Genomic DNA, 114860 nt, shown 5'->3' on the forward strand with positions numbered 1-114860 from the left:
GTCGCGACGCTGCGCGAAGCCTACCGCGCGAAGAAGCTCGCCCTTTTCGAGACCCTGCGCTTCGCGCGCGCGCCCACGCGCAGCGTGCACACGGTGCTGCGCCAGCTCGCGGCGCTGGCCGACGAGAACCTGCAGACGCTGTGGCAGGACGCCGATTTCGGCGACGGCCTGGCGCTGGTGGCGGTCGGCGGCTACGGCCGCGGCGAGCTGTTCCCCTACTCGGACGTCGACGTGCTGCTGCTGCTGCCGCCCGAGGGCGGCGAGCAGGCGGTCGAGCCGGCGCGGCTCGAGGCCTTCATCGGCCAGTGCTGGGACGCGGGCCTGGAGATCGGCTCGAGCGTGCGCACGATCGAGGAATGCCTGGCCGAGGCCGAGAAGGACGTCACGGTCCAGACCTCGCTGCTCGAGGCGCGGCTGATCGCGGGCGACAAGAAGCTGTTCGCCACCTTCCGCAAGCAATTCGGCACGGTGATCGACCCGCAGGCCTTCTTCATCGCCAAGTCGCAGGAGATGCGGCACCGGCACCAGAAGTTCGACAACACGCCCTACGCGCTCGAGCCCAACTGCAAGGAGTCGCCGGGCGGCCTGCGCGACCTGCAGACCATCCTCTGGGTCGCCAAGGCCGCGGGTTTCGGCAGCCGCTGGGACGACCTGGCGCGCAACGGCCTGGCCACGCCGTTCGAGGCGCAGCAGATCAAGCGCAACGAGGCGCTGCTGTCGCTGATCCGCGCGCGGCTGCACGTGATCGCGAACCGGCGCGAGGACCGGCTGGTGTTCGACCTGCAGACCGCGGTGGCCGCGAGCTTCGGCTACGTGAGCGAGTCGCAGCGCAAGTCGAGCGAGGCGCTGATGCGGCGCTACTACTGGGCCGCCAAGGCGGTCTCGCAGCTCAACCAGATCCTGCTGCTCAACATCTCGGAGCGGCTGCAGCCGGTGGACGAGCTGCCGACGCCGATCAACGAGCGCTTCTTCGAGCGCGCCGGGCTGATCGAGATCGCGCGCGACGACCTCTACGAGAGCGAGCCGCACGCCATCCTCGAGACCTTCCTGCTCTACCAGAAGACCATCGGGGTGAAGGGCCTGTCGGCGCGCACGCTGCGCGCGCTCTACAACGCGCGCCACGTGATGGACAGCAAGTTCCGCAACGATCCGGCGAACCACGAGACCTTCATGCGGACGCTGCAGCAGCCCTACGGCATCACGCATGCCTTCCGGCTGATGAACCAGACCTCGGTGCTGGGGCGCTACCTGCGCGTGTTCCGCAGCATCGTGGGGCAGATGCAGCACGACCTGTTCCACGTCTACACGGTCGACCAGCACATCCTGATGGTGCTGCGCAACGTGCGGCGCTTCTTCATCGCCGAGCATGCCCACGAGTACCCGTTCTGCTCGCAGCTCGCGGCCGGCTGGGACAAGCCCTGGCTGCTGTACGTGGCCGCGCTGTTCCACGACATCGCCAAGGGCCGCGGCGGCGACCATTCCACGCTGGGCGCGCGCGACGTGGCGCGCTTCTGCAAGCAGCACGGCATCTCGCGCGAAGACTCGAAGCTCATCGAGTTCCTGGTCTCCGAGCACCTGGTGATGAGCCAGGTGGCGCAGAAGCAGGACCTGAGCGACGCCGAGGTGATCGGCGCCTTCGCGAAGCGCGTGGGTAACGAGCGCTACCTCACGGCGCTCTACCTGCTGACCGTGGCCGACATCCGCGGCACCTCGCCGCGCGTGTGGAATGCCTGGAAGGGCAAGCTGCTCGAGGACCTCTACCGCTACACCCTGCGCGCGCTCGGCGGGCGCATGCCCGATCCCGACACCGAGGTCGAGTCGCGCAAACGCGAGGCGCTGGTGCAACTGGCGCTGCATGCCCAGCGCTTCGAGGCGCACAAGGCGCTGTGGGACACGCTCGACGTGGGCTACTTCATGCGCCACGACGCCAGCGAGATCGCCTGGCACGCGATGCAGCTGTCGCGCTTCGTGCCGCCGAAGAACGTGCCGATCGACCCGGCCGCGCCGCCGGTGGTGCGCGCGCACCTGTCGCCGGTGGGCGAAGGGCTGCAGGTGGTGGTCTACACGCCCGACCAGCCCGACCTGTTCGCGCGCATCTGCGGCTATTTCGACCAGGCCTCGTTCAGCATCCTCGACGCCAAGGTCCACACCACGAGCAACGGCTACGCGCTCGACACCTTCCAGGTGGTGACCACCTTCCTGCCCGACCACTACCGCGACCTGATCAACATGGTCGAGACCGGGCTCGCGCAGACCCTGACCGAGGCCGGCGCCCTGCCGGCGCCGAGCATGGGCCGGGTGTCGCGCCGGGTGCGCAGCTTCCCGATCAAGCCGCGCATCAGCCTGGTGCCCGACGAGAAGGCGCAGCGCTGGGTGCTCAGCATCTCGGCCAGCGACCGCGCCGGCCTGCTCTATTCGGTGGCCCGCGTGCTCGCGCGGCACCACCTGAACCTGCAGCTCGCCAAGGTCACGACCCTGGGCGAGCGCGTGGAAGACAGCTTCCTCATCAGCGGTCCCGAACTGCAAGGCCAGCGCACGCAGGCCGCGATCGAGACCGAGCTGATGGAAGCCCTGGAGGCCTGAATGGCCAGCCCGGCGGCCCGCTCCGCCGGGCCAGATTCGCGACAAAAGTTCACAGATTCCTGTGAATTGAATACCAAATGTTTCTTTTTTCTGTCCAAAAGGCAGAATGGACCCCATGGACACATTGCTGACCCAGCTTTCGAGTTCCGTATCGTCGGCCAGGACCCTCGAGGATCTGACCCGTCCCATGCTCGAGATGCTCGAGGCCGTGACCGGCCTGGAATCGACCTATCTCACGCGCATCGACCTGGAGCACGGGCTCCAGCACATCCTCTACGCGCGCAACGTGCGCCAGCTGCAGATTCCCGAAGGCCTTGCGGTGCCCTGGGGCGACACCTTGTGCAAGCGCGCCCTCGACGAGGGCCGCGTCTACACCGACAACGTCGCCGAATGCTGGGGTGATTCGGACGCCGCGCGCGAGCTCGGCATCCAGACCTATGTGAGCACCCCGGTGCGCACCGACAGCGGCGGCCTCTACGGCACGCTGTGCGCGGCCAGCGGCGAGCGCCAGCCGCTGCCGGCCAATGCCAGCAACGTGCTGGGCCTGTTCGCGCGGCTGATCGGCCACCAGGTCGAGCGCGAGCGGCTGTTCCAGCAGTTGTCGGAGGCCAACGCCGAGCTCGCCACCCATGCCGCGACCGACGCCCTGACCGGCCTGCCGAACCGGCGCGCCTTCCTCGACGGGCTGCGCCGCCTGCTGGCGCAGGGCCAGCGCGACGGCACCGGCGTGCTGGTCGCCTTCGTCGACCTCGACGGCTTCAAGAAGATCAACGACGTGCACGGCCACGAGACCGGCGACGACTTCCTGGTGGAGATCGCGCGCCGGCTGCACGCCACGCTGCGCGCCGGCGACCTGCTGGCGCGCCTGGGCGGCGACGAGTTCGTGGTGGTCGGCCCGGGCCCCGCGCTCGCGGGCGGCGAGTCGCCGGCCGCGGCCGAGGCGCTCGGCCAGCGCGTGGCGGCGGCCACGGTCGGCGATTTCCATCTCGGCACGGTCCGTATCGGCTACGAAGGCGCCAGCGTGGGCGCGGTGTCGGTCGATCCGCGCTTCACCACGGCCGAGGAGGCGCTGCGCCTGGCCGATGCCGCGATGTACCTGGACAAGCGCGGGCGCAGCGGGCGACCGCACGGATGAGCTGATGATCGGCCGGCCACGCGGGCGCCTCGAGCGCGTGTTCGGATCGCTCAAGGTCCGCCTCACCCTGGGCGGCATCGTGGCGCTGGCCGTGGGCATCGCACTGAGCACCAGCGTGCTGCTGGGCATCGCCGAACGCGACCTGCTCGCCGCGCAGCAGCAGCGCGAACTCGGCGAGTCGGCCCGTACCGCCGCCCTGCTCTCGCGCAGCGTGGTCCAGCTGCAGCGCGCGCTGCTGTCGGTTTCCGAATCGCTCGACGAGGCCACGCTGAACGACCCCGCGGCGCTCGCGCGCTTCATGGACAGCAAGCCGATCCTGCGCGGGCTCTTCACCGTGCTCTACATCGCGCGGCCCGACGGCGAGGTGCGCATCCTGGTCGATGCCGAGACCGGCGTCTCGCGCCCGCCGCTGCCGCTGACCCAGCGCAACTACTTCCGCCGCACCCTGGCCGAGGGCCGGGCGATCGTGTCGGAACCGCTGAGCGGCCCGCTGTCTGGCGAGCCGATCGTGGTCTTCACCCAGCCCGCGCGCAATGCGTCGGGCATCTACGCGGTGTTCGGCGGGGTGCTGCGGCTGTCCAGCCGCGACCTGCTCGACGGCCTGGTCGACCCGCAGGCCGGCGACGACAGCGCGCTGCTGGTCGTCACCACGCTCGACGGCCGCGTGCTCGCGCACCCCGACCACAGCCGCATCATGGGCTCGCTCGCCGACGAGCCGCGCCTGGCCCAGGCCTTCAAGGCCTGGACCGCCGAGCGCAGTCCGATGGAACCCGCGGGCGTGGCGCTGCCGCAGCCCGGCGAGATCGCCAGCGCCGCCGGCGTGGCCGGGCCCGACTGGATGGTGTGGCGTGCCCGGCCCCAGTCGGAGCTGACCGCGCCCTTCGCCGCCGCGCGCGCGCAGTCGCTGCGCTGGGCCGGCCTGATCGGCCTGCCGCTGGCGCTGGGACTGCTCGGCCTGCTGTGGTGGGGCCTGCGGCCGCTGCGGCTGCTGGAACGGCGCGCCCAGCACCTGTTCGACGGCAGCATGGGCGCGGCCGATGGCTGGCCGCGCGCGGGCGGCGAGATCGGCCAGCTCGGCAACGTGCTGCGGCGCGTGGGCATCCAGCGCGCCGAGCTCGAGCGCCTCAACAGCGAGAGCATCGCCAAGCTCGGCTCGGTGATGCGCGCGGCGCCGGTCGGCATCGCGCTGGTGCGCGACGGCCGCTTCGACCTCGCGAGCGATGAGCTCTGCCGGCTGCTGGGCTGCGCGCGCGAGGACCTGCTGGGCCGCTCGACCGGCAAGGTGCTGGTGCCGCCCGAGCCCGGCGAGACCCCGCTGGCCGCGCTCGAGGCGCTGGCCTTCGGCGCCGACCAGGCCTACGTGGGCGAATGCCAGGTGCAGCGGCCCGACGGCAGCCGCTTCTGGGCCCGGCTGCGCAGCAAGCCGGTGGACGCGGCGCGCATGGAACTCGGCACGATCTGGATCCTGACCGACATCGACCAGCAGCGCCGCACCCAGGCGGCGCTCGAGTGGTCGGCCGCGCACGACAGCCTGACCGGGCTGGCCAACCGCCAGCGCTTCGAGGCCCATGCGCAGCGGCTGATCGCGGGCCTGCCGGGCACCATGCCGGCCGCCATGGTCTTCATCGATCTCGATAACTTCAAGCGCGTGAACGACACCGGCGGCCACCTGACCGGCGACGCCATGCTGCGCGCGGCCGCCCGCGCCATCGCCTCGCGGGTGCGCGCGGGCGACCTCGCGGCGCGGCTGGGCGGCGACGAGTTCGTGCTGCTGCTCGAGCGCTGCCGCCATGCCGATGCGGTGCGCGTGGCCGAGGCCATCGTGACCTCGATCGCCGAGATCGCCATGCCCTCGCTGCCCGCGGACCTGCGCATCGGCGCGAGCATCGGCGTGGCCAGCCTCACGCCGCAGACCCTGAGCGTGGACGCCTGGCTGCATGCGGCCGACGAGGCCTGCTATGCGGCCAAGACGGCGGGGCGCGGCGTGGTCCGGGCGGGCTCCGCGCCGGCCGAGCGCATGTCGGGCTGAACCGGCCGACTCTCGACATCGATAGGAATTCATCGCCAACCCGCCAGCCCATGAAAAAAGCCGGTGCGACCGCGAAAAGCCCACTAATTCACGGTTCCTGGGGAAACCCCCGATCCAGCGAATCCATTTGGCTGACGAATACGTAACGCCTAAGTTACCAGTTCGAAGCGACGACCCGCCTTGGAGCGAACGGCCGCGAACCGCACAGAACGGAACAGACCGGAAAGCGACTGCTTCGTCACGAATTCCCGACAATCAGCCGTGAACTAATACCAACTCAGTAAACGATTGTTGTCAATCGTTAACCATTCCCAGAGAATGCCCCAGCATGGAAGAAACAAACGGGGTCATCGAACACTTTGAACGCCGGGCCTGCAGCGCGCAGTGGCTCGCATTCAATCGCGGCATGGCAGCCGAGCTCGCCGCCGGGCTTCCGCCCGAGGATCTGCACCAGCTTTTCTTCCGGATCGGCGAGAACGTGGCGCGCACCTTTCCGGTGCCTCCCTGCGCGAGCCTGGCGGAACTGGAAGCCGAGTTCAACGCCCGCTGGGACAGCATCGACTGGGGCTACGGCACCTTGCGCGAAGAGGCCGACGGCCTGCGCATCCGCCATGCCTGCAGCCCGCTGGCCATGGCTTTCGGCCCCGAATCCACCGGCTGGAGCAGCGGCTTCTTCGAAGGCGTCTACCAGACCTGGTTCGGCAGCCAGCGCCTGCCCGCCTCGCTGCGGGTGCAGGCGCTGCCGTCCCATCCGCAGCCCGGCGCGGTGATCGAACTCCGATTGGCGAGGTCTTCCCCATGAGCAACGACGATCCCTCGGCCGAGGACGTGGCCGGACTGTTCCGCAAGTTCGGTGGCGATTCGCATGTCTACAAGGAATTCGCACCGCCCGAGCCGACCGACGGCGATGGCCGTGTCGGCTGGCCGTTGCTGTCGGGCGCGCCGATCGAGCGCGCGCCCGAAGCGCCGGCTCCGCTGCCGCCGCCGCCCGCTGCGCCAATCCCGCCGGTGAAACCCGTCGTGCAGGCCGCGCCCGTGCCGCCACCGGCTCCGGTCATCGCACCGCCCGTGGCGGTTCGCCCCGCGCCGGCTCCGGCCCCGGTCATGCCGCCCGCGCGGCCGGCCGCGCCGCTCGCGAGCCCGTTCGGCCCCGCACCGGCCGTTCCGCCGCCCGCCCAGCCCGTGCCCGCCTGGGCCGCCGCGCGGCCGGCACCCGCCTTCGTCCCGGGGCCCGCCCCGGCCCATCCCTCCATCGCCACGCCGACACCTCCCGCCTCGGACGCACGGAGCCCGACCGAGCTGGACGCGCTGTTCGCGCGCCTGGCGGGACCGCAGCGCCCCGAGCCTCCGCCGGGCCCCATGTCACGCTGGCGCCGGCCGACGTGACCATGGTCGTCATCCCCGTCATTTCATCCAAGGGCGGTGTTGGCAAGACCACCGTCGCCGCCAACCTGAGCACCGTGCTCGCCGAACGCGGCCACCATGTGCTGGCGGTCGACCTCGATCCGCAGAACGCGCTGCGCTTCCACCTCGCCAACGATCCGCACCAGTGCGTCGAGGGCCTGGCCGAGGTCGCGGCCGGCCAGCTGACCTGGACCCAGGCGATGCGCCCCGGCCATGGCGGCACGGTGGTGCTGCCCTTCGGCACGGTCGACGACGAACAGCAGATCGAGCTCGAGCAGCAGCTCGCGCGCTACCCCGGCTGGCTCGGCGACACGCTCGCGCGCTTCGCGCTGCCCGACGACACGCTGGTGGTGCTCGACACGCCGCCCGGCCCCACGGTCTACATGCAGCAGGCACTGCGCACGGCGAACTTCTGCGTGGTCACGGTGCTGGCCGATGCCGGCTCCTTCGCCACCCTGCCGATCATCGAGCGCATGGTCGACAAGTACTGCCGCCCGCGCGCCGACTACGGCGGCAGCGCCTACGTGGTGAACCAGGTGGCGCCGAGCCGCCGGCTCAACCACGACGTGTTCGAGATGCTGCGCGCGCGCCTGCAGTCGGAACTGCTGGGCGTGCTGCACCAGGACGAATCGGTGTCCGAGGCGCTGGCCTCGGCGCTGCCGGTGCACCGCTACGCGCCCCTGAGCCAGGCGGCGCAGGACCTCTCGGTGTGCGCCGACCGGCTGCTGGCGCGCATCGCCGCGGCCGCCGCGATGCGCACCGCCCACGCACAGCCCGCGGCCGATCCGGCCTGGCAGATGGAGTCCCGATGAGCAGCAGCAAGGCGCAGCCGGCATCCGAGGCGGACTCCGCGCCGCCTCCCTCGCCCGATACCCCGCTGGGCGCCGACCGCCCGCCGCGACCCGCGCCGGCCTTCCTGCGCCTGTGGCCGGTGCGGCTGCTGGGCTGGCTGGTCCTGCTGACGGCGGCGCCGGCGCTGATCATCGCGCCCATGACCTTCGAGCAGCAGCTGGTGCTGTCGGTCGGCATCTTCCTGGCCGCGATGTTCGTGAACCGCTTCCGCGGCCATTTCGCGGGCCTGGTGCTGATGCTGCTGTCGGTGATCGTCTCCTCGCGCTACACCTATTGGCGCATCACCGAGACGATGTACATGGACAACATCGTCGACCTGGTGCTGGGCGTGGGCCTGCTCATGGCCGAGCTCTACGCCTTCGTGGTGCTGCTGCTGGGCTACGTCCAGACCGCCTGGCCGCTGGGCCGCAAGCCCTCGCCGCTGCCCGCGGACCCGGCCGAGTGGCCGACCATCGACCTGTTCATCCCGACCTACAACGAGCCGATGTCGGTGGTGCGCCCGACGGTGCTGGCCGCGCAGGCCATCGACTGGCCGCGCGACAAGATCAAGATCTACGTGCTCGACGACGGCCGGCGCCCCGAGTTCCGCGAGTTCTGCGATGCCGTGGGCGTGACCCACGTCACGCGCGACAACAACCGCCACGCCAAGGCCGGCAACATCAACGCCGCGCTCAAGAACACCAGCGCCGAGTTCGTCGCGATCTTCGACTGCGACCACATCCCCACGCGCTCGTTCATGCAGATCGCGATGGGCTGGTTCAACCGCGATGCGAAGCTGGCCATGGTCCAGCTGCCCCACTATTTCTTCTCGGCCGACCCCTTCGAGCGCAACCTCGACACCTTCGGCACGGTGCCCAACGAGGGCGAGCTGTTCTACGGCCTGATCCAGGACGGCAACGACCTCTGGAACGCCAGCTTCTTCTGCGGTTCGTGCGCGGTGCTGCGCCGCACGGCGGTCGAGGAAGTCGGCGGCATCGCGGTCGAGACCGTGACCGAGGACGCCCACACCGCGCTGAAGATGCACCGCCGCGGCTGGAACACCGCCTACCTCGCGCTGCCGCAGGCCGCGGGCCTCGCGACCGAAAGCCTCTCGGGCCACGTGGGCCAGCGCATCCGCTGGGCGCGCGGCATGGCGCAGATCTTCCGCGTCGACAACCCGCTGTTCGGCCGCGGGCTGCACTGGGCACAGCGGCTGTGCTACCTGAACGCGATGCTGCACTTCCTGTACGGGCTGCCGCGGCTCATCTACCTGACGGCGCCGCTGGCCTACCTGTACTTCGGCGCGAGCGTGATCCACGCCTCGGCATCGATGATCTTCGCCTTCGCGCTGCCGCACATCCTGCACGCCAACCTGACCAACAGCCGAATACAGGGGCGTTTCCGCTACCTGCTGTGGAACGAGGTCTACGAGGCGGTGCTGGCCTGGTACATCTTCCGGCCCACGCTGGTGGCGCTGATCAATCCCAAGCTCGGCAGCTTCAACGTGACGGCCAAGGGCGGCCTGATCCAGGAGCAGTACTTCGACACCTCGATCGCGAAGGCCAGCCTGGTGCTGCTGGCGCTGAACTTCATCGGCGTGGCGCTCGGCATCTGGCGCCTGACCTGGGTCGATCCGCAGAACATCGCCACCGTGTGGCTGAACCTGGCCTGGACCATCTACAACCTCATGATCCTCGGCGCCTGCGTGGCGGCCGCCAACGAGTCGCGCCAGGTGCGTGCCGCCCACCGCGTGACGCTCGACGTGCCGGCGGCGCTGTACTTCGCCAACGGCCACTCGATGCGCTGCAACACCTTCGACTTCTCGACCGGCGGCCTGGGCCTCGAGCTGCCGACCGAGGTCAAGCTGGCGCCCGACGAACCGATCGAGGTGGCGCTGTTCCGCGGCGACGCGGAATCGCGCTTCCCGGCCACCGTGCGCTTCAGCAACGGCAAGCGCCTGGGCATCCGCTTCGCGCCGATGAGCTTCGCGCAGGAGCGCGCGCTGGTGCAGTGCACGACCGCGCGCGCCGACATCTGGGCCGCGCGCTGGGGCAACCATCCGCGCGTGGGCGTGCACCGCGTGCTGGCCCACCTGACGAGCATCAGCCTGGTCGGCTTCAAGGACATGTTCTCCCATTACTACCGGGCCGGCCTCTCGCGGCTGCGGCTGCCCAAGCGCTCTGTCGGAACGAAGAAGGAACCCGCGTGACGATCACCTCGAAAGCGCCGCGCCGCGGCGCCGCCCCCTCCTTCCGTCCGGCCGCTGGCGCCGTGCTGGCCCTGCTGGCGCTGACTGCCGCCGGCACGGCCTCGACGCAGCAGCAGCGCCCGGGAGCACCCGCGGCGGCCGCGCCGGCCTTCGCACCGGCGACCGTGCCCACGATCGCGCCGGCCGCCGTGCCCACGCTCGCGCTGCCGCCGCAACAACTGCCCGGCGCGTCCGCGGTGCCGGTGCCCGTCGCCAGCACCGCCGCGGCCGGCGGCACGGTGCGCGAGCTCAACCTCACGCAGCTGGGCATCGACTACGCGATCCAGCTGCGCGGCATCAGCGGCACCATCGGCATCCCGTTCAACATCCGCGCCGACGAGCTGGTGACCTCGGCCTCGTTCCGCCTCAACTACGCCTACTCGCCCTCGCTGATCCCCGAGCTGTCGCACCTGAAGGTGACGGTCAACGACGTGCTGGTCGCGACCCTGCCGGTGAACCGCGCCGACGGCGGCAAGCCGCAGACGGCCGACATCCCGATCGACCGGCGCCTGATCACCGAGTTCAACCGCATCAACGTCGAGCTGATCGGCCACTACACGCGCGACTGCGAGGACCCGGCCCACACCAGCCTGTGGGCGCGCATCGACGCCTCGAGCACCTTGCGCCTGAACGTCTCGCCGCTCAAGCTGACCAACGACCTCGCGACGCTGCCGCAGCCCTTCTTCGACCGCCGCGACGTGCGCCGCGCGCGCATTCCCTTCGTCTTCGGCAGCGCCGAATCGGGCCCGCTGCTCGAGGCCGCGGGCGTGCTGTCGTCGTGGTTCGGCGCGCTCGCCGACTACCGCGGCGCGGTGTTCCCGGTCTCGCGCGGCCAGCTGCCCAGCGGCCACGCGGTGGTGTTCGCCACCCCCGAGACCAGCCTGCCCGGCCTGGTGTTGCCCTCGATCCAGGGCCCGGCGCTGGCCGTGGTCGACCATCCGCAGGACCCGACCGCCAAGCTGCTGCTGGTGATGGGCCGCGACGCCAACGAGCTGCGCACCGCCGCCGCCTCGCTGGCGCTCAACAGCCGCGCGCTGTCGGGCGCGACCAGCGCGATCGCCGCCTTCCAGGAGCCGCCGGCGCGCAAGCCCTACGACGCGCCGCGCTGGGTGCCCAGCGACCGGCCGCTGCAGTTCGGCGAGCTCACGACCGCGGCCGACCTCTCGGTGACCGGCTACAACCCCGACGTGGTGCGGGTCAACCTGCAGCTGCCGCCCGACCTGTTCACCTGGCGCAGCCGCGGCATCCCGCTCGACCTGCTCTACCGCTACACGCCGCGCGTGCGGCCCGACCAGTCGACGCTCAACGTCAACGTCAACGAGAACTTCATCGGCGCGATCCCGCTGCGCTCGGCCAACCCGGCCGGCGACCGCTGGTACAACCCGCTGGCCGTCAAGCTGATGCCCGACGGCACCCTGGCCGAGCGCAAGGAAGTGATCCTGCCGCCGCTGGCACTGGGCCCGCGCAGCCAGCTGCGGCTGCACTACTACTTCGAGCCCGTGGCCGGCCGCTGCATTCCGCAGCTCGACAACGTGCGCGGCTCGATCGACCCGACCTCGAAGATCGACGTCTCGGGCTTCCCGCACTTCATCGCCATGCCCGAGCTCGCGGCCTACGCCAACGGCGGCTTCCCGTTCTCGCGCATGGCCGACCTGTCGGACACCGCGGTGATCCTGCCCGACCAGGCCGACACCTCCGACACCGAGACCTACCTCGGCCTGATGGGCCAGATCGGCCGCGCCACCGGCTACCCGGTGCTGCGCGTGAAGGTGGGCCGCTCGGCCGAGGTCTCGCAGTGGGCCGACAAGGACCTGCTGGTGATCGGCAACCTGCAGAACCAGCCGCTGTTCACCCAGTGGGCCGAGCGCATGCCGCTCAAGCGCGCCGCGGCCGCCAACGGCAGCGGCGACGGCTCGCCGCAGTTCAAGCTCGCGAGCTGGATCGACAGCGCGATCGACTTCGTGATCGGCGCGCGCACCCGCGAGGACTTGCCGGGCTCGATGCAGATCGCGGTCAGCGACGACGGCCGCGACGCCGTGCTCGCCGGCTTCGAATCGCCGCTGCGCAGCGGCCGCAGCGTGGTCGCCGCGATCTCCAACGGCACCTCGAAGGATGCGCTGCTCAACGCGCTGATGACGCCCGACCTGCTCAAGCGCGTGCAGGGCAGCATGGCCATCGTGCGCGATGCGCAGGTGCACAGCGTGCTCGGCAGCGACACCTACTACGTCGGCCGCCTGCCGCCGATCGCCTGGCTGCAATGGAACCTCTCGCGCAGCCCGCTGCTGCTGGCGGCCCTGGTGGTGCTGCTGGCCGTGATCGGCGCCGCGGTGGCCTATGCCAGCCTGCAGATTCGCGCGCGCCGCCGCCTCAAGTGACGACCCGCGCCCCGGAGACCCGCCCCACGATGCCAGGTTCGAAGCCCACGCTTCCCTCTTCCGTTCCCGACCGGCAGCGCCGCTCGCTGTTCGCGGCGATGGCCGCGTCCGCGCTGGCCTGGACCGGCACGCGCGCGGCCGCGCAGGCCGCGCCGACCAGTCCTTCCGCGCCACCCGCCGCGCCGATGCCCGCCACCTGCCATCCCGCGGCCGACTGGAACGCCTTCGTCGTGCGCCATGTCCAGCGCGACGGCCGCGTGATCGACTTCAACTCGGCGCAGCAGCACTCGACCTCCGAGGGCCAGTCCTACGCCATGTTCTTCGCGCTGGTCCACAACGACCGCGAGCTGTTCGCGCGCGTGCTGGGCTGGGCCGAGACCAACCTCGCCAGCGGCAGCATCGCGAAGAACCTGCCGGCCTGGCAGTGGGGCCGCAAGCCCGGCGGCGGCTGGGGCGTGCTCGATCCGAATCCCGCCTCCGACGCCGACCTCTGGATCGCCTATGCGCTGATGGAAGCCGGCCGGCTCTGGAACGAGCCGCGCTACGCCAGCATGGGCCGCAGCCTGCTGGCGCTGGTGGCGCGCGAGGAAGTGGTCTCGCTGTCCGGCTTCGGCCGCATGCTGCTGCCCTGGCCCAAGTCGGTGGCCAGCGGCTCGGTGTGGCGGCTCAACCCGAGCTACATGCCGCTGCAGCTGCTGCGCTATTTCCAGCATGCCGATCCGCAGGGTCCCTGGGCCGCGGTGGCCGACAACACGGTGCGCCTGCTCGCGGCCACGGCGCCGCGCGGCTTCTCGCCCGACTGGTGCGCCTGGTCCGAAGATGCCCGCGCCTTCGTCGCCGATCCCGAGAAGGGCACGGTCGGCAGCTACGACGCGATCCGCGTCTACCTCTGGGCCGGCATGCTGCCCGAGCAGTCGCCCGACCGCCGTGCGCTGCTGCAGGCCCTGTCCGGCCCGAAGCGGCTGCTGGCCGACCGGCAGCCGATCCCCGAACTGGTCGACACCGCCACCGGCACCGTGCGCGGCATGGGTCCGCTGGGTTTCGCCGGCGCGATGCTGCCCTACCTGAAGGCGCAGGAACAGCCCGAGGCGCTGGCCACCGAGGTGGCGCGCCTGCCCAATTCGCGCGCCGACGGCCAGCCGTCGACCGCCCTGCTTCCCTACTACGAACAGATGCTGCTGCTCTTCGGCCAGGCCTGGCTCGACGGGCGCTACCAGTTCCTTCGGAACGGCCAGCTGCAAACCTCATGGAGACTGCTATGTCGACCCACCCGCACGGCATGACATCGCCGCGTCCGACCCGGTTGCGCCGCGCTCCGGCGGGCCTGCCCTCCGCGCGCTGGCTGGCCTGCCTGGGCCTGTTCGCCACGCTCGGTGCCGCCAACCCCGCGCATGCGCAGGCCGACGCCGCCACCGCCCTGATCGAACAGGGCAACTACTGGCAGTCGCAGGGCCGCGCCGACCTCGCCGAGGAGAGCTGGCGCAAGCTGCTGAGCGTCAACCCGCAGTCGGCCGACGCGATGTACGGCATGGCGCAGGTCGAGCTCTCGCGCGGCAACGCCGAGCCGGCGCGCAGCTGGATCGCGCGGCTGCGCACGGCCGCGCCCAACGATCCGCGCCTGTCGCGCCTGCAGCAGCAGGCACAGAACCCCGGACAGGGCAGCCTGCTGCAACGCGCCCGCGCGGCGGCGCGCGCCGGCCGCGCGTCCGAGGCGGTGCAGCTCTACCGCGACCAGTTCGACAACCGGCCGCCGCCCGAGGCGCTGGCGCTCGAGTACTACCAGACGCTGAGCAGCACGCCGCAGGGCGCCGACGAAGGCCGCCGCGGCATCGAACAACTGGTGCGCGAATATCCCGAGAACGCCAGCTACAAGCTCGCGCTCGCGCAACTGCGCACCTACAGCGAGGCCACGCGGCGCGAAGGCATCCGCAGCCTGGCCGAGCTGTCGAAGCAGCCGACCGTGGGCGCGGCCGCGCGCGCGAGCTGGCGCCAGGCGCTGATCTGGCTCGACGCACGCGCGCCCGACATGCCGCTGTACCGCGAGTTCCTCGCCAACAACCAGAACGACACGGCCGTGGCCGCGCGCCTCGAGGCGCTCGAGAGCGGCCGCACGACCGCGGCCTCCGGCCCGGGCGTGCCGCTCGGCGAGGGCTACCGCGCGCTCGACCGCGGCGACCCGGCGACCGCCGAGCAGCGCTTCCAGCAGGCGCTGCGCGCCAAGGCCGACGACAGCGAGGCGCTCGGCGGCCTCGGTCTGGTGCGGCTGCGCCAGGAGCGCTTCGCCGAGGCGCAGCAGTACCTCGAGCAGGCCGCGCGTGGCGGCAACACCAAGTGGAATTCGGCGCTGCAGAGCGCCACCTACTGGAACCTCGTGAACCAGGCCCGCGCCGCGCAAGGCCGCAACGACCTGCGCGGCGCGCAGTCGCTGCTCGAGCGCGCGGTACGCATCGACGCGCGCGAACCCGTGGGCCAGGTCGCGCTGGCCGACCTGCGCGCCGCCGCCGGCGAACTGCCGCAGGCCGAACAGGGCTACCGCCGCGTGCTCGAGAGCAAGCCCTCGGACGGCCAGGCCCTGCGCGGCCTGATCGCCGTGCTGGGCCGCCAGGGCCGCGCCGACGAGGCGCTCGAACTCTCGCGCCGCCTCACGCCCGAGCAGGCGGCCCAGCTCGGCGGCCTGCGCGACATCCAGGTCGAGCAGGCACGCGCCAAGGCCAAGCAGCAGGCCGATGCCGGCGACGCGGCCGGCGCGCAGCGCACGCTCGAGGACGCCATGCTCGCCGCGCCCGACAGCCCGTGGGTGCGGCTGGACCTCGCCAACATCTACCGCCGCCAGGGCCTGGTGGCGGAGGCACGCGGCGTGATGGAGGGCCTGCTGATGTCGCAGCCCGACATGCCCGACGCGCTGTTCGCGAGCGCCCTGCTGGCCTCCGAGACCGGCGACGCGGCCGCCGGCATGCAGTACCTCGAACGCATCCCGGCCGGCTCGCGCACCCGCGAGATGGCCGCGCTGCAGCGCCGGCTCTGGGCCCAGTCGCAGGCGCAGCGCGCGCAGGCGCTCGCGCGCCAGGGCCAGGTCGACGCCGCGCGCCAGCTGCTGGGCCAGGCCGAGGCCTCGCTGAGCAGCGACATGCCGAGCGAGATCTTCGGCCAGCTCGCGGGCGCCTATGCCGACATCGGCGACGCGCCGCGCGCCCTCGCGATGAGCCGCCAGCTGCTCGCGCGCACGCCGACGCCGACCGTGGCCAACCGCCTGCTCTATGCCTCGGTGCTGCTCAAGACGCGCCAGGACATCGAGCTGTCGGCCGTGCTGCGCCAGCTCGCGAGCACCAGCATGACCTCGTCCCAGCGCGCCGACTTCGACGCGCTGCGCATCGCCTACGCGCTGCGCCAGACCGACGCGCTGCGCGAGGCCGGCAACCTCGAGGCCGCCTACAACGCGATGGCGCCGGTGCTGGCCGAGCAGCCCGACGATCCGAAGGCGCTGGCCGCGCTCGCGCGGCTGTATTCGGCCGCGCGCGACGAAGGCCAGGCGCTGGCGCTCTACCAGCGCGTGCTGCAGCGCAGCCCGACCGACCTCGACACCCTGCTGGCCGCCGCCGCGAGCGCGAGCGCGCAGCGCAACCATGCCGATGCCGAGAGCTACGTGATGGCCGCGCTCAAGCAGGCGCCCGACGAATCGCGCGTGCTGACCGCGGCCGGCCGCGTCTACCGCAATGCCGGCGACAGCCGCAAGGCCGAGCAGTACCTGCGCGCCGCGGTCGAGGCCGACAGCCGGCTCGCGGCCGGCGGTTCGCCCGGCGCGCCCGGCGTGCCGGGCGGCCTGCCGCCCGCCAACCCCTTCGCCGGCATGACCGGCGGCGCCGCGCGCGCCGCGCTGCCGGTGCCCGCGGGCGCCGGCGGCAATCCCTTCGCCCAGGCACGGATGCAGCCGGTGGCCTATGCGGCGGCGGCGCCCGCGGCCGCCTATCCCGCCAGCTACCCCGCCAGTTACCCCACGAGCAATCCGGTGCAGTACCCGGCCTATCCCGCCGCGCCCGCGAACACCGCCTATCCGGGCGCGACGCCGTGGCCCACGGGCACGCAGCCCGCGGCCAACAACGCCAAGGGCCGCCGCACCACCGGCACCGCCGCGCCCGCCGCGAACACGCGCACCGCTGCGCGCACCGCCAACACACCCCAGGCCACGGCCTATATCGCACCGCCGTTGCAGCAGTACCCCGTGCCCGGCACGCAGACATCGCTGCCCCCGGTCTATGCCCAGGCGCCGCAGGCCTATGCGCAAGGCGGCGGCCTGCTGCCGCTGCCGCGCCCGGGTTCGGCGCCGGCCGACCTCGGCTGGAACGCGGCACCGCGCGCCCAGCCGCCGGTCGATTCGGCCGCGGCGGAACTGCGCGAACTCGAGGCCGCGCGCTCGGTGTCCTTCACCGCCGGCACCGTGTTCCGCAACCGCGCGGGCGAGGCCGGGCTGAGCCGGCTGACCGACTTCGAGATTCCGTTCGAGGCCCGCTTCCCGGTCGGCGACGGCAAGATCGTCGTGGGCGTCACGCCCACCTTCCTCGATGCCGGCTCGCCCGCGGGCGACTGGGCCACCGCCAGCCGTTTCGGCGGCGGGCCCGGCGCGGCCTTCACGGGCCTGGTCAACGGCACCACGGCCGGCCAGCAGAACGCCTCGGGCCTGGGCCTGAGCGTGGGCTACGAGGGCAAGAACTTCGGCGCCAGCATCGGCACCACGCCGCTGGGCTTCCAGCAGGTCAACCTGATCGGCAACGTCAGCTTCAAGGGCGCCTTCGGCGACTCGTGGTCGTACAAGGCCGACCTGTCGCGCCGGCCGGTCACCGACAGCCTGCTGTCCTTCGCGGGCGCGAAGGACGAACGCACCGGCGAACGCTGGGGCGGCGTGGTCGCGACCGGCGCGCGCGGCGACATCGGCTACGACGACGGCACCTACGGCTTCTACGGCTACGGCGCGCTGCATGGCCTCACGGGCAAGAACGTGGCGAGCAACTCGCGCTTCGAGATCGGCGGCGGCAGCTACATCCACCTGCTGAGCGAACCGGGCAACAAGCTCACGCTGGGGCTCAACCTCGGCATCATGGGCTACGACAAGAACCTCAGCTACTACACCTTCGGGCATGGCGGCTACTTCAGCCCGCAGAGCTTCGTGAGCCTCGCGCTGCCGGTGGACTGGAGCGGGCGCAACAACCGGCTGTCGTGGCGCGTCAATGCCTCGCTGGGCGTGCAGGCCTTCAACCAGAAGGAAGCGCCCTACTTCCCGACCGACAGCAGCCGCAACGGCGACGCCGGCCGCGCGGCCGCCGGCGCGGCGGCGCTCGGGCTCACCAACACGATCTACAACGGCCGCTATCCGAAGACCTCGAAGACCGGCCTGGCCTACAACCTCGCCGCGGTGCTCGAGTACCAGCTCGCGCCGAAGATGTACCTGGGCGGCTCGATCGGCCTGAACAACGCGCAGGACTACCGGCAGTTCACCGGCAGCCTCTACCTGCGCTACGTGTTCGACGGCTCGAGCACGCTGGGCGTGCCCACGGGCACGACGCTGCGGCCGCTGGTATCGCCGTACACGCCGCTGCTCTGATCGGCGACGGCCCATGAAGAAGCCGCGCGGCCCCGAGGGGCTCGCGCGGCTTTCGTTTTGTTGGAGGGCTCAGCCGCCCGCGGTCGACGGTCCCGTCGCGGGCAGCCCCGCCTGCGCGCGGTGCTGGTGCGGACCCCACAGCGGCACGCGCTCGAAGTCCTTGACCCACTGCGGGATGTCGCAGGCCGACAGCGGCATCGAGATGCCGTAGCCCTGGGCCAAGGTGCAGCCCATTTCTAGCAGCGCCTCGCCCAGATCGAGCGTCTCGACGCCCTCGGCCACGGGCGTGCGGCCCAGCGCCTTGAGCAGCGCGAGGATGCCCTGCACGATCGCGCGGTCCTGCTCGCTCTCGAGCATGCCGCGGATGAAGGACTGGTCGATCTTGACCGAGGACACCGGCAGCTGGCGCAGATAGGTCAGCGAGGAGTAGCCGGTGCCGAAGTCATCGATGGCCACCGGCACGCCCAGGCCCTTGCAGGCCTCGACGAAACGGGCCACGGTGGAGAACTTGCTGATGGCGGTGGTCTCGAGGATCTCGAGCTCGAGCGTGCCGGCGCCGAGCTTGGGGAACTGCGCCAGATGCTGCGCGAGCCGGTCGACGAAGTCCCAGCGCATCATGTGGCGCGGGCTCACGTTCACGCTGATCGCGGTGCGCAGGCCGGCCGAGCGCCATTCGTGCGCCTGCCGCAGCGCCGCGCCGATCACCCAGTCGCCCATGCGCTCGGCGAGCTCGTCGCCCTCGGTCAGCGGCACGAACTGCCCGGGCTGCAGCAGGCCGCGCTCGGGATGCTGCCAGCGAATCAGCGCCTCGACGCCGACCATCACGCCGCGCTGCATGTCGACCTTGGGCTGGTAGCAGAGGAAGAATTCGTCGCGCTCCAGGCCTTCCTGGATGCGCTGGCGCGCGCGAACCATCTGCTCGTCGGCATGGGCCTGCGGCGCGTCGAAGTAATGCACGCGGCCGTCGCCCGCGCGCTTGGCGAAGAAGGCCGCATGGCTGGCCTGGCGCAGCGCGAGCTCGGGCGGCGGACCGCTGGCGTCGAGCAGACGCGCGCCGAGGCTGGCCTCGAGGCTGACGGCATGGCCGCGCCATTCCCAGGGTTCGGACAGCGCGGTCAGCATGCGCTCGAGCACCTGGTGGCACTGCGAATTGCCGATGCCCGCGAACACGGCCGCGAACTCGTCGCCGCCCACATGCGCGATCAGGCCCTCGCGCGGCAGCTGGGCCTTGAGCCGGCGGCGCGCTTCCTCGAGCGCGGCGTTGCCGCCGGCCATGCCCAGGCGCTGGTTCACGTCGGCGAAACGATCGAGGTCGATGAAGCAGACGATGGCGAGCCGCTTGCCCTCGCGGGCCCAGTCGGCCAGCAGCGGGCGCAGCACCTCATCGGGCGGAAGGCGGTTGAGTCCGGAATCCGGCAGGGCCATGGCGGGAGGTTGCTTGGTCGACAAAGGGCTGAGTCCGGAAAATCGCAATCTATTGTTCTCTCAAAACTGACCGTGGAGCGATCCGGGCGGGGCGAATTGTTACGTTCGCGGTTCTCGCGCAACACCGAGGCATCGAAACAGGACCAAAGCATTCACGAATGGGTGCCCTGGCACGGGGAAGCGGGATCGAAGCGGCGGGCTCGGCTCTCTCTGCGTTCTCTTCTTATTGGCAGCTCGCCCCCACGATGCGGCCCGAGGGTTCGACCCTCACGTTGAGCCGGGTCGGATCGAGCGCCGGGTCGGGCGGGTCGGTGGCGAGCACGGTGCGCGCGAACTTCGCGCCGCTGCGCTGGCGCATTTCCTCGAGCAGCGCGGCGGTGACGCGCAGGCCCAGCGCGAAACGCACGCCTTCGGCCAGGCAGCTGTCGGGCGGCGGCGCGAAGGCCGGCGGCTCCGGCACTTCGGAGGTGAGCGGACGGTCCTTGGGCGGCGCCTGGCAGCCGGCGGCCAGCAGGAGCAGCGCCGCGAGAGAAAGCCAGTGTCGGCCGTGGATGCGCATTCGGGGGTTCCTTGAACGGGGCGTAGCTTAGTCGGCCGCGACGGCGAATTTCGGCGATCTCGCGGAAGCGAAAACAAAAGTATCGACAAAATTCACGATCTCCCTCCCGGTTTCAGGAGGGAAAACGTTTGCGCCATCTTGGCATGCGCCGAGGCAACGGGTCCAGCGGCGAGACACGCCCCTCTCCGACTGTGCCGCCGGCGCTCGCCACCGTATCCTAGGCGCACCCGGCCCGGCGCCGACTCCTCCCGAACCCTGGACACATCCCGATGAGCCCTGCCTCCAAGACCGCGGCACCCGCCGCCCTCCCCGGCCAACCCGCGCCGCACGACCTGCTGGTGAACGTGCCGCGGCTGATCTCGGCCTACTACAGCGGGCGGCCCGATCCCTCGGTGGCCGCGCAGCGCGTGGCCTTCGGCACCTCGGGCCACCGCGGCTCGTCCTTCGACAACGGCTTCAACGAATGGCACGTGCTCGCGATCAGCCAGGCGATCTGCGACTACCGGCGCCAGAAGGGCATCGACGGCCCGCTGTTCCTCGGCATCGACACCCATGCACTGTCGACGCCGGCCTTCAACAGCGCGGTCGAGGTGCTGGCGGCCAACGGCGTCGAGCTGATGCTCTCGCAGGACGACGAATACACGCCCACGCCCGCCGTCTCGCACGCGATCCTGGTCTACAACCGCGGCCGCAGCAGCGGGCTGGCCGACGGCATCGTGATCACGCCCTCGCACAACCCGCCCGAGAGCGGCGGCTTCAAATACAACCCGCCCAACGGCGGCCCCGCCGGCACCGACATCACCTCGGCGGTCGAGGCCGCGGCCAACGGCTTTCTCGCCAACGGCCTGCAGGGCGTGAAGCGCCTGCCGCTGGCGCAGGCGCTCCAGGCCTCGACCACGCACCGGCACGACTACCTGAACACCTATGTGGAGGACCTGGCGCAGGTGCTCGACATGGACGCCATCCGAGACGTGCCGATCGCGCTGGGCGTCGATCCGCTGGGCGGCGCGGGCGTGCACTACTGGCCCGCGATCGCCGGGCGCTACAAGCTCTCGCGCCTGACGGTGCTGAGCCAGGAGGTCGACCCGACCTTCCGCTTCATGTCGCTCGACTGGGATGGCCGCATCCGCATGGACCCGTCCTCGCCCGATGCGATGCACCAGCTGATCGCGCTCAAGGACCGCTTCGGCATCGCCTTCGCCTGCGACACCGACCACGACCGCCACGGCGTGGTGGCGGGCAGCAGCGGCCTGATGCAGCCCAACAGCTACCTCGCGGTGATGATCGACTACCTCTACACGCACCGCCCGGGCTGGCCCGCGGCCGCGGCCGTGGGCAAGACCGTGGTCAGCAGCCGCATGATCGACCGCGTGGCCCAGCGCCTGGGCCGCCGGCTCTACGAGGTGCCGGTGGGCTTCAAGTGGTTCGTCGACGGGCTGGTCGACGGCTCGCTGGCCTTCGGCGGCGAGGAGAGCGCGGGCGCGACCTTCCTGCGCCGCGACGGCACCGCCTGGACCACCGACAAGGACGGCATCGTGCCGGCGCTGCTGTCGGCCGAGATCGCCGCGCGCACCGGGCGCGATCCGGGCGAGCGCTATGCCGAGCTCACGCAGGCGCTGGGTCGGCCGGTCTCCGACCGCGTCGACGCGGCGGCCACGGTCGAGCAGAAGAAGCGGCTGTCGAGCCTGTCGCCCGCGCAGGTCCGCTCGACCGAGCTCGCGGGCGAGAAGATCGTCGAGGTGCTGAGCCATGCGCCCGGCAACGGTGCGGCCATCGGCGGCGTGAAGGTGATCACCGAGAACGGCTGGTTCGCGGCGCGTCCCTCGGGCACCGAGAACATCTACAAGATCTACGGCGAGAGCTTCCAGGGCCCGGAGCACCTGGCGCGCATCCTCGAGGAGGCGCAGCAGGTGGTCGACGGCGCGCTCGCCGCGCCCTGACACCGGTCGCGCGATGCGCACGTTGCCCCTGCGCCTCTCGCCCGGCGACGACCTGCGCGCGGCGCTCGACCGCGTGCTCGCGCAGCAGGCGGTGGAAGCGGCCTTCGTGCTCTCGGGCATCGGCAGCCTGCGCGGCGCGCGCGTGCGCTTCGCGGGCGCGCCCGAGCCCACGGCGCTCGAGGGAGACCTCGAGATCCTCACGCTCGCGGGCTCGCTCTCGCCCACGGGCTCGCACCTGCACATCAGCGTGGCGGACGCGCAGGGCCGCGTCTGGGGCGGCCATGCGGCGCCGGGCTGCGTGGTGCGCACCACCGCAGAAGTGTTGTTGGCATTGCTGCCCGAATGGCGCTTCTCGCGCGAGCACGACGAGGCCACGGGCTATGCCGAACTGAGGATGTACGAAAAACCGCTGGATCGCGACTGAGCCGGGTCGGGTTGTTCAGTGCGGCTTGTCGTTGAGGTCGTACTTCATGACGCGGCCATGCCGCCCCTCGATGTCGCGTTCGACCTCGTAGACGTCGCCGCTGTCGGGGCGGCGCTGCGCGAGCACCGCGTCGAGCGCCGCGAGGTCGGCCGCATCGAGCTCCAAGGCGAGCATGCGCAGGTGGTCGGGCAGATGGTCGCCGCGGCGCACGCCGACGATCACGGCCGCCACCTCGGGCTGCGCGAGCACCCAGCGCATTGCGACCGCCGACAGCGAGGTGCCGTGCCGCCGCGCGATCTTCTGCAAGGCTTGCAGCAGTGCCTGGAACAGATCCCAGCCGCCGAAGTCGTCGATGATCAGCTTGTATTTGACCAGCGAGCGGTTCTCGAGCGGCTCGGCCGGTTCGCTCACGCCGAGCCAGCGCTCCGACAGAAAACCGCCGGCCACGCTGCCGTAGCACAACAGCTTCACGCCGGCCTGCGCACACCAGGGCGCGAGCCGCGCGCGCGGCCGCTGGTCGAGCAGCGAGTACTGCACCTGCATGCTGCGCAGCGGCAGGCCGGCGTCGCCCAGCTCGCGCGCGCGCGGCGTGTCGAAGTTGGTGCCGCCCAGCAGCTCGATCTTGCCGGCGCGCTGCAGTTCGGCCAGCCAGTGCGCGACCTCGACATAGCGCGGCACGCGGTAGTCCCACCAGTGAAACTGCACCAGGTCGAGCCGCTCCACGCCGAGGCGGCGCAGCGAGCGGTCGATGGTCTGTTCGACCTGCTGCTTGTCGATGCTCGGCAGCAGCGCGAGGTCGGGCACGAACTTGGTGTGCACGCGCAGCTGCGCGAGGCTGTCGGCGCCGTGCCGCGCGCGGTGCTCGCGGCGGAATTCGCCGATCAGCTCCTCGACGCCGGTGTAGATGTCGGCGCAGTCGAAGGTGGTGATGCCGGCCTGGTAGTAGGCCGACATGTCGGCGATGGCCGCGGCGCGGTCGATGCCGCCATGGCCGCCGGCGAGCTGCCAGCCGCCCTTGAGCATGCGCGAGATGGAATAGCCGGGGGCGAGTTCGGTGCGGGGGACGGTGCTCATGGTCGAAGGTCGGAAGGGTGGACCACGGCCGTGGTGTCGGCGTGGCGGAAGACGCGCGTGCCGATGCGCGTGATGCGCAGGCGCGAGGGGCAGTTCGGATCGGGGCAGGCGATCTCGGCGTCGGTGCTCATCCAGTCGTTGCCCTCGGTGGCGCGCTGCTTGGCGGCCAGCAGCGGCAGCACCGCGCCCAGCGAGTAGATCGAGAAGCCCTGCCCCGGCGGCAGGTGCAGCATCTCGCCGCGCAGCTCGAAGTGGTCGCCGGGCTGGCCGCAGTAGATGCGCGCGCCCTCGGGCGCGACCACCTCGACGCGCAGGTCGTGCAGCGTGAAGCTGCGCTCGGCGGCGGAATCGGTCGGTGTGCTCATGGGAGGCTCCTGCTCAGGGATTGGGCGGCGTCACCGACAGGATGATCTCGGTCGGCGCCTGCGAGGCGTTGATGTAGCGGTGCGGCAGCCGCGCGTCGAAGGAGATGCTCTCGCCGGCCTGCACCGGGTAGTCGACGCCCGCGACCTGCGCCACCAGCGCGCCGGCCACCACGTAGACGCACTCGGCCGAGGCATGGCCGCGCGGCTCGTCGGCCGACATCTGGCCCGGCTGCAGCACCGCGCGCAGCACCTCGAGCTGGCCCACGCCGGCGGTCAGCCGCTCGTAGGCGACCTGGCCCTGCGGCGCCGTGAGCATCGCGCGCCGTCCCGGCCGGCTGACCCAGACGGTGGGCGGCGCGGGGTCGGAGAACAGCGAGGACACCGATTCGCCGAACACGCCCGCGAGCCGGCGCAGGGTCTCGAGGCTCGGGTCGGTGACCGCGCGCTCGATCTGGCTCAGCAAGGTGGCCGACACGCCGGCCTGGGCCGCGAGCTCGCGCAACGAGAGGCCGCGTGCGGTGCGCAGTTCCTTGAGCCGTTCGCCGATCATGGGTGGAGATTTCCTTTTGTGCAGTCTGGCAGCACGATGGAGCGATGCTATGTGCCATGAAGGTGCACGTCAAGACGGCTCGATGCCCAGAAAAGGCGCACGAATCACAAGGAAAACCCGAAGGCTCGCCGCTTGTGCCTCGTGCACTTTGGCTGCACACTCCGCGCCCATCTCGTGCAGCAGCACTTCACAGGAGTTTCGAATGGCCGGCCCGTCTCCCTCCTCCATCGCATCGCCTCCGCGCCGCCGCGCCTACCGATGGCTGCTGGCCTTCCCCTTCGTCTGGCAGGCCGGCCTCGCGCCCGTGGTCAACGACATCGCGCTGCGGCCCTTCGGCCTGCCGTTCCCGATGGCCTGGCAGATGGCGGGCATCGTGCTCACGAGCGTGGCGATCGCGCTGGTGTTCCGGCTCGACGCGCGCCATGGCGTGGAGGACGAGGAAGCCGACTTCCTCGCGCGGCACCAGGACGCCGGCACCGACGGCCACGGGAGCGCGCGATGAAGCTCGCGATCGTCCTCGCCATCCTGCTCGCCACGGTCGCGGGCGCCATCGCCTATGGCCGCCGCACGCGGCGCGCCGCCACCTTGGCCGAATGGGCCGTGGGCGGCCGCAGCCTCGGCACCCTGCTGTTCTGGTTCATGAACGCGGGCGAGGTCTACACCACCTTCGCGGTGCTCGGCATCTCGGGCTATGCCTGGGCGCTGGGCGCGCCGGCCTACCTGGCCTTCTGCTCGGTCTCGATGAGCTATGCGGTCGGCTACTGGCTGATGCCGAAGATCTGGCGCGCGGGGCGCATCGGGCGGCTGCTCACGCAATCCGACTTCTTCGCCGCGCGCTACGAGGCGCCCTGGCTCGGCGTGCTCACCGGCGTGGTCGGCATCGCCTCGCTGGTGGTCTACGTGCAGATCCAGCTCGTGAGCCTGGGCCTGATCGTGCAGCTCACGCTCGACGGCGCGGTGTCGAGCGAGGCAGCCACCCTCGGCGCGGGCCTGTTGATGATCGCCTTCGTGTTCGTGGCCGGCGTGCGCTCGGCGGCCTTCGCGGCCGGCGTGAAGGACGTGCTGATGGTGCTGGTCGTGGTGCTGCTGAGCGTGACGGTGGCGAGCAAGGTGGGCGCGGCCTCGCTGCTCGACCTGTTCGCGCTGGCCGAAGCGAAGCACCCGGGCATCGGCAGCTTCCCGGGCCTCGATGCGAGCTCGCCGACCACCGCGATCTGGCTCATGACCTCGGCCATCAACATCGCGCTGGGCAACTGGGTGTTCCCGCACCTGTTCCAGATGTCGTACACGGCGCACAGCGCCACCGCGATCCGGCGCAACGCGATCTGGCAACCGATCTACTCGCTGGCCTATTTCTTCATCATCCTGCTGGGCTTCGCGGCGCTGATCGCGGGCACGCAGCCGCCGGGCGGCAACCTCAACGCGGCGCTGCTGCAGTTCGTGTCCGACCGCTACCCGGCCTGGACCGTGGGCCTGCTCGCGGGCACCGGCTTCCTGCTGGCGCTGGCGCCGGGCTCGCTGCTGCTGCTGACGGCCGGCTCGATCTTCACGCGCAACGTGGTGCGGCCTTTCAGGCCCGCGCTCGGCGAAGGCGCGGCGCTGGCGCTGTCGCGCGGCTCGCTGGTGTGCTTCGCGGCGATCGCCGTGTGGCTGTCGATCAGCCAGAAGGGCTCGCTGGTGAAGATCCTGCTCGATGCCTATTCGGCCATCGGCATGCTGGCGCCCGGCGTGTTTCTCGGCTTCCTCTGGAAGCGCACCAGCGCGCTCGGCGTGCTGGCCGGGCTGCTCGCGGGCTTCGCGGCACTGCTGGCACCGCCGGCCGCGAAGTTCTGGGCGACCGCGCTGCCGCAGTGGGAGGCCGGGCTGATCGCGATGGCGATCAACGCGGCGGTGGTGGTGGCGGTGAGCCTGGTCACGCGGCGGCCGCGCGCCGCCGCGCTGGCACTGGGGCAGCTCGACGACGAGGCACCGCGCGCGGCCGGCGGCCTGCCCGCGCGGGCCGCCTGAACGCGCTTCAGCCTTCCAGCATTTCCACGCGCAGCGTCGCGACCGGCCCGGCCACGGCCGGGTGCGACTGCAGCGCATGCACCGCGAGATCGAGCGCGCCCTGCGCCATCGGCTCGGTCAGCACCAGCACCTGCGCGCCGGCCGCACTGGGCGCGGCCAGCGTCACCTGCCGCACCGGCACCTGCTGGCCCGCGAGCCAGGCCGTCACGGCCTCGATGCCGCCGGCCGCGTGCACCGGCAAGCGCAGGTAGTGCGCGCTGCGCACCGCGGCGCGCGGCAGCACCTCGAGCGCGTTCATCGCATGCGCATGGAAGCCCAGGTGCGGCACGCGCTGCGCGGCCGGGGTGCCGGCCAGCCGCGCCACGTCCACCAGGTCGGCGATCACGGCCGAGGCGGTCTGTTCCGAGCCGGCACCGGCGCCGTAGTACATCGTCACGCCCGAGGCATCGCCCTTGACCATCACCGCGTTCATCGAGCCGTTCACATGCGCCAGCAGATGCTCGGCGGGCACCAGCGCGGGCTGCACGCGCAGCTCGACACCCTCCTCGCGGCGGCGCGCCACGGCCAGCAGCTTGACGCGAAAGCCCAGTTGCTCGGCGCAGGCCACGTCCAGCCCCTGCAGCGCCGCGATGCCCTCGGCCTGCACGTCGGCGAAACGCAGCGGCATGCCGAAGGCATTGGCCGCGAGCAGCGTGAGCTTGTGGGCCGCGTCGATGCCCTCGATGTCGAAGGTCGGGTCGGCCTCGGCATAGCCGAGCGCCTGGGCCTGCGCGAGCGCGGCGCCGAAGTCCAGGCCCTCGTCGCGCATCTTGCTCAGAATGAAGTTGGTGGTGCCGTTGACGATGCCCGCCACCCATTCGATGCGGTTGGCCACGAGGCCTTCGCGCAACGCCTTCACGATCGGGATGCTGACCGCCACCGCGCCCTCGTAGGCCACCGCCACGCCATGGCGGCGCGCGGCCTCGAAGATCTCGTCGCCATGCTCGGCCAAGAGCGCCTTGTTGGCCGTCACCACGTGCTTGCCGTGGGCGATCGCGGCCAGCACCCAGTCGCGCGCCGCGCCGGTGCCGCCGGCCACCTCGACCACCACGTCGAGCTCGGGATGGGTCGCGACGCGCATCGCATCGTCGGTGAGCGCCACGCCCTCGCCCACGATGCCCGCGGCGCGCGCGAGGTTGCGCGCGGCCACGATGACGAGCTCGATGCCGCGGCCGGCGCGCGCGGCGATCTGGTCGTGGTTGCGCGCCAGCACGCGGAAGGTGCCCGAGCCGACGGTGCCGATGCCGATCATGCCCACGCGCAGCGCTCGCATGGCCTGGCTGGGCACGACGGTTTCTAGGGACTGGACGGGATCGCGGTACATGGGCTTCTCCAAACGACAAAAACAAAAACCCAGCTGCCAGAGCTGGGTTTCATTCGTTCGGGGGAAGAGCGATCACCAGGTGGCTGCCGGAACGGCCACCTGCGCGTGCTCAGGTGGCCGCGGTGGTAATGGTGGTAATCATTCGTGCATCCATTGCCCATCCGGTCCGCGCGGAAGCGGACGGCATCATGCGGCCCATGCGGGCGGCGCTCGATGCGAAGGCGGGGAGGAAACACGACATGGGGCCGGAGTGTACAGGACGCCTCAAGCCGGCTCGGCCGGCACCACGCGCGGCACGGCCGACAAGCGCCCCTCGAGCCACACGCTGTAGCGCGAGAGCCCGAAGCACAGCAGCCAGTAGATCGCCGCGATGAACAGGTAGCCCTCGAGGTAGAACGGCCGCCAGGTCGGATCGCCGCCGAGCGACAGGCCGAGCGCACCCGTGAGCTCGAACAGGCCCACCACCGTGACCAGCGAGGTGTCCTTGAGCGTGCCCACCACGTTGTTGGTCAGCGCCGGCACCACCAGCCGCAGCGCCTGCGGCAGCACGATGTCGCGCTGCACCGGCCAGCGGCCGAAGCCCAGCGCCATCGCGACCTCGGTCTGGCCGCGCGGCACGGCCTGCAGGCCGCCGCGGATGATCTCCGCCAGGTAGGCGGCCACGAACAGCGACAGCCCGGCCAGCACGCGCACCAGCACGTCGGGCTGCCAGCCCGCGGGCCACAGCAGCGGCAGCAGGAACGAGGCCATGAACAGCACCGAGATCAGCGGCACGCCGCGCACCAGCTCGATGTAGCTTGCGCAGAGCGTGCGCACCACCGGCCAGCCCGAGCGGCGCCCGAGCGCCAGCAGCAACGCGAGCGGAAAGGCCAGCGCCAGCCCCACCACCGCGAGCCCGATGGTCAGCGGCAGGCCGCCCCAGCGGTTGGTCGGCACGTGGCTCCAGCCGAACACGCCGCCGCGCATCAGCAGCACGAAGGCCGCGAGCGTCAACAGCCACAGCGGCAACAGCCACCAGCGCCAGCTGCGCGGCCAAGCACTGAGCAGCGTGACCGCCGACAGCAGCGCGACCGCGATCGCGGGACGCCACTGGTCTTCGTAAGGGAAGCGGCCGAACAGCATCGGCCGCCATTTCTCGGCCACCACGCCCCAGCAGGCACCGTGCTGCACCGCGCGGCAGGCCTCGGCGTCTGGACGGAACACCGCGTGCACCACGGCCCAATCGACCAGATGCCAGCCGGCCCAGGCCAGCAGCGCCGCGAGCAGCAGCGTGGCGAGCGTGCGCAGCGGCGAACCCCAGAGTTCGTGCCGCCAGGCGATCGGGCCTCGCACGACCCTCATCGCCAGCCCCGCAGCGCGACGCGCGCGTTGTAGCGGTTCATGCCCAGCGAGATCACGAGCGACAACAGCAGGTAGACCGCCATGATGATCGCGATGCATTCGAAGGCGCGGCCGTTCGCGCCGATGGTGGTGTTGGCCACCGACACCAGCTCAGGATAGCCGACCGCCACCGCGAGCGAGGAGTTCTTAACCAGGCTCAGCACCTGGTTCGTGAGCGCCGGCACGATCACGCGCAGCGCCTGCGGCAGGATCACGATGCGCAGCTGCTGCACCGGCGAGAAGCCCATCGCCTGCCCCGCGAGCACCTGCCCCTGCGACACCGACAGGATGCCCGCGCGCACGATCTCGGCCACGAAGGCGGCCGAGTAGAGCGACAGGCCCGCGACGATGGTCACGTACTCGGGGCTCAGCGCCGCGCCGCCGTTCACGCCGAAGTCGCCGCGCTCGGGCCATTCGAGGTGCGTGGGCCACCAGCCGCCCTCGCCCGCCACCGGCCACGGCACGCTGAGGCCGCCCTTGCTGAGCCACACGCCCGGCAGCAGCCGCACCGGCTCGGTCGGGTCGGGCAGCAGGTTGGCCATCACGAAGGCCAGCATCAGCAGCTGCACCAGCAGCGGCACGTTGCGCAGCAGCTCGACGTAGGCGGTGCAGATGCCGCGCACCAGCACGTGCGGCGCGAGCCGGCCGATGCCGATCAGGGTGCCGAGCAGCACCGAGAAGACGACCGCCGGCACCGCGGCGCGCACGGTGTTGACGAGGCCGGCGAGGAAGGCGCGCCACGAGGGTTGGCTGGCCTCGAAGTCGAGCCAGCCCTCGCTGATCGCGAAGCCCGCGGGCTCGGTGAGGAAGTCGAAGCCCGAGCGCACGCCGCGCGCGCGCAGCACCTCGAGCGCGTGGTGCACGACCCAGAAGGCGCCGGCCACCACGGCCAGCACCAAGAGCACCTGCACGGCCCAGGCCAGCCAGGCCGAGCGGCGCGCGCCGCCCGCGGCCCGCAGGCTCATCGCACCGGCGGTGCGTAGATCAGGCCGCCCTTGCTCCAGAGGTTGTTGGAGCCGCGCGGCAGCTTCAGCACCGACTTCGGTCCGACGTTGCGCTCGAAGATCTCGCCGTAGTTGCCCACGGCCTTGATGGCGCGGTAGGACCAGTCCTTGTCGAGGCCCAGCAGCTTGCCGAGGTCTTCACCGGCGCCCAGCAGGCGCTGCTGCGCGGGGTCCTTGCTCGAGGCCTTGAGCTGTTCGGCGTTGGCCTCGGTGATGCCGGCCTCTTCGGCCTCGATCAGCGCGTTGGGCACCCACTTGGCGATCGCGAACCATTCGTCGTCGCCGCGGCGCACCAGCGGCGCCAGCGGTTCCTTGGAGATCAGCTCGGGCAGGATCAGGTAGTCGTCGGGGTTCTGCGCTTCCTTGTTGCGCAGGCCGGCGAGCGCCGAGGCGTCGGTCGTGAACGCCTGGCAGCGGCCCGAGAAGAAGGCCTTGAACGAGGCCTCGAAGCTCTCGAACACCACGGTCTTGACGGGGATGTTCTGGGCCCGGAAGTAGTCGGAGACGTTCTTCTCGTTGGTGGTGCCCGACTGGGTGCAGATGGTCGCGTTCTTCAGTTGCTTGGCGCTCGTGACCTTGAGCTTCTTCGGCACCAGGAAGCCCTGGCCGTCGTAGTAGGTGATGGTCGTGAAGTTGAAGCCCAGCGAGGCGTCGCGCGTCAAGGTCCAGGTGGTGTTGCGCGCGAGGATGTCGATCTCGCCGGCCTGCAGTGCCGAGAAGCGCTGCTGCGAATTGAGCGGCACGAACTCGACCTTCTTCGCATCGCCGAGCACGGCCGCGGCGATCGCGCGGCAGGTGTCGACGTCGAGGCCCGACCAGTTGCCCTGCGTGTCGGGCGCCGAGAAGCCGGCCACGCCATTGGTCACGCCGCACTTGACGCTGCCGCGCTGCTTGACCGCGTCGAGGGTCTTGCCGGCGAAGGCGGGCGCGGCGGCGACCAGCGCGGCGGCGGCCGCGGCCAGGGCGAAGGCGGATCGGAATCGGGGCGTCATGGGTGGGTTCTCCTCAAGGGTCGCGGTCTGCGGTGGGGGTGTCTGCGCGGAGGCAAAAAGGCAGTGTACGAGGCGGCGCGCCGGGCCGCCAAAGAACAGGCGGTTGGATGCATATGCGAAGTCCGTGTGGACGCGAAGGACGCAGGCGCGGCTGCCTGCCGTTTCTTCACTACCATACGGCCCTCGCAACATTTCGAACCATCACCGAGGAACCCCGACCATGTTCAAGTCCGACGACACCGGCAAGCTCATTCTTCGCGTCGCCCTGGGCATCTTCATCCTGCTGCATGGCATCGCCAAGGTGACCAAGGGCGTCGACGGCATCGGCGGCATGCTGGCCTCGCATGGACTGCCGAGCGTGCTGGCCTACCTGGTCTACGTGGGCGAGATCGTCGCGCCGGTGCTGCTGATCATCGGCCTGTACACGCGGCCCGCGGCCGCGATCGTGGCGATCAACATGCTGGTGGCGATCTGGCTGGCGCACCGCAAGGACCTCGGCGCCCTCAACGGCCAGGGTGGCTGGGCGCTCGAACTGCAGGGCATGTTCCTGTTCTCGGCCATCGCGCTCGCGTTCACTGGCGGCGGCCGCTTCGGGCTCAACAACAAGTAGTCCGGCTCAATCGTCATCGGCCGCATCGAGGCCCGGGAACAGGACCTCGGTGTAGCCGAAGCGCGCGAAGTCGCGCACCCGCATCGGATAGAGCTTGCCCAGCAGGTGGTCGACCTCGTGCTGCACCACGCGCGCGTGGAAGCCGCTGGCCGTGCGGTCGATCGGATCGCCATAGGGATCGAAGCCCGTGTAGCGGATGTTCGAGAAGCGCGGCACCACGCCGCGCAGGCCGGGCACCGACAGGCAGCCTTCCCAGCCCTCTTCCTCGGCCTCGCCGATCGGCGTGATCACGGGGTTCAGCAGCACGGTGCGCGGCACCGGTGGTGCATCGGGATAGCGCGGGTTCACGACGTCGGTGCCGAAGATCACCAGCTGCAGGTCGACGCCGATCTGCGGCGCCGCGAGGCCGGCGCCGTTGACGGCATGCATGGTCTCGAACATGTCGCGCACCAGCAGGTGCAGTTCGTCGGTGTCGAAGGCGGTGACCGGCTGCGCGATGCGCAGCAGGCGCGGGTCGCCCATCTTGAGGATTTCGTGGATGGCCATGGCGCGGATTATCGCGAGGGCCCGCGGACCGCGCAGGCGGGCGCGCCGCGCCCACCCGCTTCACTCGGTCTCAATGACCCGGCAGGGTCGGCGCAATGTTCTGCGGCACATAGCCGGGCATGCCCGGCAAGGAGCCCGGAACGCCGCGGCCGGTGCCGGGCGTGACCGGCACGGTGCGCTGCGGCTGCGGACGCGGCAGCGCCACCGGCGGCACGCCCGCGGGCGGACGGCCACCGTTCCAGCCGGGGCGTCCACCGCCGTTCCAGCCCGGACGGGACGGGTACGGATAGCCGGGGCGGCCGTAGTACGGCCGGTCGCGGTAGTAGGGACGGCGGTCGTAGTAGGTCCCGCCGTTGATGTAGACAGGCGCGGGCTGCACCACCACCGGGTCGGAGTAGTAGGGATCCGAGTAGCCCCCGCTGTAGTACGGATCGCCGGGCACCGCGACGCAGCCCGTGAGCAGCGCGAGGCCGCCGGCCGCGAGGCATAAACCGAGAACACGAGTTTTTTGCATGAGGGTCTCCTTGTCAGCCTTCTGCGTTCGTTCAACGTCCCAGCTTGTAGACCCTGTTGACTGCGCTGATGTGAAGTCGCGTAACGGCCGGTAAGGAGGAGATGGTCTCCTCATTCCGCGGCCGGAGGCACGCCGTTGGCCAGTATGTCCAGCATACGTGCCTCGTCGATCACCTCGACGCCGATCTCGCGCGCCTTGTCGAGCTTGCTGCCGGCTTCCTCGCCGGCCACCAGGTAGTGGGTCTTCTTGCTGACCGAGCCGGCCACCTTGGCGCCAGCCGATTCCAGTTTGTCCTTCGCCTCGTCGCGGCTCAGCGTAGGAAGGGTACCGGTGATGACGAAGGTCAGTCCCGCCAGCGGCTTGGGCGCGCGCGCCGCGGGCTCGCCCTCCTCCCAATTCAATCCGCAGGCACGCAACTGCTCGACCACCTCGCGGTTGTGCGGCTGGTCGAAGAAGGTGCGCAGGCTCTGCGCCACCACCGGGCCGACGTCGTTGACCTCGAGCAGCAGTTCCTCGCTCGCGTCCATGATCGCGTCGAGCTTGCCGAAATGCTTGGCCAGGTCCTTGGCGGTGCTCTCGCCCACATGGCGGATGCCCAGGCCGAACAGGAAGCGCGGCAGCGTGGTCTTCTTCGAGGCCTCGAGCGCGTCGACCAGGTTCTGCGCCGACTTGTCGGCCATGCGCTCCAGCCCCGCCAGCGTGGTGAAGCCCAGCTTGTAGAGATCGGGCAAGGTGCGGATCAGGTTGGCATCGACCATCTGCTCGACCAGCTTGTCGCCGAGCCCGTCGACGTAGACCGCGCGCCGCGCCGCGAAATGCAGGATCGCCTCCTTGCGCTGGGCACCGCAGAACAGCCCGCCGGTGCAGCGGTAGTCGGCCTCGCCCTCCTCGCGCACGGCATCCGAGCCGCAGACCGGGCACTTGCGCGGCATGGTGAAGATGGCGCCGCGCTCGCCCTCGGGCCGCGCCAGGCTCTCGGGCGTGACGCCCACCACCTCGGGGATCACGTCGCCCGCGCGGCGCACGATCACGCGATCGCCCACGCGCACGTCCTTGCGGCGTGCCTCGTCCTCGTTGTGCAGGGTGGCATTGGTCACGGTCACGCCGCCGACGAACACCGGCGCCAGCTTGGCCACCGGGGTCAGCTTGCCGGTGCGTCCCACCTGCACCTCGATGCCGAGCACCTCGGTGACCTGTTCCTGCGCCGGGTACTTGTGCGCCACCGCCCAGCGCGGCTCGCGCGAGACGAAGCCGAGCTGGCGCTGCAGCTCGACGCTGTCGACCTTGTAGACCACGCCGTCGATGTCGTAGGGCAGGCTGTCGCGCTGGCGCCCGATGTTCTCGTGGAACGCGATCAGCTCGATCGCGCCGGTCGCGCGCGCGGTCTGTATCGCCACCGGGAAGCCCCAGGCATGGAACTGCTGCAGCCAGTCGAACTGGGTCGGGCAGTCGGGCCCGCCCTCGGCCGGCGGCGTGACCTCGCCGAGGCCGTAGGCGAAGAAGCTCAGCGGCCGCTCGGCGGCGATCGCGGGGTCGAGCTGGCGCACCGCGCCCGCCGCCGCGTTGCGCGGGTTCACGAACACCTTCTCGTTCTTCTGGCCGGCCGCGATCCTCTGCCGCTGGCGCTCGTTGAGCGCCTCGAAGTCGGCGCGCTTCATGTAGACCTCGCCGCGCACCTCGACCACCGGCGGTGCGTTGCCCTTCAAGCGCAGCGGGATCTCGCGCACGGTGCGGATGTTCTGCGTGACCTCCTCGCCGACCTCGCCGTCGCCGCGCGTGGCGGCCTGCACCAGCACGCCGTGCTCGTAGCGCAGGTTCATCGCGAGTCCGTCGAACTTGAGCTCGCAGACGTAGGCGATCTGCGGACCGTCCTCGGCCAGGCCGAGCTCGCGCCGCACGCGCGCGTCGAAGCTGCTGGCGCCGCCGGGCGTGATGTCGGTCTCGGTGCGGATCGAGAGCATCGGCACCTTGTGGCGCACCTTGACGAAGCCGTCGAGCACCTTGCCGCCCACGCGCTGCGTCGGCGAATCGGGCGTGCGCAGCTCGGGGAACTCGGCCTCGATCGCCTGCAGCCGCTGGAACATCCGGTCGTACTCGGCATCAGGCAGCGCGGGCGCGTCGAGCACGTAGTAGAGATGGGCGTTGTGGTGGAGCTTCTCGCTCAGGTCGGCGGCTTCGCGGGCCGCTTCGTCGCGCGTGGTCATGGGGTGTCTTCCGAAAAAACGATGCGGCCGCCCGACCGCTGCATGGCGGGCGGAGCGGCCTTGTGCATGGCGGCAGCGGTTTAGCTGAACAGCCGGCGCGCCAGCGGCGAGCCCGCCGCGAGGTCGCGCGCGTCGAGCGTGTCGTAGAGCTGCTCGAGGTCGGCGCCGATGGCGTCCATGGTCTCGTCGCGCAGCAGCTGGCCGTCGCTGTCGGTCACCACGCCGTCCATCTCGCGCGCCAACGTGGCGGCGATCTCGCGCATGCGCGTGAAGGGCTGCTCGCCGCGGTCGACCTGCGGCACGTCAAGGCTCAGGCTCAGTTCGCGAATGGCCGACTGCGCCGGATCGTCGGCCAGCGCGGCCTGGGTGTCGAAGGCCAGGCCGAGGATCGGCGGCAGGCCCAGCTCGCTGGTCGGCAGCACCATGCGGCCCGGGATGATGCCGGCCACGAAGCCCAGCCGCGCGGCGTTCTGCTGCACGTAGCCCGGGCTCCAGGCCGCATGCAGCGCGCGCAGCACGAAGCCCAGCTGCGCATCGTGCGCGCTGGCGAACTGGTCGAGCTCGCGCGCGCGCGCCACCTCGTCGAGCATCTCGGGAAATTCGGGCGCGCCGTTCAGCGCGTCGGCGAAGGCCTGCGCCTTGACCACGAACTCCGAATACTCGATCTCGTTGAGCGCGCCGGTGCGGTTGGCCAGCTGCACGCCGACCTGGAACGCGCCGTAGCGCTGTCCCGGCACGGGCGGCTCCCATTGGCGCGAGTGCTCGTTCAGGCCCTCGATGGCGACCGGCTTGCTGCCCGCGCGGCGCGTGGGCGGCATGGCGGCGATCGCGGCATCGCCCGAGGCCAGGCCGTCGAGCGAAATCGGCGCGATCACGTCGATCAGCGGATCGAGCCCGCCGCGCCGTTCGCCCGTGGGCACCGGCAGCGTGCCGGGCGCCGGCAGGTCAGGATCGAACAGCGGTTCGTGCCGGTCGTGCGTCGGCACCTGGCGCGGATCGATGTGCATCACCGGCTCGTAGCCGTCTTCGGACGGTGCGCGCTGCGCATCGGCCGGTTCGCCATCGGCGGCATCGGGCTGGCGCGGTGCGTTGCGGCGCGAGCGCAGGGCGTCGTAGCCGATCACGGCCGCGAGGACGAGGCCACCGAGGATGGCCAGGGCAAGCGTGAGATTGCTCATGGGTGCGCGCGCCTCAGGCTGCCTCGACCATCGAGGCCGCCGCTTCCATGTCGACCGCGACGATGCGCGAGACGCCCTGCTCCTGCATGGTCACGCCGATCAGTTGCTCGGCCATTTCCATGGCGATCTTGTTGTGGCTGATGAAGAGGAACTGGGTTTCGCGGCTCATGGCGGTCACGAGTTTGGCGTAGCGCTCGGTGTTGGCGTCGTCCAGCGGCGCATCCACTTCGTCCAGCAGGCAGAACGGCGCGGGATTGAGTTGGAAGATCGCGAACACCAGCGCGATCGCGGTCAGCGCCTTCTCGCCACCCGACAGCAGGTGGATGGTCTGGTTCTTCTTGCCGGGCGGCTGCGCCATCACCTGCACGCCGGAATCGAGGATCTCGTCGCCGGTCATCATCAGCTTGGCGTTGCCGCCGCCGAACAGCTCGGGGAACATGCGGCTGAAGTGCTCGTTCACGGTCTTGAAGGTGCCGCCGAGCAGGTCGCGCGTTTCGGCGTCGATCTTGCGGATGGCGTCCTCGAGCGTGGTGATCGCCTCGTTGAGGTCGGTCGATTGCGCATCGAGGAAGACCTTGCGCTCGCTCGCCACCGCGAGCTCGTCGAGCGCCGCGAGGTTGACCGCGCCGAGCGCCACCACCTCGCGGTTCAGGCGGTCGATCTCGCCCTGCAGGCCGGCCAGTCGCACCTTGTCGGTCTCGATCGAGAGCGCGATGGCCTCGAGGTCGGCGCCGGCATCGGCCAGCAGCTGCTCGTACTGCTCGAAGCCCAGGCGCGAGGCCTGTTCCTTGAGCTGGAATTCGGTGATGCGCTGGCGCAGCGGATCGAGTTCGCGCTCGAGCTGCAGCCGGCGTTCGTCGCTGGCGCGCAGCTTGAGCGTGAGGTCGTCGTACTGGCTGCGCGCGGCGCCCAGCGCGGTCTCGCGCTCGAGCTTGAGCGCGAGCGCGTCCTGCAGCCCGGCCTGGGCGGCGGCATCCGACAGCCGGCTCAGTTCGCCACGGGCGCGTTCGTCCTCGTCGGCCAGTGCCACCGTTTGCTGCGAGGCGGTCTCGATCGATCGGTTGAGTTCGCCGCGGCGCGCCTCGAGCGTGCGCTGCGCGAAGGTGGCTTCCTGCGCCTGGCGTTCGAGGCTGCGGTGCTGCTCGCGGCTGGCGGTCAGCGCGCGGCCGGCCTCGATCACGCGCTCGTCGAGCTCGGCATGGCGCTCCTGGCTGTCGGCCAGCTGCATGTCGAGCTCCTCGAAGCGGCCTTCGGCGGCGATGCGGCGCTCCTGCAGCTCCTCGAGCTGGGCGTCGACCTCGCCGAGGTCGGCCGCGAGCTGCTCGCTGCGCGCGCGGGTCTGTTCGGCCAACTGCGTGAGGCGCAGGGTCTCGACCTGCAGCTCGTGCGCGCGCGACTGCGTGTCGGCGGCTTCGCGCCGCGCCGACACCAGCCGCTGGGCGGCGTCGGCATAGGCGGCCTCGGCGCGCACCAGCGCGGCACGGGCGTCCTCGCTGATCAGCGCCTGGGCACGCAGCTGGCGGTCGAGGTTCTCCATCTCCTGCTGGCGCGCCAGCAGGCCGGCCTGTTCGGAATCGGGGGCGTAGAAGTTGACACCGTGCGAACTGACCGCGTGGCCGCTCTGCACGTAGATCGTCTCGCCGGGCTGCAGCGTGCCGCGCTGGGCCAGCGCCTCCTCGAAGCTCGCGGCGGTGTAGCAGCCGTGCAGCCAGTCGGCCAGCAGCGCCTGCTGGCCCGCGTCGTTGAGGCGCAGCAGGCTCGACAGTCGCGGCAGGCTGGCGGCGCCTTCGGGCACACCGGCGACCGGCGGGTTGTAGAAGGCCAGCTTGGCCGGCGGCGCGTCGTTGGCGAAGGCGCGGACCATGTCGAGCCGGCTGACCTCGAGCGCGCCCAGGCGCTCGCGCAGCGCGGACTCGAGCGCGTTCTCCCAGCCCTGTTCGATGTGGATGCGGCTCCACAGGCCCTGCAGGCCGTCGAGCCCGTGCTTGGCCAGCCAGGGCGCGAGCTTGCCGTCGGTCTTGACCTTCTCCTGCAGCGCGCGCAGCGCCTCGAGCCGCGCCGACAGCTCGGCATGGCGCGCACCCTCGCTGTTCACCGCCTGCTGGCGCGTGCGGCGGTCGTCGTCGAGCCGCGGCACCGCTTCCTGCAGGTCCTGCAGCCGCGCATCGGCCTCGCTGGCCGCTTCCTGCGCGGCCTCGAGCTGCTCCTGCATCGCCACCAGCTTCGCCTCGTCGGGCGCGGCCAGCGCCTTCTGGTCGGCGCGCAGCCGCTCGCTGCGCTGGTTGAGCTGGCGCGACTGCTCCTCGATGTTGCGCTGGTCGGCCGCCAGCACCTGGATCTGCTGCTGCACCTGCACCACGGCCGTGCGCTGCGCGTTGGCCTGGTCCTGCGCCCGCTGCTGCGCTTCCTCGAGTTCGGGCATGCGCGCGTCGTGCTCCTCGAGCTGGGCCGCCAGCAGCACGGCCTGCTCCTCGGCGTCCACGCCCTGCCCGGCCAGCGTCTCGATCTCGGCCTCGGCCTCGACGCGGCGGTTGTCCCACTGCGCGATCTGCTCGCGCAGCTGCACCAGCCGCTGCTCCACGCGCTGGCGGCCCTCGACCACGAAGCGGATCTCGCCCTCGAGCCGGCCGACCTCGGCGCTGGCTTCGTAGAGCTTGCCCTGGGCCTGGTTGACCAGGTCGCCGGCGCCGTAGTGGGCCTGGCGCACGGTTTCGAGTTCGTTCTCGATGTGGCGCAGGTCGGCGGTGCGCGACTCGAGGTCGTTGATCGCCTTCTCGGACTCGGCCTTGATGCGCGCCTTGTCGCTCTCGCTCTCGGCGCGCTTGAGGAACCACAGCTGATGCTGCTTCCTGGTGGCGTCGCCCTGCAGCGCGTTGTAGCGCGCGGCCACCTCGGCCTGCTTCTCGAGCTTCTCGAGGTTGGCGTTGAGCTCGCGCAGGATGTCCTCGACCCGGGTCAGGTTCTCGCGCGTGTCTCCCAGGCGGTTCTCGGTCTCGCGGCGGCGTTCCTTGTACTTCGAGACGCCCGCGGCCTCCTCGAGGAACAGGCGCAGTTCCTCGGGCTTCGATTCGATGATCCGGCTGATCGTGCCCTGGCCGATGATGGCGTAGGCGCGCGGGCCCAGGCCGGTGCCGAGGAACACGTCCTGGACGTCGCGCCGGCGCACCGGCTGGTTGTTGATGAAGTAGCTGCTGGTGCCGTCGCGCGTGAGCACGCGCCGCACCGCGATCTCGCCGAACTGGTTCCACTGGCCGCCGGCGCGGTGGTCGGCGTTGTCGAACACCAGTTCCACGCTCGAGCGGCTGGCCTGCTTGCGCGTGGTCGTGCCGTTGAAGATCACGTCCTGCATCGACTCGCCACGCAGTTCCGAGGCACGCGACTCGCCCAGCACCCAGCGCACCGCATCCATGATGTTCGACTTGCCGCAACCGTTGGGCCCGACCACCCCGACCAGTTGGCCCGGCAGCAGGAAGTTGGTGGGTTCGGCGAACGACTTGAAGCCCGAGAGCTTGATGGAATTGAGACGCACGACTTGTCGGCCTGTCCTGCGTGAATGTGTCCCCGGCTAGAGGGCCAGGTCAACAATTAACGCCAAGGTATTGATTTGTAAGGAAAATTGCACGGGCCCGCCGCTTGAAGCAGGCCGCCGCCCCAGCCGTGGATGATAACGTCAGGGCATGAGCGAATCCTCGGTTTCTCCCCTGAAAGACCGCCGCGCCTGGCTGCTCGCGGGCACCGGTGCCCTGCTCGGGCTCGGCGGCTGCGGCGCGTTCCAGAACACCCAGCGCGCCGAACCCTACGCCAACCAGGAATGGCTGCAGTCGAGCGCCAACCGCATCGCCAACCTCTCGCTGCGCGACAATCTCGAGTCGATACGGCGCGTGCAGACCACGCTCTACCGGCGCAATCCGCGCGAGTGGCGCAAGTCGGCCGCCAACATGGACGCCGCCAGCCAGCGCGCCTGGGCCGCCGTGACGCAGGGGCCCGACCTGCCCGAGCTGCGCGGCGCCACCGGCATCGAGGCGATCCGCCTGGCCTTCGACACCGGGCCGCAGGGCTACCAGGGCGACCGCGTGGCCGCGCTGGTGGTGGGCTGGGCCTCGATGCTCAAGCAGGCCAACGGCGACACCTGGGAGCAGAGCATGATCGACGGCATCAATGCCGAGAACAGCTACCGGGCCGCGCGCAACTTCGAGATCTCGCTGTGGCTGATCGCCTCCAAGACCGGGCCCGACGGCCAGCCGCTGTTGCTGGCGACCGAGATCAGCGAGCGTGGCCGCAACCTCGTGGCCGACCGCGAGTTGTCGAAGGTGGTCGCGCGGCTCGACCTGCTGGCGGCCCAGGCCGACGAGAAGTACCGGCGCGCGGCGCTCGATTTCGGGCAGAACTGGGTGATGGGCGTGGTGATGCCGTTCTTCACGCTGGTGCCGCGCTGACGCCGGGCCGGCGGCGCGCCGGCAACGGGCCAGGGATCATTCGGAAACATATTTCCGAATTTGCCATTTGCGGTAATATCTTTCCATGACCAAGCAGGAACTGATCGCCGCGCTGATCGCCCGCCGCGAGGCCGCCGGCCTCTCCGGGGCCGAGATCGCGCAGCGCTCGGGCCTGACCGAGCGCTCGGTGCGCAACGCGCTCGGGCCGCAGGGCAATCCGCAGATGTCCTCGCTGCTCGCGCTGGTCGATGCGCTGGGGCTCGAGCTGCAGCTGGCGCCCAAGGGCTTCGGTGCCAGTGCCTCGCTCGACACCGATGCCGGGTATCGCCCCGTTGCCACGCGCGTGGGTACCGCGGTGGCCGCCGTGGCGCAGTCCCCCACGCCGCCGCCCTATCCCCCCGGCGAGCCGACCCGGCGCGGCTCGCGCAGGCGCTCGCCATGAACGTCAAGATCCTCGAGATCGCGCTCGGCGCGCGCCGCTTCGGCAAGCTGTTCCAGTACGCCGACCTGTGCCGCTTCGTGGCCGAGCCCGAGATCGTCGCGGCGCCGCCGGCCGAGGTGCTGTCGCTGTCGATGGTGGCGAACGACGCCGCCTCGCAGGCGGCTCTGTGGAGCGACGTCAAGAACCCGCTGTTCAACGCCCAGGGCGGTCAGCTACCGCGCTTCTTCCAGAACCTGCTGCCCGAGGGCGTGCTGCGCAGCCACATCGCGCAACTGCGCGGCTGCCGCGAGAACGACCATTTCGAGCTGCTCGCGGCCTGCGGCGGCGACCTGCCGGGCGCGGTGAGCGCGCGCCCGGTGTCGGTGGACCGCGCCACCTTGCAGCGGCTCATCACGCAGGACCAGGACGCGCTCGAGATGTCGGTGGTCGAGCTGCCGATGCCGCAGGGCATCTCGGTGTCGGGCGTGCAGCCCAAGCTGGGCCTGCGCCGCCAGGGCGGGCGCTACGTGGCGCGCACCCGCGCCGGCGCCAGCACGCGCGTGATCGCCAAGCTGCCCGTGGCCGGGCGACTGCACATGCCGCAGCTCGAGATGCTCTCGCTGCGGATGGCGGCCGCCGCGGGCGTCGAGGTCTGCCATGCCGAACTCGCGCCGCTGTCCGCCATCTCGGCCGAACACAGCTACGCCCTGCCCGACGAACCCGAATTCCTCGCGGTCACCCGCTTCGACCGCGACGGTGCGCGCCGCATCCACTTCGAGGACTTCGCGCAGGTGCTGGGCTTCGACCCACTGCACAAGTACGGCGGCAGCTACCTCGACATGGCGCTCGCGATGCGGGCCTTTCCCTCGCTCGGCGAGGAAGCGGTGCTCGAGCTGGTGCGCCGGCTCGCGGTCAACGAACTGCTCGGCAATCCCGATGCGCACCTGAAGAACTTCGGCGTGCTCTATCCCGACGGCGCCTCGCCGCGCTTCGCGCCGGCCTACGACATCGTGGCCTATGCGGCGCTGCAGGGCGTCGAGGGCCATGCGCTGCCGCTGCTGCCAGCCACAGGCAGTTCAGCGCCTCGGCGCAGCGGACTGTTCAGCCCCGCCAACGTGCGCGCCTTCTGCTTCTCGGCCGGCCTGCACGAGCCGCAGGTGCGACGCGTGGTCAGCGACACCGCGCGCCGCGCGCGCGAGCAGTGGCCCGCGATGATCGACGGCGCCACGCTGCCCGCGCCGTGGAAGGCACGGCTGCAGCAGCGCCTGCAATCCCACCCCCTGCTGCAGGGAATGGCCCGGCGCGGCCAGTAGCGCCCCGGCACGGCGGAGCCGGCATCGCCGCGCGGCACGAGATACACACGCGCACAACTTTCCGCGATGATGCTTCCGCCCGGGTGACATAGTTCAACGCAACGTGACAGGAATTGGCGCATGCGAGTCGGTATCGTGGTTCTGGAGTTGTTGATCGACGCGGGCGCGGCCTGCGCCGCCCTGGGCCTGCTCGGTGCCGGCAGCGCCGCCTTCACGGCCGCGAGGCGCCGCTACATCGGCGGCGACGGCAGCCTCGCGGCGCCCTCCCCGCACGGCCAGTCCGACGACCACATCGACGGCGGCCCTGCGGGCGATTCGTCCCCGCGCCGGGAGTCCGCCACCCCAAGCTGAGGCAAACTGTCGCCGGCTCCCTGAATCTTCCACATCTACCAGCGACACCATGAGCTCCATCAATTTCATCGGCGGCGAAAAAGGCGGGGTCGGCAAGTCGGTCACGGCACGGGTCCTGGCCCAGTACTTCATCGACCACAGCCGCCCCTTCACGGGCTTCGACACCGACCGCTCGCACAGCTCGTTCACCCGCTTCTACGAAGGCTTCGCCTCGCCCGTGGTGGTCGACAGCTTCGAAGGGCTCGACACCGTGGTCAACGGCTTCGAGACCCATCCGCAGCAGAGCGTGATCGTCGACCTCGCGGCGCAGACGCTGGCGCCGCTGGCGCGCTGGATCAAGGAATCCGACCTGTTCGACGTCTTCGCCGAGATCGGCGTGACCGTCAATTTCTGGCACGTGCTCGACGACGGCAAGGACTCCTCGGACCTGCTCGGCACGCTGGTCGACACCTTCGGCAGCCGGCCCAACTACATCGTGGTGCAGAACTACGGCCGCGGCAGCGACTTCGGCACCCTGCTCGGTTCGCAGTCGATGTCCAAAGCCACCGCGAACGGCGCGCGCGTGATCGCGCTGCCGCGCCTGCACGAGGCCAGCATGCGCAAGATCGATGCGCAGAGCACCAGTTTCTGGAAGGCCGTGAACGACCGCGAAGGCCCGCACGCGCTGGGCCTGCTCGAACGCCAGCGCGTGAAGTCGTGGCTCGCGACCGCCTACGCGGCCTTCGACACGCTGCCGCTCTGAGCGCGAGCTAGATCATACCGCCGTTGACCGAAATCACCTGCCCGGTGATGTAGGCCGCCTCGTCGCTCGCGAGGAAGGCGGCCAGGGCCGCCACTTCCTCGGGCTTGCCGGCGCGCTTGGCGGGCACCATCTGCTGGATCAGCGCCGGGTCGAACACCGCGTCGGCCATCGGCGAGGCGATGATCCCGGGCGCGATCGCATTCACCGTCACGCCGCGCGAGGCCACCTCGAGCGACAGCGCCTTGGTCGCGCTGTTGAGCGCGCCCTTGGCCGCGGCGTAGTTCACCTGGCCCTTGTTGCCCACCAGCGCCGCCACCGACGAGATGTTGAGCACGCGCCCCCAGCGGGTGCGCATCATCGGCAGCAAGAGCGGCTGGGTCACGCGGAAGAAGCCGTTGAGCGAGATGTCGATCACCTTGTGCCACTGCTCGGCGCGCATGCCCGGCAGCACCGCGTCGTCGTGCACGCCCGCGTTGTTGACGATCACCTGCACCGGCCCCGGCTCGAGCATGCGCGCGCAGGCGGCGGCGCAGGCCTCGTCGCTGCGCAGGTCGAAGACATGGCATTCGGCCTTGCCGCCGGCCGCGACGATCTTCGCGGCCAGCTGCTCGACCGCTTCGGGGCGCGAGTTCGCATGCAGCAGCACGGTCGCGCCGTCGCGCGCGAAGCGCTCGGCCATGGCGGCGCCGAGCGCGCCGCTGGCGCCCGTGATCAGGGCGCGTTTTCCTTGGAGGCTCATGATTCCTTCGGGGTGTCCAGGGCCAGCGGCGTGTTCAGCACCACCACCGCGCGGCCGTCGGCCAGCGCACGGCCTTCGCCGTCCCTGAGCCAGAACTCGTACATCACCTGCCGGGCGTCGCCCGACAGCCGCCGCGCCTCGACCTGCAGGCGCCCCTCGACCTCGTCGAGCCGCGCCACCGTCGTGCGCACGCCGCGCGTGCTCGCGAGGAAGCCGGCCGAGGGCGTCGCGCCCTCGCTCGCCAGCAGCCCGCCATGCAGCGCCATCGCCTGCGCGGCGTACTCGACGGCATTCGGCGCCAGCAGCCCGCTGGCCGTGCGCAACGGGTTGTCGGCATCGCGGTGGGTGGCGGTGCTGCAGCGGATCGTTTCCGCATCCCAGCCCTCGAGCCGCTCGAGCAGGCACATGCTGCCGCGGTGCGGTATGCGCTGCGCGATGCCCTCGCGCTCCAGCGTCTGCGGCACGAAGCTCATCGCGCGCCCTCCGGCACCAGATCGGCCACCAGCAGCACATTGGCGAACGGCGTGCCTTCGCTCATCGGGATGCTTTGCACGCCGAAGCCCAGCCGCTCGAGCAGCGCCGTCCATTCGGCCAGCGGACGGCCCCAGGTCGGCGACACCTTGTGGCCGCGCACGCGCGTCACGGTGCGGTCGACCCACTGGCTGATCGCGAAGCCGCGGCGGCTCGAGGCATCGCCCACGCGCAGCAGCAGCCGCGCCCGGGGACTGCCGCCGCGCTGCAAGGCGTCGCGCACACGGCGCAGCACGCCTTCCTGCGCGGCATGGTCCACGTAGTGCAGCACGTCGAGGATCACCACCAGGTCGCAATCGGGCAGATCGGCCGCGCACATGTCGGCACAGAGCAGCCGCGGCGCGGGCTCGAGATGGCCGATGGACGCTTCGGCGCGCGCCACGTCCTTGGGCATCAGCTCGATGCCGGTGTATTCAGCGGCGCTCGGCGTGGCGCCCCAGCCAGCGGGCCAGCGGCCCTGCTGCTGCATGCGGCTCATCGAGGCCAGCAGGCTCGCGAACAGGCCCTGGCCGCAGCCGATGTCGACCACGCGGCGATGCTGCGCATCGATCAGCCCGCGCTCGAGCAGGCCGCGGAACACCGGATCGCGCCCGAGCTTGCCGCGCGCGAAATGCCAGGCGAAGCTGCCGCCCTTCCTGTAGGGCTCGGTGGCGGCCTCGTGCAGCTCGCGCCAGGCGCTGTCGGCCGAGAACACGGCGCTCATTCCCGAAGGCCCTCGGGCAGGGTCACGGCGCGCAGTCCATCGGCGCGCAGGCGTTCGAGCAGCAAGGGCAGTACCTCCAGCAATACGGGTTCTCCACGGGCGGTGCGCGCGGCATTGCCGTCGTGCAGCAGCAGGATGTCGCCGGCCGCCAGGCCGCGCGTCAGGCGCGCCAGCACGCGCTGCGCATCGCCCTCGCGGGTGTCGAAGCCGCGGCGGGTCCAGCTCACGAGCGACAGGCCGAGCCGGTGCAGCACCGGTTCCAGAAAGGGATTGCGCAGCCCGGCCGGCGCGCGAAAGCAGCTCGGGCGCTGGCCCGTGACCTCGGCCAGGATCTGCTGCGCCTGCGCGATCTCGCTGGCGAAGCCGCGCGGGCCGAGAAAAGAGAAGTTGTGCCGGTGCCGCGCCGTGTGGTTCTGGATGCTGTGGCCGCGCGCGACGATCTCGCGCGCCAGCGCCGGCTGGGCCCGCACGCGCTCGGCGATGCAGAAGAAGGTGGCGCGCTGGCCATGGGCGTCGAGCAGGTCGAGCACGCGCGGCGTCACCGCGGGCTCGGGGCCGTCGTCGATGGTGATCGCCACCTCGCGGCGCGCGATCGCCGCGGCCGGCAGCCGCGTGACGTTCGGGCCCAGCAGCCGGCTGCGCGGCGTGAGGCCGGCTGCGGTGATCAGCGCATGGTTGAGCACGATCGCGCCGAGGGCCCAGGGCCAGGCGCCCGGCACCAGCACGCCCGCGCCGACGGCGGCCGCGTGCCAGGCCGCGCTGGCACGGATGGCCGGCGGCCAGGGCCAGGATTCGGGAGTGACGGGTGCGGTCGACATGGCGCGGGATTGTGCGTCAGCCGCGCGCGCCGCCGCCCGAAGACCCCGTCTCGCCCGCGGGTGGTGCCGCGGGCGGCGTCACGCGGCGCGCGAAGGCCGCCGACAGCAGCAGCGCGAGCAGCGCGCCCGGCGCCACCACGCGGCCGATCGAGGACAGCGCGGGAATGTCGGAGATCGCGATCAGCCCGAACGAGACCACGGTCGTCAGGTTGGCGAGCATCAGCGAGGCCAGTGTGTCCTCGTCGGCCCGGCCCGTGGTGCGCAGCTGGTCGAAGAACAGCGCGTAGTTCGAGCCCACCGCCACGATCAGCAGCAGTCCCACCAGGTGCAGGATGCCGAGCGCGGCCTGCATCACGGCCATGCCGCCGAGCGTGAGCATCACGGCGAACAGCAGTGGCTGGCACACCGCCAGCAGGCGCCGGCCCGAGCGCAGGTAGATGCCCAGCAGCACGACCACGGCCAGCGCGCCCAGCAGCACCTGCACGAAGGCCTCGTGAAGGTAGCGCTGGTAGAGGCTGCCGAGCTCGCGGCCCACGTCGACCACCTGCACCTCGGGCACGCCGGCGAGCGCGGCCTCGAGCTTCGCCTGCTCGAACTTCGGTCCCGGATGCAGCGCGATCAGCGTCGACCAGCCGCCGCCCGGGCGTTCGTACATCAGCGAGCTGATCACTGCGCGCAGCGGGCCTTCGCGGAGTTCGTCGAGCTGCACCGGCTTGAGCTGACGCGCGGCCTCGACGTCGGCCACGAAAGGGGCGAGCCGGCTGGCCGGCAGCGGCAGGCCCTGCGTGGCCTCGGCCAGGCGGGTGCGCAGGGTGTCGGCATCGGGCAGGCTCGCCAGGCGCGCCTGCTGGGCCGCGATGCTCGGCAGCACGCGCGTCACGGTCTCGAAGCCGCCGAGCTCGCCGCGGTCGACCAGCGCATTGAGCCTGGCGCTCGCGGCCTCGTTGTTGCGCAGCGCCGCCTGGGCGTCGGCACCATTGGCCATCACGATGATGCCGCCGTCGCTGGTGCCGATGTCGTTGCGCAGCATCTCGTCGAGCTGCTGCTGCGCGCGCGGCACCGGGCTCATCGCGCTGAGATCGGCGCGCCACAGGTGGCCGCCCTGCCACAGCACCAGCGCCACCGCGGCCACGCCCAACGCGGCCAGCGGCCAGCGAAGGCGCGGCAGGTTGCGCACCATCAGGCCGGCGAAGCTTGCCATCTGGCGCCGCATGCCCATGCCGGTGGCGCCGTCGGGCGCGAGCATCGGCAGCGCGTAGCGGGTGGCGACGGCGGCCGCGACCAGGCCCGCGATCGAGAACACGCCGAGCTGGGCCAGGCCCGGGAAGCCCGAGAACACCAGCGCCGCGAAGCCGCAGACCGAGGTCAGCAGGCCGATGCGCACCGTGGGCCAGTGCACCGTGCGCCAGCGCTGCCAGCCGGTGCCGGGCACGGCGGCGCCGCGCGCCTGGATCAGGTAGTAGATGGCGTAGTCGACGGTCTCGCCGATCAGCGTGCTGCCGAAGCCCAGCGTGAGCCCGTGCACCGAACCGAAGACCCAGCTGACCGCCGCGGTGCCGATCACCACGCCGGTGGCCACCGGCAGGAAGGCGATCACCAGCGCGCGCGGCGAGGCGAAGGCCAGCAGCAGCAGCCCGCCCATGACGATGCCGCCGACGATCGCGAGATGGATCGCCTCGGTCTTGATCTTGTCGCGGCTGAGCACCGAGAACACCGGCGGGCCAGTCAGCAGCAGTTGCGGCTTCGCTTCGCCCAGGTCGCGCGTGGCCGCCTCGTGGGCCGCGTGCACGCGCGCGATCGCCACCGCCTGCGCGTCGAGGTCGCTGCCGGCGGCGCGCGTGGTCAGGATCATCAGCGCGCGCGGCGCGGTGCGCGACATCCACACGCCGTCCTCGCTGCGCGGCGCGCTGGCCGGCACCAGCTCCTCGGCGATGCGCGTGGTCTCGCCCGTGGGGTCGCGGTCGAGGAAGGGCTTGATCACGTTGCCGGCCGGCGTGCCGAGCAGCGACAGCGTCTCGTTGATCGCGTCGCGCAGGCCCTCGACCGTGAAACGCTCGGGCGCCACGCCCGGCGAGAGCTGGTAGCGGTGCTGGAACACCCAGGTGCCGGCCTCGGTCCAGTCGCCGGTGTCGCCGTTCTGGATCAGGTCGAACAGCTGGCTCTCGCGCATGCTCTTCGCCATCGCGCGCGACACCTGCGCGCGCGCCTCGGGCGTGCCGCCCTCGAGGCCCAGCATCAGGGTGCGCGAGGCCACGCCGCTTTGCAGCTGCTCGATCAGCACGCGCTGGCGCGCATCCGGGCTCTTGGGCAGGAAGGCCGACAGGTCGGCGTTGAACTGGGTGCGCGAGATCTCGAACACGCCGGCCAGCAGCAGCGCCACCCAGACCAGCAGCACGACCGCGCGGCGCTGCCAGCTCGGCGGCCCCTGCGGCGCGGTCGCGCTCACGGCGTGGCGCGCCCGGCCGGCGCCGCCGCCGGCCGGGGGCGGCCGCGGGACGGTCGGGCACGATGTTCATCACCGAGCGGTCGCCGCCGACGAACTCCATCTCGAGCCCGAGCACGTCGCTCGCGCGCCCGCTGATGCGCATGCTGCGCACCTGGGCCGCGAGCCGGCTGTCGATCGGCGTCAGGTCGAGCGCCCACTGGCTGGCCGAACCGGTCACGGTGCTGCGGAAATAGCGCTGCAGCGTGCTGCCGTCGCCGCTGAGCGTGCCGCGCATGGCTTCGACCAGGCCCAGCAGTTCGGGCATGCTGTCGAGCGCCAGCGTGCGGTTGCGGCCGCCGCGCGACAGGGTCAGCGTGTTGCCCTCGACCGCCATGGTCTCGACGCGCGGCGACAAGGTGCGGCGCACCAGCTTGTCGGGCGCGTCGAAGCTCAGGGTGCCGCGCGCATCGAGCGGGCCTTCGAGGCCGTGCACGAAGCGCTGCTCGGTGAAGCGGGCCTCGCCGCTCTTCTGCTTGGCCAGCAGGCCCATCAGTTCGTTGAGGTCGAAGGCCCAGGCCGGTGCGGCGCCGAAGGCCAGCACCAGCAGCAGCGCCTGGAAGAACCGTTCAAGCCGCCGCGGGCGCATCTGCATCTTCGAGCCAGAAATCATGGAAATTGAACCAGTTGTAGGGGTAGGCGCGGCACAGCGCCTCCAGGCGCGCCACATAGGCTTCGACCGCGGCGCGGATCAGCCGTTCGCGCTCGGCGGCATCGGCCGGGCGCTGGCCGAAGTCGGCCAGGCGTTCGAAGCGGACATCGTAGCGCGCACCGCCGTGGTAGACCCCGGCCATGAAGAACACCGGCCGCCGCAGCAGCGCCGCGAGCCGGAACGGCCCGTCGTTGAAGCTGGCGTCGCGGCCCAGGAACGGCAGCACGATGTTGTTGCCGCGCTGCTGCGCGGGCTGGTCCTCGCTGCCCGGCAGCGTGCGGTCGGCCAGCATGCCGCCCATGCCGCCGCCGTCGAGCCAGTCGCGCAGCGCGAGCATCGAATGCGGCCGGCCCAGCGCGATCACATGGGGCCGCGCCTCGGGCAAGCTGATCGCGTTGAGGATGGCGGTGATGCGCTGCGCGTTGTCGGGGTACATCAGCATCGCGAGGCGCATGCGCGCCTCGTCGGGCTGCTGGCGCTTGCAGGCACCCATGGCCTCGAAGCTGCCCACGTGCGCGCCGAGCAGGAAGGCGCCGCGCCCCTCGAGCGCCGCGCTCTCGAGCTCGACCTGGCCGTCCATGCGGAAGTCGAACAGGTCCATGCGCCCGCGCAGGAAATACACCCGGTCGAGCACCGTCGAGGCGAAGGCATGCAGCAGCTTGAAGCCGTCGACCCAGCCGGCCCGCGGGCCGATGGCGCGGAACAGGTAGCGCTTGATGTGGCGCCGCGGCGTGGGCGCGAACAGCAGGAAATACAGCGCGATCGGCGGCAGCAGCAGCCGCGTGACGCGGCGGCCGAAGAAGATCGCCATGAAGCAGATGAAGCGCAGCGCGAGCATGTTGCTGCGCTCGGGGGCGCGGGTCCAGTCGGCCGCGTCGGCGGAGGCGGCGGGAGTGGCGCCCGCGGGCGGCGCGGTCCGGGCCGCGGCGTTCACCGCGCGGGTCTCGGCCTCGGTGTGCTTCATCACGGCGACTCTGCCACGGGCGTCCAGCGGCCGGTGACGGCCACCACGCCGTCGCAGCGCACGTCGAAGCGCACACCGCCGCCGCCGGCCTCGGGATTCAGCTCGATCGCCAGCGCGGCGCCCGGGCGCACCGGCGCCAGGAACTTGGCCGCCGCCAGCGTGGGATGGGTGCCGAGCCGGGCCAGCAGCGCCGGCACGCGGCGGATCGCCTCCTGCACCTCGGCCAGCACCAGCGCGCCGGGCAGCAGCGGCTGGCCGGGAAAGTGGCCGGCGAACGCCGGATGGTCGACCGGCACCGTGTGCACGAGCCGCACCGGCGTGTCGTCCTCGGCCAGCTGCGCCAGCGCGAACTCGCGCAGCGCGCGCACCGTGAGCTTGCCCGTGCCCTCGCGCGGAAAACGCTTCACGTGCACCACGCGCCGCGGCACAAACACCGGCTCGAGCCGTTGCCGCAGCGCGCCCACGATGGCCGCCGCCGTGAGCTCGGGCGCCACCACGAAGGCGATCGGCCGCACCACGCCATCGGCCACCTCGTCGGGCAGCCAGAAGGCGCCGTCGTCCACGCCCGGAATGCTGTTGAGGTGGTAGTTGAGGTGGGCCAGCGAACTGCGCCGGCCGGCCACGTGGATCAGGTCGTTGGCGCGGCCGAACAGCCGGAAGCGGCGTTCGTCGAGCAGCTCGAGCACGTCGGCCATCGGCGTCGGCTCGGGCAGGAAGTCGCCGCTGAAGATGAAGCGCTCGTTGCCGTCCTCGCCGCCGGGCTCGGCATGCACGCGGATCTGGCCGAAGGTCTCCCAGACCTCGGTCTCGGTGGTGCGGCGCATCGCGACCTGGCCCGATTCGGTGCTGCCGTAGATCTCGAGCAGCACGCCGTGCAGCGCCTGCTCGGCCTGGGCGGCGAGCTGCGGCGACAGCGGCGCGGTGGCCGAGAGGATCAGGTCGACCTCGGGCAGCGCGATGCCCGACAGCAGCAGCGTCTTGAGGTGGAACGGCGTGGTCACCAGCGCGCGCGGCCGCGGCACCGAGGCCAGGGCCTGCGCCACGTCGGCCGGGAAGAAGGGCCGGCCGCTGTCGAAGGCGGCGCCGCCGAGCATGGCCAGCAGCACCGAGGATTCGAGCCCGTAGCTGTGCTGCACCGGCACCGTGGCGACCAGGGTCAGGCCCGCGAGCGAAGGCAGATCGAGCACGCGGCACAGGCGTTCCACCGCCACCGCCACGTCGCCCGTGAGGGTGCCCCAGGTCTTGGCATGCGGCTGGGGTGCGCCGGTGGAGCCCGAGGTCAGCAGGCTGGCCGCGTGGCGTGCGGCGTCGATCATCGGCACGGCGGCCAGGTCCGCCGCCTCGGCGGGCGACGGGCCGGCGCTTTTCTCGATCACCACGCGCGCCATGCCGGGCGTCTGCAGCGACGGGTCGTCGACCAGCGCGAACAGCCCGCCGCCATGCGATTCGCGCAGCCGCGACAGCGTGTCGGCGCGCGCATCGGGCGGCAGCAGGCTGGCGTGGCCGCGCACCAGGGCCGCAGCCATGCCGACGATGAAGTCGTAGCGGTCGGAACAGAGATTGACCGCGGCGCCGTGGGCCGGCAGTTGCGGCGCGAGGCGGGCCACGTCGGCCAGGAACTGGCGCGTGCTCAGCGGCACGCCGGCGCGCCAGGCGAGCGGCGCATCGGGATCGCGGTCGGCAAGCAGCGGCAGCAGGCCAGGATTCGGTGTCACGCGGTGCCTTTTCCTCTTTCGTGTCGGTCCGCCGGGCCGGCGGAATTCAGCGCGGGCCGCCGCCGGCGCTGCTGTCGGCCGACGAACTGCCGTAGAAGGCGCGCACCGCATCGACCATGCGGGCGCGCTCGAACTCGGGGTGCAGCCGGTAGCGCAGCAGGTGTTCGCCGACGAACAGCAGCGCCACGCTGGCGGGCGTCAGCACATTCGCCAGCAGCGACCAGGCCGAGAACGACAGCGTGAGGTAGACCACGATCGACGACAGCACCACCAGCGCGAAATAGCCGGTCCAGATGCGCGTGAGCTGCGTGGTGTAGGCGCGCATCGCGCCGCGCAGCGGATGCACGCGCTGCGCGAACTGGGTGATCAGCGGCGTGCTGTCGCCGCGCAAGGTGGAGCCGAACCAGCCGCACAGCAAGGCATTGATGGCCACGTGCTGGAACACGTAGAGCCGGTTGGTGTCGCCCGCCTCGCCGCTGAGCACCAGCGCGAAGCCCGCCAGGCCCAGCGCGACCACCGCGGCGAAGCCCCAGCGACCGAAGCGGCTGGCGGCGAAGCCCATGGCGGCGAGCCACAGCGGCCCCAGCAGCACGACCACCGCCCACGGCTCGGTGGCGTGGAACAGCATCATCCAGTGGGAAGCACCGGCATAGGCCACCCCCACCAGCAGCAGGAGCGCCAGGCGCCATCGTGACATGGGGTTCAGGCCGCGCGGTTCTGTGCGACGTGGGCCGCGAGCGTGCGCAACGACTGGAAGATCTGCTGGTTGCGTTCGTCGTCCGAACGCAGCTGGAAGCCATAGCGGCGCGAGACTTCGAGCGCGACCTCGAGGATGTCGATCGAATCGAGGCCGAGGCCTTCGCCATACAGCGGATCGGTCGGGACGATGTCGGCCGGTGCCACCTCGAGATTGAGCGCGTTCACCAGCAGCACGGCCAGTTCCTGCTCGATCGGCGACTGTTCGGCATCGCCATCGGCGGGAATGGGGGGCTGAGCAGTCGAAGACAAGAAAAACCTCCAGAAACTTTTTGCCGCAAGGGCGCGTGGGCCGTGGATTATAGGAGGGCGGCTTGATTAGACTGGCCGCCCCGACACGACCCGGAACCGTCCATGGCCGACTCTCTTCTGATCGCCCGCCACGAGAGCGTGGAATGCGCCCTCCTCCCGGCCCTCGCCAACCGCCACGGCCTCATCACCGGCGCCACCGGCACCGGCAAGACGGTCACGCTGCAGACCATGGCCGAGAAGCTGTCGTCCATCGGCGTGCCGGTGTTCATGGCTGACGTCAAGGGCGACCTGACCGGGATCAGCCAGCAAGGCGCCATCGGCGAGAAGATGGCCGCCACGCTCAAGGAGCGCGGCATCGAGCTGCCCGAGCCGCTGGGCTGCCCCGTCACGCTGTGGGACGTGTTCGGCGAGCAGGGCCACCCGGTGCGCGCCACCGTCTCCGACATGGGCCCGCTGTTGCTGGGCCGCATGCTCGACCTGAACGAAACCCAGGCCGGCGTGCTGAACCTGGTGTTCAAGATCGCCGACGACAACGGCCTGCTGCTGCTCGACCTCAAGGACCTGCGCGCGATGCTGCAGCACGTGGGCGAGAACGCGAGCCAGTTCACCACCGCGTACGGCAACATCAGCGCCGCCAGCGTGGGCGCGATCCAGCGCGGCCTGCTGCAGATCGAGACCCAGGGCGGCGACAAATTCTTCGGCGAACCGATGCTCAACATCGCCGACTTCATGCAGACCGTGGGCGGCAAGGGCGTGGTCAACATCCTCGCGGCCGACAAGCTCATGAACTCGCCGCGGCTGTACGCCACCTTCCTGCTGTGGATGCTGTCGGAGCTGTTCGAGCAGTTGCCCGAGATCGGCGACCCCGACCAGCCCAAGCTGGCCTTCTTCTTCGACGAGGCCCACCTGCTGTTCAACGAGGCGCCCAAGGCGCTGGTCGAGCGCATCGAGCTGGTGGTGCGGCTGGTGCGCTCCAAGGGCGTGGGCGTGTATTTCGTGACCCAGAACCCGCTCGACATTCCCGACTCGGTGCTGGCCCAGCTCGGCAACCGCGTGCAGCATGCGCTGCGCGCCTTCACGCCGCGCGACCAGAAGGCGGTGAAGGCCACGGCCACCACGATGCGGCAGAAGCCCGGCCTCGACATCGAGAAGGCCATCACCGAGCTCGCGGTCGGCGAGGCGCTCGTGAGCTTCCTCGACGAGAAGGGCCGCCCGAGCGTGACCGAGCGCGTCTACGTGCTGCCGCCCGGCAGCCGGATCGGTCCGATCACGGCCGCTCAGCGCCAGGCGCTGCTGGCCGGTTCGCTGGTGGCGGGCGTCTACGAGAAGGCGGTCGATCGCGAATCGGCCTACGAGAAGCTCAAGGGCCGCGCCGAGACCGCGCCCGGCGCACCCGCCGCGGGCAAGGCAGCGCCCGGCAAGCCGGCCGAAGAGGGTTCGGGCGCCGGCGGCATGCTCAACGACCTGCTGTTCGGCCACACCGGCCCGCGCGGCGCCAAGCACGACGGCCTGGTGCAGACCATGGCCAAGTCGGCGGTGCGCACCATGGGCACCTCGGTCGGCAAGGAGATCCTGCGCGGCGTGCTCGGCGGCATCTTCGGCTCGAAGAAGCGCTGAGCGGCGCGGCGACGGCCCCCATGTCCTCGGGCAAGCCTCCGGCCAGGGACATCGCGGCGTTCTGGGAGCGCTGCATCTGGCCGCGCGTGCTCACTCAATGCGAACGCGAGACCGCCTACAAGGCGCTCTACACGCGCGAGCACGGCCAGGGCGAATTCGTCTGCCAGCGCAACGAGATCGCCGACAGCTGGATCGGCGTGATCGAGGGCTTCCTGCGCGTGCAGGACACCTCGGCCGACGGCAAGCCCGTAATGTTCACGGGCGTGGCCGCGGGCGGCTGGATCGGCGAAGGCTCGCTGCTGAAGGTCGAGCAGCGCAAGTACGAGATCGCCGCCACCCGCCCCACCGTCACCCTGCACCTGCCGCGCGACACCTTCGCCTGGCTGCTCGACAGGAGCGTGCCGTTCAACCACTTCATGCTGTCGCATTTGAACGAGCGGCTCAGCCAGTTCATCGCCACGGTCAAGTTCGACCGCCTGCTCGAGCCCACGGGCCGCGTCGCGCGCGGCATCGCGAGCCTGTTCCATCCGGTGCTCTATCCCAACACCGACGCCACCCTGCAGATCAGTCAGGAAGAAATCGGCTGGATGGTCGGCGTGTCGCGCCAGCGCGTGAACGTGGCGCTGCACGAACTCGAGGCGGCGCAGCTCATCAAGACCGGTTACGGCTACATCAACGTGCTCGACCGGCAGCGGCTGTCGCGCTATCCGAACAACCAGCCCGGCTGAAACACCCGCGCGGCGGGCGCTTCGCTCGTTCGCTGCCTCAGAGCGGCGTCGACACCGGCGCGGCCGGCAGGTCCTGCCCGCCCGGGCCGCCGCGGAAGGTGGTCGGCGTCCACGGCACCTGCCCCACGCCCGGCTTGCTCCAGTCGCACACGCCATCGGGGAAGGTCGCCTGCAGCCGCACCTGCTGGCCGCCCGTGAAGACCGCGCCGGCGTAGTCGGCCGAGGCGAAGTCGATCGGCTTGAGCTGGCACTTGAACACGTCTTCCGAGAGCGGTCCGCCCGACACGATGCGCACCGATTCGTAGGGCTTGACCGGGCAGGCGGCGCTGCCGAAGCCGATGTCGACCAGCTCGGCAGTGGTCATGCCCGCGGTCGCAATGCACTGGTCGACCGCGTCCGAGGGCTTGTTCTTCACGACCTTCCTCTCCTTCGTGTCGGCGGACCTGTCGGCCTCCATGGCGCCGAGCCAGCGGTCCATCATCAGGAAGGCCTGCCGGGTCAGCGCGACGCCGGTGCCGGCGTTGCTCGCCAGCACCACGTGGTTGTCGTGCCCGCCGTTGCCCGCGTCCAGGCGCGCGCGCTGCTGGTAGGTGCGCCAGGCCATGTGGATGTCGGCGCCGAGCTCGGGCCGCAGGTCGATGACCGGCACCTTCGCGAGGTTCTTCGCGTAGCTGACGAGGCCGCTGCGGTAGAGCGCGGTCATCGCGCTGGCCTGCATCCGCGCACGCGCCGCGGGAATGACGGCCTTGTCGCCCGACCAGATCATGTCGGCGTCCCAGCTGCCGATGCCTTCGTTGAGCGCGACGAACTGCTCGGGCGTGATGGCGCCGGAGCGCAGGGCCTTGAGCCCGTACTGCACGCCCGCGTTGTCGTAGGGCAGGTTCGGCACGGTGTTGCCGTTGAGCTCGGTGGTGCCGAGGATCGCGGTCATCACGTCATGGATCGTGCAGCGCACGCCGTTGGGCCGCAGCGCCGGGTCGTACACCAGCGCCGCCGGAAAGCCGAGTCCGCAGTTGGTGGCCTGCACCGGGTTCTGCGGCGCGAGGAAGGAATAGACCCAGTTGGTGCAGTAGTCGGCCGTCGGATGGCCTTCGATGGCCGCGCGTGCCGCCGGCGACAGGCCCGCGCCCGGGCCGGTACCGTAGTAGCGCCAGAGGTTGCCGCAGTCGCGCGTCTCGATCCAGGTCGTCACCGCGTCGGGGTAGCTGTAGCCGGTCTGCAGGCCGTCGAGCAGGCCGGGCATCACCGAGGCCGGCACGGTCTGCATCATCGAGCCGCCCGAGCCGCCGTCGGACATGGTGTAGCGGATCTCGCCGTAGGTATCGATGATGTGCTCCTTGACCATCATGATGTTCTCGGTCGCGAGGAACTCGTTGTTGTTGTCGTTGTGGTTGGTGAGCTGCGAGTTGACCGTCATGAAGCCGGCGCGCAGCGCGTTGTCGTCGAACAGCGCCGTGCCCGGGTTCTGCTGGAAGCGGTTGCCCGAGGCCGAGGCGCCCATCTTCCAGAGCACCTTGCCGTTCCAGCCCTTCTGCGGCTCCCACGGCGTCCACGGCCTGGCGGGATCGAAGTACACCGCCACCTGGTATTCGCCGCGGCCCATCGTGCCCAGCTCCACGCGCAGCAGCGCCTTCACGGTGTCGCCGCGGTCGGTCGTGAAGTTCGCGATCTCGGCGTCCTTCGGCCGCTTGGCCGGGTCGTACTGCAGGAAGCAGGCGTAGGGACCGAAGGGCTGCTGGCCGCAATCGGTGCCCTCCTTTGCCTTCGGCTGGTAGTAGTAGGTGTAGACGGTGGGCGCGTTGCAGTCGGCGTCGACCGGGTCGGCGTCGAGCCCGCTCACCAGCGTGGTCGCGGTGGCCGAGAGCCCGGTGCCGGGCACCGTCACCGTCGCGACCGAACCGGCCTTCGTGGCGCAGATCCACGGCTGCACCGGCGTGCCCGCGAAGATGTTGCCGCCGCGCGCGAAGTTCTCGATCGCGAGCTTGGCGCCCGTCCGGGTCGACTTGAGCGTGGCGGTGAGCGTGTTGCTGCCCACGCGCAGCCCGGTCACGGTGCCGAGCACGCGGCCGTTGGCGCGCAGCGCGAAGGCGGAGGAGACGTCCTTGCCGTCGAGGTCCACCGCGAGGTCGAGTGCACTCTTGCCCTCGGGCAACACGATCTCGACGTAGGCATCGCCGTCGCTGATCATGTCGGCGCGGTTCGACAGCGTCCTGATCTTGAGTTCGCCCGTCGCCGCCGAAGGTGGCGGTGGCGATTCCGGCTGCGAGCCGGAGGGCGGAAGAATCGGCAGTGCCACGCCGCCGCCGCCGCTGCCGCCGCAGCTCGCGAGGGTGACGACCGCGCACAGGCCCAGGACCCGCAGTCCCGTTCTGAGGATGTCTCGCATCGATGTCTCCTGTTGTTGTGAGAGAAACGCGACGCGATTGCAATCCTTTCGCTCTTTTCGAACTGTTCAGCGAACGACATTTCGCCGCGGGACAGGGTTTGTCCCAGTGCGGCGTACGAGCGCTCGCAGGCCCCTACCAGCGCAGCAGCCGCGGCCCGAGCAAGGCGCCCACCAGCACCGGCACCGCGATCCCGCTCACGTACCAGACCGCGAGGAACGGCGCCGTGAGCTCCATGCAGTGCAGCGCATAGACGGCCGCGCCCACGCCACCGGCGAGCGCGCCGGCCGCCGCGCCCGCGAGCGCGGGGCGGGTCGGCGCGAGGCTGCGCAGCGCGGCCATGGCGCCGACGAACACCGGCAGCGCCATCACCGCGATGCTCAGGGCGCAGATGCGCCACGACTGGCCCATCAACGAGGGCATGCGCCCTTCCATCGGCGTGTCGAACCAGGCCACCACGGCCAGCGCCCAGACCGCCAGCACCGGCAGCACGGCACCGATCCAGGCCCGGCGCACCGGCACGCCCGGCCGCGCGAGCCGCTGCACCATCACGAAGGCGGCGCCCGCGATCGCCAGCGGGAACAGCAGCTTGACCCAGAACATCGGCCAGAACAGGGCCTGCAGCAGGTCGCGCCGCGGCCCGTATTCGACCAGCAGGATCGCGAGCGACAGCGGCGCGCCGATGGCCAGCGCCAGCCCCAAGCGCCGGCTCGCCGCCTGGCGCGGCACGGCCACCGGCCCGGCGGCGAGCATGGCGACCAGATCGTCGGTCTTCATGCGGCGCTCCCGAAGCGCGCGGCCAATGCCTTGAGCCCGCGGTGGATGCCCACCTTGACCGCCGACTCGGACATGCCCGTGAGGCTGGCGGTCTCGGCCACCGACAGGCCCTCGATCTTCACGTGCACGATCGGCAGGCGCTGGCGCTCGGGCAGGGTCTCGAGCAGGCCGCCGAGATCGCGGCGCGCGTCGCTGGCCTCGATGTCGGAGGCCGCGAACAGGCCCTGTTCATCGTCGATCGGGTCCTGCAGCGCCTCGCGCGAGGACTTGGCGCGCAGCAGGTCGATCATCTTGTAGCGCGCGATCGCATGCACCCAGGCCGTCAGCGGCTGGTCGCTCTGGTAGGTATGGCGCTGGTTGTGCATGGCGAGCAGGCATTCCTGGACGAGGTCTTCCACATCATCGGGCCAGCCGAACAGCCGCCGGCCCAGGAAAGCGCGCAGGTGCGCGCTGAGTCGCTGCAGGAAGTCGCGGTACGCCTTCGCGTCGCCGTCGAGGCCGCGAAGGAAGAGGCTGCGCAGCGCCGCCTCGGCGTCGCTCGTTTGCATCCTGCTGCCTTCGTTGTTTCGTGCCATCGGACCGGCTGGTTACAGCCTCGTCGAAAAAGTTCCGACGGATTGTGCCGCGCCGCCGCAAGGGCCCGCGCGGCCGCGGGCCTTGGCCCTGCCCCGGCGCTCGCTGGACTAAGCTGTTCGCCACCCCCTCAAGGAGCGCCCATGTCGTCCGGCATCGCCCCGGTGTTCAAAGGACTCGTCTCGCATCCGTGGGCCTACCCGGCACTGGAGGCGGTGCACATCGTCGGCATCGCGATGCTGTTCGGCGGCCTGCTGGTGTTCGAGCTGCGCGCGCTGGGCCTGGGCCGCGACCTGCCCGCGGCCCGGCTCGCGCGCCTCACGCTGACGCCCGCGCTGGCGGGCTTCGGCCTGTGCGCCGCCACCGGCCTGGCCATGTTCGCGGGCCAGCCCGGCGAGCTGCTGGCCAACCCGGCCTTCCGCATCAAGCTGCTGCTGATCGCGCTGGCCGGCGCGAACGCGGCGCTGTTCCATGCGCGCGGCGGCTCCGCGCTGCTCGACGGGCCCGCCGCAAAGACCGGACGGCTGCAGTGCCTGTTGTCGCTGGCCTTCTGGCTCGCTGTCATCATCTGCGGGCGCTGGATCGCCTATGCCTGAGCGGGCCCCGGCCCGCTCCCACCCTTCCTCCGAGGAGACCGCCATGCCGCTGCCAAGACGCGCCTTCGTCGCCACTTCGCTGGGCCTCGGCCTGGGCCTCGCGCTGCCGACGCGCGCGCACCATGGCTGGAGCAGCTTCGACCAGGAGCGCCCGCTCTACCTCGAGGGCCGCGCCACCCGCGTGATGTGGCGCAACCCGCATGGCGAGCTCGAACTCGAGCTGCCCGAGAAACCCGCGCTGCCGGCCGACCTGAAGCAGCGCGCGCTGCCGAAGCAAAGCGCCTCGGTCGACGGCCCTGCGCTGCTCGCCAGGGCTCAGTTGCCGACGCGGCGCGACCGCAAGTGGCTGGTCGAGCTCGCGCCGCTCACGCGGCTGTCGGCCTGGGGCGTGGAAGAGATCAAGACCGGCACGCAGCTCGGCGTGCTGGGCTTCACCTTCACCGGCGAGAAAGGCGATGCGGTGCTGCGCGCCGAGTACCTGTTCGTCGACGGCAAGGTCTACGGGCTGCGCTCCTCGCCGGCCTGAGCTTCCTTCCGCGTTTCCTCTCGCGCCCTCCGCCGCGTCGCGCACGCGGCGTTGTCCGTCGTTCCCCGGCTTGCAAGCCATGCGGTCGATCGGTACATTGCATTTTTTGAGGGCCATTCATGTCCGTCGACAGCACTGCGATCCCTTCGTCCTCCGCCTCCCCCGTTCCTCCCGCCGCGCCGGTGCCACCGGTTCCCTCGGCCTCCGCGCTCCCGGTCCAGACCGTCGTCCCCACGCCCAGCGGCCACATCCGGCTGACCTCGCACAGCGGCGGTTTCGGCGCGCTGCCGATCCGCTGGGGCGCGGCCACCGCCACCGAGCGCGGGCCGATCGTCGGCACCACCACCAGGCGCGCGCACCGCAACGTCATCGGCACCCACAGCGGCTCGTACAGCGTGTATCGCGCGCTCGCGGTGGCCGCGGGCGCGCTCAAGCGCGAGCACAAGGCCGACCTCACGAACACCGCGCCCACCGACATCATCGGCCCCTATCCGCAGTGGGGCGAGCCCGGACGCATCGTCTCGCTCGACCCCTGGGGCGCGCTGGTGGCCGATGCCTTCAAGAACGAACTCGCGGCCGGCTACGACATCCGCCCGACCATCGCCATCACCAAGGCGCACGTGATCCTGCCCGAGGTGATCGAGGCGCTGCAAAGCGGCCGCCTCAAGGCCGACGGCCACTTCCTCACGGCCGGCGGCGCCGCGATGGTGACCAAGGCCGCGATCGAGCCCGTCTGGTACCTGCCCGAGGTGGCGCGGCGCTTCGGCTGCTCCGAGACCGACCTGCGCCGCGTGCTGTTCGAGGAAACCGGCGGCATGTACCCCGAGCTGGTCACGCGCTCCGACCTCGAGGTGTTCCTGCCGCCCATCGGCGGGCAGACGCTCTACATCTTCGGCAACCCGCGCGACCTCGCCAATCCGGATGTCGAGCTCACGGCGCGCATCCACGACGAGTGCAACGGCTCCGACGTGTTCGGCTCCGACATCTGCACCTGCCGGCCCTACCTCACGCACGCCATCGAGGAGTGCATCCAGGGCGCGCAGCGCGGCGGCGTCGGCCTCATCGCCTACTCGCGCAAGGAAGGCCGCGCGCTCGGCGAGGTCACCAAGTTCCTGGTCTACAACGCGCGCAAGCGCCAGGTCGGCGGCGACACCGCCGACCAGTACTTCGCGCGCACCGAATGCGTGGCCGGCGTGCAGGACATGCGCTTCCAGGAGCTGATGCCCGACGTCTTCCACTGGCTGGGCATCAAGAAGATCCATCGGCTGGTGTCGATGAGCAACATGAAGTTCGACGCCATCGTCGGCTCGGGCATCGAGATCGGCGAACGCGTGAACATTCCCGACGAACTGATCCCCGCCGATGCGCGCGTCGAGATGGACGCCAAGATGGCCGCCGGCTATTTCACGCCGGGCCCGGTGCCGGACGCGGAGGAACTCAAGAAGGCCAAGGGCCGGGGACTGAACGAATGACGAGCAGCAACAACAATTTTCGCGACCACCTTCCCGTCGACGGCTCGGGCAGCCTGCGGCCCGGCGACGAGGGCCGGGTCGACCCCGCGATCGAGTTCGCGGTCGATGCCGGCCATGCCGCGGGCGCCGCGCGCCTGCTGCGCAGCACCGCCGAAGTGCGCCGTCGCGCCGCGGGCCTGCTGGCGCGCGCGCGCAACGGCGAATCGCGCTGGTTCCGCATCGGCGACGACAACGCGCTCGAGGATGCCGCGCGCACCGTGGCCGAGGTCACGCGCGAGCGCTATCCCTGGGACACCATCCCGTACCACAGCCGCTGGCGCCACTTCGAGGCTGGCGGCATCGACCGCCGGGCCCAGCTCGACGAGCTGCTCGGCGAGGCCGACGCACGCCAGCGCGCGCGCGCCCACATCGACCTGGTGCTGGTCAGCGTGCTGCTCGACGCCGGCGCCGGCCCCGACTGGCACTACACCGAACCGGCCAGCGGCGAGCGCTTCACGCGTTCCGAGGGCCTGGGCGTGGCGAGCTTCCATGCCTTCACCAGCGGCCTGTTCTCCTCCGACCCCGAGCGCCCGCTGCAGGCCGATGCCGCCGGGCTGCGCGGCCTGGTCACCGACCGGCTCGGCGCCGCCTTCCAGGTCAGCGAGGTCAATCCGCTGGTCGGCCTCGCGGGCCGCGCCACGCTGCTGCGCCGGCTCGGCGAGGCGCTGGCCGAGCAGCCCGAGGTGTTCGGCGAGGACGGCCGGCCCGGCAACCTGTTCGACGCGCTGGTCGGCCCCTTCGGCCCGGCCGCGCCGCCCACCGCCGAGATCGGCGCGCACGCGATCCTGTCGCTGCTGCTCGACTCGCTCTCGCGCATCTGGCCCTCGGCCAATGCGGTCGACAGCATCGCGGCCGATGGCAGCGACAACCTCGGCGGCATCGGGTCGGGCGATCCCGCGCTGGCGCTCGGCGACTGCTGGCGCCACAGCGCGGTGCCGGGCCCGGGCCTGACCAACGGCTGGATGCCCTTCCACAAGCTCTCGCAGTGGCTGACCTATTCGCTGCTCGAACCCTTCGAGTGGGCCGGCGTGAAGGTGCGCCACCTCGAGGCCCTGACCGCGCTGCCCGAGTACCGCAACGGCGGCCTGCTGATCGACAGCGGCGTGATCGTGCCCAAGGACGCCGCGCTGCTCGAGCGGCGCTGGAAGGCCGGCGACGAGTTCATCGTCGAATGGCGCGCGCTCACCGTGGCCCTGCTCGACGAACTGGCGCCGCGCGTGCGCAAGGTGCTGGGCCGCAGCGAGGAACAGCTGCCGCTGGCCTGCGTGCTCGAGGGCGGCACCTGGGCCGCAGGCCGGGCACTGGCACAGCGCTTGCGTGACGGTGCACCACCGCTGCAGATCGAGAGCGACGGCACGGTCTTCTAGGTCCCAGTCTCTTAGACTTCCGGGTTTCGCCAACGCAGAACGAATCGAAGAATTCCAATGAGCAACGTCCACCTCCTCGACCACCCCCTCGTCCAGCACAAGCTCACGCTGATGCGCCGCAAGGACGCGTCCACCAACAGCTTCCGCCGGCTCCTCAACGAGATCAGCATGCTCATGGCCTACGAGGTCACGCGCGACATGCCGATGCAGGACGTCGAGGTCGAGACGCCGCTCGAGACCATGCAGGCCAAGGTCATCGACGGCAAGAAGCTGGTGCTGGTGTCGATCCTGCGCGCCGGCACCGGCATCCTGGACGGCATGCTCACCGTGGTGCCCGGCGCGCGTGTCGGCCACATCGGCCTGTACCGCGACCCGAAGACGCTGACCGCGGTCGAGTACTACTTCAAGATGCCCGGCGAGATGGACAGCCGCGACGTGATCGTGGTCGACCCGATGCTGGCCACCGGCAACTCGGCGGTGGCCGCGGTCGAGCGGCTCAAGGAACTCAATCCCAAGTCGATCAAGTTCGTCTGCCTGCTGACCTGCCCCGAGGGCGTGGCGACCATGCAGAAGGCGCACCCCGACGTGCCGATCTACACCGCCGCGATCGACCGCGAACTGAACGACCACGGCTACATCCTGCCGGGCCTCGGCGACGCCGGCGACCGCATCTTCGGCACGAAATAAGGCTCGCCCCCAGGCTGCGCGGCGCTTCGCGCCTCTGTGCCAACCCCCTACCGGGGGCAACACCAGCGGCCCGGCAAAGCCGGTTCCGCGGTGTTTCCCGAAAGGCTTCGGCACGGGCACGCGGATTGCAAGACATTCATTTTCAACACCCGAGGAGAAGCACCGTGACAGCACGCCGCCCCCTGATCGTTCGTTCCATCGCCATCGCCGCGGCCCTCGCGGCCGGCCTTCCCGGCCTCGCGCTCGCGCAGGCCAAGCTCAAGGTGGCGGCGGTCTACACCGTCCCCTTCGAGCAGCAATGGGTGGGCCGCATCCACAAGGCGCTGAAGGCCGCCGAGGCGCGCGGCGAGATCGAGTACAAGGCCACCGAGAACGTCAGCAACGCCGACTACGAGCGCGTGATGCGCGAATACGCCACCGGCGGCAACCAGCTGATCCTCGGCGAGGTGTTCGGCGTCGAGGCCGCGGCGCGCAAGGTCGCCAAGGACTTCCCGAAGGTCGCCTTCCTGATGGGCTCCTCGCTCAAGCCGCAGGCGCCCAACTTCAGCGTGTTCGACAACTACATCCAGGAGCCGGCCTACCTCAGCGGCATGGTCGCCGGCGGCATGACCAAGAGCAACCGCATCGGCATGGTCGGCGGCTTCCCGATCCCCGAGGTCAACCGCCTGATGAACGCCTTCATGGCCGGCGCCAAGGAGACCAATCCCAAGGTCGAGTTCAGCGTGAGCTTCATCAACAGCTGGTTCGACCCGCCCAAGGCCAAGGAAGCGGCCTTCGCGATGATCGACAAGGGCGCCGACATCATGTACGCCGAGCGCTTCGGTGTCTCCGACGCGGCCAAGGAAAAGGGCAAGCTCGCGATCGGTAACGTGATCGACACCCAGGCCCAGTATCCCGACACCGTGGTCGCCTCGGCGCTGTGGAACTTCGAGCCCTCGGCCGACCGCGCGATCAAGCTGGTGAAGGAAGGCAAGTTCGCCGCCGAGGACTACGGCATCTACTCGCAGATGAAGTACAAGGGCTCCGAACTCGCGCCGCTGGGCACCTTCGAGAAGAAAGTGCCGGCCGACATCGTCGCCAAGGTCAAGGCCAAGCAGGCCGACATCCTCGCCGGCAAGTTCACCGTGAAGGTGGACGATGGCCAGCCTAAATCCACGGCGAAATGAGCCGCCCGATGACCCTGCGTTGGCGTTCCCTGCTCGCGGCCGGCGTGCTGGCCCTCGGCCTCGCGGGCTGCGTCGGTGTCTACAAGGGCTCCGGCGTCAGCATCAACAGCGGCACCCGGCTCGACGACACGCCGCGCATTGCGGTCATCTCGGCCTTCGAGCCCGAACTCAAGCTGCTGCTCGCGCGCCTGCAGGGCGCCGCGAAGCACGGCGTGAACGGCGTCGAGTTCACCACCGGCACGCTCGAGGGCAAGCCGGTCGTGCTGTTCCTTTCGGGCATCAGCATGACCAACGCGACCATGAACACGCAGCTCGCGCTCAACCGCTTCCGCGTCACGAACATCGTGTTCAGCGGCATCGCGGGCGGCGTGAATCCTTCGCTGCACGTCGGCGACGTGACGGTGCCGGCCCAGTGGGGCCAGTACCTCGAGGTGCTGATGGCGCGCGAGACCGCGCCCGGCAAGTACGCGGCGCCGCCCTTCATCACCGACGCCACCCTGCCTAACTTCGGCATGATGTTCCCGCGCCCGGTCGAGGTGCGCTCGGCCGCGCGGCCCGGCATCGAGCGCAAGTTCTGGTTCGAGGCCGACCCGAAGATGCTCGAGGTGGCGCGCGGCATCCGCAACGTCGACCTTGCGAGCTGCAGCGCCGGCAAGTGCCTGGCGCGCAAGCCCCAGCTGGTGGTGGGCGGCAACGGCGTCTCGGGCCAGGCCTTCATGGACAACAAGGCCTATCGCGAATACACCTTCAGGACCTTCCAGGCCAACGTGCTCGACATGGAGACCGCGGCCGTGGGCATGGTGGCCTACAGCAATGGCGTGCCCTACATCGCCTTCCGCTCGCTCAGCGACCTGGCCGGCGGCGGCGATGGCGAGAACGAGATGGGCACCTTCATGAACATCGCGGCCGACAACTCCGCGAAGGTCATGCTGGCGTTCCTGGCTGCCTGGAAGTGACGGCGCCGATCCGCCTCGTTCTGCTGCCCGGCATGGATGGCACGGGCGATCTCTTCGAACCGCTGCAGGAAGCCCTCGACCCGCGCACGCGCGTCGACATCGTGCGCTACCCAGGTTCCGGGCCGCAGGGCTACGACGAACTCGAGCCCCGCATCCGCGCGCAACTGCCGGCCGACGAGCCCTTCGTGCTGCTCGGCGAATCCTTCTCGGGCCCGCTCGCCATCGCGATCGCTGCCACGCCGCCGCCTGGCCTGCGCGGCCTCATCCTGTGCTGCAGCTTCGCGCGAGCCCCCGCGCCCGGGCTCGCGCTGCTGCGCGGCGGCCTGCTCGGGCTGGCGATGAAGTTCCTGCATGCGGCACCGCTGCGGGGCCCGATGCAACGCATGCTGCTGGGCCGCGGCGCCGATCCGCGCCTGGGCGCGCAACTGCAGGCCGCGCTCGGCAAGGTCTCGACGGCCGTGATGACGCACCGCCTGCGGGCGGTGCAGCGCGTGAACGTGACCGCGCTGCTGCCCCGCATCCGCGTGCCCGCGCTGTACCTGCAGGCGCTGCAGGATCGGCTGGTGCCCGCGAAGGCGGCCGCGATCATCGAGCGCGCGCTGCCGGCGCTGCGCATCGTCCGGCTCGACGGGCCGCACGGACTGCTGCAGGCCTCGCCCGCCGCGGCGGCTCGTGTCATCGACAATTTCTGCCGCGAGCGCGCCCTGTCCGCGCCCGCCACACCATGAACTCCAACGTGCTCCGGCTCGAAGGCATCACCAAGCGCTTCGGCAGCCTGGTCGCCAACGATGCCATCTCCCTCGACCTGCGCGCCGGCGAAGTGCTGGCGCTGCTCGGCGAGAACGGTGCCGGCAAGTCGACGCTGATGTCGATCCTGTTCGGCCACTACGTCGCCGACGAAGGCCGCATCGAGGTCTTCGGCGCACCGCTCGCGCCCGGCAACCCCAAGGCCGCGCTGACCGCGGGCGTCGGCATGGTGCACCAGCACTTCACGCTGGCCGACAACCTCAGCGTGCTCGACAACGTGACCATGGGCACCGAGCCGCTGTGGCGCCCGCTGTCGCGCCGCGCGGCCGCGCGGGCGCGGCTGCTGGAGGTGGCGCAGCGCTTCGGGCTGCCGGTGCGGCCCGAGGCGACCATCGGCAGCCTGTCGGTGGGCGAGCGCCAGCGCGTCGAAATCCTCAAGGCGCTGTACCGCGGCGCGCGCATCCTGATCCTCGACGAACCCACGGCCGTGCTCACGCCGCAGGAGAGCGAGGCGCTGTTCGCCACGCTCTCGCAGATGGTGGCGCAGGGCCTGTCGGTGATCTTCATCAGCCACAAGCTCGGCGAGGTGCTGCGCGTGTCGCACCGCGTGGCCGTGCTGCGCGGCGGCAAGCTGGTGGCCGAGGCGGCCACGGCCGACACCACGCAGGCGCAGCTCGCGCTCTGGATGGTCGGGCATGCGGTCGAGGCGCCCCAGCGCCGGCCCGCGAAGTCGGTCGGCGACGCGGTCTGCGTGCTCGACCGCGTGAGCACCGCGGCCTCGAGGAGCGGCGGCCAGGACCGGCTGCGCGAGGTGTCGCTGACGCTGCGCGCGGGCGAGATCACCGCGATCGCGGGCGTCTCGGGCAACGGACAGGTGGCGCTCGCCGAGCTGCTGTGCGGCACCCGCCGCGCCACCGCGGGCCGCGCGCAGCTCATGGGCCGCGCCCTGCCGCCCTCGCCCGCGCGGCTGGTGCAGCGCGGCGTGGCGCGCATTCCCGAGGACCGGCATGCGGTCGGCGTGGTCGGCGACCTGCCGGTGTGGGAGAACGCGGTGTCGGAGCGGCTGCGCAGCCCGGTGTTCTCGCGCGGCGCGATGTTCGTGAAGCGCGCGGCCGCGCGGCTGCATGCGCGCCGCATCGAGCAGGCCTTCGACGTGCGCGGCGCCGGCCTGATGGCGCCGGCGCGTTCGCTGTCGGGCGGCAACATGCAGAAGCTGATCCTCGGCCGCGCGCTGCTGCCGCCCGAGCAGCCCGAGCCCGGCCGCGACGAGCAACGCAGGCACCCGACCCAGGCCCCGCGCCTGATCGTCGCGCACCAGCCGACCTGGGGCCTGGACATCGGCGCCGTGGCCTATGTGCAGCAGCAGCTGATCGCCGCGCGCGACGCCGGCGCGGCCGTGCTCGTGATCTCGGACGACCTCGACGAGGTGCTGGCGCTCGGCGACCGCGTGGCGGTGATGCATGGCGGCCACCTGGGCGAGGCACGCGCCGCCTCGGCCTGGACGCGCGAGGCGATCGGCCTGGCGATGGCCGGCGCCACCGCCTCCACCGCCCGCACCGCGAAGGAGGCCACGCCATGATGCGGCTCGAACGACGCCACCAGGCCTCTCGCACCGCGCTGGTCCTGGCGCCCATCGGCGCGGTCGCCTTCACGCTCGCGATCAGCGCGCTGCTGGTGCTGTGGGCCGGCGCGCCCGTGGGCCGCACCTACGCGCTGCTGCTGCAGGGCGGCTTCGGCTCGGTGTTCGCCTGGAGCGAGACCCTCACGCGCGCGATCCCGCTGATCCTCACCGGGCTGGCCGCCACGGTCGCATTCAAGGCGCGGCTGTTCAACATCGGCGCCGAGGGGCAGCTCTACGCGGGCGCGCTGGCCGCGGTCGCCGTGGGCGGCATGCACGGCGGCACCGGCTTCGAGCTGTCGCCCTGGCTGCTGTTCCCGCTGATGATGCTGGCCGCCGCCGTGGCCGGCGCGCTGATGCTGCTGGGCCCGGCGCTGATGAAGAACAGGCTCGGCGTCGACGAGGTCGTGACCACGCTGCTGATCAACTTCATCGTGCTGCTGGGCGTGTCGGCGCTGCTCGACGGGCCGATGAAGGACCCGACCGCCATGGGCTGGCCGCAGAGCGTGTCGCTGCAGTCGGACCTGGAACTCGGCAAGCTGATCGCCCAGACGCGCGTGCACACCGGGCTGCTGTGGGCGGTGTCGCTTGCGGTGATGGTGTGGGCGGTCTTCAAGTACACGGTGCTGGGCTTCGACATCCGCGCCGTCGGCGCCAACGCGCGCGCCGCCGCCTTCGCCGGCGTGCCGGTGACGCGCACCGTGGTCTCGGTGGCGCTGCTGTCGGGCGCGCTGGCCGGGCTGGCGGGCGCGATCGAGGTCGCGGGCCGCACCAGCTACGTCACGCTCGACATGTCGCCCGGCTATGGCTACACCGGCATCGTGATCGCGATGCTGGCCGGCCTGCATCCGCTGGGCGTGATCGCGGCCGGCGTGTTCGTGGCCGGCGTGCTGGTCGGCGCCGACACCATGAGCCGCGCCGTGGGCGTGCCGACCTACATCGCCGACGTGATCGTCGCGGCCTCGCTGATCGCGGTGCTGGTGGCGACCCTGCTGACCCAGTACCGCGTGCGGAGGAGCCGATGACCGACCTGCTCGACATCCTCGCCAACCCTGCCTTCTGGGTCGCGGTGCTGCGCATCGCCACGCCGCTGATCCTCGGCACGCTCGGCGTGCTGCTGTGCGAGCGCGCCGGCGTGCTCAACCTCGGCATCGAGGGGATCATGGTCGCGGGCGCCTTCACCGGCTGGCTCGCCGTGTACCTGGGGGCGCCGCTGTGGGCGGGCGTGGGCATCGCGGCGCTCACGGGCGCCGTGTTCGGGCTGCTGCATGCCTTCCTGACCGTGGGGCTGGCGCTCTCGCAGCATGTGTCGGGGCTGGGCATCACCATGCTCGCGACCGCGCTCAGCTACTTCGGCTACCGCGTGAGCTTCCCGAAGGTCAACACGCCGCCGACCATCGTGCCCTTCGCGCCCATGGAGTGGCTGCACATCCCGGTGCTCGGCGCGCAGACGCCGCTGACCCTGCTCGCGCTGGCGCTGGTGCCCGCGGTGGCCTGGCTGCTCTACCGCACGCCGCTGGGCCTGGCGCTGCGCATGGTCGGCGAGAACCCGCAGGCGGCCGAGAGCCAGGGCGTGTCGGTCGCGGCCACCCGTACCGGCGCCATCGTTGCCGGCTCGGCGCTGATGGGCGTGGCGGGTGCCTTCCTCACGCTGTCGGCCTTCAACGCCTTCTTCTTCAACATGGTCAACGGCCGCGGCTGGATCTGCGTGGCGCTGGTGGTGTTCGCCTCGTGGCGGCCGGGCAAGGCGCTGCTGGGTGCGCTGCTGTTCGCCTTCTTCGACGCGCTGCAGCTTCGCCTGCAGCAGTCGGGCGATGCCTTCCTGCCGTACCAGCTGTACCTGATGCTGCCCTACCTGCTGTCGATCCTCGCGCTGGTGCTCGTGGCCCGCAAGGCCAGCTATCCGCAAGCGCTGATGAAGCCCTACCGCAAGGGCGAGCGCTGAGGCGTGGCGGCCGGCAACGCCGGTTCGCCGCCGCGGCGCAGCCGTTGCACCAGCGCACGCAGCGGCGCGGTGAGGCGCCATGAACGCGAGTTGCGCAGCTCGGCGAGCTGCCGCTCCAGCTGCGCGACGCGGCGGCTCGCGTTGGCCAGCTCGCGCTTGAGCGCGCTGCGGTCCAGCGCGGCATGGTTCGGGAACGCGAGACGCGGCGAGGCCGCGGCCTCGGCGGTCGGCTCGGCCAGTTCCCGTCCCACGCGCACCTTCGAGGGCTCCGCGACGCGGGCATGCGCGCGCAGGGCCGAGGCGCGATCGACACCGTCGCCCAGCGTGGCGCTCAAGGCACCGTAGAGATAGTCCGGGTCCTCGATGAAGCGCGGAAAGTCGAGCAGCACGATCGGCACGTTCCGCTTCACCAGCGCATGCAGCAGCTCGTGGAAACCCAGCGCGAGCAGGCGCGCCTGGTCGATCGGGTTGAGCGAATAGACCACCCCGCCCGCCGTCGTGCCCCAGGTCTCCCATTGCTTGCAGTCGTCGTGCAGGCCGGGCATGGCGTGGCGCGCGCGCAGCTCGTTGACGGTGCGGCTGGCGGCGGCCTCGACGATGCCGCGCATCGGGATCACGACGGCGTCGACCACCGTCTGCGGGTCGGCCAGCACGCGCTCCACGTACTCGAACAGCCAGGGCGACTTGATCACGTAGGGCGCGTCGGGGTCGTCCAGCGGCAGGTCCTCGAGGCCCGCGTTGGCGTCCTCGTCGTAGCCCCGGTACTGGTCGCGCGCGATGTGGGTGTCCAGGCCGCATTCGGCGAGGTACTGCACCAGGAAGGTCGTGCCCGCGCGGCCCGTGCCGGCGATCAGCAGGTGGTGCTTCATGCGCGGGCGCCCAGTGGGGCGACGACCGGCCGCGGCGCCGTGCCGAAGGCCAGCAGCAACGCCTCCACGGCGTCGGCCAGGCGGCAGGCCGAGGTGTCGATGACCAGGTCGGGCGCGACGGGCGGCTCGTAGCTGTCGGAGATGCCGGTGAAGGCCGCGATCTCGTTGCGGCGCGCCCGGGCATAGAGCCCCTTGACGTCGCGCTGCTCGCACAGGGCGAACGGCGCATGCACGTGGATCTCGCGGAAGGCCTCGCCGACGATCTCGCGCGCCATCGCGCGCTGCGCCTGCAGCGGCGTGATGGCCGCGACGATCACCAGCATGCCCTGCCGGCTCAGCAGCCGGGCGACTTCGGCCATGCGGCGGATGTTCTCGCTCCGGTCTTCCTGGCTGAACCCCAGTCCGCGGCTCAGGCCGCCGCGCACCTCGTCGCCGTCGAGAATGACGCTGGCCACCTGCTCGCCCTGCAACCGGGCCCGCAGGCCCTGCGCGAGGGTGGATTTGCCCGCGCCGGAGAGCCCGGTCATCCACATGACGCATGATGGACCGCCGGGATGCCCCGGCAGTGCCAGGACGCCAGGTCCGAAGTCAAGGTCGTCGCGCTTCATTGTTTTCAAAGCGTAAGCGGCACCCCTTCGACTTTTGTCTCTGCAAGGTAAAAAATTCTGAGTAGAGAATTACGACGGTCCGCCATCGCCCTCAACACACCCATGCCGAACCTCCTCCAATCCGCCTCGATCGCCGCCGTGCTCGCATGCGGCGCGGCCGCCCATGCGCTGGGCACCGACTACGGCTACGAACGCTTCCAGACGCCCGATGCGGTCACCTGGGTCCAGCTCTGCGGCACCTGGGGACCGAACCACCAGGGCACCTACCGCGTGGTGCATGCCGAGCAGTACGCGCAGTCCTTTCTCTACGTGCAATGGATGGCGCGCGATGCCAACGGCAGCCTGCAGGCCGCGCACACGGTGGCCATCGCCGAGCTCGACAACGACCATGCCGAGATCGCCCTCAGCGACCTGACCTGCCGCGCCACGCCGCGCGGCATCGTGCTCACGGCCAAGGCCGACTCGGGACACGACGACAAGCTGCGGCGCGTGACCATCGAGGTCGGCCCGGCACCGGGCCAGTACCGCTTCCGGCCGCAGCCCTCGCGCTGAAGCCAGCCAGACGGCCACGCCAGGCCGAATCTCCCCACAACGATCCCCAAGCCCCCACGATGCTCGACCTCCTCGTCACCAACGCCACCCTCCCCGACGGCCGCACCGGCATGTCGATCGCCGTGCAGGACGGCCGCATCGCCGAAGTCACGGCCGGCCTGGCCGCGCCGGCGCACGACACGCTCGATGCCGCCGGCCAGCTGGTCGCGCCGCATTTCGTCGACCCGCATTTCCACATGGACGCCACGCTGAGCTACGGCCTGCCGCGCGTCAACCAGAGCGGCACGCTGCTCGAGGGCATCGCGCTGTGGGGCGAGCTCAAGCCGCTCCTGACGGCCGACGCGCTGATCGAGCGCGCGCTGGCCTATTGCGACTGGGCCGTGGCCAAGGGGCTGCTCGCGGTGCGCTCGCATGTCGACACCAGCGATGCCAGCCTGCTGGCGGTCGATGCGCTGCTCGAGGTCAAGCGCCGCGTGGCGCCGTACCTCGACCTGCAGCTGGTGGCCTTCCCGCAGGACGGCGCGCTGCGCATCCCGGGCGGGCTCGAGAACATCGAGCGCGCGCTCGACAAGGGCGTGGACGTGGTCGGCGGCATCCCGCACTTCGAGCGCACCATGGCCGACGGCGCGACCAGCGTGAAGCGGCTGTGCGAGATCGCGGCCGAGCGCGGCAAGCTGGTCGACATGCACTGCGACGAATCCGACGACCCGCTCTCGCGCCACATCGAGACCCTGGCCTTCGAGACGCAGCGCCTGGGCCTGCAGGGCCGGGTCACGGGCTCGCACTGCACCTCGATGCACTCGATGGACAACTACTACGTGAGCAAGCTGCTGCCGCTGATCGCCGAGGCCGGCGTGAGCGTGGTCTCGAACCCGCTGATCAACATCACGCTGCAGGGCCGCCACGACAGCTACCCCAAGCGCCGCGGCATGACGCGCGTGCCCGAGCTGCTGGCCGCCGGCGTCAACGTCGCCTTCGGCCACGACTGCGTGATGGACCCCTGGTACGGCATGGGCTCGGGCGACATGCTCGAGGTGGCGCACATGGGCCTGCACGTGGCGCAGATGACCAGCCAGGCCGGCATCCACCAGTGCTTCGAGGCGGTGACCACCAACGCCGCGCGCGTGATGCACCTCGAGAACTACGGCCTCGAGGCCGGCCGCGATGCGAGCTTCGTGCTGCTGCAAGCGCGCGATCCGGTCGAGGCGATCCGGCTGCGCGCCACGCGCCTGAAGGTGTTCCGCAAGGGCCGGTTGCTGGCCGAGACGCCGGCGGCGACGGCCTTGCTGCATCTGCCGGGACGCGGCGATGCGACGAGCTGGAGCCTGCCGAAGGCCTGAGCTTTCGCGCCAGCAACGCACACGCCGCCGATGAAACGACTGCTGCCTTTCGGGTTCGCGCTGCTGCTGGCGGCGGTGGGCGCGGCGACGCTGCCGGCGGCCGCGCAACCCGAAGCGGCCGCCGCCGCGCCCGTGGCCGGGGTGCGCCGCATCGCCGACCTGCCCTACGGGCCCGATCCGCGGCAGCGCATGGACGTCTACCTGCCCGCGAACGCCCGCACGGCGCCCGTGCTCGTGATGGTCCACGGCGGTGCCTGGATGTTCGGCGACAAGGCGGCAGCCTCGGTCGTCGACCTCAAGATCGAGCACTGGGTGCGCGAGCAGGGCTTCGTGCTGGTGTCGGTCGGCTACCGCTTCGTGCCGCAGGTCGACGTGGCGCAGCAGGCGCAGGACGTGGCGCGCGCGCTCGCGGCCGTGCAGTCGCAGGCGCCGTCCTGGGGCGGCGATCCGTCCCGCGTGGTGCTCATGGGCCACTCGGCCGGCGCGCACCTGGTCGCGCTGCTGGCGGCCTCCGCGCCGCTGGCGCGGCAACAGGGCGCGCGGCCCTGGCTCGGCACGGTCGCGCTCGACAGCGCCGCGCTCGACACGGCGGCGCTGATGGAGCGGCCCCACCTGCGCTTCTACGACCGCGTGTTCGGCGCCGACCCGGCCTTCTGGCGCCGCGTGTCGCCGACCGAGCAACTCGCGCCGGGCACCGCGCCGCTGCTGCTCGTGTGCTCGACGCAGCGACGCGATGGCTCCTGCGCGCAGGCCCGCGCGTTCGCCGATCGGGTGACCGCGCGCGGTGGCCACGCCGAACTGCTGCCGCAGGACCTGTCGCATGGAGCGATCGATGCGGAACTCGGCCTGCCGAGTGGCTACACCTCGGCGGTGGATGGCTTCATCCGCTCGTTGCGCTAAGCCGTGCGCGATTCGGGCGCCAGCGCCTCGGCCAGGGCCGCGAGCGCCTCGCCCACCGGCCGCTCGACCTTGAGCGCCAGCAGCTCGTCGGCCCGCGTGCGCCCGAGGTTCACCGCCGCCACCGGCTTGCCGGCCGCAGCAGCCGCCTGCACGAAGCGGAAGCCCGAATAGACCATCAGCGACGAGCCCGCCACCAGCACCGCATCGGCGGCCTCGAGCGCCGCAAAGGCCGCGGCGACGCGCTCCCGCGGCACGCTCTCGCCGAAGAACACCACGTCGGGCTTGAGCAGGCCGCCGCAATGCGCGCAGGCCGGCACGTCGAAGGCGGAGAAGTCATGGCCCTCGAGATCGGCGTCGCCGTCGGGTGCCGCGCGCGCCTCGAGCGCGGCCCAGCGCGGATTGCGCGCGCGCAGTTCGCGCTGCAGTTCCGCGCGCGGCATGCGGCGCTCGCAGCCCATGCAGCGCACGGTGTCGATGCGCCCGTGCAGGTCGATGGTGGCGCGGCTGCCGGCGGCCTCGTGCAGGCCGTCGACGTTCTGGGTCAGCAGCAGGCCGACGCGGCCGGCCACCTCGAGCCGCGACAGCGCGTGGTGCGCGGCGCCCGGCCGGGCCAGCGCCATGGTCGGCCAGCCGATCAGGCTGCGCGCCCAGTAGCGGCGACGTGTCGCCTCCTCGCCCATGAAGGCTTGGTAGGTCACGGGCGACGGCCGCTTCCATTCGCCGCGTGCATCGCGGTAGTCGGGGATGCCCGATTCGGTGCTGCAGCCCGCGCCGGTCAGCACGAACAGTTGGCGGTGGCGCGTGGCGAAGTCGGTGAGCGCGGCGGCGGTGGCGTCCATGCGGGGAGCATACGTGGGCCGGGCCATGGCCGTGCGCACGGGGGAAATCGCGGACAGCGACGCGCCGCCGGCCTCCAGGCGCCTCAAGCGGCCGCGATGCGCCCGTCGCGAAAGTGCACGACGCGGTCGGCCACGCCGAAGTAGCGGTCGTCGTGCGAGATGACCACCAGCGTGTGGCCCCTCGCGCGCAGCTCCGGCAGCAGCTCGGTATAGAACTGGTGGCGAAAGCTCGGGTCCTGGTCGGCCGCCCATTCGTCGAACACCATCACGGGCCGCGCCTCGACCCAGGCATGCACCAGCGCGAGCCGCTTGCGCTGGCCAGTCGAGAGGTCGATGGTGCTGAAGATGCCGTCGTCGACCGCCACCTTGCCATCGAGCGCGAGCCGCGCCAGGCCGGCGCGCGCGATCTCGTCGCGCTGTGCGGACGCGAGGCCGGGCTCGTCGGGCAGCGCCTCGAACAGGTGGAAATCCGAGAGCACCGGCGAGAACAGCTGGCGGTAGGTGTCGCGGCTGGCGTCGGTCACCGCCTCGCCATCGACCGTCAGCGTGCCGGACTGCGGCAGGTAGAGGCCGGTCAGCAGCTTGAGGAAGGTGGTCTTGCCCGAGCCGTTGTCGCCCGCGATGAAGAGGATCTCGCCGCGCGCGATGCGCAGGTCAATCGGGCCGAAGACGAACGGCGCGGCGACCTGCGCGGCTTGAGCGCCCTCCTCGGCTTCCGCGGGCGCGAAGGCGTAACGGATGCCGCTGAGCGCGATGGCCTCGGCGAAGGCCGGGCGCGCGCCCGTGCCGACGAGCGCATCGGCCAGCCCGGGTTCCGGGCTCTCGAAGCGTTCGGTCAGTTCGGCGACCCGGCCCAGCGCCACGCGTGCCCGCGCGAAGAACGGCAGGAAGCCCAGCACCTGGTCCATCGGCCCCTTGAGGTAGAGCAGCGCCAGCACGAAGCCGCTGAGCGCCTCGGCCGACAGGTTCCAGAACCGGGCAGCGCTGAAGACCACCGCGATGAACAGGAAGTACAGCGCCGAGCCGGCCTCGTGCGCGAACGAGAAGGCATCGCCGGCCTTCACGCTGGCCTGGCGGATGTCGTCGACGCTGCGCAGGATCTCGCCCTGGTAGACCTGCGCGCGACGGCCGCGGCTCAGGCGCAGTTCCTTGGCCGCGTCGCCGAGCCGCCGCCAGGCTTTGTGCAACGCATCCTCGCCCTCGCGCGCCGCGTCGAAGCCCGCGATGGCGCGCTCGAGCGCCAGCCGGTGGATCGCGATGCCACCCGCCATCACCACGGCCAGCAGCGCCGCGAGCTGCCACGAGAGCCAGACCAGCCACCCCAGGCAGCCGAGCACGATGGTCGCGGCGACCACCGTCATCGGCAGGCTCAAGCACAGGCCGCTCACCATGCCGATGTCGTGCGTGAGCACGGGTGTCAGGCGGTGGGTGCGGAAGCGCTCGAGCTCGTCGATGGGCGCGTCGAGGATCCGCTGCGCGAGCCGCGTCCGCAGGCTGCGCAGGATGTCCTGCCCGATGCGGTTGGTGAGCGCGTCGGAGAGCACGCGCCCGACCAGCGTGAGCAGCGCGAGGCCGACGAAGGCCAGCGCCAGGCCCGAAGCCAGTCCGCCTTCGGCGTGCAGCATGCGGTTGATGAGCGCGAGCAGCGCGACCGTGGCGGCGCTGCCGCCGACGCCGGCCAGTGTCGCCACGCCGAGGCCGAGCGCATGGCGGCGCAGCAGGCTGTTCGGGCCCACGAAGAGATCGGTGGTGGAGGCTTGGGCTTGGGGCATTCGGGCTGGTTCGGCGAAACGAAGGCCGCATGGCGCGGTCCGGCAGCGAGAAGGCCGCGGATCGTAGCAGCCGGGCGAGCCCGCCCCGCTCCGAAGCTCAGCCTTGCAGGTGGCCGGGCTGCAGCAGGTCGCACCACATGTGCACCTTGCCCAGCAGTTGGCCGTCGAGCGCGATCGCCAGCGGCTCGACGCCGAAGGGCTGGAAACCGCAGCGTTCGTAGAGCCGCTGCGCGGCATCGTTGCCCTCGGTCACGGTGAGCTGCACCAGGCGCAGACCCGGCCGCTGGCGGGCGTGCTCCAGCAGCGCCAGCACCAGCCGGCGGCCGAAGCCCGCCTGCCGGGCCGATTCGGCCACCGACATGCCGAACAGCGTGGCCTTGTGCCGCGCGCGCTCGCGCCGCTCGAAGCTCAGTCCGGCCGCGCCGACCAGCCCGCCGGCATCGAAGGCGCCGTAGACCACGTCGGCCGTGTCCTCGCCTGGCGCCAGCCGCTCCTCCCAGAAGCGCAGCGGCAAGGCGCCGCGCTCGGCCACAGTCGAGGTGAAGGCGCTCGGATGCCGCTCGTAGGCATCGAGCATGCGCGCGCGATAGGCCACGGCGTCGGCCGGCACCAGCCGCCGCACGACATTCACTTCGGTCCTCTGTTCAGAATCGGACACGAAAAGCTCGCCTTTCCATCGCCGGCCTGGCGCCTGCGTGGGGCTCAGCGCGACGGCGCGATCGCGTCGGCATAGTCGTAGAGCGCGCCCAGCAGTTCCTCGCCCTGCTCGTCCACCGTCTCCGACAGCGCATCGATCTCGGCGAACAGGCCCTCGACCGTGCGGGCGCCGCCCTCGCCGTCGAACAGCTTCGCCACGCGGTGTTCTTCCCAGCGCTGCGCCTCTTCCTCGCTCAGCGTCTCGGGCCAGTTGCGCGCGCGGTAGCGGAACACGATCTCCTCGAGCCGCCCGTCGTCGAAGCCGGTGCGGTCCTTCGCGAGCTCGGCCGGCGAGAGCGCGCGCAGCTGGTTGAGCCGGCGCCGGTCGCCGTTGCCGACGAAGCCGCCGTAGAGGTCCTCGTCGACGTCGGGCGCGTCCTCCTTCGGCCGCTCGTAGACCTTGGCCCAGATTGCGCTCATGTCGGGCAGGTCGCGCGCGATCGCGGCATGGCGCAGGGCCGTGTCGAGATCGATGCCCCAGCGCTCGGCCATGGGCGCGGCCAGCGTGCGCAGGTTGCCCACCACCATCGGCGACTTGTTGAGGTGCACGCCCTTGATCGGCAGCCGCACCACGCCCTCGGGCAGCTCGGCGGCGCGCGTGAACATGCGCAGGCGCACGGTGTCGGCATCGAGGTCGCGCAGCTCGCTCGGATCGTGCGCGAGGTCCCAGGCCAGCAGCTCGTTCTTGTTGGTGGGATGGCTGGCCAGCGGCCACATCACGGCCAGGCAGCCGCGCTCGGCCGGGAACATGCCCGAGACGTGCAGGAAGGGCTTCGCGGTCTCGCGCACCGCCGGCAGGCCGAGCTCGCTGGCCACGCGGTCCTTGCGGTGCAGCGCGAAGGCGAAGTCGAACAGCTTGGGCTGCGCGTTGCGGATCAGCCGTGCCAGCGCGATGGTGGCGCGCACGTCCGACAGCGCATCGTGCGCCGACTCGTGCAGCAGGCCGTTGGCCTTGGCGAGGTCCTCGAGCTTGAAGCTCTGGCTGCCGTCCTCCTTCTTCGGCCACTGGATGCCGTCGGGCCGCAGCGCATAGGTCAGGCGCACCACGTCGAGCAGGTCCCAGCGGCCGCACTCGTTCTGCCACTCGCGCGCATAGGGATCGATGAGGTTGCGCCAGAACAGGAAGCGCGTGACCTCGTCGTCGAAGCGGATGGTGTTGTAGCCCACGCCGATGGTGCCGGGCTGCGAGAAGGCGCGCTCGATCTGCGCCGCGAACTCGTGCTCGGGCAGGCCGCGTTCGAGGCACAGCTGCGGCGTGATGCCGGTGATCAGCGTGGCCTCGGGACTCGGCAGGTAGTCGGGCGCGGGCTTGCAATAGATCATCAGCGGCTCGCCGATCTCGTTGAGCGCCGCGTCGGTGCGGATGGCGGCGAACTGCGAGGGCCGGTCGCGGCGCGGCACGGCGCCGAAGGTTTCGTAGTCGTGCCAGAGGAAGGTTTGAGCGGTCATGTCGTTGGGGAAAAGCGAAAGCGGATACCGGGTGCGGCGCCCGGCCTCAGAGCAGCGGCGACGACAGCCGCGCGACCGAGTCGCCGAGCCGTTGCCAGAAGGGCTGGGGCCGGTGCGCGCGCACGGCGGCCGAGCTGTGCAGGTCGGTCTCGAACTGCGCCGCCAGCGGTCGCGCCAATGCCGGACCATAAACCACCGCGCAGACCTCGAAGTTGAGGCGGAAGCTGCGGTTGTCGAAATTCGCGGTGCCGATCATCGCGCAGTCCTCGTCGACCACCAGCGTCTTCGAGTGCAGCATGCGCGCCTTGTACTCCCACACCTTCACGCCGGCGGCGATCAGTTCGTCGAAGTAGGAGCGCGCGGCGGCGCTCACGATGGCCGAATCGCTGCGCCGCGGCACCAGCAGCCGCACGTCGACACCGCGCAGCGCGGCGCTCGTGAGGGCCATCAGCGCGGGCTCGCCGGGCACGAAGTACGGCGTGGTGAGCCAAGCGCGGTGGTTGGCGTTGTGGATCGCCTCGACGTGCATGCGGTGGATGGCCTCGAGCGTGTTGTCGGGTCCGCTGGTGACGATCTGCACCGGGATCTCGCCGGCTTCCACCTTGGGCAGCATGGCATCGAGGCCGTCGCCGAAGCTGTGCAGGTCCTCGCCAGTGGCATAGGTCCAGTCCTCCATGAAGGTGGTCTGCAGCCAGCGCACGGCACTGCCTTCCACGCGCAGGTGCACGTCGTGGTAGGCGTCGGGCCGCGTGCGCTTGTCTTCCTCGTCCGTGATGTTGACGCCGCCGGTGAAGCCCACGCGGCCGTCGCACACCACGATCTTGCGGTGGGTGCGGTAGTTGGTCACCGGACGCAGGCGGCGGCCGATCCTGGTGTCGTGGAACAGCGCCACCTGCACACCCGCGGCCAGCATCGGCGCCATGAACTTGCGGCCGATGCGCTGGGAGCCTAGCGCATCGATCAGCAGCCGCACCTTCACGCCCTCGCCCGCGCGTGCCACCAGCAGGTCGCGCAGCGCGGTGCCGATGGTGTCGGGCTCGAAGATGTAGTACTCGAGATGCACATGGTCGCGCGCCGCGCGCACCGCCTCGAAGATCGCGTCGAAGGTGCGCGCCCCGCCCGAGAGCAGCTCGACGCCGGTGGCGCTCGATACCGGGATGCCGCAGGTCGCGGTGCCCAGCCGCGCCATCTGCTGCAGCGCCGGCGGCGCATGCTCGGCCGCGTCGCGCAGCCGCGCCAGGTCGGCCTGCGCGTTGGCGTTCGCGCGGGTGCGCAGGCGCTTGAGCCGCTGCTTGCGCAGGCGCTGCGGCCCGAGGAAGTAGTAGATGACGAATCCCGCGAACGGCAGCAGCGCCAGCGAGAGGATCCAGCTCATCGTCGACACCGGCGCGCGCTTCTGCATCACGATCCAGACCGACAGCACGGCGATGTAGCCGCTCCATGCCAGGGAGAGGCCGGTTTTCCATTCGGGACTGAGTTCGGGGAGGATCAAGGCGAGGGGCGGACCCCTCAAAAAGAAAAAGGCCGGCAGCGCGATGCTACCGGCCTTTGGGGGCGCTTCCGCGGCCTCGTCGGCCACGGAATGCCCAGTTCCTTCGCTTGTCTTAACCGGCCGCGGCCTCTTCCGCTTCGGGCTTCGACTTGCCTTCCTTCTTCGGCAGCGGCTGGATGTCGAGCAGTACCTCGTCCTTCTCGTCGAGGTCGACTTCCAGGCGCCCGCCTTCGGTCAGGCGGCCGAACAGCAGTTCGTCGGCCAGTGCACGACGGATCGTGTCCTGGATCAGGCGCTGCATCGGCCGTGCGCCCATCAGCGGATCGAAGCCCTTCTTCGCCAGGTGCTTGCGCAGCTTGTCGGTGAACGTGACCTCGACCTTCTTCTCGGCCAGCTGCGTTTCGAGCTGCAGCAGGAACTTGTCGACCACGCGCAGGATGATCTGCTCGTCGAGCGCCTTGAAGTTGACGATGGCATCGAGCCGGTTGCGGAATTCGGGCGAGAACAGGCGCTTGATGTCGCCCATTTCGTCGCCGGCCTGCCGCGGGTTGGTGAAGCCGATGGTCGCCTTGTTCATGGTCTCGGCACCCGCGTTCGTCGTCATGATGATGATGACGTTGCGGAAGTCGGCCTTGCGCCCGTTGTTGTCGGTCAGCGTGCCATGGTCCATGACCTGCAGCAGCACGTTGAAGATGTCCGGATGCGCCTTCTCGATTTCGTCGAGCAGCAGCACCGAGTGCGGCTTCTTCGTGACGGCCTCGGTCAGCAGACCGCCCTGGTCGAAACCGACGTAGCCCGGAGGCGCGCCGATCAGGCGGCTCACCGCGTGACGCTCCATGTACTCCGACATGTCGAAGCGGATCAGCTCGATGCCCATGATGTAGGCGAGCTGCTTGGCCGCTTCGGTCTTGCCGACGCCCGTGGGACCCGAGAACAGGAACGAGCCGATCGGCTTGTCGCCCTTGCCCAGGCCCGAACGCGCCATCTTGACGGCCGAGGCCAGCACCTCGAGCGCCTTGTCCTGGCCGAACACCACGCTCTTGAGGTCGCGCTCGATCGTCTGCAGCTTGCCGCGGTCGTCGTTGCTGACGTTGGCCGGGGGAATGCGCGCGATCTTCGCGACGATTTCCTCGACCTCGGTCTTGCTGATGGTCTTCTTGCGCTTGCTCGCCGGCAGGATGCGCTGCGCCGCGCCCGCTTCGTCGATGACGTCGATCGCCTTGTCGGGCAGGTGACGGTCATTGATGTACTTGGCGCTCAGCTCGGCCGCGGCCTGCAGTGCGGCCACCGCGTACTTCACGCCATGGTGTTCCTCGAAGCGCGACTTCAGGCCCTTGAGGATGTCGACGGTTTCCTGCACCGAGGGCTCGACCACGTCGACCTTTTGGAAACGACGCGACAGGGCCGCGTCCTTCTCGAAGATGCCGCGGTATTCGGTGAAGGTGGTCGCGCCGATGCACTTGAGCTGGCCGCTCGAGAGCGCCGGCTTGAGCAGGTTCGACGCGTCGAGCGTGCCGCCCGAGGCCGCGCCGGCGCCGATCAGCGTGTGGATCTCGTCGATGAACAGGATCGCGTTCGGCTTGTCCTTGAGCGACTTGAGCACGCCCTTCAGGCGCTGTTCGAAGTCACCGCGGTACTTGGTGCCCGCGAGCAGCGCGCCCATGTCGAGCGAGAACACGTTCGACTCGGCCAGGATCTCGGGCACGTCGCCTTGCGTGATGCGCCATGCCAGGCCCTCGGCGATCGCGGTCTTGCCCACGCCGGCCTCGCCGACCAGCAGCGGGTTGTTCTTGCGCCGGCGGCACAGGATCTGGATCACGCGCTCGACCTCGTACTCGCGGCCGATCAGCGGATCGATCTTGCCGTCCTTGGCCATCTGGTTGAGGTTCTGCGTGAACTGTTCGAGCGGCGAGGCCTTCTCGTTCTTCTCTCCGCCGCCCTCTTCGCTCTCGTTCGAGGAGGCTTCGCTGTTGCCCTTGACGGCTTCCGGCGGATCGCTCTTCTTGATGCCGTGGGCGATGAAGTTCACCACGTCGAGGCGGGTCACGCCCTGCTGGTGCAGGTAGTAGACCGCGTGCGAGTCCTTCTCGCCGAAGATCGCGACCAGCACGTTGGCGCCGGTGACTTCCTTCTTGCCGTTGCCGGTGGACTGCACGTGCATGATGGCGCGCTGGATCACGCGCTGGAAGCCCAGCGTGGGCTGGGTGTCCACATCGTCGGTACCCGCCACCTGGGGCGTGTTGTCCTTGATGAAGTTGGTGAGCGACGCCCGCAGGTCGTCGACGTTGGCCGAGCAGGCGCGCAGAACTTCCGCGGCGCTCGGGTTGTCCAGCAAAGCGAGCAGCAAATGCTCCACGGTGATGAACTCGTGGCGCTGTTGCCGGGCCTCGACGAAGGCCATGTGCAAGCTGACTTCCAGTTCCTGGGCAATCATGTGATTTCCTTTTTGCCTTGCTGTAAATAAGTTCTCAGATGGGTTGGAGCTTGCCTAAATCAACAGGTTCATTCCACGGGTTCGCTGACACATTGCAAAGGATGCCCTGCCTGCTTGGCCGCCTCCATCACCTGGTTGACCTTGGTGGCCGCCATGTCGCGGGAATAGACCCCACAGACGCCGCGGCCATCGAGGTGGATCTTGAGCATGATCTGGGTGGCGCTTTCGCGGTCCTTGCTGAAGTACTCCTGCAGGACGACGACCACGAACTCCATGGGCGTGTAGTCGTCGTTGAGCATGACCACCTGATACATCTGGGGTGGCGCCGTTTTCTGCGGACGCCGCTCGAGGACGACCGAATCTCCGTCGTCTCGCGCCGGTTTACGCACCGGTGGCGTGGGAGGGGTCGAAGGAATTCTCGTTGCCATGAAAAAGATTCTATAGAGCGTGCAAGCGCCGTGCCGGCTCGGGAAAAGCTGGTGGCGAGAATTCGACAAATCAAGAGGCTTGCGGCTCATACGCCGTCAAAAATCCGTTCAACGGATTTTGACGATATCCCGCTCAGATATTCCGCAGAACAGGCTTTCGGGGAGCCGGCAATTTGCGCCTTTGGCCGTGCTCGGCGGCCGGCAGTTCCGCAGGGAGGGCGTCGATGTCCTCGTCGCTGAGCTCGAGCAGCCCGCGTTCCGGGGCGGGAACGGGCTTGGGCGCTGCCGTGGGCTCGGGCTCGGGAGGCGACACAACCAGGTCGGCGGCGAAGAGGATCGTCGCGGGTTCCTCGGGCCCGGCGCCCTCCTCCACGGCCCGCGGCGCCTTGCGCCTTGCCCGCAGTAACACCCAGGCCGACACCCCGCCGCCGAGCCAGCCGATGGCCACGGCTCCCGCGAGCAGCCATGCCGAGGGGAGCGAACTCACCGCCCGGCCTCCCATTTCTGCAGCAGATCCTGCGGGATCGCCCCGACCACCTCCGAGAACGGCTTTCCGACCAGGTTTTCGGCCTGGCGCAGCAGCACGACGACCGGGGTGCTCGGCTCATGGACCTCGAACCAGGCCCGCACTGCCCGGATCGCGCTGAGCGCTTCGTCGCGCGAAGCGGGCCGTGCAACCGTCACGGCGTCGTCGAGACGCATGGCAGGTACCGGCGAGGCGCGCCGGGCGGGCGGTTCCGGCGCAGCGACACCGAACGGCTCGAGCAACTGCTCGAGCGCGCGCAGTTCGGGTGCATGGCCGCCGAGCTGTGCCCGGCTCCAGCGCGCGATGCCGTCGAGCGACCGTGCGGCGCTCGCCAACCGATTCAACGGTGCCTGGGGGTCCGCGGCCGATGTCCGCCTCAGCTCGGACAGCTGCTGGACCACGGAATCCCGTAGCGAGGCACCGGCGGACACGCGCGATGCCCGCTCGACATCGCGCACGCTCAGACGCGCGGCGGTGCTCGTCTCGATCACGATGTCCCGGACGTCGCCGACCAGTCCCTCCGGATCGGCCAGCGCCGCGACGGCGTTCGCGCGCACCGTTGGGTCCTCTTCGCCCTCGATCACGCGCTGCGGATGCACGGCGTCCGGCCAACGCGGGAGGACCGCGGCCAGCAGCGCGAGCGCCTGCGCTAGCCCCGCGGCGCCCGCGAGCCGGGTGCGTGCGCGGCAGAGCCAGACCAGCACATGGATGTCGCGGGTGCGCGCCAGCAGCTGCGCGCAATCCCGCTCGATGTCGCCCCAGTTCGGCGCCTCGGGAAGGCCGATGAAATCGCCGTACTGCGCCTCGACGCGCGGCACCATGCGCGAACGCAGCACCGCATAGTCCGGGTCGTACTCGAGGCTCGGGCCGCAGGGCGCCGCGGGGCTCACGGGGAGCAGCCACTGGTGGCCCCAATCCACGGCTGGCTCGGGCACATCGAGACTCGAATTCATCGCGACTCCGGCGTGCCGACGTACTGCTCGGGCTCGAAGACCATGCCCGCCGTGTGGCCCTCGGCGTCGCTCTTCGCCGCGTCGTCCCCGCCCAGCCAGGTCGACCATCCCAGCCGGCGCAAAGCCTCGAGGCGCGCGGGCGGCCGGCTGTCGCGGCGGATCCGCAGTTCGACGTCCCAGACGAACTCGTGGCCGACGAAGGCACGGACCCACTCGACCAGCAACGGGAGATCGCGCCCCTGCGGCGTGAACCGCAGGTAGCGCTCGAGCGTCAGCGGCCCGAGCACCAGCCGGAACCTGGACTGCCGGTCGGCGACCACCTCGCCGGCCAGGGCGCCGTCGCCCATCACGCTCGATGCGCGGGCACTTCCCAACTGGCTGCACTCCTCGGGTGCGATGCGGATCCACTGCGGCATGAATTCCCGCAGTTGCACCGGCATGGAGAAGAAGCGCGCCAGCGTGCCCGCCAGGCCGTCGGGATCGCGCGCCTCGCGAACCAAATGCGAAGCGGCGGCCAGCCGCGCATGCGACGGCAGCACCGAATCGAGAATCTCGTTGGGATCGTGTCCGCTCAGGCGCGCGACATAGCGGCTGAAAGGCTCGTCGCCGCGGCGGTCCAGCCCCGCCGCCGCCTGGCTCTGCGCCCAGGCACGGTACATGTGCGTGAGATAGCGGTGATGGAACAGGTCCAGGAAGTCCGCGAGCGTGCTGTCGTTCGCGTTCTCCATGCGATCGCGAACGATCTCGGTGAAATGCAGCGGCAAGGGACCGTTCGATCCGAGCATGCCCAGTCCGTAGAGCCGGATCAGCGGTCGCGACGGATCGTTGCCGCCGCGGTGCGGCCCGGCTCGCGGCGCCACGGCTTCCGCCGGGTCAGGCCGAAGCGGCAGCACGATTTCGGCGATTTCGCGCGGCGCGAAGGCCAGGGCCGCCGCCTGCCCCAGCCTGAAGCCTTCCTGCTGCGGCCTCGCCGCCAGCCCGATCGGCGGCCTTTCGGGGCTGGAAGCGGCCAACCGGCGCAGCAGCGCGAAGAAGCCGAACTTCCAGGGCGTGCGGCTGGCTTCGTCGAGCGCCGCCGCGGTCTGCCGTGCCGCCGGACCATCGTCATGGCACGCATCGTTCATGTCGCCGCTTCCTCGGTGTCGCCCGCGCGTCCGCCGATGCGGACATGGCTGTCGGGCGCGATGTCGTGGTGCTCGCGCCGCGTCAATCCGGGCAGGTCGAAGCCGGCCTGCCGCACGAGTTCGGGAGCGAACGCCGCGAGCACGTCGGCCGGCGGCTCGAACGCCAGCAGATCGGGACCGTCGAGCCGGTCGAAGCCTTCGATCAGTTGGTCGATGCTGCCGCGCGCATGGAGGATGTCGAGCAACGAGGGAAACGCGGCGCCCTGCGCGCTCAACTGCGCGAGCGTCGGTGCGGCCGGCCCCTCGGGCTCCGGAGCCTGCCGCCAATCGGCATGGCCGGCGAGTGCGCGCGGATCGCGCACCGCGCGCTCGAACGCTTCGTGCCATCGATCGAACAGCTCGCAGGCCCCAGCCGCCCGTCCGATGGAAGAAGACCGCCCGTTGCGGCCCGAAAATGGCTCGAGAGGCCGCGCCATCGGCGGCCCCTCTTGGAGCAGCGAGGTCACGACATCGGCCTGCGGCCGGCGCCGGGCGCCCGCGATGTCAAGCACGCCGAAAGGATCGTCCGCGCTCATGGCAGCACATCCCAGGCCGGCTGCAGCCGGTGGCTGGCATCGACGAAACGGCCCTCGGCGTCCTGCAGCCAGAACGCGTTGCCGGCGTGCGCGCTCCATGTCCGGTCTGGCCAGTCGGACCAGGGCAGATATCGAACGCCGCGTACACGCGCGGCGGGGTCGGCCACCGGTCCCGCCCCGATCCAGCGGTCGATCACCGCCTGCATCCGACGGCGCCGGGCATCGTGGCCCTCGACGCCCGACTGCTCGACCCAGAGCGCCTGAACGGCGAACACCAGCGTCCGGAAGCTCGCGGCTTTGCCCGTTGCCACATGGCGCGCGAGCATCCGGGCCAGCCAGAACTGCCAGTCGCAAGGCTGCGCCGCATGGCTTTGGTAGTGTTTCCTGATCCAGTGCGGCCTCGCCGCCTGGTAGACGATCAAGGGATGACGACGCCCGAGGCTGTCGCAGGAAGGAACGATGACGCCGAGAACGCACTGCCGCGCAGCGAATGGCAGCGTCCCGGGCGACAGCACGAAAGCCACCGGCAGTGCACGGGCTCCTTCGCCGCGAGGTCCCGGCACCACCGCCCCCTCGCCCGCTGGCATGCCGCATCGCCGGCCTTCCAGCGCCAGCCAGGCGCGCCAGGCCGAGATCTCGCCGAGCCCGGTGTCGAAACGGACGAAGTCCGCGTGGCCGGGCAACTTGCCCCAGATGGCGGGTGGGGTCACCTGCCACGATGCGATCAGTTCGCCGAGCATCGGATCACCCCCTGCGCCCGGGGCAGCGAAACCCCTTGAGCAGATCGCTGTTGAACGGATTCGGCTGGCTGCCGGCGCCGATATCGAGCAGCGCCCGACGCCCGTCGAACTGGAATTCAACGCCCACGCGGCCCGGGGTCGCCGTGTTCACGATGCGGCCCTTGTCCAGCAGCCGCAGCAGCGCCCAGGGTCCGCTGCCGCCGAGGGTCGAGGTCGGGCCCGACACCCGGGGATTCGCGCTCAGCTCCGCCATCGATCCGCCACGCGGTCCGGGCCAGAGGACGGGAAACGCCTGCACCGGCCCATGGACATAGCGCAGGCCCTGCCCGTCGATGTCGATGCTCAGGTCGGTGATGCTGGGTTCGAGTTCGAGCACCTTGAGCTCCAGCCGCCAACCGAGCTTCCTGCCGCCCGCCTCGCGGAAGAAGAGATCGCGAATCTGCTGCGCCCGGTCGAAAGTTTCGAGGTCCGGACCGCCGCGCGCCAGCAGCTGGAGCAGTTCTCCCGTGAGGGTGGGACCGGTGGCGGCCGTCGCCGCGATCGGCGCCGCCGGACTCGCGGGCGCCTCGGGCACCGCGAGACCCGCGGTACTGCCAGGATCCTTGTAGCGCCAGGGACGCACGCTGGTATCGACGTAGATCGCCAGATGCTTGCCGAAGAATTCGTCGGCCGCGCCTCCCGCGGCGAACATCAGCGTGAAGTCCTCGATGGAGGCATCCTGCGACGTCGACGCCAGCGGATACCGGCCTTCCACGCCGCGCCTGCAGGGCTCGCCGACCTGCTGCCCCATCAGGCCCATGAGGCGGTCGAACTGGAGCTGGGCCTGGCCACGCAGGATTTCGGTCGCGCCCTGCACCACCTTGCCGCCGCCGCTCGTGGCCAATGCCGTCAGCACCTCCCGGAACGGCGACGGCAATTTCCCGGCCTCGAGCAGCAGGCGCGCACCGACCTCTGCGCCGCCGGGTGGCAGGCTGCGCGCGCTCAGGGCCGTGTCCGCCACCACGAGCAGGGTGTAGAACTCGTTGACCAGGCCCGTGACGGTTTCGAGCCCCGGCCGGATGGCGCCCGTCGTGCCGGCGGACACCATGCCCGCGTCGGGCTGGCCGGTGACCAGTTCGCGCAGCGCGGCGAAACGGTTGTCGACGAGCTGCCGCTCCATCCGCTCCTCGGCACGGATGCCGAGACGGCGTCCCACCGCCTGGGTCTGCCGGCTCAACTGCTCGGCCGCCTTGTCGAGCAGGCCCTTGGCCTCTTCCGGCTGAACCATCAGCGGGCGCGACAAGGTGGTTTCGCGTGCGGCGGCTCGCGCCAGCCGGCTCAGCGGCGAATCGGGCGCCGCGAGCTGTCGCAGCACGCTCAGGTCGAAACCCAGGTTCGTCGCCGCCGCATCGCTGCCGCCGACCGGACGGATCGAGCCCAGAAAGTGCTCCCAGTGCTGCGCGTACTCCTCGAGGTACAGGCGCCGGATGTCGTCCAGCCGCGGATCGCCGTCGGCCTCGCGCACCGGGCCCCGGGCCGACGAAGCAGCGCCGCGTCCCATGACCCAGCCGTCGTCGTCGAAGGCACGCGCCATGAAAACCGGCAGGCGCTTGCCGAAGACCTCGTGGTAGCCGTCGTAGGTGAAGAGCCCCGGCACGCCTTTCTCGAGCGGCAACCCGCCGTCGCGCGCGAACACGGTGCCGGCCTGCGGCCCGACCGCGCGAACCAGCGTGAACGCCTGGGGCGCCTCGGCTTCCATCGTCGCCTTCGCGCGCTCGTAGACCCGCTGGGTGGCGGCCTGGGTGCCGAGAAAATCCTGCGCCGCGCGCACCAGCGCTTCGTCGGGCAGCGCATCGAGTTCGAGCGCCCGCTCGCCCGAGAAGAGCGCGGCCGCATGCTCGGCCACCGACGCCCGCCCGTGGAACACGGCGGCGCTGCCGGGGGTCGCCCCGTCCTTCAGGACCCAGTTGCGCACGTCTGCGGCACCGCCCTGCATGTAGCGCTCCCGGTCGAACAGCAGCTTGTAGGCCCGCAGCGCGTCGTAGGCCGCCTTGGCATCGCCCTCCTTCACGCGCTGCGACAACGCGGCTTCCATGCGCCGCACGATGATCGGCAGCAGCATGCGGTTCTGCAGTCGGGCATAGGTCTCGTCGGTCGCCGCCAGCACGTCGGGGGCAGCGTAGAGGCCGTAGAGATAGGCGCTGCCCGGGTGGTCCAGATCCAGCCCGGGCTGTCCCGGCAGTTCGCGCGCCGCGTTCAGCGCATCCGGAACGTCGATGGCCCTGAAGCGTTCGAACAGCGAGCCCACCTGCAGCGCCAGCGCCTGCGTTCGCTGGCCCGCCGCCTCGAGGTAGCGTCGATTGTTCGCGAAACTCGAGGCCAAGGCGCCAGCCAGCCAGACGAAGAGCACGACGACCAGCGCATGGCCCAGGGTCCGCAGCAGCCGATAGCGGAATTCCCACCGCAGGTTCGGGCGCACGAGATGCGCTTCGGGAACGATCACGCGCGCCAGCACATCGTGGATGAAGAAGCCTTGCCGGCCGTGCGTCGCGACGGTGTTCTCCTGTTCCTCCGGGCGATCGGATGCGGGCATGCCCTGCTCCCGCTCTTGCGCTTGTGCGAGGCGCCGCCGCATCCGCTGCAGCAGCGTGCGGCCATCCGCCGGCAACTCGCAGCCCGACTGGGCGCCGCTCGTGAAATAGACGCCGCGAAGCGCCTCCCGGCTTTGCGTATCGTCGAACCGGGACGAGAGAAAGATCTGCTCGAGCAGCGGCGCCAGCCGCGATGAAAGCCCCGCCAGCTCCTGCGGCAGCGCAAAGAGGCGCCGCCGTCGCTCCACATCGAACTCCTCGTTCAACCGGGCGCGAAGCCCGGCCTCGATCCGCTCCTGGAGCGTGGCGAGCTCGGTGCGAACCCGCTGGTGCAAGGCCTCGCCGTCCAACATCGGGCTGCCGCGCGAACCGATGCGCCCCGCCTTTTCGAGCGGCAAGGTGAAGCCCCAGGGCTGGGTCCGGCTGTCGCTCGTGAGCGAATGAAAGTACTCGCCGAAGCCGCGCAGCCGATCCATCTGGGTCACGATCACGTACACCGGGAAACGGATGCCCAGTTCCCGGCGAAGCTCCGCGAGGCGATCGCGCACCAGCGCCGCATGCGCGGACCGTTCGGCGTCACCCGAGCCCAGCAATTCCGTCACGCTCAGGACGACGACGACGCCATTGATCGGTGCGCGCACGCGATGCTGGCGCAGCAGGGCCAGGAAGCCGAGCCACTCGGCGGCATCGCGGGTGGCATGGCGCTGCTGGGTGGTGTAGCGGCCCGCGGTATCGATGAACACGGCCTCGTTCGCGATCCACCAGTCGCAATGCGGCGTTTCGGCCGGTGCATCGGACGGCGTCGTTCGGGCGCCGAGCCCCATCTGGCGTGCCAGCGGGAACTGGAGTCCCGCGCCGAGCAATACGGACGTCTTGCCGGCGCCCGGACTGCCGACGACCAGGTACCAGGGCAGTTCGTACAGGTGGCGCTTGCCATCCAGCATTCGGCGCAACCCGCCGAGCCCGCGCATTTTTCGCAGCGCCGCCACTGCGGCCTGAACTGCCGCGGCCACGCGCCTGAGTTCTTCCTTCGCGACCTCGTTGCCATGGGTCTGTGTCTTGCGAAACAGGAGCTTCGCGAGCAGGTCGTCGTCGTTGCGCAAGGCCTGCCAGAGGCGGAAGCAGCCGTAGAGGGCGTACAGCAGCAGCACTGCGGCGATCAGCGCAACGCGCGCCCAGACCGGCGAAAGCGGTTGGGCCTCCCCGATCGCCAAAGTCGGCCCCGCCTGCCATACGAGCAGGCACAGCGCCGCGACGCCGAAGAGGCTGTAGGGCCCCGAGGCCAGCCAGAGGATGCCGAGCAGCAGCGACAGCACGATCAGCGCCAGCCGAACCTCTTGCGCAGCAAGGGGGCGCACACCGTTGACGGCGAGCAGATCGCCCGCGAACCAGATGGCGCAGCCCGCCAGCACGACCGCCAGCAGCGCCAGGATGGGCCGCGACACCAGGAATGCGCCCACTTGCTTGAGGTATGGCATGGAGCTGCGACCTTTCTGCTGTCTGTTCAACGAGGAAGCGGCGGCAGGCTTTCGCCCCGCACGGACGCGGCGGCCCGGGCCTGCGGATCGATGCCCGCGTCTTGGGACACCACGATGTCCACGCGCCGGTTGCGAGCGCGCCCCTGGACGGTGGCGTTGTCGTCCAGCGGCGAGGTCTCGCCTTGTCCCGTGCTGCGGATGCGCGAGGCCTCGACACCCTTGTCGAGCAGCACGGCGGCGACGGCCGCGGCGCGCTTTTCGCTCAGCACCTGGTTGTCGGGAAACTCGCGCGTGCGTATCGGCAGGTTGTCGGTGTGCCCGATGACCTGCACCGTGCCGGCCACCTGATTGATCTCGTCGGCCACCTTGCCCAGCGCCGCAAGCGTCCGCGCGTTGAGACTCGCGCGGCCCGGCACGAACATCTGGTCGCCACGGAAGCTGACGGCGCTGCGCTGCGCATCCTCCTCGACGCTCACGCTGCCGCGCGCGATCTCGGCCGACAGCAGTTCCTTCAGACGCAACGCCCTGGCCGGCGGAACCATCGCCGCGGTCGGCGGCCGCATCCGGCCGATCGCGGCAATGCGCTGCGTCAACGCCGAGCCCATGGCCGAGAGCTGGTACCTGTACCAGCCGAAAAGCCCCGAAAGAACCAACACGGCCACGAGGCCCGTGACCCACACCGGCAGGCTGCGCGCCAGCCGCAATCGCCCCGCTGGCGCGCCCTTCCAGTGCGGCGACAGCGCATGGGGCACCTCGACGCGAACCGTCGCGAGCAGCTCGAACAGGCGATGGCGCACGGCTTCGAGCTGCCGCCTGCCGTGCGCGGCCGTGCTGAAGCGGCCCTCGAAACCCAGGCCGAGGACCTGGTACATCAGCTCGAGCAGATCGGCGTGTTGCTCGGGGTCGGTGGCCAGCCGGCCGATCAGCAGGAAGAACTTGTCGCCGCCCTTGGTATCGCCATGGAACCTGGCTGCGAGCTGCAGGCCGGCCCAGACGCCCGCCTCGCCCGCCTGCCCGCCGCCCCACGCGGTGCTGTTCGCGGCTTCGTCGATCGCGGTGCACAAGGCGTAGCTCGCGGCCAGCGCATGCTCGTGGCGGATCCTCGCGGCGGCGCAGATCGACTGGAACGCCGCGACCTCGCGCTCGAGCAATCCATGCCACAGCTGGACGCCCTCCGCGCCCAGGGTCGGCGGCAGGTCCGCCAGCGCACGCAGCAAAGGACCGGCCGCTTCGAGCAAGGGATTCCGGGCCGCCGCGATGACGGCCACGCGCTCCCGCACCGAACCGCCCTCGGCGGGCGATGCGTTCGCGCGATCGGCGCCGTCCGCGAACAGCGGATCGGCCAAGCCGTCGTGGAAGTCATCGGCACCGAATGCCGGATCGCTCTTTTCTTCGAAGTCGTGCATGGTGGCGTTGGCAAGCGAAAAAAAGGGGTTCGAACGACGTGGCGTCAGGCCTCGCACTCGGATCCGTCGTCGACGATCCGCTCGAAGCGGCTGTTGCGGATATGGCAGCTCCGCATGCGGGCATCGGTCATGCGCCAGACGCCCGTGCCCTGCGTGTTCTCGATCACGACGGTGGCGGCCAACGGCACGCCGCGGCTTCGCTGCCGGCCGATCACGAAACTCGTGTGGTCGAAGCGGCAGCCCTCGATCACGAGCCGCGTTCCGGCCACGAGAACGGCGCCGCTGCCCGTGCAGTTGGCAAAAGTCGTTTCGCCCGTGCTGCCGATGCCTTCGCGTGCATGCGGCGCCGCATCGCCACCCGAGAAGATGCACTGCTCGAAGACCACGCCGGTGCTTCCGTCCCGGCCGCCGAAGACCGCGTGTCCGAAGCTTCGGCAACGCACGAAGCGCACGTCGCTCATCACGCCGAAGTCATGGCCTGGCGCGACGAATCGGCAGTCGACGAAGCGGCAACCGGACATGGCATCGAGCCGCAGATGGCACTCGCCCGCGAAGTCGCAATCGACAAAGCGCAGGTCGTGCCAGGCCACGCCTGTGAAGAATCCCGCGGCCAGGTCGGCGCCGGTGATGGTCATGGGCGCGCCGCCACCGTCGAGCAGCCGGGCGTGCTCTTTGGGGAGTTGGGCAATCGGCGTGCTCATGCCATCCCCCCTGGCCACCGCGCGGCACGGGCATCGCGATGCAGGACGCGCTTCATTTCTCGCGCACTCCCCAGAGTTCCATGCGCAGCCCCGGAAACTCCGCCGCCACATGCAGCGCCAGGCCGCCATGGCGGACCATGTGCTCCCAGAGGGCGCCCTGCGGCTCGAGCTGGACATAGACGAAGCCGGCGTTGAAAGGAATCTGTCGCGGCGGCACCGGGAGAACCTGGAGCGGAATGCCCGGCAGATGCGAACGGATGAGTTCGGGCAAGCGGTCGCTGGGCCCGGCCTTGCAGCAGGCGACGAACTGGCTCGCGAGTTGGTCCGGCGGCAGGTGCGCCGCCACGGCAAAAACCAGGCTCTGGAAACCCCGAAGCTCCGCGGGCTCGACGCTCGCGACGTGCACGCCGTTGGCCCGCTGCGCCAGCGCGATGGGCTGGGCACTGCGCACCAGCACGTCGTTGAGCAGCGACTGCACGTCAGCCACCAGCCCCTTGAACGACAGATAGGGGTCGACATGCCGGTAGCCGCCATGGGCCGCGGGGCGGCGACTGCCGGCACGCACGAAGGTGGCCAGCTCGGCGCCCAGCGCGCGCAAGGTCACGAACAGCTGCTGCGGCGAGGTGTCCCTGACCTGCAGCCAGTGCTCGAGCAGCGGCTCGTAGCGGTTGAGGATCTGCAGCAGCAGGAAGTCCGACACCTCCGCGGTCTCCCTGGACTTGCCGTCGCTGCCGCTCAACCGCGCGGCGAGCGCATCCGCACGCAGGCGGCACAGCCCGTGCAAGTGCGTCATCCAGTCGCTCAACAAGGCACTGGCGCCATAGCCCGAGACGGGCGGGATCAGCCGGCTGTCGAGCGCGATGCTGCCGTCGGATCGCAGAACGGTGACCTTGGCGAGCGGCAGGCCGATCCAGGCGTCCGTCAGTTCGCGCTCGGGCAGCAGCCGCAGACGCAGGCGCGAGAGCTGCACCAGCTTCGGTCCCTGGCCGATCGAGTTGGCGTCGCGCAGCTCGGTGTCGAACACGCCGAAGCGCGCGAGCGAACCCGCCGACGTCGAGGCATCGTCGAAAGTGGTCTCCTCGCCGTTCGGTGTACGGATGGGCACCGCGAGGTGAATGACCTGGTCGATGTGCTCCGGCCCCACCGTGAGCGGTGCCGGTGGCAGGGCGTGGGCGGGCGCGTCGAAGGGCGTACCGTCCTGGAAGATGCCCGCCGCGTCGGCCAGCACCAGCTTGCCGAGCGACAGCGACTCGGCATCGATCGCATACCGATGAAAACCCCAGTAGAAGGGATCGAGCGCGGCCGCGCGCTTGTGGGCCAAGTGCTCTAGATAACGCTCCTGCTGCTGGAACAGCTGCGGGCGCAGGAACAGCCCTTCGCTCCAGACGACCTTGTTGTACCAGCTCATGGTTCGGTGCTCGCTTGCATGGCCGGCGCTCAATCGGCGGGAACGAGCCGGATGCCCCTGGCCTGCAGCCGGACCTCCAGCTTGAGCTTGCGGGCCGGCAGCACGGCGCGGTACCAGGCGATCTCGGGCGCGGCCTCGACCTGCCGTACGGCGCGCCAGTCGGAGGCCCCCAGCTCGCGGTAGCCCGCCAGCACGCCGATCGCAGCCAGGTCGGGATGCGACTTGCGGCGGATCGAGCGCGTTTCGCCGGGCCGCAGGATGAACTCCTCGCGCACGAGCATGTCGGTACCGATCAAGGCCTTGTCGTTGCCGTGCAGCGTGAAGTAGTCCGCCGTCTCGAACGCGGCGCTGGACTTCAGTTCGTAGACGCGAACCAGGATCGGCGCCGGCCGGCCCTTGTCGTCGGGGTTGACCTCGGCTTCGGCGATGACCGCGAGCTCCAGCCGGGTCTGCTCCCTCGGATGGGAGAACTGGGCCATCGCCGGCATCGCCATCAGCGGCATGACGACGAGCATGCAAAGTCGGAGCAGGCGCATGGGAGTGACAGGAGGCAGAGCAGCCGGACGACGCAGGTCGGGACCCGGTTCAGGACTCCTTGTTGCCCTTGATGTCGTAGCCCGCGGTCACGGCACCGGCGCTGCCGCCCTGCGCGTTCTGCACCGCGTACTCCTGCTTGATCTTCGAGAACGAGAGCCGCACGCGTTCCTTGATGCGCAGCGCGTCGGAGTTCGCGCCGAAGGGATGGACGGCCGTGACGATCACGTCGGTGAAGGTGTACTTGAGGTACTCGAGCGGGCTGCCGCCGGCCTTGCGCACCGTCAGCTTCGCTTCCTGGACATGCTTGCCGGTCAGGCAGTACTTCATGAGGTTGGGGCTGGCGCGATCGATGTAGTGGTCGAACTCGAGGTCTTCCACCGTGGCCTTGCCGGCGCCGCCGCCCGAGCCGGCATGCATGAACGACTCCTGGAACGCCTTCCAGTTGAAGGCGAGCACCTCGATCTCGTTCTTGTGCTCGGCATCCAGCGACTCGCCCTCGATGCCGTCGATCTTCAGAAAGATGTCTTGAGACATGCGAACTCCCTGTTCTCTCGTTGTTGGTTTCGAGCCGCCGCATGGACCGCGGGGCCTGGTTCGAAGAAGCGGACGGCCCGCTCAGGCCTCTTCCCTGAGGGACGGCAGCCGGGCCACGAGCCGCAGCGAGACCGTCAGACCCTCGAGCTGGAAGTGCGGGCGCAGGAAGAACTTGGCGCCGTAGTAGCCGGGGTTGCCCTCGATGTCCTCGACCACGACCTCGGCGGCCGCGAGCGGCCTTCGCGCCTTGGTCTCCTGCGAAGAGTTCGCGGGGTCGGCATCGACGTAGTTCATGATCCAGCCGTTGAGCCAGCGCTGCATGTCGTCGCGCTCCTTGAAGCTGCCGATCTTGTCGCGGACGATGCACTTGAGGTAGTGCGCGAACCGCGTGCTGGCGAAGAGGTACGGCAGACGCGCCGCCAGGTGGGCGTTGGCGGTGGCATCGGGGTCCATGTATTCCTGCGGCCGCTGCATTGATTGCGCGCCGATGAAGGCCGCGCTGTCGGAGTTCTTCCGATGCACGAGCGGGATCAGGCCCGCCTTGGCGAGCTCGGCCTCGCGCCGGTCGGAGATCGCGATCTCGGTGGGGCATTTCATGTCGAAGCCGCCGTCGTCGGTCGGAAAGGTATGGCAGGGCAGGTTCTCCACCGCGCCGCCCGACTCGACGCCTCGGATCATCGTGCACCAGCCATGGTGCTTGAAGCTGCGGTTGATGTTGACCGCCATCGCATACGAGGCGTTGCTCCAGACGTAGTTGCGATGGTCGGCGCCCTCGGTCTCCTCCTCGAAATCGAAGGCGTCGACGGGATTGGTCTTCGCGCCATAGGGAAGCCGGGCCAGGAAGCGCGGCATGGCGAGGCCGATGTAGCGCGAGTCCTCGATGCCGCGCAGCGAATTCCAGGGTGCGTGCTCGAGGTTCGAGGTGATCCGCGCGAGATCCCTGGGATTCGCGAGCTCCTGCCAGGACTCCATGCCGAGCAGCGAGGGCGCGGATCCGGCGATGAACGGCGCATGCGAGGCAGCCGCCACCTTGGCGATCGCGGCGAGCAGTTCGACATCGGCGGGCGTGTGGTCGAAGTAGTAGTCGGCCACCAGACAACCGTAGGGCTCGCCGCCGAGCTGGCCGTACTCCTCCTCGTAGATGCGCTTGAAGACCGGGCTCTGGTCCCATGCCGTCCCCCGGTGGCGGCGCAGCGTGCGGCGGATCTCGTCCTTCGAGACGTCCATGAAGCGGATCTTGAGTTTCTCGTCGGTCTCGGTGTTGCTGACGAGGTGGCTCATGCCCCGCCAGGCCGACTCGACCTGCTGGAATTCCTCCTTGTGCAGCACGAGATTGATCTGCGCCGAGAGCTTGCGGTCGATCTCGGCAATGATGGCCTGGATGCTGGTGTAGGCATCGTCGGTCATGGTCGCGGCATGGACCAGGGCCTGTTGGGCCAGGGTGCGCACCGCGGCCTCGACGGCGCCGCGGGCTGCGTCGGTCTTGGGGCGGAACTCCCGGTCGAGCAGGAAAGAGAAGTCCGAGACTTCGCCGTAGCCGCGAGGTGCGGGCTCGGCGAGGACGATGGCGTCGCTGGATGACATGGCGTTTCCTTGAAATGGATCGACCGTCAGGCGGCCGCCGCGATGTCGGCGTCGCATCCGAGTTCGGGCGCGGGCCTGGCGGCGGAAGCCAGCGACTTCATGAGCGCGGGGTCTTGCAGCAGCCGGTTCATCAGTTCCTCGGCACCGGCCTTGCCGTCCATGTAGGTCTGCAGGTTGGCGAGCTGGCTGCGGGCCTCGAGCAGGCGTGCGAGCGGCTCGACTTTCCGTGCGATGGCCGCCGGCGAGAAGTCCTCCATGCTCTCGAAGCTGATGTCGACCAGGAGCTGCCCTTCGCCCGTCAACGTGTTGGGAACGGCGAACGCGACGCGCGGGGCGACCGCCTTCATGCGCTCGTCGAAGTTGTCGACGTCGATGTCGAGGAACTTGCGCTCCGCGACCGGCGGCAACGGCTCGGCCGGCTTGCCCGACAGATCGGCGAGCACGCCCATGACGAAAGGCAATTCGATCTTCTTCTCGGACCCATAGACCTCGACGTCGTACTCGATCTGCACGCGCGGCGCCCGATTGCGGGCGATGAACTTCTGGCTGCTGTTGTCGATCATGAAACCCCTCCTGAAAAAGACAGTGAATGACGGGCCCGCACGAACAGGCCCTTGAGCGAAAGCGAAAACCCGGATGCCGCGGAGGGCCCCTCAGGCGTACTCGACGTGGCAGGCGATGCGCTTCTCGGCGGCGCCCTGCGCCCCGGTTGCAGGCCCTTGCGCGTCGTGGCTTCGAAGGCCCACGTGCATGCGGGCGATCTCTCGCTTGCCCTGCAACGCATCGAGCCAGTGACCCGACAGGACCGGCAACAGCTGCTGCTCCATGAATGCGGCAAGCTGCCGGGCTCCCGTGTCGTGCATCGGGCATCGACCGATGACGTGGGCGATGAGGTCGTCCGCGTAGCTCAGATCGATCCCGTGCTGCTCTCCCATCCGGTCCGCGATGCGCTGCAGCTGCAGCGCGGCGATGCCGGCCATGACCGGCGTCGACAGCGGCAGATACGGCACCACCGTCACGCGACCGAGGAAGGCCGCGGAGAACACACGCCGCAGCGGTGCGGCCAGACCCGCGCACAAGGCATCGATCGAGGGCATCGACGCGGGATTGCCGCAGGCCTTCTCGATGAAGGCCGCGCCTGCATTGCTGGTGAGCAGGATCGTGGTGTGGCGAAAGTCGATGCGCTGCCCCTCGCCGTCCTCCATCCACCCCTTGTCGAACACCTGGTAGAAGACCTCGTGCACGTCGGGATGGGCCTTCTCGATCTCGTCCAGCAGCACGACGCCATGCGGCCGGCGGCGAACGGCCTCCGTGAGCACGCCGCCCTCGCCGTAGCCGACGTAGCCCGGCGGCGCGCCGCGCAGCGTCGCCACGCTGTGCGGTTCCTGGAACTCGCTCATGTTGAGGGTGAGGAGGTTCTGCTCGCCGCCGTACATCGCCTCGGCCAATGCCAGCGCGGTTTCGGTCTTGCCCACGCCCGAAGGGCCGGCCAGCAGGAACACGCCGACGGGCTTGCACGGATCCGTGAGCCGCGCGCGCGCGGTCTGGATGCGCTGCGCGACGATGTCGAGCGCACCCGACTGGCCGAGCACGCGCCGCTCGAGCGCGCATCGGAGCTGAAGCACGGCCGCGGCCTCGTCGGTGAGCAGCCGGCCGGCGGGAATGCCGGTCCACTCGGCGACGATCTTCGCGACCACCGCTTCGTCGACCTGGAGAAAGACCTGCGGCGCGCCTTGCTGGAGTGCCTGGAGTTCCTCCTCGAGCGCCGAGACATCGAGATGCGGAGGATGGTCCGGCTCATCCTCCCCCTCCTTTCTTTCTTCTACCCTCAGCGCCTGGATCCGCCGGACCAGCGCCTTCTCCCCCTGCCACTTGTTCTTCTGCGTCCGGAGTTCGTCGCGGATCTTCTCGAGCGACTCGCGCGCCGAGATCATTCGCGCGAGCCGGGTCTCGCAGCCCTGGGCGATCCGGGTCTCGTCGCGCAGCAGTTCGACCTCCACCGCGAGCGACGCGATGCGCTGCCGCAAGCCCATCACCGCGGGTGGCGGCACGTGCAGCGACATGGCGACGCGTGCGCAGGCGGTGTCGAGCAGGCTGATGGCCTTGTCGGGCAACTGACGCGACGGCAGGTAGCGCTGCGACAGCACGACGGCGGCACGCACCGCCTCGTCGAGCACGGTCACGCCATGGTGCGCGGCGAAGGTGGCCGCGAGTCCGCGCACCATGTCGATGGCGGCGGCCGCGTGCGGCTCCATGACCTGCTGCACCTGGAAACGGCGCGCGAGCGCCGGATCCTTCTCGATGTAGCGCTTGTATTCGCGCCAGGTGGTCGCGCCGATGACGCGCAACGCACCGCGCGCGAGCACGGGCTTCAGCAGATTTGCGGCATCTCCCGTTCCGGCCTGGCCGCCCGCGCCGACCAGCACATGCACCTCGTCGACGAACAGGATCACCGGCTGCGTCGACTGCACCGCCTCCTGCAGCAGCGACTCGAGCCTGGCCTCGAACTCGCCGCGCATGCCGGCCCCCGACAGCAATGCGCCGAGATCGAGGCTCAGCAGCCGTGCGTTGCGCAGCTTGGGCGGAACCTCGGCCCTGGCGATCGCCAGGGCGAGCCCCTCGACGACCGCGGTCTTGCCCACGCCGGCCTCGCCGGTGAGCAAGGGGTTGTTCTGGCGCCGACGCAGCAGGATGTCGGCCATGGCGCCGATCTCCTGGCCGCGACCGACGACGGGATCGATCCGGCCGGCGCGGGCGCTTTCGGTGAGGTCGGTGCAGTAGGTGGCCAGTGCCGAGGCCGCCGTGGTGGCGGACACCGCCATGGGGATGGCTTCGCCACGCGTCGTTGGCGTCGCGCGCGAGCCGTCGTGCGGTCCTTCCGTTGCCTCGGGCGAGCCCTTCACGAGCGCGAGCAGTTCATCGGGCTGCCGCTCGACCGCCAGCGCACGGAACGCGGACGAGATCTCGAACAGCACACGCCGCAGGTCCGGCGTCTGCAGCAGCGCGCGCATCAATTGCGCACCGCGGATGCAGGAAGTGCCGAACTCGAGGCTGGACAGGAGCCAGGCCCGTTCGACCGCGGCTTCGATGTGATGCGAGAAATCGCTCAACGACGAGGCACCGGCGGGCAGGCTCGAAAAGGCGTCGCCGAAGTCCTTGTCGAGCAACTGCGGGTCGATGCGATGGTGATGGCAGAGGCGATGCAGGTCGCTGTCGCCAGCCTGCCGAAGCTGGTGCAGCCAGTGCACGAGTTCCACGTGCGAATGGCCTCGCACCCTCGCGAATGCCGTCGCCGATTCGAGCGCGCGAAACAGCGTGAGGTCGAGCTTGCCGAACAGCGCGCGGCGGGACAGCGTCATGGCCGGCCCTCCCCGCGCTCGAATCGCATGCATGCCGGCACGAGACGATGCGCGGCTTGCGCGTGCGACGGCATCGATCGCTGCGTTTTGCTCTCCCTCATTTCACGCTCCCCTGGTCCTCGATGAGCGCGATTCTGTCGAGGGGGGCGCGTGTTTTTTCGTCCCCAGTTTCTAGCAATAGTTAAATGCGCACAGGCATAACTTCAACCGTGATCTTTGCCCCCAATGAGTCTTTCCGGACCGTCAAAAACGAGAAGCGCGCACCCAAAGAAAAAGCCCCCGGGGTTCGCGAGAACCCCGGGGGCTTGTGACTGTCGCTTCGGCGTTCGAGGACGCCGAGCGCGGGATCACATGTTGTCGATCATCACCTGGCCGAAGCCCGAGCAGCTCACCTGCGTGGCACCGTCCATGAGGCGGGCGAAGTCATAGGTGACCTTCTTGCTGGCGATCGACTTCTCCATCGCGCTGATGATCAGGTCGGCGGCTTCCTTCCAGCCCATGTGGCGCAGCATCATTTCGGCCGAGAGGATTTCGGAACCGGGGTTCACGTAGTCCTTGCCGGCGTACTTGGGCGCGGTGCCGTGGGTGGCTTCGAACATGGCGACGGTGTCGCTCAGGTTCGCGCCCGGGGCGATGCCGATACCACCGACCTGCGCGGCCAGCGCGTCGGACACGTAGTCGCCGTTGAGGTTGAGCGTGGCGATGACGCTGTATTCGGCGGGACGCAGCAGGATCTGCTGCAGGAACGCGTCGGCAATGCTGTCCTTGACGGTGATGTCCTTGCCGGTCCGCGGGTTCTTGAACTTCATCCACGGGCCGCCGTCGATGAGTTCGGCGCCGAATTCCTTCTGGGCCAGGGCGTAGCCCCAGTCACGGAAGCTGCCTTCGGTGAACTTCATGATGTTGCCCTTGTGCACCAGCGTGACGCTCGACTTGTCGTTGTCGATCGCGTACTGAAGCGCCTTGCGCACCAGACGCTCGGTGCCTTCCCGCGACACCGGCTTGACGCCGAGGCCCGAGGTGTCGGGGAAGCGGATCTTCTTGACGCCCATTTCCTCCTGCAGGAACTTGATGAGCTTCTTGGCCTTGTCGCTCTCGGCTTCGAACTCGATGCCGGCGTAGATGTCCTCCGAGTTCTCGCGGAAGATGACCATGTTGGTCTTGTGCGGCTCGCGCACCGGGCTGGGCACGCCTTCGAAGTACTGGATGGGACGCAGGCAGACGTAGAGGTCGAGTTCCTGGCGCAGCGCGACATTCAGCGAACGGATGCCGCCGCCGACGGGCGTGGTCAGCGGGCCCTTGATCGAGACGACGTAGTCGCGCACGGCGTGCAGCGTTTCCTCGGGGAGCCAGACGTCGGGACCGTAGACCTTGGTCGACTTCTCACCGGCATAGACCTCCATCCAGTGGATCTTCTTCTTGCCGCCGTAGGCCTTGGCCACCGCCGCATCCACCACTTTCAGCATCACCGGCGTGATGTCCAGACCGGTGCCGTCGCCTTCGATGAAGGGGATGATCGGCTGGTCGGGCACATTGAGCGAGTTGTCGGCGTTGACCGTGATCTTCTGGCCTTCGGTCGGGACTTTGATGTGCTGGTAGCTGGACATGAGGGGGAGAAGACTCCGGAGTGGCAGTAATTCGAGACGACTGTCTGCGAATTCAGACAGCGAGGGGGATTCGCTGTACAGCGCGCGAACAAATCGCTGTACATTTTAGACGCAACCCATCAGTGGGCGTTTGTCAACCTGCGGGCCGCCGGCCTCGTTAGTGCCTGACCTTCTGCTCGCCGGGAGGCGTTTCCAACCAATTCTCGATAGAGGAATCCATCAATGAGCAAACTTCTCGCAGTCATGATCGCTGGCCTGTTCGCAGCCGGCGCCTATGCCCAAAACCCGGCTGGCACCACCCCCGAGCAAGGGAACGCCAGCAACAGCAAGGCGCAACAACGCGCTGAAGCCCGCAAGGACGCACGTCCCGCTGGCAAGGTGGCCGCTCCCGCTGGCGACATCGCCAAGACGCCCGAAGGCGGCGCCATCGGCACCGACAAGGCTGCTACCTCCGGCGAGAAGCGCGCTGAAAGCCGCGACCAACGTCGTCGCAACAAGGACGGCAGCGTGAAGCGCAAGTCGACCCAAGGCGGCACGCCCCAGTAAGGATTCGTCCTCTTGAAAGAAAGCGCTCCATCGGAGCGCTTTTTTTTCGCCCTCATTCTTTGCTCATTCTTCCAGGGCCCGCACTGTCAACCGCAACGAATGCTTTCCGTTGAACACGCACCTCCACAGGGAGGTGGTCCATATCTAACAATCTCAAAGGATTTGTCATGAAGAAGCTGTTCGCTGCCCTGGTCGCCGGTCTCGTCGCATTCGGTGCCTTTGCTCAACAACCCGAACCCGCAGCAGCAGCTCCCGCCGCTGCCGCCACCAAGGCCAAGGCACCGGCCAAAAAGCACGCCGCCGCCAAGAAGCACAAGGCACGCAAGGTCGCCAAGGCCCACGTCGCCACCAAGAAGGCGTAAGCTAGCCGCCTTCACAGGCCATGCCCGCCAGGCCCGCGTCAGCGGGCTTTTTTCATGGGGCCGGGCACGGCCTCTTTGTATGGAAGAGTCTGAAAGAACCCCGATGCTCCAGCGTTTTGCCGCCCTGTTGGCCTTCTCCGTCGCCGTTTCCGCCACCCTGCTCGCACCGGCCCACGCCCAGCAGGAACCTCAAACCAACCTCCCGCGCACCAAGTTGTCGATCGGCCTGTACACCATCGATGCGCAGATCGCCCAGGCGCCGGTCGAGCGCCAGGTCGGCCTGATGTTCCGCAAGGAGATGCCGCAGGCCGAAGGCATGATCTTCGTGTTCGAGCAGCCGGCCACCCAATGCTTCTGGATGCGCAACACGCTGCTGCCGCTGACGGCTGCCTTCGTGGCCGAGGACGGCCGCATCGTCAACCTGGCCGACATGAAGCCCCAGACCGACGAGTCGCATTGCTCCGAGGAGCCGGTGAAGTACGTGCTCGAGATGAACCAGGGCTGGTTCAAGAAGAAGAACATCAAGAAGGGCGCGAAGATCACCGGCGAGTTGTTCGCCGCGGGCAAGCGCTGAGTCCCGCCGCATCCGCACGCCGCCAACCGGTACCGGTTGGCCCAGCAAAAAGCCCCGCGTGCGGGGCTTTTTGCATGAAGGCACCGTGATGGTGCCTTGCGTCGATCTCAGCCGAAGTTCTTTTCGGCGAAGCCCCAGTTGACCAGCTTGGCCAGGAAGGTCTCGACGAACTTGGGACGCAGGTTGCGGTAGTCGATGTAGTAGGCGTGTTCCCAGACGTCGACCGTCAGGAGCGCCGTGTCGGCGGTCGTCAGCGGCGTGCCGGCGGCGCCGGTGTTCACGATGTCCACGCTGCCGTCGGCCTTCTTCACCAGCCAGGTCCAGCCCGAGCCGAAGTTGCCCACGGCCGACTTCACGAAGGCTTCCTTGAAGGCGTCGTAGCTGCCCCACTTGGCATCGATGGCCTTGGCCAGCGCGCCGCTCGGAGCGCCGCCGCCTTGCGGCTTCATGCAGTTCCAGAAGAAGGTGTGGTTCCAGATCTGGGCGGCGTTGTTGTAGATGCCGCCGCTGGACTTCTTGACGATGTCTTCGAGGGGCATCGACTCGAACTCGGTGCCCTTCTGCAGGTTGTTGAGGTTCACCACGTAGGCGTTGTGGTGCTTGCCGTAGTGGTACTCGAGGGTCTCCTTCGAGTACTCGGGTGCCAGCGCGTCGAGGGCGTACGGCAGGGGTGGGAGCACATGTTCCATGGTTTTTTCTCGTGGGTTGGTTGTGGGGAATCGATGATTCTAGAAAGGAATCGTGGCACTCACGTCGGACGCGTTCCCGTCGGGCCGCGTGACACGACGGTCAGATCGACGGAGCCATCGGACAGGCGGGCAACGACGGCATCGCCGGGTGCGAGCGCCTTCGCGCTGACGACGGCGCGCCCGTCGGCGTCGGTGATCCAGGCATAGCCGCGCTGCAGCACGAGCGCGGGATCGAGCAGCCTCAGCCGCAGCGCGACGCGCTCCAGGCGCTCGCGGCGCTGCACCAGCGCGCGCTCGAACTTCGCGGGGAAATCGCCGGCCAGCGCCTGGGCCGCCTGCGATTGCCGCTGCGTCCTCGACAGCACTGCATAGTGCAGGCGCTGCGCATGGTGCGCGAGCCGCAACTGCTGACGCGCGACCAGCGACGAAGGACGACCGAGCCGGCCCGCGGCCTGGTCGAGCCGCTGGCCCAGCACGTCGAGCCGCGCGCCGATGGCGTGGTCGAGGCGCTCCTCGAGCAGTGTCAGGGCATCGAGCCACAGCGCCTGCGGCGCGCTGACCAGCTCGGCCGCGGCGGTGGGCGTGGGCGCGCGCAGGTCGGCGCAGAAATCGGCAATGGTGAAGTCGGTCTCGTGGCCCACGCCGCTGATCAGCGGCACCGGGCTCTGCACGATGGTGCGCGCCAGGCTCTCGTCGTTGAAGGCCCAGAGGTCCTCGATCGAGCCGCCGCCACGCACCAGCAGGATGACGTCGACCGCCGGCTGCAGCGCATAGAGCGATTGCAGCGCGCGCACCAGCTCGCCGGGCGCGCCGGCACCCTGCACCGCCGCGGGCGCCACCGTCACCGGGATGTGGGGCACGCGCCGGCGCAGCGCGGTCACCACGTCGTGGAGCGCCGCGGCGCCCAGCGAGGTGACGACGCCGATGGCGCGCGGCATCACCGGCAGCGCGCGCTTGCGCGCCGGATCGAACAGGCCCTCGGCCTCGAGGCGCGCCTTGCGCTGCAGGAACTGCTCGAACAGCGCGCCCTGCCCGGCCCGGCGCAGGCTCTCGACCACCAGTTGCAGGTCGCCGCGCGGCTCGTAGACCGCGAGGCGCCCGCGCACCTCGACCTGGTCGCCGTCGCGCGGCGAGAAATCGAGCAGGCCGGCCGCGCGGCGGAACATGGCGCAGCGCAGCTGGCCCGATTCGTCCTTGAGCGAGAAGTAACAATGTCCGCTCGCCGCGCGCGAGAAACCGGAGATTTCGCCGCGCACGGAGACCGGATTGAAGCGGGCATCGAGCGCGTCGGCGACCGCGCGGCACAGCGCGCCGACGGCCCACACGCGCGGTCCGGCGGCCGGGTTCGGGTCATGCAAGTTCACAGAACCGCCGAATCGTGATTTGCCACTCTTCCACAACGGGTGCCGTGGCTCGGGTGCCAGGCCCCGGGGGTCGGACAATTGCACGGTTTCTCGTGCAAGTTGTTGATTTCATTTAAAAAAGCGGTGCCCAAAATTCAATCGATCCAATGGAAAGCCCAGTTGGCGCGGCTCGCGGCGACTTGCGCAGCGGGTTAATCACAAAGTTATCCACAGAATCTGTGCGTCTTGGCCGACACGCAAACAAGCGCTGTGGCGATGGTGGCTCGGTGGATAATCGCCGCGCATTGACAGCCTACGGGGCCGGAGGATTCCTTGTTTTCCATCATAGTTGCTGCAGGTTGGCCCATCTGGCCGCTGCTCGCTTGCTCGGTGATCGCACTCGCGCTTGTTATAGAACGTTTCACGAGTCTCAAGACGGTGAAGGTGCTTCCGCCCAAGCTGCTCGAAGAAACCATCACGGTGTCGCACAACGCGGTGCCGGGGCCCGACGTGGTGACCAAGCTGGAAAACAACTCGATGCTCGGCCAGGTTTTGGCCGCCGGGCTTCGCGCGCTGAACGCCAATCCGCGCTGCACCGAGGACGACCTGCGCGCCGCCATGGAGGCCTCGGGCCGCACCGTGGCGCTCCGGCTCGAGCGCTACCTGCCCGCCCTCGCCACCATCGCCTCGGCCGCTCCGCTGCTCGGGCTGCTGGGCACGGTGATCGGCATGATCGAGATCTTCGGCTCGCAGTCGCCGACCAGCGGCGCGGTCGGCTCGGGCAATCCGGCGCAGCTCGCGCACGGCATCTCGATCGCGCTCTACAACACCGCCTTCGGCCTGATCGTCGCGATCCCGACCCTGATCTTCTGGCGCTATTTCCGCAGCCGCGTCGACGAGTACCTGCTGAACCTGGAACTCTCGGGCGAGCGCTTCGCGCGCCATCTCAACGCGCTGCGCAAATGAGGGCGCGCACCGCCGCCATGGCCGCCGCCGGGAGCGCCCGGTGAGCCGCGGCCGCATGCAGTTTCGCCACGGCGCGCGCGACGAGCCCGAGATCAACCTGATCCCGTTCATCGACGTGCTGCTGGTGGTGCTGATCTTCCTGATGCTGTCGACCACCTACAGCAAGTTCACCGAGATGCAACTGCGGCTGCCGACGGCGGACGTGGACGCGCAGCGCGACTACCCCAAAGAAGTGATCGTCGGCGTGTCGGCCGACGGGCGCTATTCGATCAACAAGACGCAGCTGCCCGACCGCAGCGTCGACACCGTGGCGGCGGCGCTCGCCGCGGCCGCCACCGGCGGCAAGGACAGCGTGGTGATCATCAGCGCCGATGCCAGCAGCCCGCACCAGGCCGTGGTGACGGTGATGGAGGCCGCGCGCCGCGCGGGCCTGATGCAGATCACCTTCGCCGCCCAGTCGACGGCGCAAGCCGGGCACTGAGTTGCCGTCGCAGGGGCGCAACGGCACCGACGCCGGCGCAACCGCCTCCCGGCTTCGGCACGCCTGGCTGCGGCGCGGCCCGCTGGCGATGCTGCTGTGGCCGCTGTCCCTGCTCTTTCGCACCCTGGTGGCGCTGCGCGCGCTGCTCTATCGCCTCGGCTGGCTGCCTACCGAACGCGTGCCCGTGCCGGTGGTGATCGTCGGCAACGTGATCGCGGGCGGCGCGGGCAAGACGCCGGTGGTGATGGCGGTGGTGCAGCATCTGCGTGCGCGCGGCTGGCGGGTGGGCGTGGTGTCGCGCGGCTACGGCCGGCATACCGACGACTGCCGCGAAGTCCTGCCCGACAGCGATCCACGCGAGGTCGGCGACGAGCCGGCGCTGATCCGTCGCAGCACCGGCGCGCCGGTGTTCGTGGCGCGCCGCCGCGCCGAGGCCGCGCGCGCGCTGCTCGCGGCCCATCCCGCCACGCAGCTCATCGTGAGCGACGACGGCCTGCAGCATCTGGCACTGGCGCGCGATATCGAAGTCTGCGTGTTCGACGACCGCGGCATCGGCAACGGCTGGCTGCTGCCGGCCGGCCCGCTGCGCGAACCCTGGCCGCGCGCTTGCGACCTGGTGCTGCACAGCGGCGAGCATCCGGCCTTCGCCGGCGGCTTCACCGCCACGCGTCAGCTCGCGACCTACGCGGTAGCGAACGACGGCACCCGAACGCCGCTGGCCTCGCTGGCTGCGCGCCCGGTGACGGCGCTGGCGGCGATCGCGCGGCCCGAAGCCTTCTTCGAAATGCTGCGCGCGCAAGGCATCGAACCCGAGCGAACCATCGCCCTGCCCGACCACCACGATTTCGCCGACTGGCACGACGACCTGCCGGCCGACCACCTGCTGCTGTGCACCGAGAAGGACGCGGTCAAGCTCTGGCGCAAGAGGCCCGATGCGCTGGCCGTGCCGCTGCTGTTCACCCCCTCCGAAGCCTTCCTCGCGGCGCTCGACGCAAAGCTATCATCGACCGATGGACACCAAGCTGCTTGAACTGCTCGTCTGCCCCGTCACCAAGGGCCCCCTGACCTGGAATCCCGAGAAGCAGGAACTCTGTTCGCGCAGCGCGCGCCTGGCCTATCCGGTGCGCGACGGCATCCCGGTGCTGCTCGAGAACGAGGCCCGCACGCTGTCCGACGACGAGCTCGGACTGTGAGCTTCACGGTTCTGGTGCCGGCCCGGCTGGCGTCGACGCGGCTGCCCGACAAACCGCTGGCCGACATCGCCGGCGTGCCGATGGTGGCGCGCGTGGCGCAGCGCGCGGCGCAGTCCGGCGCGGCGCGTGTCGTGGTGGCGGCGGACCATGCCTCGATCCTCGCCGCCTGCCAGGCCCACGGCGTGGAGGCGATCCTCACCCGCCAGGACCATCCGAGCGGCAGCGACCGTCTCGCCGAGGCCTGCGAACAGCTCGGCCTCGATGGCGACGCGGTGGTGGTCAACGTGCAGGGCGACGAGCCGCTGATCGACCCGGCGCTGATCGACGCCGTGGCCGCCGCGCTGCTCGCGCGGCCCGACGCCGCGATGAGCACCGCGGTGCATGCCATCGATTCGGTGGCCGACTACCTCAATCCGAACGTCGTGAAGGCCGTGCTCGACGCGCAGGGCAACGCGCTCTATTTCAGCCGCGCGCCGATTCCCTGGTGGCGCGACGGCGCCGCGCCGGGCGTGCCGCCCGCGCAGTTGCCCTCGCCCGCGCCGCTGCGCCACATCGGCATCTACGGCTACCGCGCGGGTTTCGTGCGCCGATTCCCCGCGCTGCCGCCCTCGCCGCTCGAAGGCATCGAGGCGCTCGAGCAGTTGCGCGCGCTGTGGCATGGGCACCGCATCGCGGTGCATGTGAGCGACGCGGCGCCGGGGCCGGGCGTGGATACGCCGGAAGACCTGGCGCGGGTGCGGGCGCTGTTCGCCTAGACGCGCGACCGGGTTCAGGCGCGGCCGGCCAGCTTTTCCAGGTAGGCCGCGGCCTTCTCGAAGCCCAGGTCCGCCGCCGCCCGCAGATCCGCACGCCCGCGCGCTTCGTCCCTGGGCACCCCCTGCGAGGGAAGCTGGCCCAGCCGCATCAACCCCACCTGGTAGAGCGCCAGCGGATGCCGCTGATCCGCGCTGCGCAGGAGGAACGGAACGCCCCGGACCAGATCGCCGAGCCCCTTCTGGTGGTGCTCGAACAGACGGTACGAAGCCAGCCCGTCACCCGCCTCGGAGGCGAGCTCAGACGCTTTCAGCGCCGTTTCGTCCAGAAGGAAGCGCGTCGCGCCGGTGATCGGATCCACGTTCATTGCGCCTTTCTCGTCAAGGGCATCGCCGATGCCGCTTCTGCGGCTTGAAGCGCCGCATGGTCCCCGGGTTCTTCGTGTCCGGCAAGGCCGGGTTCGCCGGATCGCGGGGCGCGGGCAGCAAGGCGCCGTTCGAGTAGTACCACAGCAAGGTGTCCGGGGCCCGCACCGTCGCGCCGAGTTCGTTGGCGAGTTGCTGGGCATAGCTGGCCGAACCGGCACCGGTGGAGCATGACAGCAGGTCGACGCCCATGCCCTTCTTGTACTTGGAATGGGCCCGGATCTCGTCGGCGATCTCCTGCACGGTGAGGGGGACGTTGTTGCAGTCATGAAGCGGCGTACCGTGGCCGCCCACCGAGATCCGCTTGGGGTTGTCGGGCACCAGGTCGGCGAAGCCGCAGATGCTCTCGTGCGAGGGAAAGTGCTTGATGTCGACCAGCCCGAGCGGATCGACCCACCCCGTCGGATTGGGTGCATACGCGAACAGGTTGATGCCGCCCGAGAGCCCCATCGGGTCCTGGCTGGCGAACCGGCCGCAATCGGGGTCGTAGTACCTGAAGCGGTTGTAGTGGAGGCCGGTCTCGTCGTCCCGGTACTGCCCCTGGAACCGCAGGTTCTGCACCACCTCGCCCTCCTCCTGGCCGGCGAGGCGCTCGGCATGTTGCTCGAGCCGCCAGGTGTTGCCCCAGGCCTTGTAGCTGGTGCGCCAGAGGATCTCGCCCGCCTCGCTGCTCAATTCGCGCGGCGTGCCGAGATGGTCGTTGTGGTAGTAGCGCGCGCGCCAGTCGGCCAGCCGCGCAACCGTCGCGCCGGTCTGGCCATCGTCGTGCGCCTTCCCGTCGTCGGGCGCGGCCTCCGCCTCGCCCCGCGCCACCGCACGGATGCGCCGCTGTTGCGCCAGCATCCGTTCCATGAAGACGGCCTGCGACTTTCGCGGCTGCCACTCCTCGTCGCCGGCAGCGTCGGCCGCCACCGGTGCCGCGGGCATGGCCGGGGGCTGCTGTGCGGCCGAGGCATCGCTCACGATCTGCGCCAGTGGAACGAAGCCGTCGCCCTCGTAGAGGTAGACGATCCGTCGGCTGCCGCGCAGCTCGCCGCACAGACGGTTGCCGTCCCAGTCGAACAGGGTCTGGCCGAAGCGGTCTGTCTTGCGGATGCGGCGGCCGAAGGCGTCGTAGGCATAGTGCGTGACCAGCGGCGCGGCGCCCGCGTCGCCGCCGCGGGTGACGACGGTGCGCTGGAGCCGGTGCTCCACGTCCCATTCGAAGCGGATCGCGGTGTGCTTGCCGATGCGCTTCTCGATCACGTTGCCATGGCTGTCGTAGCGGTATCGCTTGTCCTCGAAGACCTCGACGCGGTTGTCGCGCACGAGGCCCGCAGAGCTGCCCGCGGGCGCATCGGCCGCCAGCAGGTTGCCCGCCGGATCGAAAGCGAAGCGTTCGGCGAGGTCCGGCTGCGCGGCGGCGAGCAGGCGGCCGACCGGATCGTAGGCATAGCGCACGGCACCATGGCGCGCATCCATCGACTCGGACAGATTGCCGGCGCGGTCGTAGGCGTAGCGGCGCCGCAGCACCGCCAGCGACGGCCCCTCGATTCCATCGGGCCCGGCCTGCGCCTCGGCGGCCCAGGCGGTCTGCTCGGCCAGGCGCCCCGCCGCGTCGTAGCGATAGCGGCTGTGCAGACGACCCTGGCTGCGGGCCGTCTCGCGGTGCAACGAATCCCGCTCGATGTCGCAGACCACGCGTCCGTCGATGTTGACCTGGTGCAGATGCCCCGAACCGTAGTGCAGCCAGTTCAGCGTCCGCCCGTCGGGCAGGAGGGTCGACACACGATGGCCCAGCGGGTCGTAGCGGTGGCGCCAGCGGGCCTCGGGGCCCATGCCGGTACGGCTTTCCTCGATCAGTTGCCCCACCGCATCGAACACGAAGCGGCTGCGGCTGCCCGCGTCGTTGACGGCCTCGACGAGCCGGCCGGCGGCGTCGTGGCGGTAGCGCGTGACCTTGAACTGGGGCCGGCTCACCCCATCGGGCCCCACCGCGTGGCCCGCGACCTCCTTGCGAACCAGTCGTCCCGCGGCATCCCGCTCGTAGTGCGTGACGATCGCATGCCCGGGCAGCGCGGAACTCGGGGCCACCTCGTCGGCCAGGCCGAATCCCCACGGGTCCTCGTAGGTCGGGGCCGAGCGCTGCCGCGGCAGCCCGCCCCGGCCCGCGCCCTCGCGCTGCTGCTCGAGCGCCAGGCGGCGCGCGAGCCGCTGCCGGCGGTCCAGGCAGCCCAGCTCGATCCTGGCCAGCATCAGGCCGCTGGGGTCGTAGCGGCGCCGGACGTGCCGGCCGTCGAATCCGGTCTCCTCGACGATGCGGTCGAGCGCGTCATGGACGAAGTCGTGGCGCACGGCGTTCTCGTTGTAGAGGGCGACCAGCCGGCGGGCCTTGTCGTACTCGTAGCGCAGCTCGTGCCCCAGCGCGTTGCGCCGCAGCACCGGCAAGCCGTCCACGGCCAGCTGGTACTCGGTGCGCCGCCCCAGCGCGTCCACGTGCTCGACCAGGCGTCCCGCCGCGTCGTAGACCTGGCGTTCGCAGGCGCCGTCGGCGTACTGCACCGACAGCAGCCGCCCGAGGCTGTCGTGCCGGTAGGAGGTGGTCTGCCCGAGCGGGTCGGTCACGCTCGCCAGGTAGCCCCAATCGTCGTAGGCATAGGACGTCGCGAGGCCCGAGCAATCGACATGGCGAACGATCCGGCCGGCCGCGTCGTAGGCCATGCGCCGTGTCTTGCCCAGCGCGTCGACGATCTCGACGGGAAGGCCGCGCCCGTCGTACGCGTAGCGCGTCTCCTGCCCGAGCGCGTCGACGGTCGCCACCACGTTGCCGCGCTCGTCATGGCGATGCTCGATGGTCGCGCCAGCCGGGTCGACGATGCGGCTGGGCAGCCCCAGGCGGTCGTCGTAGGCGACCCAGGTCACCAGCGACTCCTGCGCGGTGGGGCCGGGCTCCTGGATGCGCGTCGGTCGGCCCTGGCCGTCGTAGGCGTAGCGCCGGGTGCGGCCCGCGGGATCGGTCTGTGCCAGCAGCATGCCGAAGGCATCGAGCTCGCGCCGGGTCCGCCCGCCCATCGCGTCGACGGTGCCGATCCATTCTCTGTGCTGGTTGAATTCGTAGACCTCGACGCGGCCCAGCTGGTCCCGCACGCGGGTCTCGCGCCCGGCGTACTCGAAGCGATAGGACTCGCCGTTGTCGGCATCGCAGCGCAGCACCTTGCCGCGCGGCGCGCAGACGTCGTATTCGTAGCGCACCCGCATGCCGTCGGGCCGGGTGTGCGAGACCATCATGTGCTCGATGTACTCGAACTCGCGCGCGACATGGCCGCTGCGATCGACGACCCGGACCAGGTCGCCCTCGGCGCTGTAGTCGTAGGTCACCAGCGTCACCGGCGGCTGGCCCGCCGTGCGCTCGAGCGCGACCCGGCGGATTCGCACGGCCCCGCCGGCCAGCGTCTCGAAGACCGGCAGGAACGCCCTGCCGGCACTGTCCTCGATGCGCACCGGCAGGCTCTGCGCGCCATAGCGAATGCGCAGTGCGTTGTCGTTGCGGTCGACGATCGCGTCGAGCAGATAGCGCGTGCCGGCCTTCCCGAAGACCAGGCGCGGGCTGCCGGCGGGGCCGAGCAGTTCCAGGTGGTCCGCGTCGGGCGCGCTCAGCGCGAATTGCTCGAACTCGTTGTAGTGGCGCCCTCCCGGCGCGAGCAGGGGGAACATCACCTCACGGCCGTATTCATCGATCAGCACGAGCCGCCGCCCGCCGGGCGTGCGCCGCGTCTCGATGCGCGCGTCGAGCTTCAGCGCCCATCCCTGGCCGAACCAGCCCGAACGCGCATTGCTCGAGGTGTAGGTGCGCTGCCAGACCAGCGGCATGAGCGCGGGCAGCTCGAAGTCCAGCTCCATGCCGTCGGCCAGCACCTTGCAACCCAGCACCGGGTTCACCGGATGGGCCACGAGCGGGCACACCACGCACGGCGGCGATCGTCCATCCCCCGGCGTGCTCGAGTCCTCCCCATCCGCCAGCCGGCGCGGATGCGGCTCGCCGCCCTCGTGCGGCCGCTCCTTGTGCTTCTTCTTGAACTCCTTGAGCTTGCGGATCGCCGCGGCGATGTCGTCGCCCTTGGTGATGCCGGCCTTGGCCATCAGCTGCGCGGCCTTGGTCGCGCCGCCGGCCGCGGCGCCCACGCCGGCCGTGGCCAGCGAGACGGCCACGGCTTCCGCCGTCTGGCCGAGGATCACGCCCACGGCCTCGCAGCCCTTGCCCTGCTTGACCATCTCCTCGACCTGGGCCGCGATCTCGCAGAGCTGGTCCTGCAGCATGTCGGCCGCGAAGTCGAGCAGGTCGTCCATGGTGATGGAGCCGTCGCGCAGGCCGTTGATCACGCCCACCACCTGCTTGCCCGCCTCCACCGCCTGGGTGCCGAACTTCTGCAGCCCGTCGACCGCGCTGCCCATCGAGCCCAGCGGATCGGAGAAGAAGGCCTTGATGCCGCCCCACACGCTGCCGAGCATGTCGCCCACCGCGGCCACGTCGCCGGTGATGGTGTTCCAGGCGCCCGAGAGCACGTCCTTGCCGCAGCCCGCGGGGTCCGCGAACATGCGGTCCTTGCTGGCCACGCCGAGCGCGGCCATGTTGGTCTTCATCTGCTCCCAGCAGGCCTT

The 114860-nt window shown here is 70.3% G+C and carries 98 protein-coding genes and 1 pseudogene (2 of these 99 cut by a window edge); 45 read left to right on the forward strand and 54 right to left on the reverse strand.

Annotation, left to right across the window (positions count from 1 at the left end; genetic code table 11):
- The 10 genes from INQ48_16415 to INQ48_16460 all read left to right on the forward strand — a co-directional run.
- On the forward strand, window positions 1-2583 hold the 3' portion of the coding sequence (locus INQ48_16415) for a [protein-PII] uridylyltransferase (GenBank protein ID QRF55017.1). The gene continues 24 nt to the left of window position 1, outside the view; the window shows 2583 of its 2607 coding nt (coding positions 25-2607); its start codon lies off the left edge, out of view; it ends in the stop codon at window positions 2581-2583.
- Window positions 2584-2698: 115 nt separating this feature from the next.
- Complete coding sequence (locus INQ48_16420; protein ID QRF55018.1) at window positions 2699-3718, forward strand: sensor domain-containing diguanylate cyclase; 1020 nt, start codon at window positions 2699-2701, stop codon at window positions 3716-3718.
- Between the two features lie 4 nt (window positions 3719-3722).
- Window positions 3723-5747: a diguanylate cyclase gene (locus tag INQ48_16425; protein QRF55019.1), complete on the forward strand. Its 2025-nt coding sequence runs from the start codon at window positions 3723-3725 to the stop codon at window positions 5745-5747.
- Window positions 5748-6075: 328 nt separating this feature from the next.
- The gene (locus tag INQ48_16430) at window positions 6076-6549 is read left to right on the forward strand and encodes a hypothetical protein (protein ID QRF55020.1); all 474 of its coding nucleotides are present in this window, start codon (window positions 6076-6078) and stop codon (window positions 6547-6549) included.
- On the forward strand, window positions 6546-7133 hold the full coding sequence (locus tag INQ48_16435) for a hypothetical protein (protein QRF55021.1): 588 nt from the start codon (window positions 6546-6548) through the stop codon (window positions 7131-7133). The genes INQ48_16430 and INQ48_16435 overlap by 4 nt, the downstream gene beginning before the upstream one ends.
- A gap of 2 nt (window positions 7134-7135) precedes the next feature.
- Window positions 7136-7963, forward strand: coding sequence for a cellulose synthase operon protein YhjQ (yhjQ, locus tag INQ48_16440; protein ID QRF55022.1), 828 nt, complete (start codon window positions 7136-7138; stop codon window positions 7961-7963).
- A gap of 65 nt (window positions 7964-8028) precedes the next feature.
- Window positions 8029-10191, forward strand: coding sequence for a UDP-forming cellulose synthase catalytic subunit (gene bcsA, locus INQ48_16445; protein ID QRF60763.1), 2163 nt, complete (start codon window positions 8029-8031; stop codon window positions 10189-10191).
- 80 nt (window positions 10192-10271) lie between these two features.
- Window positions 10272-12605, forward strand: a complete 2334-nt coding sequence (locus INQ48_16450) for a cellulose biosynthesis cyclic di-GMP-binding regulatory protein BcsB (GenBank protein QRF60764.1) — start codon at window positions 10272-10274, stop codon at window positions 12603-12605.
- A gap of 29 nt (window positions 12606-12634) precedes the next feature.
- A complete protein-coding gene (gene bcsZ / locus INQ48_16455) occupies window positions 12635-13888 on the forward strand; it encodes a cellulase (protein QRF55023.1) in 1254 nt (417 codons plus the stop codon).
- Window positions 13864-18201: a BCSC C-terminal domain-containing protein gene (locus tag INQ48_16460; GenBank protein QRF55024.1), complete on the forward strand. Its 4338-nt coding sequence runs from the start codon at window positions 13864-13866 to the stop codon at window positions 18199-18201. Before bcsZ ends, INQ48_16460 begins: the two co-directional genes overlap by 25 nt.
- A 69-nt stretch (window positions 18202-18270) precedes the next feature.
- On the opposite strand, the gene INQ48_16465 is transcribed toward INQ48_16460, so the two are convergent.
- Complete coding sequence (locus INQ48_16465) at window positions 18271-19626, reverse strand: GGDEF domain-containing protein (protein QRF55025.1); 1356 nt, start codon at window positions 19624-19626, stop codon at window positions 18271-18273.
- A 223-nt stretch (window positions 19627-19849) separates the two neighbouring features.
- On the reverse strand, window positions 19850-20185 hold the full coding sequence (locus tag INQ48_16470) for a hypothetical protein (GenBank protein QRF55026.1): 336 nt from the start codon (window positions 20183-20185) through the stop codon (window positions 19850-19852).
- Between the two features lie 269 nt (window positions 20186-20454).
- On the opposite strand from INQ48_16470, the gene INQ48_16475 reads away from it, so the two are divergent.
- Both INQ48_16475 and INQ48_16480 read left to right on the forward strand, forming a co-directional pair.
- Window positions 20455-22125 carry an alpha-D-glucose phosphate-specific phosphoglucomutase gene (locus INQ48_16475; GenBank protein ID QRF55027.1) on the forward strand — a complete coding sequence of 557 codons (1671 nt, stop codon included), beginning with the start codon at window positions 20455-20457 and terminating at the stop codon, window positions 22123-22125.
- A 13-nt stretch (window positions 22126-22138) separates the two neighbouring features.
- Window positions 22139-22549, forward strand: coding sequence for a DNA-binding protein (locus INQ48_16480; protein QRF55028.1), 411 nt, complete (start codon window positions 22139-22141; stop codon window positions 22547-22549).
- A gap of 15 nt (window positions 22550-22564) precedes the next feature.
- Here the strand turns inward: INQ48_16480 and INQ48_16485 are convergent, their stop codons facing one another.
- Genes INQ48_16485 through INQ48_16495 form a run of 3 tightly spaced genes read right to left on the reverse strand, consistent with a single transcriptional unit; the run spans window position 22565 to window position 24538 of the window.
- Window positions 22565-23623 carry an aldo/keto reductase gene (locus INQ48_16485; GenBank protein QRF55029.1) on the reverse strand — a complete coding sequence of 353 codons (1059 nt, stop codon included), beginning with the start codon at window positions 23621-23623 and terminating at the stop codon, window positions 22565-22567.
- Complete coding sequence (locus INQ48_16490) at window positions 23620-23988, reverse strand: TIGR04076 family protein (GenBank protein QRF55030.1); 369 nt, start codon at window positions 23986-23988, stop codon at window positions 23620-23622. Before INQ48_16490 ends, INQ48_16485 begins: the two co-directional genes overlap by 4 nt.
- A 13-nt stretch (window positions 23989-24001) precedes the next feature.
- Complete coding sequence (locus tag INQ48_16495; GenBank protein ID QRF55031.1) at window positions 24002-24538, reverse strand: cupin domain-containing protein; 537 nt, start codon at window positions 24536-24538, stop codon at window positions 24002-24004.
- 202 nt (window positions 24539-24740) lie between these two features.
- Between INQ48_16495 and INQ48_16500 the strand changes: the two genes are divergently transcribed.
- Both INQ48_16500 and INQ48_16505 read left to right on the forward strand, forming a co-directional pair.
- Window positions 24741-25040, forward strand: coding sequence for a DUF3311 domain-containing protein (locus tag INQ48_16500; GenBank protein QRF55032.1), 300 nt, complete (start codon window positions 24741-24743; stop codon window positions 25038-25040).
- Window positions 25037-26545 (forward strand): sodium:solute symporter family protein, encoded by a 1509-nt coding sequence (locus INQ48_16505; protein ID QRF55033.1) that lies wholly within the window; start codon window positions 25037-25039, stop codon window positions 26543-26545. The genes INQ48_16500 and INQ48_16505 overlap by 4 nt, the downstream gene beginning before the upstream one ends.
- A gap of 7 nt (window positions 26546-26552) precedes the next feature.
- Here the strand turns inward: INQ48_16505 and INQ48_16510 are convergent, their stop codons facing one another.
- The 4 genes from INQ48_16510 to INQ48_16525 all read right to left on the reverse strand — a co-directional run bounded on the left by INQ48_16510 (window position 26553) and on the right by INQ48_16525 (window position 31284).
- Window positions 26553-27908: a homoserine dehydrogenase gene (locus tag INQ48_16510; GenBank protein ID QRF55034.1), complete on the reverse strand. Its 1356-nt coding sequence runs from the start codon at window positions 27906-27908 to the stop codon at window positions 26553-26555.
- A gap of 264 nt (window positions 27909-28172) precedes the next feature.
- The gene (locus INQ48_16515) at window positions 28173-29249 is read right to left on the reverse strand and encodes an amino acid ABC transporter permease (GenBank protein QRF55035.1); all 1077 of its coding nucleotides are present in this window, start codon (window positions 29247-29249) and stop codon (window positions 28173-28175) included.
- Entirely contained in the window at window positions 29246-30253 is a 1008-nt protein-coding gene (locus INQ48_16520) for an ABC transporter permease subunit (protein QRF55036.1), read from the reverse strand. Before INQ48_16520 ends, INQ48_16515 begins: the two co-directional genes overlap by 4 nt.
- Window positions 30250-31284, reverse strand: coding sequence for an amino acid ABC transporter substrate-binding protein (locus tag INQ48_16525; protein ID QRF55037.1), 1035 nt, complete (start codon window positions 31282-31284; stop codon window positions 30250-30252). Before INQ48_16525 ends, INQ48_16520 begins: the two co-directional genes overlap by 4 nt.
- 220 nt (window positions 31285-31504) lie before the next feature.
- On the opposite strand from INQ48_16525, the gene INQ48_16530 reads away from it, so the two are divergent.
- On the forward strand, window positions 31505-31894 hold the full coding sequence (locus tag INQ48_16530) for a DoxX family protein (GenBank protein ID QRF55038.1): 390 nt from the start codon (window positions 31505-31507) through the stop codon (window positions 31892-31894).
- 6 nt (window positions 31895-31900) lie between these two features.
- Here INQ48_16530 and INQ48_16535 read toward each other — a convergent pair whose 3' ends face one another.
- The 5 genes and pseudogenes from INQ48_16535 to smc all read right to left on the reverse strand — a co-directional run bounded on the left by INQ48_16535 (window position 31901) and on the right by smc (window position 39865).
- Complete coding sequence (locus INQ48_16535) at window positions 31901-32440, reverse strand: peptide deformylase (protein ID QRF55039.1); 540 nt, start codon at window positions 32438-32440, stop codon at window positions 31901-31903.
- Between the two features lie 244 nt (window positions 32441-32684).
- Window positions 32685-32954: pseudogene (locus INQ48_16540) on the reverse strand (hypothetical protein).
- Between the two features lie 110 nt (window positions 32955-33064).
- Window positions 33065-35158, reverse strand: coding sequence for an NAD-dependent DNA ligase LigA (gene ligA / locus INQ48_16545; protein ID QRF55040.1), 2094 nt, complete (start codon window positions 35156-35158; stop codon window positions 33065-33067).
- 80 nt (window positions 35159-35238) lie between these two features.
- Complete coding sequence (locus INQ48_16550) at window positions 35239-36336, reverse strand: cell division protein FtsZ (GenBank protein ID QRF55041.1); 1098 nt, start codon at window positions 36334-36336, stop codon at window positions 35239-35241.
- A gap of 13 nt (window positions 36337-36349) precedes the next feature.
- Window positions 36350-39865 (reverse strand): chromosome segregation protein SMC, encoded by a 3516-nt coding sequence (smc, locus tag INQ48_16555; GenBank protein QRF55042.1) that lies wholly within the window; start codon window positions 39863-39865, stop codon window positions 36350-36352.
- Window positions 39866-40013: 148 nt separating this feature from the next.
- Here smc and INQ48_16560 point away from each other — a divergent pair, with 148 nt between their 5' ends.
- The 5 genes from INQ48_16560 (at window position 40014) to INQ48_16580 (ending at window position 43599) form a co-directional block, all read left to right on the forward strand.
- Complete coding sequence (locus tag INQ48_16560; protein ID QRF55043.1) at window positions 40014-40772, forward strand: hypothetical protein; 759 nt, start codon at window positions 40014-40016, stop codon at window positions 40770-40772.
- Window positions 40773-40857: 85 nt separating this feature from the next.
- Complete coding sequence (locus INQ48_16565) at window positions 40858-41214, forward strand: helix-turn-helix domain-containing protein (GenBank protein ID QRF55044.1); 357 nt, start codon at window positions 40858-40860, stop codon at window positions 41212-41214.
- On the forward strand, window positions 41211-42506 hold the full coding sequence (locus INQ48_16570; GenBank protein ID QRF55045.1) for a type II toxin-antitoxin system HipA family toxin: 1296 nt from the start codon (window positions 41211-41213) through the stop codon (window positions 42504-42506). Before INQ48_16565 ends, INQ48_16570 begins: the two co-directional genes overlap by 4 nt.
- Before the next feature lie 120 nt (window positions 42507-42626).
- Window positions 42627-42857 (forward strand): hypothetical protein, encoded by a 231-nt coding sequence (locus tag INQ48_16575; GenBank protein QRF55046.1) that lies wholly within the window; start codon window positions 42627-42629, stop codon window positions 42855-42857.
- Between the two features lie 49 nt (window positions 42858-42906).
- Window positions 42907-43599: a mobilization protein gene (locus INQ48_16580; protein QRF55047.1), complete on the forward strand. Its 693-nt coding sequence runs from the start codon at window positions 42907-42909 to the stop codon at window positions 43597-43599.
- 7 nt (window positions 43600-43606) lie between these two features.
- On the opposite strand, the gene fabG is transcribed toward INQ48_16580, so the two are convergent.
- From fabG to INQ48_16605, 5 genes are read right to left on the reverse strand one after another with little or no spacing between them, the layout of a single operon-like run.
- A complete protein-coding gene (gene fabG / locus INQ48_16585; protein QRF55048.1) occupies window positions 43607-44338 on the reverse strand; it encodes a 3-oxoacyl-ACP reductase FabG in 732 nt (243 codons plus the stop codon).
- Window positions 44335-44811 (reverse strand): hydroxymyristoyl-ACP dehydratase, encoded by a 477-nt coding sequence (locus INQ48_16590; protein QRF55049.1) that lies wholly within the window; start codon window positions 44809-44811, stop codon window positions 44335-44337. The genes fabG and INQ48_16590 overlap by 4 nt, the downstream gene beginning before the upstream one ends.
- Window positions 44808-45572, reverse strand: a complete 765-nt coding sequence (locus INQ48_16595; GenBank protein ID QRF55050.1) for a class I SAM-dependent methyltransferase — start codon at window positions 45570-45572, stop codon at window positions 44808-44810. The genes INQ48_16590 and INQ48_16595 overlap by 4 nt, the downstream gene beginning before the upstream one ends.
- On the reverse strand, window positions 45569-46390 hold the full coding sequence (locus tag INQ48_16600; protein ID QRF55051.1) for a polysaccharide deacetylase family protein: 822 nt from the start codon (window positions 46388-46390) through the stop codon (window positions 45569-45571). The genes INQ48_16595 and INQ48_16600 overlap by 4 nt, the downstream gene beginning before the upstream one ends.
- A gap of 16 nt (window positions 46391-46406) precedes the next feature.
- A complete protein-coding gene (locus INQ48_16605; protein QRF55052.1) occupies window positions 46407-48836 on the reverse strand; it encodes a transporter in 2430 nt (809 codons plus the stop codon).
- On the opposite strand from INQ48_16605, the gene INQ48_16610 reads away from it, so the two are divergent.
- Window positions 48721-49494, forward strand: coding sequence for a hypothetical protein (locus INQ48_16610; GenBank protein QRF60971.1), 774 nt, complete (start codon window positions 48721-48723; stop codon window positions 49492-49494). The genes INQ48_16605 and INQ48_16610 overlap by 116 nt on opposite strands.
- Here INQ48_16610 and INQ48_16615 read toward each other — a convergent pair.
- Genes INQ48_16615 through INQ48_16630 form a run of 4 tightly spaced genes read right to left on the reverse strand, consistent with a single transcriptional unit; the run spans window position 49442 to window position 53211 of the window.
- Window positions 49442-50488, reverse strand: a complete 1047-nt coding sequence (locus tag INQ48_16615) for an acyl-CoA synthetase (protein ID QRF55053.1) — start codon at window positions 50486-50488, stop codon at window positions 49442-49444. The genes INQ48_16610 and INQ48_16615 overlap by 53 nt on opposite strands.
- On the reverse strand, window positions 50488-52314 hold the full coding sequence (locus INQ48_16620; GenBank protein ID QRF55054.1) for an AMP-binding protein: 1827 nt from the start codon (window positions 52312-52314) through the stop codon (window positions 50488-50490). Before INQ48_16620 ends, INQ48_16615 begins: the two co-directional genes overlap by 1 nt.
- Window positions 52250-52900, reverse strand: a complete 651-nt coding sequence (locus INQ48_16625; GenBank protein ID QRF55055.1) for a hypothetical protein — start codon at window positions 52898-52900, stop codon at window positions 52250-52252. The genes INQ48_16620 and INQ48_16625 overlap by 65 nt, the downstream gene beginning before the upstream one ends.
- Before the next feature lie 5 nt (window positions 52901-52905).
- The gene (locus INQ48_16630; protein ID QRF55056.1) at window positions 52906-53211 is read right to left on the reverse strand and encodes an acyl carrier protein; all 306 of its coding nucleotides are present in this window, start codon (window positions 53209-53211) and stop codon (window positions 52906-52908) included.
- Window positions 53212-53313: 102 nt separating this feature from the next.
- On the opposite strand from INQ48_16630, the gene INQ48_16635 reads away from it, so the two are divergent.
- Complete coding sequence (locus INQ48_16635) at window positions 53314-54828, forward strand: DUF853 family protein (GenBank protein ID QRF55057.1); 1515 nt, start codon at window positions 53314-53316, stop codon at window positions 54826-54828.
- 20 nt (window positions 54829-54848) lie between these two features.
- Window positions 54849-55556 (forward strand): Crp/Fnr family transcriptional regulator, encoded by a 708-nt coding sequence (locus INQ48_16640; protein QRF55058.1) that lies wholly within the window; start codon window positions 54849-54851, stop codon window positions 55554-55556.
- 37 nt (window positions 55557-55593) lie between these two features.
- Here INQ48_16640 and INQ48_16645 read toward each other — a convergent pair whose 3' ends face one another.
- The 3 genes from INQ48_16645 to INQ48_16655 form a co-directional block, all read right to left on the reverse strand.
- Entirely contained in the window at window positions 55594-57942 is a 2349-nt protein-coding gene (locus INQ48_16645) for a hypothetical protein (GenBank protein ID QRF55059.1), read from the reverse strand.
- A gap of 133 nt (window positions 57943-58075) precedes the next feature.
- Complete coding sequence (locus INQ48_16650) at window positions 58076-58717, reverse strand: DUF1109 domain-containing protein (GenBank protein QRF55060.1); 642 nt, start codon at window positions 58715-58717, stop codon at window positions 58076-58078.
- The gene (locus INQ48_16655; protein QRF55061.1) at window positions 58714-59292 is read right to left on the reverse strand and encodes a sigma-70 family RNA polymerase sigma factor; all 579 of its coding nucleotides are present in this window, start codon (window positions 59290-59292) and stop codon (window positions 58714-58716) included. Before INQ48_16655 ends, INQ48_16650 begins: the two co-directional genes overlap by 4 nt.
- A gap of 162 nt (window positions 59293-59454) precedes the next feature.
- Here INQ48_16655 and INQ48_16660 point away from each other — a divergent pair, with 162 nt between their 5' ends.
- From INQ48_16660 to INQ48_16710, 11 genes are all read left to right on the forward strand, one after another.
- Window positions 59455-59886, forward strand: a complete 432-nt coding sequence (locus tag INQ48_16660) for a hypothetical protein (protein ID QRF60765.1) — start codon at window positions 59455-59457, stop codon at window positions 59884-59886.
- 43 nt (window positions 59887-59929) lie between these two features.
- Window positions 59930-60412, forward strand: coding sequence for a hypothetical protein (locus INQ48_16665; GenBank protein QRF55062.1), 483 nt, complete (start codon window positions 59930-59932; stop codon window positions 60410-60412).
- Window positions 60413-60531: 119 nt separating this feature from the next.
- Window positions 60532-61884 carry a GTP cyclohydrolase II gene (locus tag INQ48_16670; GenBank protein ID QRF55063.1) on the forward strand — a complete coding sequence of 451 codons (1353 nt, stop codon included), beginning with the start codon at window positions 60532-60534 and terminating at the stop codon, window positions 61882-61884.
- Window positions 61881-63290, forward strand: coding sequence for a URC4/urg3 family protein (locus INQ48_16675; protein QRF55064.1), 1410 nt, complete (start codon window positions 61881-61883; stop codon window positions 63288-63290). Before INQ48_16670 ends, INQ48_16675 begins: the two co-directional genes overlap by 4 nt.
- 57 nt (window positions 63291-63347) lie before the next feature.
- A complete protein-coding gene (gene upp, locus INQ48_16680; GenBank protein ID QRF55065.1) occupies window positions 63348-63977 on the forward strand; it encodes a uracil phosphoribosyltransferase in 630 nt (209 codons plus the stop codon).
- Window positions 63978-64141: 164 nt separating this feature from the next.
- Entirely contained in the window at window positions 64142-65143 is a 1002-nt protein-coding gene (locus tag INQ48_16685) for a BMP family protein (protein ID QRF55066.1), read from the forward strand.
- A gap of 8 nt (window positions 65144-65151) precedes the next feature.
- The gene (locus INQ48_16690; GenBank protein ID QRF55067.1) at window positions 65152-66099 is read left to right on the forward strand and encodes a 5'-methylthioadenosine/S-adenosylhomocysteine nucleosidase; all 948 of its coding nucleotides are present in this window, start codon (window positions 65152-65154) and stop codon (window positions 66097-66099) included.
- Window positions 66100-66131: 32 nt separating this feature from the next.
- Window positions 66132-66827: an alpha/beta hydrolase gene (locus tag INQ48_16695; protein ID QRF60766.1), complete on the forward strand. Its 696-nt coding sequence runs from the start codon at window positions 66132-66134 to the stop codon at window positions 66825-66827.
- Window positions 66824-68425: an ABC transporter ATP-binding protein gene (locus tag INQ48_16700; protein QRF55068.1), complete on the forward strand. Its 1602-nt coding sequence runs from the start codon at window positions 66824-66826 to the stop codon at window positions 68423-68425. Before INQ48_16695 ends, INQ48_16700 begins: the two co-directional genes overlap by 4 nt.
- Window positions 68425-69489, forward strand: a complete 1065-nt coding sequence (locus INQ48_16705; GenBank protein QRF60767.1) for an ABC transporter permease — start codon at window positions 68425-68427, stop codon at window positions 69487-69489. Before INQ48_16700 ends, INQ48_16705 begins: the two co-directional genes overlap by 1 nt.
- Entirely contained in the window at window positions 69486-70409 is a 924-nt protein-coding gene (locus tag INQ48_16710) for an ABC transporter permease (protein QRF55069.1), read from the forward strand. Before INQ48_16705 ends, INQ48_16710 begins: the two co-directional genes overlap by 4 nt.
- Here INQ48_16710 and INQ48_16715 read toward each other — a convergent pair.
- Together INQ48_16715 and cysC are read right to left on the reverse strand one after the other, a co-directional pair.
- Window positions 70388-71278 (reverse strand): hypothetical protein, encoded by an 891-nt coding sequence (locus INQ48_16715; GenBank protein ID QRF55070.1) that lies wholly within the window; start codon window positions 71276-71278, stop codon window positions 70388-70390. The two genes, INQ48_16710 and INQ48_16715, sit on opposite strands and share 22 nt — an antisense overlap.
- Window positions 71275-71886, reverse strand: coding sequence for an adenylyl-sulfate kinase (cysC, locus tag INQ48_16720; GenBank protein QRF55071.1), 612 nt, complete (start codon window positions 71884-71886; stop codon window positions 71275-71277). The genes INQ48_16715 and cysC overlap by 4 nt, the downstream gene beginning before the upstream one ends.
- Window positions 71887-71988: 102 nt before the next feature.
- Between cysC and INQ48_16725 the strand changes: the two genes are divergently transcribed.
- The 3 genes from INQ48_16725 to INQ48_16735 are packed head-to-tail and all read left to right on the forward strand — an operon-like array spanning window position 71989 to window position 74678.
- A complete protein-coding gene (locus tag INQ48_16725; protein ID QRF55072.1) occupies window positions 71989-72438 on the forward strand; it encodes a hypothetical protein in 450 nt (149 codons plus the stop codon).
- 59 nt (window positions 72439-72497) lie between these two features.
- Window positions 72498-73778, forward strand: a complete 1281-nt coding sequence (locus tag INQ48_16730) for an amidohydrolase family protein (protein QRF55073.1) — start codon at window positions 72498-72500, stop codon at window positions 73776-73778.
- Between the two features lie 30 nt (window positions 73779-73808).
- Window positions 73809-74678 (forward strand): alpha/beta hydrolase, encoded by an 870-nt coding sequence (locus INQ48_16735; protein ID QRF55074.1) that lies wholly within the window; start codon window positions 73809-73811, stop codon window positions 74676-74678.
- Here the strand turns inward: INQ48_16735 and INQ48_16740 are convergent.
- From INQ48_16740 to icd, 22 genes are all read right to left on the reverse strand, one after another.
- Window positions 74675-75544, reverse strand: coding sequence for an NAD-dependent protein deacetylase (locus INQ48_16740; GenBank protein QRF55075.1), 870 nt, complete (start codon window positions 75542-75544; stop codon window positions 74675-74677). The two genes, INQ48_16735 and INQ48_16740, sit on opposite strands and share 4 nt — an antisense overlap.
- A 56-nt stretch (window positions 75545-75600) precedes the next feature.
- Entirely contained in the window at window positions 75601-77289 is a 1689-nt protein-coding gene (locus INQ48_16745; GenBank protein ID QRF55076.1) for a cyclic peptide export ABC transporter, read from the reverse strand.
- Window positions 77290-77386: 97 nt separating this feature from the next.
- Window positions 77387-77866 carry a GNAT family N-acetyltransferase gene (locus tag INQ48_16750; protein ID QRF60768.1) on the reverse strand — a complete coding sequence of 160 codons (480 nt, stop codon included), beginning with the start codon at window positions 77864-77866 and terminating at the stop codon, window positions 77387-77389.
- A 125-nt stretch (window positions 77867-77991) separates the two neighbouring features.
- The gene (sbcB, locus tag INQ48_16755) at window positions 77992-79434 is read right to left on the reverse strand and encodes an exodeoxyribonuclease I (GenBank protein ID QRF55077.1); all 1443 of its coding nucleotides are present in this window, start codon (window positions 79432-79434) and stop codon (window positions 77992-77994) included.
- 46 nt (window positions 79435-79480) lie between these two features.
- The gene (cls, locus tag INQ48_16760; protein QRF55078.1) at window positions 79481-80926 is read right to left on the reverse strand and encodes a cardiolipin synthase; all 1446 of its coding nucleotides are present in this window, start codon (window positions 80924-80926) and stop codon (window positions 79481-79483) included.
- 112 nt (window positions 80927-81038) lie between these two features.
- Entirely contained in the window at window positions 81039-83360 is a 2322-nt protein-coding gene (gene clpA, locus INQ48_16765; GenBank protein QRF55079.1) for an ATP-dependent Clp protease ATP-binding subunit ClpA, read from the reverse strand.
- A gap of 68 nt (window positions 83361-83428) precedes the next feature.
- Window positions 83429-83788, reverse strand: a complete 360-nt coding sequence (gene clpS / locus INQ48_16770; protein QRF55080.1) for an ATP-dependent Clp protease adapter ClpS — start codon at window positions 83786-83788, stop codon at window positions 83429-83431.
- 133 nt (window positions 83789-83921) lie between these two features.
- Window positions 83922-84275 (reverse strand): hypothetical protein, encoded by a 354-nt coding sequence (locus tag INQ48_16775; GenBank protein ID QRF55081.1) that lies wholly within the window; start codon window positions 84273-84275, stop codon window positions 83922-83924.
- Window positions 84272-85267: a type VI secretion system ImpA family N-terminal domain-containing protein gene (locus tag INQ48_16780; GenBank protein ID QRF55082.1), complete on the reverse strand. Its 996-nt coding sequence runs from the start codon at window positions 85265-85267 to the stop codon at window positions 84272-84274. The genes INQ48_16775 and INQ48_16780 overlap by 4 nt, the downstream gene beginning before the upstream one ends.
- Window positions 85264-86391, reverse strand: a complete 1128-nt coding sequence (gene tssG, locus INQ48_16785) for a type VI secretion system baseplate subunit TssG (GenBank protein QRF55083.1) — start codon at window positions 86389-86391, stop codon at window positions 85264-85266. The genes INQ48_16780 and tssG overlap by 4 nt, the downstream gene beginning before the upstream one ends.
- The gene (locus INQ48_16790) at window positions 86388-86966 is read right to left on the reverse strand and encodes a TagK domain-containing protein (protein ID QRF55084.1); all 579 of its coding nucleotides are present in this window, start codon (window positions 86964-86966) and stop codon (window positions 86388-86390) included. The genes tssG and INQ48_16790 overlap by 4 nt, the downstream gene beginning before the upstream one ends.
- A complete protein-coding gene (locus INQ48_16795; GenBank protein QRF55085.1) occupies window positions 86963-87706 on the reverse strand; it encodes a DUF2094 domain-containing protein in 744 nt (247 codons plus the stop codon). Before INQ48_16795 ends, INQ48_16790 begins: the two co-directional genes overlap by 4 nt.
- A 4-nt stretch (window positions 87707-87710) precedes the next feature.
- Complete coding sequence (tssM, locus tag INQ48_16800; GenBank protein ID QRF55086.1) at window positions 87711-91754, reverse strand: type VI secretion system membrane subunit TssM; 4044 nt, start codon at window positions 91752-91754, stop codon at window positions 87711-87713.
- Window positions 91755-91780: 26 nt separating this feature from the next.
- Window positions 91781-93160 carry a type VI secretion system protein TssL gene (gene tssL, locus INQ48_16805; protein QRF55087.1) on the reverse strand — a complete coding sequence of 460 codons (1380 nt, stop codon included), beginning with the start codon at window positions 93158-93160 and terminating at the stop codon, window positions 91781-91783.
- A 44-nt stretch (window positions 93161-93204) separates the two neighbouring features.
- Window positions 93205-93861, reverse strand: coding sequence for a hypothetical protein (locus INQ48_16810; protein QRF55088.1), 657 nt, complete (start codon window positions 93859-93861; stop codon window positions 93205-93207).
- Window positions 93862-93913: 52 nt separating this feature from the next.
- Entirely contained in the window at window positions 93914-95269 is a 1356-nt protein-coding gene (tssK, locus tag INQ48_16815; protein ID QRF55089.1) for a type VI secretion system baseplate subunit TssK, read from the reverse strand.
- A gap of 29 nt (window positions 95270-95298) precedes the next feature.
- Window positions 95299-95805 carry a type VI secretion system lipoprotein TssJ gene (tssJ, locus tag INQ48_16820; protein QRF55090.1) on the reverse strand — a complete coding sequence of 169 codons (507 nt, stop codon included), beginning with the start codon at window positions 95803-95805 and terminating at the stop codon, window positions 95299-95301.
- Between the two features lie 49 nt (window positions 95806-95854).
- A complete protein-coding gene (locus INQ48_16825; GenBank protein QRF55091.1) occupies window positions 95855-96340 on the reverse strand; it encodes a type VI secretion system tube protein Hcp in 486 nt (161 codons plus the stop codon).
- 81 nt (window positions 96341-96421) lie between these two features.
- On the reverse strand, window positions 96422-97924 hold the full coding sequence (gene tssC, locus INQ48_16830) for a type VI secretion system contractile sheath large subunit (GenBank protein ID QRF55092.1): 1503 nt from the start codon (window positions 97922-97924) through the stop codon (window positions 96422-96424).
- Between the two features lie 26 nt (window positions 97925-97950).
- Window positions 97951-98487 (reverse strand): type VI secretion system contractile sheath small subunit, encoded by a 537-nt coding sequence (tssB, locus tag INQ48_16835; GenBank protein QRF55093.1) that lies wholly within the window; start codon window positions 98485-98487, stop codon window positions 97951-97953.
- 90 nt (window positions 98488-98577) lie between these two features.
- Window positions 98578-101283: a type VI secretion system ATPase TssH gene (tssH, locus tag INQ48_16840; GenBank protein ID QRF55094.1), complete on the reverse strand. Its 2706-nt coding sequence runs from the start codon at window positions 101281-101283 to the stop codon at window positions 98578-98580.
- Between the two features lie 347 nt (window positions 101284-101630).
- The gene (gene icd, locus INQ48_16845) at window positions 101631-102890 is read right to left on the reverse strand and encodes an NADP-dependent isocitrate dehydrogenase (protein QRF55095.1); all 1260 of its coding nucleotides are present in this window, start codon (window positions 102888-102890) and stop codon (window positions 101631-101633) included.
- Window positions 102891-103112: 222 nt separating this feature from the next.
- On the opposite strand from icd, the gene INQ48_16850 reads away from it, so the two are divergent.
- The 3 genes from INQ48_16850 (at window position 103113) to INQ48_16860 (ending at window position 104372) form a co-directional block, all read left to right on the forward strand.
- A complete protein-coding gene (locus tag INQ48_16850) occupies window positions 103113-103436 on the forward strand; it encodes a cell envelope biogenesis protein TolA (GenBank protein QRF55096.1) in 324 nt (107 codons plus the stop codon).
- Between the two features lie 167 nt (window positions 103437-103603).
- Entirely contained in the window at window positions 103604-103798 is a 195-nt protein-coding gene (locus INQ48_16855) for a hypothetical protein (GenBank protein ID QRF55097.1), read from the forward strand.
- 103 nt (window positions 103799-103901) lie between these two features.
- Window positions 103902-104372 (forward strand): DUF192 domain-containing protein, encoded by a 471-nt coding sequence (locus tag INQ48_16860; GenBank protein ID QRF55098.1) that lies wholly within the window; start codon window positions 103902-103904, stop codon window positions 104370-104372.
- Window positions 104373-104479: 107 nt separating this feature from the next.
- On the opposite strand, the gene INQ48_16865 is transcribed toward INQ48_16860, so the two are convergent.
- Both INQ48_16865 and xseA read right to left on the reverse strand, forming a co-directional pair.
- Complete coding sequence (locus INQ48_16865; protein QRF55099.1) at window positions 104480-105061, reverse strand: superoxide dismutase [Fe]; 582 nt, start codon at window positions 105059-105061, stop codon at window positions 104480-104482.
- 59 nt (window positions 105062-105120) lie between these two features.
- Entirely contained in the window at window positions 105121-106425 is a 1305-nt protein-coding gene (gene xseA, locus INQ48_16870) for an exodeoxyribonuclease VII large subunit (GenBank protein QRF55100.1), read from the reverse strand.
- A gap of 312 nt (window positions 106426-106737) precedes the next feature.
- On the opposite strand from xseA, the gene INQ48_16875 reads away from it, so the two are divergent.
- Genes INQ48_16875 through kdsB form a run of 5 tightly spaced genes read left to right on the forward strand, consistent with a single transcriptional unit; the run spans window position 106738 to window position 109799 of the window.
- Window positions 106738-107370, forward strand: a complete 633-nt coding sequence (locus tag INQ48_16875; protein ID QRF55101.1) for a MotA/TolQ/ExbB proton channel family protein — start codon at window positions 106738-106740, stop codon at window positions 107368-107370.
- 55 nt (window positions 107371-107425) lie between these two features.
- A complete protein-coding gene (locus tag INQ48_16880; GenBank protein QRF60769.1) occupies window positions 107426-107851 on the forward strand; it encodes a biopolymer transporter ExbD in 426 nt (141 codons plus the stop codon).
- Between the two features lies 1 nt (window position 107852).
- Entirely contained in the window at window positions 107853-108881 is a 1029-nt protein-coding gene (locus INQ48_16885; protein QRF55102.1) for a tetraacyldisaccharide 4'-kinase, read from the forward strand.
- Window positions 108862-109044 carry a Trm112 family protein gene (locus INQ48_16890; GenBank protein QRF55103.1) on the forward strand — a complete coding sequence of 61 codons (183 nt, stop codon included), beginning with the start codon at window positions 108862-108864 and terminating at the stop codon, window positions 109042-109044. The genes INQ48_16885 and INQ48_16890 overlap by 20 nt, the downstream gene beginning before the upstream one ends.
- Window positions 109041-109799 carry a 3-deoxy-manno-octulosonate cytidylyltransferase gene (kdsB, locus tag INQ48_16895; protein ID QRF55104.1) on the forward strand — a complete coding sequence of 253 codons (759 nt, stop codon included), beginning with the start codon at window positions 109041-109043 and terminating at the stop codon, window positions 109797-109799. Before INQ48_16890 ends, kdsB begins: the two co-directional genes overlap by 4 nt.
- Window positions 109800-109813: 14 nt before the next feature.
- Here kdsB and INQ48_16900 read toward each other — a convergent pair whose 3' ends face one another.
- Entirely contained in the window at window positions 109814-110158 is a 345-nt protein-coding gene (locus tag INQ48_16900; protein ID QRF55105.1) for a sel1 repeat family protein, read from the reverse strand.
- Window positions 110159-110177: 19 nt separating this feature from the next.
- Window positions 110178-114860, reverse strand: the 3' portion of a protein-coding gene (locus tag INQ48_16905; GenBank protein QRF55106.1) for an RHS repeat protein. 408 nt of this gene lie beyond the right edge of the window; only the last 4683 of its 5091 coding nucleotides appear in the window; its start codon lies beyond the right edge, outside the window — the gene reads right to left on this strand; it ends in the stop codon at window positions 110178-110180.

The sequence above is a fragment of the Variovorax paradoxus genome, from assembly GCA_016806145.1.
GTDB lineage: Bacteria > Pseudomonadota > Gammaproteobacteria > Burkholderiales > Burkholderiaceae_C > Variovorax.

Excerpts from the sequence above, each read along its gene's own strand:
- clpA (QRF55079.1), bottom strand. The coding sequence starts at position 83,360 with ATGATTGCCCAGGAACTGGAAGTCAGCTTGCACATGGCCTTCGTCGAG.
- INQ48_16530 (QRF55038.1), top strand. The coding sequence starts at position 31,505 with ATGTTCAAGTCCGACGACACCGGCAAGCTCATTCTTCGCGTCGCCCTG.
- tssG (QRF55083.1), bottom strand. The coding sequence starts at position 86,391 with ATGAACGATGCGTGCCATGACGATGGTCCGGCGGCACGGCAGACCGCG.
- INQ48_16635 (QRF55057.1), top strand. The coding sequence starts at position 53,314 with ATGGCCGACTCTCTTCTGATCGCCCGCCACGAGAGCGTGGAATGCGCC.
- INQ48_16515 (QRF55035.1), bottom strand. The coding sequence starts at position 29,249 with ATGAGGGTCGTGCGAGGCCCGATCGCCTGGCGGCACGAACTCTGGGGT.
- INQ48_16825 (QRF55091.1), bottom strand. The coding sequence starts at position 96,340 with ATGTCTCAAGACATCTTTCTGAAGATCGACGGCATCGAGGGCGAGTCG.
- INQ48_16715 (QRF55070.1), bottom strand. The coding sequence starts at position 71,278 with ATGAAGCACCACCTGCTGATCGCCGGCACGGGCCGCGCGGGCACGACC.
- INQ48_16695 (QRF60766.1), top strand. The coding sequence starts at position 66,132 with ATGGATGGCACGGGCGATCTCTTCGAACCGCTGCAGGAAGCCCTCGAC.
- INQ48_16855 (QRF55097.1), top strand. The coding sequence starts at position 103,604 with ATGAAGAAGCTGTTCGCTGCCCTGGTCGCCGGTCTCGTCGCATTCGGT.
- INQ48_16890 (QRF55103.1), top strand. The coding sequence starts at position 108,862 with ATGGACACCAAGCTGCTTGAACTGCTCGTCTGCCCCGTCACCAAGGGC.
- INQ48_16740 (QRF55075.1), bottom strand. The coding sequence starts at position 75,544 with ATGGCCCGGCCCACGTATGCTCCCCGCATGGACGCCACCGCCGCCGCG.
- tssK (QRF55089.1), bottom strand. The coding sequence starts at position 95,269 with ATGAGCTGGTACAACAAGGTCGTCTGGAGCGAAGGGCTGTTCCTGCGC.
- fabG (QRF55048.1), bottom strand. The coding sequence starts at position 44,338 with ATGAGCCTCCAAGGAAAACGCGCCCTGATCACGGGCGCCAGCGGCGCG.
- INQ48_16535 (QRF55039.1), bottom strand. The coding sequence starts at position 32,440 with ATGGCCATCCACGAAATCCTCAAGATGGGCGACCCGCGCCTGCTGCGC.
- tssJ (QRF55090.1), bottom strand. The coding sequence starts at position 95,805 with ATGCGCCTGCTCCGACTTTGCATGCTCGTCGTCATGCCGCTGATGGCG.
- INQ48_16650 (QRF55060.1), bottom strand. The coding sequence starts at position 58,717 with ATGAAGACCGACGATCTGGTCGCCATGCTCGCCGCCGGGCCGGTGGCC.
- INQ48_16560 (QRF55043.1), top strand. The coding sequence starts at position 40,014 with ATGAGCGAATCCTCGGTTTCTCCCCTGAAAGACCGCCGCGCCTGGCTG.
- ligA (QRF55040.1), bottom strand. The coding sequence starts at position 35,158 with ATGACCACGCGCGACGAAGCGGCCCGCGAAGCCGCCGACCTGAGCGAG.
- INQ48_16590 (QRF55049.1), bottom strand. The coding sequence starts at position 44,811 with ATGAGCTTCGTGCCGCAGACGCTGGAGCGCGAGGGCATCGCGCAGCGC.
- INQ48_16665 (QRF55062.1), top strand. The coding sequence starts at position 59,930 with ATGCCGCTGCCAAGACGCGCCTTCGTCGCCACTTCGCTGGGCCTCGGC.
- INQ48_16475 (QRF55027.1), top strand. The coding sequence starts at position 20,455 with ATGAGCCCTGCCTCCAAGACCGCGGCACCCGCCGCCCTCCCCGGCCAA.
- INQ48_16595 (QRF55050.1), bottom strand. The coding sequence starts at position 45,572 with ATGAGCGCCGTGTTCTCGGCCGACAGCGCCTGGCGCGAGCTGCACGAG.
- INQ48_16640 (QRF55058.1), top strand. The coding sequence starts at position 54,849 with ATGTCCTCGGGCAAGCCTCCGGCCAGGGACATCGCGGCGTTCTGGGAG.
- tssB (QRF55093.1), bottom strand. The coding sequence starts at position 98,487 with ATGATCGACAACAGCAGCCAGAAGTTCATCGCCCGCAATCGGGCGCCG.
- INQ48_16860 (QRF55098.1), top strand. The coding sequence starts at position 103,902 with ATGCTCCAGCGTTTTGCCGCCCTGTTGGCCTTCTCCGTCGCCGTTTCC.
- INQ48_16710 (QRF55069.1), top strand. The coding sequence starts at position 69,486 with ATGACCGACCTGCTCGACATCCTCGCCAACCCTGCCTTCTGGGTCGCG.
- INQ48_16565 (QRF55044.1), top strand. The coding sequence starts at position 40,858 with ATGACCAAGCAGGAACTGATCGCCGCGCTGATCGCCCGCCGCGAGGCC.
- tssC (QRF55092.1), bottom strand. The coding sequence starts at position 97,924 with ATGTCATCCAGCGACGCCATCGTCCTCGCCGAGCCCGCACCTCGCGGC.
- INQ48_16575 (QRF55046.1), top strand. The coding sequence starts at position 42,627 with ATGCGAGTCGGTATCGTGGTTCTGGAGTTGTTGATCGACGCGGGCGCG.
- INQ48_16700 (QRF55068.1), top strand. The coding sequence starts at position 66,824 with ATGAACTCCAACGTGCTCCGGCTCGAAGGCATCACCAAGCGCTTCGGC.
- INQ48_16645 (QRF55059.1), bottom strand. The coding sequence starts at position 57,942 with ATGCGAGACATCCTCAGAACGGGACTGCGGGTCCTGGGCCTGTGCGCG.
- INQ48_16500 (QRF55032.1), top strand. The coding sequence starts at position 24,741 with ATGGCCGGCCCGTCTCCCTCCTCCATCGCATCGCCTCCGCGCCGCCGC.
- INQ48_16655 (QRF55061.1), bottom strand. The coding sequence starts at position 59,292 with ATGGCACGAAACAACGAAGGCAGCAGGATGCAAACGAGCGACGCCGAG.
- INQ48_16420 (QRF55018.1), top strand. The coding sequence starts at position 2,699 with ATGGACACATTGCTGACCCAGCTTTCGAGTTCCGTATCGTCGGCCAGG.
- tssM (QRF55086.1), bottom strand. The coding sequence starts at position 91,754 with ATGCCATACCTCAAGCAAGTGGGCGCATTCCTGGTGTCGCGGCCCATC.
- INQ48_16430 (QRF55020.1), top strand. The coding sequence starts at position 6,076 with ATGGAAGAAACAAACGGGGTCATCGAACACTTTGAACGCCGGGCCTGC.
- icd (QRF55095.1), bottom strand. The coding sequence starts at position 102,890 with ATGTCCAGCTACCAGCACATCAAAGTCCCGACCGAAGGCCAGAAGATC.
- INQ48_16525 (QRF55037.1), bottom strand. The coding sequence starts at position 31,284 with ATGACGCCCCGATTCCGATCCGCCTTCGCCCTGGCCGCGGCCGCCGCC.
- clpS (QRF55080.1), bottom strand. The coding sequence starts at position 83,788 with ATGGCAACGAGAATTCCTTCGACCCCTCCCACGCCACCGGTGCGTAAA.
- INQ48_16735 (QRF55074.1), top strand. The coding sequence starts at position 73,809 with ATGAAACGACTGCTGCCTTTCGGGTTCGCGCTGCTGCTGGCGGCGGTG.
- upp (QRF55065.1), top strand. The coding sequence starts at position 63,348 with ATGAGCAACGTCCACCTCCTCGACCACCCCCTCGTCCAGCACAAGCTC.
- INQ48_16495 (QRF55031.1), bottom strand. The coding sequence starts at position 24,538 with ATGATCGGCGAACGGCTCAAGGAACTGCGCACCGCACGCGGCCTCTCG.
- INQ48_16615 (QRF55053.1), bottom strand. The coding sequence starts at position 50,488 with ATGAAGCACACCGAGGCCGAGACCCGCGCGGTGAACGCCGCGGCCCGG.
- INQ48_16865 (QRF55099.1), bottom strand. The coding sequence starts at position 105,061 with ATGGAACATGTGCTCCCACCCCTGCCGTACGCCCTCGACGCGCTGGCA.
- INQ48_16520 (QRF55036.1), bottom strand. The coding sequence starts at position 30,253 with ATGAGCCTGCGGGCCGCGGGCGGCGCGCGCCGCTCGGCCTGGCTGGCC.
- INQ48_16780 (QRF55082.1), bottom strand. The coding sequence starts at position 85,267 with ATGAATTCGAGTCTCGATGTGCCCGAGCCAGCCGTGGATTGGGGCCAC.
- INQ48_16470 (QRF55026.1), bottom strand. The coding sequence starts at position 20,185 with ATGCGCATCCACGGCCGACACTGGCTTTCTCTCGCGGCGCTGCTCCTG.
- INQ48_16625 (QRF55055.1), bottom strand. The coding sequence starts at position 52,900 with ATGTCACGATGGCGCCTGGCGCTCCTGCTGCTGGTGGGGGTGGCCTAT.
- INQ48_16465 (QRF55025.1), bottom strand. The coding sequence starts at position 19,626 with ATGGCCCTGCCGGATTCCGGACTCAACCGCCTTCCGCCCGATGAGGTG.
- INQ48_16480 (QRF55028.1), top strand. The coding sequence starts at position 22,139 with ATGCGCACGTTGCCCCTGCGCCTCTCGCCCGGCGACGACCTGCGCGCG.
- cysC (QRF55071.1), bottom strand. The coding sequence starts at position 71,886 with ATGAAGCGCGACGACCTTGACTTCGGACCTGGCGTCCTGGCACTGCCG.
- INQ48_16550 (QRF55041.1), bottom strand. The coding sequence starts at position 36,336 with ATGAGCAATCTCACGCTTGCCCTGGCCATCCTCGGTGGCCTCGTCCTC.
- yhjQ (QRF55022.1), top strand. The coding sequence starts at position 7,136 with ATGGTCGTCATCCCCGTCATTTCATCCAAGGGCGGTGTTGGCAAGACC.
- INQ48_16705 (QRF60767.1), top strand. The coding sequence starts at position 68,425 with ATGCGGCTCGAACGACGCCACCAGGCCTCTCGCACCGCGCTGGTCCTG.
- INQ48_16505 (QRF55033.1), top strand. The coding sequence starts at position 25,037 with ATGAAGCTCGCGATCGTCCTCGCCATCCTGCTCGCCACGGTCGCGGGC.
- INQ48_16620 (QRF55054.1), bottom strand. The coding sequence starts at position 52,314 with ATGCGGTGCGCGCCTTCTACGGCAGTTCGTCGGCCGACAGCAGCGCCG.
- INQ48_16670 (QRF55063.1), top strand. The coding sequence starts at position 60,532 with ATGTCCGTCGACAGCACTGCGATCCCTTCGTCCTCCGCCTCCCCCGTT.
- INQ48_16850 (QRF55096.1), top strand. The coding sequence starts at position 103,113 with ATGAGCAAACTTCTCGCAGTCATGATCGCTGGCCTGTTCGCAGCCGGC.
- INQ48_16580 (QRF55047.1), top strand. The coding sequence starts at position 42,907 with ATGAGCTCCATCAATTTCATCGGCGGCGAAAAAGGCGGGGTCGGCAAG.
- INQ48_16460 (QRF55024.1), top strand. The coding sequence starts at position 13,864 with ATGTCGACCCACCCGCACGGCATGACATCGCCGCGTCCGACCCGGTTG.
- INQ48_16435 (QRF55021.1), top strand. The coding sequence starts at position 6,546 with ATGAGCAACGACGATCCCTCGGCCGAGGACGTGGCCGGACTGTTCCGC.
- bcsZ (QRF55023.1), top strand. The coding sequence starts at position 12,635 with ATGCCAGGTTCGAAGCCCACGCTTCCCTCTTCCGTTCCCGACCGGCAG.
- INQ48_16790 (QRF55084.1), bottom strand. The coding sequence starts at position 86,966 with ATGAGCGCGGACGATCCTTTCGGCGTGCTTGACATCGCGGGCGCCCGG.
- INQ48_16725 (QRF55072.1), top strand. The coding sequence starts at position 71,989 with ATGCCGAACCTCCTCCAATCCGCCTCGATCGCCGCCGTGCTCGCATGC.
- INQ48_16485 (QRF55029.1), bottom strand. The coding sequence starts at position 23,623 with ATGAGCACCGTCCCCCGCACCGAACTCGCCCCCGGCTATTCCATCTCG.
- INQ48_16510 (QRF55034.1), bottom strand. The coding sequence starts at position 27,908 with ATGTACCGCGATCCCGTCCAGTCCCTAGAAACCGTCGTGCCCAGCCAG.
- INQ48_16750 (QRF60768.1), bottom strand. The coding sequence starts at position 77,866 with ATGCTCGATGCCTACGAGCGGCATCCGAGCGCCTTCACCTCGACTGTG.
- INQ48_16675 (QRF55064.1), top strand. The coding sequence starts at position 61,881 with ATGACGAGCAGCAACAACAATTTTCGCGACCACCTTCCCGTCGACGGC.
- INQ48_16690 (QRF55067.1), top strand. The coding sequence starts at position 65,152 with ATGACCCTGCGTTGGCGTTCCCTGCTCGCGGCCGGCGTGCTGGCCCTC.
- tssH (QRF55094.1), bottom strand. The coding sequence starts at position 101,283 with ATGACGCTGTCCCGCCGCGCGCTGTTCGGCAAGCTCGACCTCACGCTG.
- tssL (QRF55087.1), bottom strand. The coding sequence starts at position 93,160 with ATGCACGACTTCGAAGAAAAGAGCGATCCGGCATTCGGTGCCGATGAC.
- INQ48_16880 (QRF60769.1), top strand. The coding sequence starts at position 107,426 with ATGCAGTTTCGCCACGGCGCGCGCGACGAGCCCGAGATCAACCTGATC.
- INQ48_16795 (QRF55085.1), bottom strand. The coding sequence starts at position 87,706 with ATGCTCGGCGAACTGATCGCATCGTGGCAGGTGACCCCACCCGCCATC.
- sbcB (QRF55077.1), bottom strand. The coding sequence starts at position 79,434 with ATGACCGCTCAAACCTTCCTCTGGCACGACTACGAAACCTTCGGCGCC.
- INQ48_16425 (QRF55019.1), top strand. The coding sequence starts at position 3,723 with ATGATCGGCCGGCCACGCGGGCGCCTCGAGCGCGTGTTCGGATCGCTC.
- INQ48_16570 (QRF55045.1), top strand. The coding sequence starts at position 41,211 with ATGAACGTCAAGATCCTCGAGATCGCGCTCGGCGCGCGCCGCTTCGGC.
- INQ48_16600 (QRF55051.1), bottom strand. The coding sequence starts at position 46,390 with ATGTCGACCGCACCCGTCACTCCCGAATCCTGGCCCTGGCCGCCGGCC.
- INQ48_16730 (QRF55073.1), top strand. The coding sequence starts at position 72,498 with ATGCTCGACCTCCTCGTCACCAACGCCACCCTCCCCGACGGCCGCACC.
- INQ48_16490 (QRF55030.1), bottom strand. The coding sequence starts at position 23,988 with ATGAGCACACCGACCGATTCCGCCGCCGAGCGCAGCTTCACGCTGCAC.
- INQ48_16745 (QRF55076.1), bottom strand. The coding sequence starts at position 77,289 with ATGCCCCAAGCCCAAGCCTCCACCACCGATCTCTTCGTGGGCCCGAAC.
- INQ48_16810 (QRF55088.1), bottom strand. The coding sequence starts at position 93,861 with ATGAGCACGCCGATTGCCCAACTCCCCAAAGAGCACGCCCGGCTGCTC.